77 protein-coding genes, 1 tRNA gene and 1 other RNA gene are annotated in these 98,470 nt (G+C 49.4%); 41 read left to right on the forward strand and 38 right to left on the reverse strand.

All coding sequences use genetic code 11. The annotated features are described in order from the left end of the window. The first annotated feature begins 147 nt into the window (after positions 1-147). Both ACN4EG_RS05220 and ACN4EG_RS05225 read left to right on the forward strand, forming a co-directional pair. Entirely contained in the window at positions 148-618 is a 471-nt protein-coding gene (locus tag ACN4EG_RS05220; RefSeq protein WP_431628169.1) for an IS1 family transposase, read from the forward strand. Then, the gene (locus ACN4EG_RS05225; RefSeq protein WP_431628170.1) at positions 618-842 is read left to right on the forward strand and encodes a hypothetical protein; all 225 of its coding nucleotides are present in this window, start codon (positions 618-620) and stop codon (positions 840-842) included. The genes ACN4EG_RS05220 and ACN4EG_RS05225 overlap by 1 nt, the downstream gene beginning before the upstream one ends. Here ACN4EG_RS05225 and ACN4EG_RS05230 read toward each other — a convergent pair. Further along, complete coding sequence (locus ACN4EG_RS05230; RefSeq protein ID WP_431628171.1) at positions 839-1,474, reverse strand: cyclase family protein; 636 nt, start codon at positions 1,472-1,474, stop codon at positions 839-841. The genes ACN4EG_RS05225 and ACN4EG_RS05230 overlap by 4 nt on opposite strands. A gap of 345 nt (positions 1,475-1,819) precedes the next feature. Between ACN4EG_RS05230 and ACN4EG_RS05235 the strand changes: the two genes are divergently transcribed. Both ACN4EG_RS05235 and ssrA read left to right on the forward strand, forming a co-directional pair. Further along, entirely contained in the window at positions 1,820-2,470 is a 651-nt protein-coding gene (locus ACN4EG_RS05235) for a hypothetical protein (RefSeq protein WP_431628172.1), read from the forward strand. A gap of 79 nt (positions 2,471-2,549) precedes the next feature. Next, positions 2,550-2,938, forward strand: a transfer-messenger RNA (tmRNA) gene (gene ssrA, locus ACN4EG_RS05240). 41 nt (positions 2,939-2,979) lie between these two features. On the opposite strand, the gene ACN4EG_RS05245 is transcribed toward ssrA, so the two are convergent. Together ACN4EG_RS05245 and ACN4EG_RS05250 are read right to left on the reverse strand one after the other, a co-directional pair. Next, positions 2,980-3,258: a hypothetical protein gene (locus ACN4EG_RS05245; RefSeq protein WP_431628173.1), complete on the reverse strand. Its 279-nt coding sequence runs from the start codon at positions 3,256-3,258 to the stop codon at positions 2,980-2,982. Positions 3,259-3,286: 28 nt separating this feature from the next. Further along, positions 3,287-3,901: a Uma2 family endonuclease gene (locus ACN4EG_RS05250; RefSeq protein ID WP_431628174.1), complete on the reverse strand. Its 615-nt coding sequence runs from the start codon at positions 3,899-3,901 to the stop codon at positions 3,287-3,289. A gap of 492 nt (positions 3,902-4,393) precedes the next feature. Between ACN4EG_RS05250 and ACN4EG_RS05255 the strand changes: the two genes are divergently transcribed. Continuing rightward, the gene (locus ACN4EG_RS05255) at positions 4,394-4,606 is read left to right on the forward strand and encodes a hypothetical protein (RefSeq protein ID WP_431628175.1); all 213 of its coding nucleotides are present in this window, start codon (positions 4,394-4,396) and stop codon (positions 4,604-4,606) included. A 241-nt stretch (positions 4,607-4,847) separates the two neighbouring features. Continuing rightward, entirely contained in the window at positions 4,848-5,390 is a 543-nt protein-coding gene (locus ACN4EG_RS05260) for a Uma2 family endonuclease (protein ID WP_431628176.1), read from the forward strand. A gap of 16 nt (positions 5,391-5,406) precedes the next feature. On the opposite strand, the gene mnmE is transcribed toward ACN4EG_RS05260, so the two are convergent. The 6 genes from mnmE to fabI form a co-directional block, all read right to left on the reverse strand. Next, positions 5,407-6,816 (reverse strand): tRNA uridine-5-carboxymethylaminomethyl(34) synthesis GTPase MnmE, encoded by a 1,410-nt coding sequence (mnmE, locus tag ACN4EG_RS05265; protein ID WP_431628177.1) that lies wholly within the window; start codon positions 6,814-6,816, stop codon positions 5,407-5,409. Between the two features lie 130 nt (positions 6,817-6,946). Continuing rightward, positions 6,947-7,420 carry a GNAT family N-acetyltransferase gene (locus ACN4EG_RS05270; RefSeq protein WP_431628178.1) on the reverse strand — a complete coding sequence of 158 codons (474 nt, stop codon included), beginning with the start codon at positions 7,418-7,420 and terminating at the stop codon, positions 6,947-6,949. A gap of 22 nt (positions 7,421-7,442) precedes the next feature. Beyond that, positions 7,443-8,009 carry a GNAT family N-acetyltransferase gene (locus tag ACN4EG_RS05275; protein WP_431628179.1) on the reverse strand — a complete coding sequence of 189 codons (567 nt, stop codon included), beginning with the start codon at positions 8,007-8,009 and terminating at the stop codon, positions 7,443-7,445. 95 nt (positions 8,010-8,104) lie between these two features. Next, positions 8,105-9,181, reverse strand: coding sequence for a Gfo/Idh/MocA family oxidoreductase (locus ACN4EG_RS05280; RefSeq protein ID WP_431628180.1), 1,077 nt, complete (start codon positions 9,179-9,181; stop codon positions 8,105-8,107). 267 nt (positions 9,182-9,448) lie between these two features. Continuing rightward, positions 9,449-10,081, reverse strand: a complete 633-nt coding sequence (hisB, locus tag ACN4EG_RS05285; protein WP_431628182.1) for an imidazoleglycerol-phosphate dehydratase HisB — start codon at positions 10,079-10,081, stop codon at positions 9,449-9,451. A gap of 234 nt (positions 10,082-10,315) precedes the next feature. Further along, entirely contained in the window at positions 10,316-11,113 is a 798-nt protein-coding gene (gene fabI / locus ACN4EG_RS05290) for an enoyl-ACP reductase FabI (RefSeq protein ID WP_431628183.1), read from the reverse strand. 680 nt (positions 11,114-11,793) lie between these two features. Between fabI and ntcA the strand changes: the two genes are divergently transcribed. From ntcA to ACN4EG_RS05305, 3 genes are all read left to right on the forward strand, one after another. Then, positions 11,794-12,432 carry a global nitrogen regulator NtcA gene (gene ntcA / locus ACN4EG_RS05295; protein ID WP_431628185.1) on the forward strand — a complete coding sequence of 213 codons (639 nt, stop codon included), beginning with the start codon at positions 11,794-11,796 and terminating at the stop codon, positions 12,430-12,432. A gap of 193 nt (positions 12,433-12,625) precedes the next feature. Beyond that, a complete protein-coding gene (locus ACN4EG_RS05300; RefSeq protein ID WP_431628186.1) occupies positions 12,626-14,023 on the forward strand; it encodes a DUF3084 domain-containing protein in 1,398 nt (465 codons plus the stop codon). A gap of 45 nt (positions 14,024-14,068) precedes the next feature. Beyond that, entirely contained in the window at positions 14,069-14,485 is a 417-nt protein-coding gene (locus ACN4EG_RS05305; RefSeq protein ID WP_431628187.1) for a pre-16S rRNA-processing nuclease YqgF, read from the forward strand. 26 nt (positions 14,486-14,511) lie between these two features. Here the strand turns inward: ACN4EG_RS05305 and ACN4EG_RS05310 are convergent, their stop codons facing one another. The 4 genes from ACN4EG_RS05310 to psbH all read right to left on the reverse strand — a co-directional run bounded on the left by ACN4EG_RS05310 (position 14,512) and on the right by psbH (position 16,306). Further along, entirely contained in the window at positions 14,512-14,775 is a 264-nt protein-coding gene (locus ACN4EG_RS05310) for a DUF3146 family protein (RefSeq protein WP_431628188.1), read from the reverse strand. 29 nt (positions 14,776-14,804) lie between these two features. After that, positions 14,805-15,425: an aminoacyl-tRNA hydrolase gene (gene pth / locus ACN4EG_RS05315; protein WP_431628189.1), complete on the reverse strand. Its 621-nt coding sequence runs from the start codon at positions 15,423-15,425 to the stop codon at positions 14,805-14,807. A gap of 139 nt (positions 15,426-15,564) precedes the next feature. After that, positions 15,565-15,891, reverse strand: coding sequence for a TatA/E family twin arginine-targeting protein translocase (locus ACN4EG_RS05320; protein ID WP_431628191.1), 327 nt, complete (start codon positions 15,889-15,891; stop codon positions 15,565-15,567). 211 nt (positions 15,892-16,102) lie between these two features. Next, positions 16,103-16,306 carry a photosystem II reaction center phosphoprotein PsbH gene (gene psbH, locus ACN4EG_RS05325; RefSeq protein WP_431628193.1) on the reverse strand — a complete coding sequence of 68 codons (204 nt, stop codon included), beginning with the start codon at positions 16,304-16,306 and terminating at the stop codon, positions 16,103-16,105. Positions 16,307-16,405: 99 nt separating this feature from the next. On the opposite strand from psbH, the gene psbN reads away from it, so the two are divergent. Continuing rightward, the gene (gene psbN / locus ACN4EG_RS05330; protein WP_431628195.1) at positions 16,406-16,537 is read left to right on the forward strand and encodes a photosystem II reaction center protein PsbN; all 132 of its coding nucleotides are present in this window, start codon (positions 16,406-16,408) and stop codon (positions 16,535-16,537) included. A 198-nt stretch (positions 16,538-16,735) separates the two neighbouring features. Here the strand turns inward: psbN and ACN4EG_RS05335 are convergent, their stop codons facing one another. Continuing rightward, a complete protein-coding gene (locus ACN4EG_RS05335; RefSeq protein WP_431628197.1) occupies positions 16,736-18,076 on the reverse strand; it encodes a sensor histidine kinase in 1,341 nt (446 codons plus the stop codon). Positions 18,077-18,124: 48 nt separating this feature from the next. After that, the gene (locus ACN4EG_RS05340; protein WP_431628198.1) at positions 18,125-19,258 is read right to left on the reverse strand and encodes an FIST signal transduction protein; all 1,134 of its coding nucleotides are present in this window, start codon (positions 19,256-19,258) and stop codon (positions 18,125-18,127) included. Positions 19,259-19,514: 256 nt separating this feature from the next. Between ACN4EG_RS05340 and ACN4EG_RS05345 the strand changes: the two genes are divergently transcribed. Both ACN4EG_RS05345 and ACN4EG_RS05350 read left to right on the forward strand, forming a co-directional pair. After that, a complete protein-coding gene (locus tag ACN4EG_RS05345; protein ID WP_431628200.1) occupies positions 19,515-20,858 on the forward strand; it encodes an ArsB/NhaD family transporter in 1,344 nt (447 codons plus the stop codon). Positions 20,859-22,215: 1,357 nt separating this feature from the next. Further along, entirely contained in the window at positions 22,216-25,518 is a 3,303-nt protein-coding gene (locus ACN4EG_RS05350; protein ID WP_431628201.1) for a Calx-beta domain-containing protein, read from the forward strand. 71 nt (positions 25,519-25,589) lie between these two features. Here ACN4EG_RS05350 and rsmG read toward each other — a convergent pair whose 3' ends face one another. Together rsmG and ACN4EG_RS05360 are read right to left on the reverse strand one after the other, a co-directional pair. Beyond that, positions 25,590-26,318, reverse strand: a complete 729-nt coding sequence (gene rsmG, locus ACN4EG_RS05355; protein ID WP_431628203.1) for a 16S rRNA (guanine(527)-N(7))-methyltransferase RsmG — start codon at positions 26,316-26,318, stop codon at positions 25,590-25,592. 128 nt (positions 26,319-26,446) lie between these two features. Beyond that, positions 26,447-27,142 carry an ABC transporter ATP-binding protein gene (locus tag ACN4EG_RS05360; protein WP_431628205.1) on the reverse strand — a complete coding sequence of 232 codons (696 nt, stop codon included), beginning with the start codon at positions 27,140-27,142 and terminating at the stop codon, positions 26,447-26,449. A 361-nt stretch (positions 27,143-27,503) separates the two neighbouring features. On the opposite strand from ACN4EG_RS05360, the gene ACN4EG_RS05365 reads away from it, so the two are divergent. Both ACN4EG_RS05365 and ACN4EG_RS05370 read left to right on the forward strand, forming a co-directional pair. Beyond that, positions 27,504-28,391 carry a Sll0314/Alr1548 family TPR repeat-containing protein gene (locus ACN4EG_RS05365; RefSeq protein ID WP_431628207.1) on the forward strand — a complete coding sequence of 296 codons (888 nt, stop codon included), beginning with the start codon at positions 27,504-27,506 and terminating at the stop codon, positions 28,389-28,391. Positions 28,392-28,673: 282 nt separating this feature from the next. After that, entirely contained in the window at positions 28,674-29,135 is a 462-nt protein-coding gene (locus ACN4EG_RS05370) for a DUF3531 family protein (protein WP_431628209.1), read from the forward strand. Positions 29,136-30,109: 974 nt separating this feature from the next. Here ACN4EG_RS05370 and ACN4EG_RS05375 read toward each other — a convergent pair. Continuing rightward, entirely contained in the window at positions 30,110-31,108 is a 999-nt protein-coding gene (locus ACN4EG_RS05375; protein ID WP_431628210.1) for a ribose-phosphate pyrophosphokinase, read from the reverse strand. Positions 31,109-31,654: 546 nt separating this feature from the next. Between ACN4EG_RS05375 and ACN4EG_RS05380 the strand changes: the two genes are divergently transcribed. The 4 genes from ACN4EG_RS05380 to ACN4EG_RS05395 all read left to right on the forward strand — a co-directional run bounded on the left by ACN4EG_RS05380 (position 31,655) and on the right by ACN4EG_RS05395 (position 36,343). Continuing rightward, positions 31,655-32,116: a GatB/YqeY domain-containing protein gene (locus ACN4EG_RS05380; protein ID WP_431628212.1), complete on the forward strand. Its 462-nt coding sequence runs from the start codon at positions 31,655-31,657 to the stop codon at positions 32,114-32,116. 329 nt (positions 32,117-32,445) lie between these two features. Next, positions 32,446-34,368: a protein kinase domain-containing protein gene (locus ACN4EG_RS05385; RefSeq protein ID WP_431628213.1), complete on the forward strand. Its 1,923-nt coding sequence runs from the start codon at positions 32,446-32,448 to the stop codon at positions 34,366-34,368. Between the two features lie 115 nt (positions 34,369-34,483). Further along, positions 34,484-35,227: a dethiobiotin synthase gene (bioD, locus tag ACN4EG_RS05390; protein ID WP_431628215.1), complete on the forward strand. Its 744-nt coding sequence runs from the start codon at positions 34,484-34,486 to the stop codon at positions 35,225-35,227. A gap of 492 nt (positions 35,228-35,719) precedes the next feature. Further along, entirely contained in the window at positions 35,720-36,343 is a 624-nt protein-coding gene (locus tag ACN4EG_RS05395) for an exopolysaccharide biosynthesis protein (protein ID WP_431628217.1), read from the forward strand. A gap of 54 nt (positions 36,344-36,397) precedes the next feature. On the opposite strand, the gene ACN4EG_RS05400 is transcribed toward ACN4EG_RS05395, so the two are convergent. After that, positions 36,398-37,081, reverse strand: coding sequence for a hypothetical protein (locus tag ACN4EG_RS05400; protein WP_431628219.1), 684 nt, complete (start codon positions 37,079-37,081; stop codon positions 36,398-36,400). A gap of 344 nt (positions 37,082-37,425) precedes the next feature. Between ACN4EG_RS05400 and ACN4EG_RS05405 the strand changes: the two genes are divergently transcribed. After that, positions 37,426-38,100, forward strand: coding sequence for a response regulator transcription factor (locus tag ACN4EG_RS05405; RefSeq protein ID WP_431628220.1), 675 nt, complete (start codon positions 37,426-37,428; stop codon positions 38,098-38,100). A gap of 79 nt (positions 38,101-38,179) precedes the next feature. Here ACN4EG_RS05405 and ACN4EG_RS05410 read toward each other — a convergent pair whose 3' ends face one another. Next, the gene (locus tag ACN4EG_RS05410) at positions 38,180-39,178 is read right to left on the reverse strand and encodes a vitamin K epoxide reductase family protein (protein ID WP_431628222.1); all 999 of its coding nucleotides are present in this window, start codon (positions 39,176-39,178) and stop codon (positions 38,180-38,182) included. A gap of 353 nt (positions 39,179-39,531) precedes the next feature. On the opposite strand from ACN4EG_RS05410, the gene ACN4EG_RS05415 reads away from it, so the two are divergent. Beyond that, a tRNA-Phe gene (locus ACN4EG_RS05415) sits at positions 39,532-39,604 on the forward strand. Positions 39,605-40,221: 617 nt separating this feature from the next. Then, complete coding sequence (locus ACN4EG_RS05420) at positions 40,222-40,380, forward strand: hypothetical protein (protein ID WP_431628224.1); 159 nt, start codon at positions 40,222-40,224, stop codon at positions 40,378-40,380. Positions 40,381-40,544: 164 nt separating this feature from the next. Here ACN4EG_RS05420 and ACN4EG_RS05425 read toward each other — a convergent pair whose 3' ends face one another. Further along, positions 40,545-41,507, reverse strand: coding sequence for a LysR family transcriptional regulator (locus tag ACN4EG_RS05425; RefSeq protein ID WP_431628226.1), 963 nt, complete (start codon positions 41,505-41,507; stop codon positions 40,545-40,547). A 574-nt stretch (positions 41,508-42,081) separates the two neighbouring features. On the opposite strand from ACN4EG_RS05425, the gene ACN4EG_RS05430 reads away from it, so the two are divergent. From ACN4EG_RS05430 to ACN4EG_RS05465, 8 genes are all read left to right on the forward strand, one after another. Then, complete coding sequence (locus ACN4EG_RS05430; RefSeq protein WP_431628228.1) at positions 42,082-43,041, forward strand: CobW family GTP-binding protein; 960 nt, start codon at positions 42,082-42,084, stop codon at positions 43,039-43,041. A 52-nt stretch (positions 43,042-43,093) separates the two neighbouring features. Further along, complete coding sequence (locus tag ACN4EG_RS05435) at positions 43,094-43,609, forward strand: DUF1097 domain-containing protein (RefSeq protein WP_431628230.1); 516 nt, start codon at positions 43,094-43,096, stop codon at positions 43,607-43,609. 50 nt (positions 43,610-43,659) lie between these two features. Beyond that, complete coding sequence (nthB, locus tag ACN4EG_RS05440; RefSeq protein ID WP_431628232.1) at positions 43,660-44,379, forward strand: nitrile hydratase subunit beta; 720 nt, start codon at positions 43,660-43,662, stop codon at positions 44,377-44,379. 41 nt (positions 44,380-44,420) lie between these two features. Continuing rightward, the gene (gene nthA, locus ACN4EG_RS05445; protein ID WP_431628234.1) at positions 44,421-45,029 is read left to right on the forward strand and encodes a nitrile hydratase subunit alpha; all 609 of its coding nucleotides are present in this window, start codon (positions 44,421-44,423) and stop codon (positions 45,027-45,029) included. A gap of 21 nt (positions 45,030-45,050) precedes the next feature. Further along, a complete protein-coding gene (locus ACN4EG_RS05450) occupies positions 45,051-45,416 on the forward strand; it encodes a nitrile hydratase accessory protein (protein ID WP_431628236.1) in 366 nt (121 codons plus the stop codon). Between the two features lie 31 nt (positions 45,417-45,447). Then, entirely contained in the window at positions 45,448-46,137 is a 690-nt protein-coding gene (locus ACN4EG_RS05455; RefSeq protein ID WP_431628238.1) for a HupE/UreJ family protein, read from the forward strand. A gap of 130 nt (positions 46,138-46,267) precedes the next feature. Continuing rightward, positions 46,268-47,203: a cysteine synthase A gene (cysK, locus tag ACN4EG_RS05460; RefSeq protein ID WP_431628240.1), complete on the forward strand. Its 936-nt coding sequence runs from the start codon at positions 46,268-46,270 to the stop codon at positions 47,201-47,203. A gap of 53 nt (positions 47,204-47,256) precedes the next feature. Next, on the forward strand, positions 47,257-48,294 hold the full coding sequence (locus ACN4EG_RS05465; RefSeq protein WP_431628242.1) for a fatty acid desaturase: 1,038 nt from the start codon (positions 47,257-47,259) through the stop codon (positions 48,292-48,294). Positions 48,295-48,869: 575 nt separating this feature from the next. Here ACN4EG_RS05465 and ACN4EG_RS05470 read toward each other — a convergent pair. From ACN4EG_RS05470 to cobN, 3 genes are all read right to left on the reverse strand, one after another. Further along, entirely contained in the window at positions 48,870-51,044 is a 2,175-nt protein-coding gene (locus ACN4EG_RS05470; protein WP_431628244.1) for a DUF3421 domain-containing protein, read from the reverse strand. A 157-nt stretch (positions 51,045-51,201) separates the two neighbouring features. Further along, positions 51,202-52,281, reverse strand: coding sequence for a diacylglycerol/lipid kinase family protein (locus tag ACN4EG_RS05475; RefSeq protein WP_431628246.1), 1,080 nt, complete (start codon positions 52,279-52,281; stop codon positions 51,202-51,204). After that, a complete protein-coding gene (gene cobN, locus ACN4EG_RS05480) occupies positions 52,202-56,089 on the reverse strand; it encodes a cobaltochelatase subunit CobN (RefSeq protein ID WP_431628248.1) in 3,888 nt (1,295 codons plus the stop codon). The genes ACN4EG_RS05475 and cobN overlap by 80 nt, the downstream gene beginning before the upstream one ends. A 791-nt stretch (positions 56,090-56,880) precedes the next feature. Between cobN and ACN4EG_RS05485 the strand changes: the two genes are divergently transcribed. The 3 genes from ACN4EG_RS05485 to ACN4EG_RS05495 all read left to right on the forward strand — a co-directional run bounded on the left by ACN4EG_RS05485 (position 56,881) and on the right by ACN4EG_RS05495 (position 60,047). Beyond that, positions 56,881-58,695, forward strand: a complete 1,815-nt coding sequence (locus ACN4EG_RS05485) for an ATP-binding protein (protein WP_431628250.1) — start codon at positions 56,881-56,883, stop codon at positions 58,693-58,695. A gap of 8 nt (positions 58,696-58,703) precedes the next feature. Further along, positions 58,704-59,474, forward strand: a complete 771-nt coding sequence (locus tag ACN4EG_RS05490; protein ID WP_431628252.1) for a hypothetical protein — start codon at positions 58,704-58,706, stop codon at positions 59,472-59,474. Between the two features lie 111 nt (positions 59,475-59,585). Next, the gene (locus tag ACN4EG_RS05495; RefSeq protein ID WP_431628253.1) at positions 59,586-60,047 is read left to right on the forward strand and encodes an acyl-CoA thioesterase; all 462 of its coding nucleotides are present in this window, start codon (positions 59,586-59,588) and stop codon (positions 60,045-60,047) included. A 13-nt stretch (positions 60,048-60,060) separates the two neighbouring features. Here the strand turns inward: ACN4EG_RS05495 and ACN4EG_RS05500 are convergent, their stop codons facing one another. The 14 genes from ACN4EG_RS05500 to ACN4EG_RS05565 all read right to left on the reverse strand — a co-directional run bounded on the left by ACN4EG_RS05500 (position 60,061) and on the right by ACN4EG_RS05565 (position 88,250). Beyond that, a complete protein-coding gene (locus ACN4EG_RS05500) occupies positions 60,061-62,952 on the reverse strand; it encodes a methyl-accepting chemotaxis protein (protein ID WP_431628255.1) in 2,892 nt (963 codons plus the stop codon). After that, complete coding sequence (locus ACN4EG_RS05505; protein WP_431628257.1) at positions 62,949-66,023, reverse strand: hybrid sensor histidine kinase/response regulator; 3,075 nt, start codon at positions 66,021-66,023, stop codon at positions 62,949-62,951. Before ACN4EG_RS05505 ends, ACN4EG_RS05500 begins: the two co-directional genes overlap by 4 nt. Before the next feature lie 236 nt (positions 66,024-66,259). Further along, entirely contained in the window at positions 66,260-69,091 is a 2,832-nt protein-coding gene (locus ACN4EG_RS05510; RefSeq protein ID WP_431628259.1) for a methyl-accepting chemotaxis protein, read from the reverse strand. A 221-nt stretch (positions 69,092-69,312) separates the two neighbouring features. After that, entirely contained in the window at positions 69,313-69,807 is a 495-nt protein-coding gene (locus tag ACN4EG_RS05515; protein WP_431628261.1) for a chemotaxis protein CheW, read from the reverse strand. 39 nt (positions 69,808-69,846) lie between these two features. After that, positions 69,847-70,236: a response regulator transcription factor gene (locus ACN4EG_RS05520; protein WP_431628263.1), complete on the reverse strand. Its 390-nt coding sequence runs from the start codon at positions 70,234-70,236 to the stop codon at positions 69,847-69,849. Between the two features lie 119 nt (positions 70,237-70,355). Next, entirely contained in the window at positions 70,356-71,393 is a 1,038-nt protein-coding gene (locus ACN4EG_RS05525) for a response regulator (protein ID WP_431628265.1), read from the reverse strand. Positions 71,394-73,131: 1,738 nt separating this feature from the next. Then, the gene (locus ACN4EG_RS05530) at positions 73,132-76,392 is read right to left on the reverse strand and encodes a hybrid sensor histidine kinase/response regulator (RefSeq protein WP_431628267.1); all 3,261 of its coding nucleotides are present in this window, start codon (positions 76,390-76,392) and stop codon (positions 73,132-73,134) included. 165 nt (positions 76,393-76,557) lie between these two features. Then, positions 76,558-79,194: a methyl-accepting chemotaxis protein gene (locus ACN4EG_RS05535; RefSeq protein WP_431628269.1), complete on the reverse strand. Its 2,637-nt coding sequence runs from the start codon at positions 79,192-79,194 to the stop codon at positions 76,558-76,560. 461 nt (positions 79,195-79,655) lie between these two features. Then, entirely contained in the window at positions 79,656-80,153 is a 498-nt protein-coding gene (locus ACN4EG_RS05540; RefSeq protein WP_431628271.1) for a chemotaxis protein CheW, read from the reverse strand. A 123-nt stretch (positions 80,154-80,276) separates the two neighbouring features. Next, complete coding sequence (locus ACN4EG_RS05545) at positions 80,277-80,639, reverse strand: response regulator (RefSeq protein ID WP_431628273.1); 363 nt, start codon at positions 80,637-80,639, stop codon at positions 80,277-80,279. Between the two features lie 311 nt (positions 80,640-80,950). Then, positions 80,951-81,985, reverse strand: a complete 1,035-nt coding sequence (locus tag ACN4EG_RS05550) for a response regulator (protein WP_431628274.1) — start codon at positions 81,983-81,985, stop codon at positions 80,951-80,953. 1,740 nt (positions 81,986-83,725) lie between these two features. Then, entirely contained in the window at positions 83,726-85,186 is a 1,461-nt protein-coding gene (locus tag ACN4EG_RS05555) for a phosphoglucomutase/phosphomannomutase family protein (protein WP_431628276.1), read from the reverse strand. A 119-nt stretch (positions 85,187-85,305) separates the two neighbouring features. Then, positions 85,306-87,078 carry a pyruvate kinase gene (pyk, locus tag ACN4EG_RS05560; RefSeq protein ID WP_431628278.1) on the reverse strand — a complete coding sequence of 591 codons (1,773 nt, stop codon included), beginning with the start codon at positions 87,076-87,078 and terminating at the stop codon, positions 85,306-85,308. 290 nt (positions 87,079-87,368) lie between these two features. Beyond that, entirely contained in the window at positions 87,369-88,250 is an 882-nt protein-coding gene (locus ACN4EG_RS05565) for a COP23 domain-containing protein (protein ID WP_431628279.1), read from the reverse strand. Between the two features lie 473 nt (positions 88,251-88,723). Here ACN4EG_RS05565 and ACN4EG_RS05570 point away from each other — a divergent pair, with 473 nt between their 5' ends. The 9 genes from ACN4EG_RS05570 (at position 88,724) to tgt (ending at position 98,255) form a co-directional block, all read left to right on the forward strand. Beyond that, the gene (locus ACN4EG_RS05570; RefSeq protein WP_431628280.1) at positions 88,724-89,752 is read left to right on the forward strand and encodes a fatty acid desaturase; all 1,029 of its coding nucleotides are present in this window, start codon (positions 88,724-88,726) and stop codon (positions 89,750-89,752) included. Positions 89,753-89,938: 186 nt separating this feature from the next. Continuing rightward, entirely contained in the window at positions 89,939-90,877 is a 939-nt protein-coding gene (locus ACN4EG_RS05575; protein WP_431628281.1) for a CoB--CoM heterodisulfide reductase iron-sulfur subunit B family protein, read from the forward strand. A 226-nt stretch (positions 90,878-91,103) separates the two neighbouring features. Next, on the forward strand, positions 91,104-91,349 hold the full coding sequence (gene psaC, locus ACN4EG_RS05580; RefSeq protein ID WP_009458117.1) for a photosystem I iron-sulfur center protein PsaC: 246 nt from the start codon (positions 91,104-91,106) through the stop codon (positions 91,347-91,349). Positions 91,350-92,227: 878 nt separating this feature from the next. Further along, positions 92,228-93,085, forward strand: coding sequence for a WecB/TagA/CpsF family glycosyltransferase (locus tag ACN4EG_RS05585; RefSeq protein ID WP_431628282.1), 858 nt, complete (start codon positions 92,228-92,230; stop codon positions 93,083-93,085). A 189-nt stretch (positions 93,086-93,274) separates the two neighbouring features. Next, complete coding sequence (locus ACN4EG_RS05590; RefSeq protein WP_431628283.1) at positions 93,275-94,453, forward strand: glycosyltransferase family 4 protein; 1,179 nt, start codon at positions 93,275-93,277, stop codon at positions 94,451-94,453. Positions 94,454-94,695: 242 nt separating this feature from the next. Then, complete coding sequence (locus ACN4EG_RS05595; protein ID WP_431628284.1) at positions 94,696-96,207, forward strand: UbiD family decarboxylase; 1,512 nt, start codon at positions 94,696-94,698, stop codon at positions 96,205-96,207. A 115-nt stretch (positions 96,208-96,322) separates the two neighbouring features. Continuing rightward, positions 96,323-96,607 (forward strand): type II toxin-antitoxin system RelE/ParE family toxin, encoded by a 285-nt coding sequence (locus ACN4EG_RS05600; protein WP_431628285.1) that lies wholly within the window; start codon positions 96,323-96,325, stop codon positions 96,605-96,607. Positions 96,608-96,678: 71 nt separating this feature from the next. Then, on the forward strand, positions 96,679-96,987 hold the full coding sequence (locus ACN4EG_RS05605) for a HigA family addiction module antitoxin (protein ID WP_431628286.1): 309 nt from the start codon (positions 96,679-96,681) through the stop codon (positions 96,985-96,987). Positions 96,988-97,115: 128 nt separating this feature from the next. Continuing rightward, a complete protein-coding gene (gene tgt / locus ACN4EG_RS05610; RefSeq protein ID WP_431628287.1) occupies positions 97,116-98,255 on the forward strand; it encodes a tRNA guanosine(34) transglycosylase Tgt in 1,140 nt (379 codons plus the stop codon). The last annotated feature ends 215 nt before the right edge of the window (positions 98,256-98,470 follow it).

The following is a 98,470-nucleotide window of genomic DNA, read 5'->3' on the forward strand; positions in this document are numbered from 1 at the left end:
CAGAACAGTATGAACTGATTGAGCGGATGCTACTCGAGCGCGTCTCCCTAGCGGGAATTGCCCGGATTCTGCAAATTTCTGAAGATACCGTGCAACGCTATGTCAACGCCAAAGCTGCTGTTGTGCCCCAACAACAAGGCTGCTGTTGTGCCCCAACAAGTGGAGGTGAGTGAGAAACCAAAAAAGCGCCTAAATGTCCAGATGGATGAGTTGTGGTCATTTGTCGATGAGAAAGGCAATGAGCAGTGGGTTTGGTTGGCGATCGCTGCTCAAACGCGAGAGATTGTCGGGGTTCAAGTGGGTGACCGGAGTGCGGCATCGGCTCAAGCGTTATGGGAGTCGATGCCCCCGGTGTATCGGCAATGTGCAGTGATTTACACGGATCATTGGAGTGCCTATGGAGTCGTGCTACCTAAGCAACGGCATTGTAGTGTCGATAAAGACAGTGGGCTGACCAGTTATATTGAACGATTCAACTGCACGCTCAGACAACGGGTATCCCGGCTAGTTAGAAAGAGCTTATCGTTCTCGAAGAAAATAGACAACCACATTGCAGCCATTTGGAATTTTGTGCATCACTACAATGCGATACGACGACGTAAGCTAGGTCTTGCTTGATGCACTATTTATTTCCCTGTCCTGCCCTTCAGGGCACTACCAGTTATCAGATCATTACTGATAAGCATGGAGGCCATCTGGAATGCCATTCTACGCCGGGGCAAGGAACTGAATTCGTCATCCAAATTCCGATTCACCAACGGGGCAAATCCGCTGAACAGTCTCCCCTGCCATGGGTGGGTTCAGCCTCGATCTCTGCTGAACTGCTTCAGGTCAGAGGTTAGGCGGATGGGGGTTGGCGGACAAGGACGCGGCAGGGTGCACCACTGGTTCCGACCAAAGCTAACGGCAGAGCAAAGATTTCACCATTAGGCTGGACTGCCTGGGTGGTAGCCCGATCGAGGTCTTCCACCCAGTATTTGCCTGCTTGGGCTAACTGTTGGTAGAAGGCGAATTCCGGGGCATCGGCGATCGTGAGATATCCATCTAAAACCCACAGACGGAGTGGCAGTTGCAATAGATAGGTCAAAGCATCGAGGGGCAAACAACTGTGGGTCTGTAAGGGGGTGCGAATGAATAAAATCCCTTCTTGGTCGATCGACTGACAGAGAGCCGTGACAGTTGCTAAATCGGCGTAGGCGGGCAAGTCTAGCAAAAAGTAGCGGCCTATCAGGTGGCTAGGGGACAGGGCTTCTAGGGTGGCCCCGTTAGCTGCAAAGTGAGCAGGTGCATCGATGTGGGTTCCGGTTTGAGTCCCTAGGCGTAGTTCCGAAACACGAAAACCTTGGTCATTGACGGAACACCACTCCCGACACTCAAAAGGGGGATCGCTGTACGTAGGCGTGGCATAAATTTCGATCGCTGCATCGATCGGTTTCGTCAGATCCAAGATTTGCAAGCAGGGTTGTTCTTCCAAACGAAAGCCTCAGGGGTCAGCTAGGGGTATTTGCTTTAGCTTATAATAACGGCCATCTTGGTATCCGTTGGAACACATTATGGGAAACGCCATTGGAAGAGATTAGAAATTCTTTGGGGATTGTCTTAGATTAAATACAACTAATTCTTCTGCATCACTTTCATCACAATCTTGCCGATCTCCAGGGAATTCGCGATCAATCCCCTACCCCTCGATTCCCCTTCCCCTCTACCCACTGACCCATCCCTGTGGAATTTTCTTTGTACGCTATTCTTTAGGGCTCTCAAGGAAGCCGTTAGAAGCAAAGTGGGCTATATTTGATCGTGTTTTGTTGGGAGGTCAATTATGGCTCGATCGCTCACTTCGGCCACCATTGCCTTAATGCTGAGTGGTTGTGCAACGGTTCCCTTGGGAAGTTACAGTGTGCCTTCTGCATCCCCCTCCGTCTCTCCCATGCGCCGTTCTGGTGAGGTGGGAGAAATTGTTGATCCGAATGAAGTCAAACGCAAAAAACTGTTTGAACTGGCGAAGCCGGGTGCCGCTAAGAATGCTGCAAAATCCCCCAAGGCGGGAGCGCTGTTGTCGGCGGAGGGGGTGAGGGCCCGCTTGCAAGATGCGCAGGATAAGGCGGCGAGTGCCGATAGTGTGGCGGTGGTGGCTCAGTCCCAGGATGATTGGAATTTAGTGTTTTTGCGCTGGGAACGGGCGATCGCGCTGCTGAAGTCAATTCCACCCAAAAGTCCTGGAGCGCAATCCGTTCCAACGTTGCTGGCAGAGTATCGGCAGAAGTTGGCCCAAGCAAAGGCCGAGGCAAAAGCTGCCCTGACGCCGAAAAAGAGTGGGCCGATCGTGATTCAACGGGATCCCAAAGCAGCGGGTCGAACAATCATTTTGGGTGGTGAGGGAGAAACCAAGTCGCCGAATCCTGGGGATAAGAATGCAAAACCCGCCAACTCGCAGCCTTCAGCGTCGCCGTCAGCCAGCCCTTCACCTTAATTTATAAATGTAGAATATTTGCTCGAAGTTTCCCTAGCTGCTGAGGATTTGCCGCGCTATAATTAAATCTAAAGACCACGGGGCTGTAACGGTTTCGACAGGTTGGCGAACGTTACGTCGTGATGCAGGTCGAGAGGGAGTCCACTCTCGTAAATCTAGGCTCAAACAAAATAGATGCAAACAACATCGTACCTTTTGCTCGTAAAGCAGCTCCTGTAGTTGCCTAATTAACCTCTAATCGGTTCGAGCGCCACCGACGTGACTCCGTTAAGCGTTGCTGGCAAACCCTCAACGGATGCTCTAGGGAACTTTTCTCCGGTTATACCCTAGCTAAGACTTAACCAGGGCATCCTACTCGTTGGGATAAGAACGAGTTCCCGTTCTGAGGACTAGAAGAACTAAACCTGTGAATGAGTGATGTATTAATACCCAATTTGGACACGGGTTCGACTCCCGTCAGCTCCATTAAGTAAGAGCCCGAACCTGCTCAAGATAGGCTCGGGTTTTAATTAACCTTCATCGAATATCAGGTAGAGAGAAATTCTATTAGCGCAAACTCCCTCCTTTGTTTGAAATTCCAGCTCAAAACACTCTTGCTCACGCCAAACACTTTTTACAATCCTGACATCAATTACATCAGGACTTCTTAAAAGTGTCTCAGCGCTTTCCAATAAACTTTCCAATGTTCCTCCACCTATAGTGCCTTTTGTTGGGAGAGGGCGAATAGCTCCATTTCTATCAGTTTGACAAAAAAGCCCCTTATCGCTGCGACAAGTGCATTTCAACATTTCTTCATTCCTGTAGTGTAGAAGCGACTTAATTTTTACTGATAAGACTCGATTGTATACCCCCACGCAAAATTTTCTCTGCGGTGAGGGAAAACTCTGGGAAAGTCGGAGAGACGATCGCCTCACTCCCCTTAAAGTCTTGAAACTGATACACGTCATCGGTCAGATTGCCCACTTTCACCACAGATTGATCGGGGTCAATAATCCACATTTCGGAAATACCTCGGGCTGCATATTCAACTGGCTTTTGGTGATAGTTGCGCTGGTAATTCTCGGTGGACTCGCTGCCAGGGGAAATAACTTCAATAACGATGAGTGGGTTCGGTTCATTTAGCTTCAGGCAGGCTTCCGATCGGCCCACAAGCTCAACAAAAGATGCTTCGGAATGAATGATCAAATCCGGTTCACGGGCACTGGCATAACCTCTTGCAACCTGAATCTTTTTCTTGATGCCAGTGCGATAGTAAGGGATTCCTAGCTGCCAAAAGCAATTGATCAGAAACATTGCTATCAACGTATTAATCGTACTTTCTGCACCCATTTCGGCTAGGATTCCATCAACCAATTCGTAACGGGTTTCTGTCCCATTGTCATAGGCCAGATACTCCTCAAGACACATTCTTTTTGGGGTGGCAATGGTCATGGGGTTAAGCTCCCTTGCTTCACCTCTGGATAGGCTCATTGTATCGATTTTGCCCCTTCACTGGGATGCTGGGGGTAGATTTTGAGGAAGTGGGGCAAGAATGTATAGAACAATTGCACGCTTAAAAATAAGCTTGACATTTGCCTAGGTTATCCGTAGGCTGGTTTGTCATAGCGATCGCCATGGACATCCTTCTTTCACGAGACAGGTTTGTACGAAGCATGGAGTCGCTGGGTTCCCGAAAATTTAGGCCACTACTCGGGATTGCAGCAACAACCCCAAGTAGCTATTCCCCCTCGCTGCGCGCACAGCAAGGCGGCTTGTTGAGAATTTTAACATTCGATCGAGCCACTCTTGTTTGTGATGTCAAACGGGGTGGCTCTAAATTTTTGGGCTTTCTTCCGCAGCCCTCATCCCCAGCCCTTTTCCCACAGGAGAAGGGTTCAAGTTTGCATTAGGGATGAGATTCACTACAACAAGGAGAAGCTCAAGATGTTTACAGGTTCTAGCGACGATCGAGATCGCTCGATCGAACAGTCTCGCCCATACTTTCGGCTGCAGCTTTTTGGCACAAAAAATACGGTAGAGTCAATTATTAATCGATTGCACGCCATGGGTTTTGTGGACAGGGTTTACTGGGGCAAACCCATGCCAGTACCGGGTGTGGATGATGAATGGGTGAGTGTGTTGCAGCGCCGTTGGTAACGATTTTTACTGGCAGCAACATTGTAGTTAGCTAAACTCGATCGTTGATCACTGGCTCTAGTTGGCTAGGGTTTTTCAGGGATGGACGACTGCTTGGAGAACGGGCGATCGTTCCATCCCACTTGGTTATTGACACTTTCCTCTATACCAAGTCTCCCATCAAGCCTACCCGTTACAATAAAAGCAGGATTTGTGGGTTTCTGGCTCAGACATTCGCGTTCAAGTTAGTAGGTTTCAGCCTATGCACACCCTCACTAAATGGTCGATCGATGACTATCACCGCATGATTGACGCAGGCATTCTTCACGATCGGCGCGTTGAATTGTTGGCTGGAGATATTGTTGAAATGACACCTGAAAAACCAATTCATTACAACACAGCCAATCTGAGCGCGGATTATCTGCGGGAACTATTGCGCGATCGTGCCTATGTGCGGTTCAATGGCCCAATTACCTTGGCGACCTCCGAACCTGAACCGGATATCGCGATCGTTCAACGGCCCGGTACGCAATACAACGATCGTCATCCCCATCCCGACGATATTTTCTGGTTGATTGAAGTCGCAAACAGCAGTCTACAAACTGATCTGACCTTGAAAGCAGCGCTCTACGCCCAAGCTGCCATTCCGGAATATTGGGTCATTGATTTGGCCGATCGCCAACTCCATCTGCTACGCCAACCCCAGGGCGATCGCTACCAACAGCAAACAATTCTGACGGCTGGAACTGTGATACCACTTGCATTTCCAGATATTACAGTTGAGGTCGATCGCTTGCTGAATTAGCTGAATTAATCGTCGGTTATTTTCCAATACAAAACCGACTGAAAATACGATCGAGCACCGATTCCGTCACATCCTCACCCAAAATTTCCCCCAACGCCGCGATCGCGCCACGCAAATCGATCGTCCAAAAATCCAACGGCAACTGTTGCGCGATCGTCGCCTGTACCTGTTCCAATGCCACCTTCGCACGGGTTAACGCCGCCGCCTGCCGCTGATTAATTGCCAAATCCAAATTTGCCGCTTGGGTTTCTCCCGCCTGCACCACCTGCAAAATTGCCTGTTCCAATGCCTCAATCCCTTGCTGACTCGCTGCTGCCGTAGAGACCATTCGCGACTCCGGTAGCATTAACTTTTCTCGAATGATCGCGATCGTCCCTCCTGGATCAGCCAGATCTACTTTGTTAATAATCACAATCAACGGTTTATCATTCACCTGTTGATAAATTTCCTGATCTCCCGTTGTCCAACCTTGATCCGCAGCGATCGTTAATAACACCAAATCAGCGGACTGAGCCGCTTTTCGCGATCGCTCTACACCGATGCTTTCAACCAAATCCTCCGTTTCCCGAATGCCCGCCGTATCCAACACCTGGATGGGAATGCCACCCACCACCAACTGCGACTCCACCACATCCCGCGTTGTCCCCGGCAGATCGGTAACAATCGCCCGATCGCTGCGACTCCAAGCATTGAGCAAACTGGATTTCCCCACATTGGGCCGCCCCACGATCGCCACCTTCAGGCCCGCTCGCAACAGTTCCCCCCGATCGGCGGTTGCTAAAATACGATTTACATCAGCAACTACTTGACTAACACTCTCGACAACACTGGCTTCATCCAAGGGCGGTAAATCATCCTCAAAATCGATTCTGGCTTCCACCTCCGCCAAAATATCCAAACAAGTGGTACGCAGCGATCGGATCGGTTGTGCTAGCTTCCCTTGAATCCCAGCCAAAGCCGTTGCCGCTGCCTGGGGCGATCGAGCACCTACTAAATCCGAAATGCTTTCCGCCTGCGTTAAATCAATGCGTCCATTCAAAAAGGCCCGCAGCGTAAACTCGCCCGGTTGGGCCAGTCGGGCACCCTGGGCCACACAAACCTGCAAGACCTGCTGCACGGCAATAATGCCCCCGTGGCAATGGAATTCGACCACATCTTCCTTGGTATACGATCGGGGTGACAGCATGACCAACAGCAATGCTTCATCGATGGTTTCCTGCGTTGCTGGATCTTTCACAAAGCCGTAGAGGATGCGGTGGCTTTCCCAAACTTGCTGACCGGGGGCGTGGAAGATTTGCCGCGCGATCGCCATCGCATCACTCCCCGACATGCGAATAATGCCAACGCTGCCCTGTTCTGGCACGATTGCCGTCGCGATGGCCACGATCGTGGGAGATGCGGTAATGGCAGAGGAAGAAGATAGCATAGGTTCGCTGATCGGTGGACAGGAAAACATTAAATCTCAGAATGCAGCAATGAATTCATTGATTGTTAAATGGACGGTTTAACAGCAATTAGTTTTTCAATAGCTTATAGGATGGCTTGTATCATCAAGACTAGATTCCATCGTTCAAAGCTTTTTCCATTTTATAGTTTACAAATATTTCACCTCGGAAACTCACTTGCTGTTGGCAAACGATGGAAAAACCCATTGCTTCAAAAAATAATTTTGCTGTAATACTTGATTCTACAAACAATCTAGGAAGTGATAATTCTAAAGCCTTACGTTCGATCGCTTGGTAAAGTCGTCTGCCCACGCCGCAGCGTTGATAATCTCGATGGCAGTAAAAGCAATCAATATGACCATTAGGTTCTAATTCCCCAAATCCTGCAATCACACCCTTGTCATCTGCCACATAGGTAAAACGGTTGGCACAAACCTCCGCCCAATTCCTGAACTGTAGATGATCCGGTGCCCATGCCTGCACCTGTTCCAGCGAGTAATCAGGGCAATTCACTGTGCGCACCGTGTCGTGAAAGAGTTGGGCAATTTGTTCCGCATCCTTTGGTGCAAATAATCGTATATCCACCCGATCGACCTTCCTGCGTTGTCTAGTTATCTTTCAGTTGCCAATGGGGATTGGTTAAACTCACCAAAATATGATCTTCCCAAACCCCGTTAATTAATAAGTAATTTTTAGCTTCACCTTCAATGACAAATCCCAACCGCTTTAATAAATTGCCACTGCGCTGATTGCGAGGCATGTAACTGGCCTGGATGCGATGGTAATTCATGGTGCAAAACACATGATCGATCGCGGCTCGTAACGCTTCCTGCATCAGCCCCTGCCCTTGCTTCTTCTCCGCCAACCCATAACCCAAATTACAGGCATAAAATGGATACCCCATAAACTGGGTGAAGTTGGCCATGCCAATCACAACTCCCGGTGACTGGCGATCGAACAGAAAAAGACGCAACGCCTGTCCCTGTTGATAATGCTTAAAATTGCGAGCCACTTGCCCCCGCCAAAAGTCCCGCGTCAACCAACCTTCTGGAGATAAAGGGGTAAAGGGCCGATGAAAGGCATCGTTATCCCGGAGATACTGGAGAATTTGCGGCACATCTTTCTGACAGGCTAGGCGAACAATTAAACGCGGAGTTTCTAGCGCAACGGGCATGTTTTTAATAGAAAAAAGGGCGAGCCAATGAATGACTCCCCCCTTAGCTTAGAGCAAGGATGCTCCAAGCCGTGCATTGATTCCATCTGTTGTCGTTAGATTGACATCACCGGCGTTTCGATAGTTCCCGCCAATTCTGAAGGTTGCCAAACTTGGCCGTCCATGGCCATTTGTTCAATCAAGCTGGCCAGACGCAAGGCTTTCAGGGCTTGTTCTCCGCCAACGGAGGGCGACAGGCCACCCCGCACACAGGCCGCAAAATGTTCTAGCTCGGCATACAACGGCTCCGTCCGCCCGATCGCCACTTGCTCCACAATGCCATCCTGACGGTAGAAAGACTTACCGAAGCTGGAAGAATTGTAGGCGTGGGCTTGGCGATGGATCTTAATTTCGTGATTCAGGAAGTCCGCTTCTGTCAGCGATCGCTGGCAGTGGGCGGAAATGCGCCGAATCTTGCGATGGGTGACTTTGCTGGCCGTCAAGGTTGCCACAATGCCATTGGCAAAGCCCAAGGTAGCAGTCACATAGTCGAGATACTTGGAATTTTGGCTGCCGCGACTGCCGCTAGCGGTCAGGCGCACTACGGGCGAGGCTGCTAGTTCTAGCATCAGGTCGATATCGTGGATCATCAAATCCAACACGACCGATACATCATTGGCGCGATCGCTGTAGGGACTCATGCGGTGGGCTTCCAACGCCAAGAGATTCTCCGTTTTCAGGACATTGCTCAACTCCTGAAACACAGGATTGAAGCGTTCGATGTGCCCGACTTGCAGAATGCATTCGTTTTCGGCAGCAGCGTTGACCAAGGATTCCGCTTCGGCGATCGTGGCCGCGATCGGCTTTTCGATCAGCACATGTACCCCAGCCTTCAGGGCCGCCATCCCAACGGCGTGGTGCAGACGGGTGGGGACTGCAATACAGACCGCATCCACATGTTCCAACAGGTTGCGATAGTCTTCAAAAAATCGAGTTTGATAGCGGCTAGCGGTTTCTAAGCCCAACTCGACATTCACATCGGAAACCCCAACGAGTTTCACATCCTTCAGTAGGCTCAAGACTCGAGTGTGATGCTGGCCCATATTGCCAATGCCAATCACACCAATGCGAATCGGTGTCGGTTGAATTCTCTGGAGCGAGAACCCCGAACAGTCTTCAGGTCGCTTTGTCACTCTCGTTACTCCTCTACCACCACATTCGTGACTGTCCAACTCCCTGACCACTGCCCTGGATGCAATCAAGACTGCGAGAGAAAGAGATTCAGACTGAGGGTAGATGACTTACTCAGTCCACCCTTCTCAGTCCTGAATACAGAATCCAATGTCAGCACCAACGGAATTGGCATCAGTCTCCATACAGGTCTCCTCAAACATCACAGATAGTAACACAGAGACTCTTTATCTGAAGATTTTCAACGATAGGACAAAGTTCCTGAAGTTTTATAGAACACCCTTTGAACTCGGAATTTCGTGGGCACGACGTGGATCGACCTCCGTGGCCATGCGCATAGCCCGTGCAAAGGCTTTAAAGGTGGCTTCAATGATGTGATGGGAGTTCAGGCCGTCCAGTTGACGAATGTGTAACGTCATCTGAGCATGGTTAACGATCGCGACAAAAAATTCCCGCACCAGTTGGGTGTCATAGGTGCCCACGCGCTGGGTGGGAATGTCGAGGCCATAGGCCAAGTGGGGCCGTCCCGAAAAGTCCAGGGCTACCTGCACCAGGGATTCATCCAAGGGGGCCAGAAAATGCCCAAAGCGCACGATGCCCTTGCGATCGCCCAAGGCTTTTGCCAAGGCCATGCCTAGGGTAATGCCCACATCTTCGTTGGTGTGGTGGTCGTCGATATGGAGGTCACCGGTGGCTTGAATGTCTAGGTCAAACAGGCCATGGGAGGAAATTTGGTGCAGCATGTGGTCTAAGAAAGGAATCCCAGTGTTGACGTTGCACTGTCCCGTCCCGTCCAAGCGAATCGTCACAGTGACATCCGTCTCCCCGGTTTTGCGGTGAACGGTTGCGGTGCGATCGCTGGGAAAAACAGCAGGAACAGTCGGACGATCGGTGGTCTGCATAGCCAAATTCCACTCAAAGATTGCAAATTAAGGGTGTGAGGGTTCCATTATCCCGTGAAATTTAGGGAGTTAGCTAAGTCAGGATTTATCGAGATCCTCAAGGAGAGGATTATCGGTCAATGACCACCCTCTCCCAAGGCCCCATTCGGCTTCTAGCTTTCCCCGATGTAGAACTGGCGATCGAGCCGTTCCTGATGGGGATTTAACCTGTATGAGAATTGAATCAGGGACGAGTTATGACTCGACACGGCTGTCGGTCATACCCATGATTTCGTACCCGGAATCCACATAGATCACCTGGCCCGTAATCCCGCTGGAAAGGTCACTGCTCAGGAACGCTGCCGTATTACCCACTTCCAACTGGGTGACGGTGCGCCGCAGGGGAGCCACTTCTTCCACATGCTTAATCATGTCGCGGATCCCACCCACCGCAGAGGAGGCTAGGGTACGGATGGGGCCAGCGGAAATAGCATTGACTCGAATTCCCTGGGAGCCGAGTTCATGGGCCAGATACCGCACGTTCATTTCCAAGGCGGCCTTGGCCGTTCCCATGACGTTGTAGTTAGGAATCACCTTCACGCCACCGTAGTAGGTCAGGGTGACAATACTACCGCCCTCGGTCATCAAGGGTTTGGCCGCCCCCGCCATCTGAATTAACGAGTAGGCACTAACATCCAGGGCCAGCTTGAAGCCTTCCCGACTGGTGGCACTAAAGTTGCCCTTCAATTCTTCCTTGTTGGCAAAGGCCAGACAGTGAATCAAAATATCTAGCCGTCCCCAAGCTTCCTTCACCGCATCAAAGGTGGCTTGAACTTGCTCATCGCTCTGGACGTTACAGGGCACAAACAGGCTAGGACTCAACGGTTCGGTCAGATCCCGCACCTTTTTCTCAAACTTGCCGCTATCATCCGGCAGATAGGTGACCCCAATGTTGGCTCCGGCCCTATGGAGTTGCTGGGCAATGCCCCAGGCGATCGACTTATCGTTAGCAATTCCTGTGACCAGGGCGTTTTTTCCACTCAGATTCAGCATAGCCATGTACGTTGAGAGCATTTATGAGAATACTCAAAGATGGGCAGCCATGGAATAGGCAACCCTGGGGAGATTTCCGGCCATTGTGGTAGTGCGAGGCGATCGTCGCTGTCTGGGTCGCTCAAAGCCCAGCCTTGAGTAGAGATTAGCTGGCTGGACAAAATTGTGCGGGGGCCAAAACTTGGGAGTAAGATATTGACAATCTCAGCGTGACAAGGGGAATTGTGACAAGAATGCCAAGTGTAAATCAGCACAAGTTTTCGCCATCGTTCGTCATCCTATGGACTTCACTCAGATAAACCTAGTCAGATTGAGCGTCATTCATCTAGATGCAGCTTCCTGATTCAACCCAGAGCGAACCTAGACCAATGCTAGTTCCCAAAAAGCTCCACGTTGAAGGCTCTGGCTCAGCTAAATTGCCCACAAGCTTATTAGAAAGCATGGCGGAGTGTATTTCTTGCTACAAAAACTCCTCGATCGGTAGGTTTTATTGTTCTCAAGTCAACAATTGCTCACAGAGTGAATCTTATAGAAATAATTCTCATCGGAATTAATCTCTGAGCAGATCTCTTGAACGTTGACCCCTTGATTGTATAGTTAGCTAACTCTACTGGCCTTTCCGTAGAACGGCGTTAGGAACGGGGAAGATGGTAATAAGCCCAGACAAGTCGCTCGCATCAATGTTCCGCCAAATGGGTGGAAATGCTTATCCGCCGATGGTGGAAACCTTCGAGCGGGGTAAGACAATCTTCTTTCCGGGTGATCCTGCTGAACGAGTTTATTTTCTCCAGAAAGGAGCCGTAAAGCTGTCTCGGGTCTATGAAGCGGGGGAAGAAATCACTGTCGCGCTGCTGCGGGAAAACAGTGTATTCGGGGTTTTGTCGCTAATTACTGGGCAAAAAGCCGATCGCTTCTATCACGCGGTGGCCTTTACCCCCGTGGAACTGCTGTCGGTGCCGATCGAACAGGTGGAAAAGGCGCTCAAAGAAAATCCTGACCTGTCGATGTGGATGTTGAAGGGTCTATCGTCCCGGATTTTGCAAACGGAGATGATGATCGAAACCTTGGCCCACCGCGATATGGGATCCCGACTCGTGAGTTTCCTGCTGATTCTCTGCCGAGACTTTGGGGTGCCGGGACAAAACGGGATCACGATCGATCTCAAGCTATCCCACCAGGCCATCGCGGAAGCGATCGGATCGACCCGTGTGACGGTAACTCGACTTTTGGGCGATTTGCGCCAGGATGAAATGATCTCCATTCACAAAAAGAAAATCACAGTTCATAATCCCGTCATGCTGAGTCAGCAGTTTACCTAAATCTTTCACCTAACATCCATCGTTTCGGTGCTCCGAGCCAACGGATTGCTCCCTGCGGAGAAGCTTGTTTTCCAAAGACTCCGTACAGAACAGTCCTGTTAGAACGTTCAATAGGCTTTAGACTGACTATAGTCTTTGGTAGAAGCCGTTTTGGAAACCTCTTTAGTCCAGCGGCAGGTGTGGTGGGGTTGTAATGTCTAGCGGGTATATCCTGATTTTGGCGGTGTTGATCTTAGGGGGTGTCATTGCCACTCTGGGCGATCGCATTGGAACCCGAGTGGGCAAAGCGCGTCTGAGTTTGTTTAATCTCCGTCCAAAGAAAACTGCCGTTGTTGTCACAATTTTGACTGGGATTCTCATCTCAGCTTCTACGTTGGGCATTTTGTTGCTGGCGAATCGACAATTTCGCGACATGATTCTCAACTTTGAGGTGATTCAGCGGCGACTCCGGCGCGCGAATACTGATTTAGATCAAGCGAAGGTAGAACTTGGTAAGACGGCGGAACAAAAGGAAAACGTTGAGGCGGAGTTAAATAAGTCCCAAGTGGAGCGGGGCAAGGTGCAGGCGCAGCTCGATCGCGTGAAAACCTCCCTTAAGGATGCCGCTGCCCTACAACGGGCCACTGAAGCGCGACGAGCCCAGGTGGAACAGCAGCGAAATGTGGTGCAGGCGCAATTACTCTCCGTTTCCCAGCAAGCTCTAGCGCTCAAGTCTGACATCTTGGAACTGGAAGCCGAACAAAAACAGTTAGTGGCCCAACGGGATGAAGTCAAAGCCCAGATTGCTGCACGGGATCAGGAAATTGATGAGCGCAGCAAAATCATTCAACAGCGCGATCGGGACATTGCTGCGCGGGATACTGTCATTACTCAACGGGAAGAACGGCTACGGGCCTTGGAAGATCAACAGGTCTTGTTAGCTCGGGAAGTGGAAAAACTAGAGCAGGAAGCCCAGCGTCTTCGTTTGGGCACGCCCGCGATTTTGCGGAACCAAGTGCTGGCTTCGGGGGTGGTGCGCATTACCAATCCTCAAGCTTCCAGCCAAGCGGTGGATGCCCTGTTGCGGGAAGCCAATCGCGTGGCGCAAAGAGCACTGCAACCGGGCGTGGATGGCAATGGCCAAATTTTGCGGATTACCCGATCGGAAGTGGATCAGTTAATTCGTCAGATCAGTGATGGGAAGGATTACTTTGTGCGAATTTTGTCGGCGGCCAATTACCTGCTAGGCGAAAAAACTGAGATTACGGTCTTTGCAGATGCAGTGCGCAACGAAGTGATTTATCAGCCGGGGGATGTCCTGGCTACGACTTCGCTCGATCCCTCCAAAATGGCGGTCACTGAGATCCAGGATCGGATTAATAAATTAGTCGCTGCTTCCATCTTTCGGGCGAAGCGAGCTGGATTGTTATCCGATAATGTCCAAGTCAGTCGAATCCAGGCACTGGTGAAATTTATTGATGAGCTGCGGCAGTATGATACCCCGATCGAAATTCGGGCGATCGCGGGGGATGTCACCTATACGGCCAGTCCCATGCGTCTAGAATTGATTGCTGTGCAAAATGGACAAACTGTCCTGCAAACCAGTCGCTAATGGGGAAATTGGCGAGAAAATCAGTTAAGAAATTAACGAGGAGATATGTACTACTTAGGGTTTGATCCTGGCCGTGATAAGTGTGGTGTCGCGATCGTGGATGATCAGGGCCACCATCACGTCCATGAGGTTGTAGCTGTGGATCAAGCCTTAAACGTCGTGGAAACGCTGTGCGAACATTACCCAGTCAAGATGATTATCTTAGGGGATCAGACGGGTTCTAAGGCTTGGCAGAAACAATTTAGAGCAACCTTGCCCGAAATTCCCGTTGAACGGGTGGATGAACGATACAGCAGCCTGGAAGCCCGCGATCGCTATTGGCAGCTTCACCCCCCTCAGGGTTTGCAAAAGTTGATTCCCCAGGGCATGCGTACTCCTCCGCGTCCAATCGATGATCTGGTGGCCATCATTCTGGTGGAGCGCTATTTGCAATCGTGCTCAGACCAAGCCCCTAACCGCTAGCGATCGCCTAAGCTGACGATTATTGTCTAGAGCTCTGCTCGAATCGTAAAGGAATAGTCCCCGCCCGGTTCGAGCTGATAATCTTTCGCTTCGAGGAATCGGCCCAACGGTTCCCGAATCAACGCTCGTCCCAGGGATGGCTCGATCGACAATTCTCCCTGACGAAAATTCCACGCAAAGGACCATTCGTACTGATTGGCCCGCACTTCACCTTCAATCTGGCCAGCTTGCCAAGATTGACGAACGATGCGGACATGGGCTGTGGTTTGGGGAAGACGCTTACGAGCCATGTAATTTTTGAACGACTTTACGCAAAACGTTACGCAACGCTGGCTTCTATGACTCGATTGTTATAGAGGTTCATAGCTTTTTCAACCCCTTCTCGCAGACTGACTTCGATCGCTGCGCTGGATAACCGCACCACTTCTTGCATGATGGCCTTTTCCCTAGGTGCAAAACTTCCGAGGACATGGGAGACAGCATCCTGGCTCTTGCTACCAATGCCCACCCGGAGGCGGGGAAATTTCTGCGTACCAAGATGGGCGATCGCCGATTTCATGCCATTTTGTCCCCCAGCAGAACCCGACAGTCGCAACCGCAACCGGCCCACGGGCAAATCCATATCATCGTAGACAACTAAGACGGCCTCTGGATTCAGCTTATACCAGTCCACCACAGCCCGAATCGCTTGTCCGGAATGATTCATATAGGTGGAGGGCTTGAGCAGCCGCACCTTGCGCCCCGCGATCGAACCTTCGCCAAACCAGCCTTGAAACTTTTTCTGTTCCGTTAGAGAAATCTGCCACGATCGGGCCAGTTCGTCTAGAACCGTGAACCCAATGTTATGGCGCGTGTTTTCATATTTGGCTCCTGGGTTGCCTAATCCAACAATAAGCTGTGGGATCACCGGAGCCTGAGGAGCTTTAGACGCATCGGACATGACAAGCGCCAAAAATTAGATAAAGGGACAATCCATTACTAATCGTAACGGAAAGTAACAAATCCTGAGACAGTCCCTCAACCGCCCCTTGGGAAAATAGGCCCGCTATGGGTTGGGGGACTCAATCGGGCAAAGGGGACTAAGCGGATTGATGGGATTCAGCAGTTTCTGAGGCTTCGGTTGAACTGTCCTGGGGTTCTACCAGCATCGCATCGGTCACTTCGCTGGCAGGAGAAAGACTAGGCTTATCCTCTAAAGTCGCCTTCATCGGCGCATTGACCGCCTGCTCCACCTGCTCCGAAGCTTTTTTGAACTCGTTCTCAAATTCCTTAGACGCATCCTGAAACCCCCGCAGGGTTTTGCCCAAGGTCTTGCCAATTTCCGGCAACTTTTTCGGGCCAAATACCAACAGTGCCAATATAAAAATCAGCACCATTTCCGGTAAGCCAATACCAAATACGTTCATGCAGTTCCCTCCGGCTTTGGTCAGGATTCAGGGTACATCCCATCCTATACCCTACGCAATCTGAAAAAACACAGCACGAAAAAACGGCTCTTGTTTCGGAGACGTTAAGCTCCTCAAAAACAAAGCCGCCAATGTAAATCCTGCTATCTATGACGATCGCGAACGGTTGCGTTCTGAATGACTCGCAAGGTTCGATCGCCATTTCGCGAAACTACTGACCCAAGCTTCTCCAATCGACAAAGACATCATTCAGCAGCAGAGAAGAGTTGTAAATTTGCAGAATGATAAGCAAAAAGACCAAGAACAGAGCCATAAAAACGGCCATAACTGGCGTGGTACCCCAACCGGGAACGACTTTACCGTATTCAGAGTTGAGGGGTCTAAGAATGTCTCCCAACCGAGTCCGCTGTGCCATAGCTTTCCTACTGTGCTTTTCTACTGAGATTGTCTCGACAGAACTTGTTAAGTCTGCGTTACATTATAAGGGAAAGACACTCATAATCTTAGGGTCACTATGGAACCTGCAATGGCTCTTAACATTTCGCTTTGTGCTGTCCTGATCGGTTTGACTGGATATGCTGTCTATACAGCCTTTGGCCCCCCTGCCAAGGAACTTAGTGATCCCTTTGAAGATCACGAAGACTAAGAAGATTCAATATTTTTCTACTTAAGCCCCTTATGTGGCGAGTTTGGTGTGGGGGAAGGTCTTGATACTTTTCCCATTTTTTCGTTTTTGATTGGGCTCAGATTGGATTGGGCCGTAGATGGCTTTAGCCCTTTTTGATGACAGGGGCTGTTACTTTTTTCACTAGTTCAGAGTTTCAGTAATTCAGGATCCTCTACCTTAAGCGTGATCTAAATTGGGTTCTAACGGTAAAGGTGAAATTTCTGTGTTCGACGATTGGGACGGTATCGGTTGTCGAGTTGGAATTTTAACCGTGAATAGTGTACCTTGCCCAGGAAGAGAATGGCAGCTAAGTTGACCACCATGGCGATCGGTGACGATTGAGTAACTAATAGAAAGTCCTAACCCGGTGCCTTTACCGATCGGTTTTGTTGTGAAAAAGGGATCAAATAAGTAATTTTTAACCCGCTCTGGAATGCCAGAAGCATTATCAATGATTTGAACCTGAAGCCAGTCTGGGTTCAGGAGTTCGCTGCGAATCCAAATACTAGGTCGCTGCTGCTCCTGTTGTAGCCACTGTTGCAGCCAAGCCAGGGTGGGATCAGACAGCACCGCAGTAGAAGGCAAGCTTAAACCATTGGCAGGGGATGCTGTACCCTGCTGGAAAGGAGCAGTGCCGGAAGATTCGGCGATCTCCGGTGCAGAGGGCTGCGATCGTTGAAATTTAGGACATTCCTCCAACGCATCGATCGCATTGACTAGCAGATTCATAAATACCTGATTTAGCTGCCCCGCATAGCAATGAATTTTGGGAAGCGATCGATGTTGTTGAATCACTGCGATGGATTGGCTGAGCTCCGACGTTTTCAAACGACTGCTCAGGATCATCAAAGTACTGTCTAATCCTTCCTGAAGGTAAACAGGTTTCATTTCGGCTTCATCTAACCGGGAAAAGTTGCGCAGGGATAGGACAATTTCTTGAATCCGCTCGGTGCCCACTCGCATGGATGCCAGAATTTTGCCCAAGTCGGTCATCAAAAAGTCTAAGTTGATCTCCCTGCACAGTTCATCAATCATTAAGTTTGACTGAGGATACTGCAACTGATAGACCTGAATCAGCCGCATGAAATCGTGGGCATATTGCTCAACGTAGGGCAAATTACTCGAAATAAAGTTGATGGGATTGTTAATTTCATGGGCGACTCCTGCAACGAGCTGTCCCAGGGAGGACATCTTTTCCTGTTGCAAGAGTTGAAGTTGGGTTTCCTTGAGTTCGCTGAGGGTGGCTTGCAAATCAGCATTGCTTTGGCTCAGCGCTTGCGTTCGATCGGCTACCTGTTGCTCGACATCCTGGAGCACTAGTTTGAGTTTGTTATTGGCGGTCAGCAATTCCTCTGAACTAATCGCCAATGTGCGTTCTAAGCGGGTTCGATCCTCTTCTGCCTGCCCATAGGCATCATTTACGGCCTCCACAAAGGCTTTGAGATTCTCTGGAAGACTCTCAAAATCCCCCAGATACTTTTTAAGTTGCCGTTTGAGTAAACGATGAATCTCCAACATTGAGGGATCGCGCGAAGGAAGGGATGGGGAACGGAGGCGATTGGTCGGCTAAATTTCAGCCAAGGTGGTGATCGTCATAGTTTGGTTATGTAAGTCAGCAGGTAATCCTGGGGTAAAGGGACAAATTTCACCATAGGAATAAAAGCCTGTTAAGACGGTATTTTCGCCTAGAACCTCTCGAACTTCTTCAACTTCTTCTTCAATCCGTTGTTTGAGAAGAAGTTTGCGACCGACGCAACTAATTAAAATTGCCAGTTCTGGTGGGGCTTCTCCTAAAGCTTGTTGAGCCACTTCTGCCGCTTGGACGGCTGCATGGGTCAGATTTGCAAAGCTTGCTTGCATCAACTGCACGGTGGCTCCCTTAGGCACAGCCCCGGCAAAGGTTAAGCTTTGCTCCGCTTCGTTGATTGCCAAGAGGGTGCGGACGACGGGATATTGATGCTCGGCAATTTGCAAACTTAAGGGAAAGAGCAGCCCACTGGCGGGGAGATGCTCTGCATGTTCTCCAAGATAGTGCCGATAGAGTTCCAACGCAGACTGATGATCGAGTTGGTACAGCACATTACCCTCGGATTGAGTAATAACCCGCTCGGGCCCAAAGGGGGTAAATCCTCCCCGTGAACCATAACCCACTTTAAGTCGATCGCCATAGAAACCGATCGCTGCGACCATCCCTTCCCGGACTTCATGGTTTAGCATTACCCAGGTTTGCCGGAAGTGAGGGCCATCCGCAGATAGTCCTCCAGTTAGGCTGACGCCCTCAGGCAAATGTTGAGCCAGTCCCTGTACCAAGTCGCTTCCATTCACCTGCAAGCCATCCGACAGGACGAAAAGGTGGACGAGTCCTGCGGTATCGAGTTGAGATCCCAAGCGATCGCCGGCTACGAAACTGTTTTCGCCCGCTTCTAAATGAATGTTCCAACTTTTGACTTGAGTGGATTCAAACGCGATCGCCGTCATAACAAGGGCATCATCGGTCACTTGGGTATCGTAGATTTCCCCAGCGGTTGAGCAGCCCAAACAATACGCATTAGGATAAAGCCCGCGCAAATCTTGAAGCATGCTGGGCTGGTTCAGCAAATTGCCAAAGAGGAAAAGCAGTTGGGCTTGGTCTGCTAGTTGTCCTGGTGCGTGAGGGTGCCATCCATTGTGTTCCGTCCACTGACATTGCTCAATTTTCATAGTTAGGCGTTATGGCAAGCTGCTTGTTAAGGGGATCTGGTTTATCTTTCATTTATTTTTCCCTGTCTGACTGGGAGACGATACTCGTAAATCTGCTGAATCGGTTGTCCGGTTTGGTCTCTCCCGTTAATCTGTCTTTGGCTTAGTAGCCTATTTAGCATTGTCTAGCTTTGACAATTACTATCAGAATTGCTATCGCTATCGAAAATAAGTTTCCCCTTAAAATACTGAGGATTATTACCTGAAGGGTGTGGACATGCAGTCTTTGTCAGCCGGTGTTGCAACTACCATCTTTCTGGGAGTCATTGTCCTTGTTATGACTGAGTGGACACACATGACGATCGCGGCGTTATGTGGTGCACTGCTGTTAATTTTAAGTAATGTAATGACTCTGCCGGAGGCGATCGACTACATTGGTCGAAGCCATGGCACTTTGGCCTTATTTTTTGGGGTGATGGTGCTGATTCGAGCCTTTGAGCCCACCGGAATTTTTGAATATCTTGGCAATCAAATTGTGCTCTTGGCTCGGGGAGAAGGTAAGCGGCTTTTGTTAGGGATTGCAGCCATTACAACACCCATTTGTGCTGTGTTACCCAATGCCACAACGGTGATGTTAATTGCTCCATTAATTCCCCCGATCGCTCAGGAAGTCGGGGTTGATTTTGTGCCGCTGCTGATTCTATTGGTGTTTGTTGCCAATAGTTCAGGCTTGCTAACCCTAGTGGGAGATCCGGCAACCTTTATTGTGGGAGATGCAATCAACCTCAGTTTTACGGACTATCTGTTCCGACTGAGTTTCGGAGGTTTGCTTGCGGTCGTGAGCGTTGTCATCACTTTACCAATCTTGTTTCGGCGGATTTGGCACAAAAAATTAGACACTTTAGAAGATCTGCCCCATCCTCGGATTAAACATCCCGGTGTGCTGGTGCTGGGGGCACTTATTGTAGCGTTTGTTCTCATTTTCTTTGTGATTGGGGAAACCTTACCCGTGCCGATTAGTCCGGCGACGGTGGCACTCCTAGGGGCTGCCCTAGCTATGCTATTAGCCCATCACAGTCGGCTCGATCGCCTGGAAAATATTCTGCGGGATATTGACTGGAGCACCCTGATCTTTTTCATGTGCACTTTTGTGCTAATTGGTGGCCTCGAAAAAACGGGGGTGATTCAAAGTTTGTCCGCACTGCTGGCGATCGTTCTCGGCAAAAACATCATTCTAGGTTGCATTTTGCTGACATTTACCGTTGGGATTATTTCCAGTGTGGTTCCCAATATTCCGCTGGTGGTTGCAATGGTTCCATTACTGAAGCAATATTTGGTCACGGTCGGTCTAATCGCTCCAGAAATGGCCATGAAAGACTATGGAGGACAGTTTCCGCCAGAGGTACTGCCCCTGTTTTACGCCATGATGTTTGGAGCGACCTTGGGTGGGAATGGCACCTTGGTGGGCGCGTCCTCCAATATTGTGGCCGCTGGCATTGCCCAGCAGCATGGCCGTTCCCTTTCATTTCGGACATTTTTGAAGTACGGTATCCCGATCGCCCTACTTCAGCTTGTGGTGTCTGTTGTATACGTAGTGGTTAAATTTTTAATTTTCAAATAAAAACCCCTAGTCAAACTAGGGGCGCTGTCAGAGTGCATCTTACATTGACGTACTTCCCTGCCTAGAAACCTGTTCCGGATAAAACTGCAAAACTGGTAGGAGGCGCTATGAAGCCCCCCTGGCCCTGATGTGGAATGCAGATCCGATCGAATTGTAGTTTTAAGGGAAGGCTCTGCCGATGGGGTGCTTCACTTGAGGGACGGATAGTGACGGGACGGATAGCGACGGGACGGATAGCGACGGGACAGTTACGGAGTTGTCCCTGTGGCCAGTAGACACCAAAGTAACTGGCACGTGAGTTGTTCAGTGTGTGATGACAGCGTAGTCTCCTCCAGCCCCCTCCCCCAAAATCTGCCCTCAAGTTGCTACTGAGATACTGAGTTACTGGCTTGATGCCCAAGTTAGCTGCACGACAAAATTAACTTTGTGCAGTGGACAGACAGAAAACTGGCAGTTTCTCCGTGAGTTCATCAGTTATGACCCTGTAGGCTGTCAAACAAGATAGGTCACAGGGAAAAGCACAGAACATCTACCCTATGAGGTCACCCATGCTTGTGTTGTAACTGAGATGATGATGTTGTAACTCAATGGGTGTCTAGCAAGTACGGGTTCTATTCATCATTAGGGGTCTACCCTGACTTAGGGTTCTACCGAAAGCACAGAAGTTTACCCTCATCATTAGGGTTCTACCAACACGTTCCATTCGTTCATTCAGTAGGGTGGGTTGTAATTTAGTTGCGGGAATCTTTATCTAGTGTAAATTCCAGCAGCATGCTGAAAAACTATCCCACCTTAATTTTTTCTGGAAGGTGACAGAATATGGTCAAGAATGTTGTAAATCCGCATTGCTCAGAGGCAGATTTAAACTTCTCACCCAGATAATGCAGCTCTAATTAATTCCAAATTCTAATTATGCAATAGCTAGCAAGATGATTGTGATCTATTCACGAATCAACTTGCCTAGATCATGATGCCAATAAATTTTCGAGAATTGTTCAACTTCTCCAGCTAATTGAAGTCGTCCAAATTGTTGAATAGCCAGGTTTTCGATCGTGGAAAGCCATTAGAAAAAATTAAACTAAGTTTAACTTCTCCAGCTAATTGAAGTTATCTAAATCGTTGACTGACCAGGTTTTCGATCGTAGAAAGCCTTCAGGAAAAAATCAAGCTAAGTTCAACCTAAATTATCTAATGATTATCTAATGAATGGATTGAAGCAGTCATACTACTTCATGATGTTTAGCATTGTCTAAACCGTGAGTGAGAGATCGCTTTGAGTAAATAACTTAATGTTTTATATCTGCCACGGTGCTATACCCGATCGAACAGTTAGCCCCATCTGTTTTGGAGGATTTTTATGATAGCCCATACGCAAATTTTGCAAACGCAGATGTTACAGATGCAAATTGCTCAAACCACAATGACAGAGACAACTCAAGCTTTGCCCCAGATCATCTCTCAACCAGCGAAATATACGATCGCGTTCATTGATCCGTCAGTTGAGGATTACCTTACCCTGCTGAATGGCCTGTTGCCTAATATTGCCGTTCAACTGCTCAATCCTTATAAAGATGGTTTTGCGCAAATCCTACAAACGTTAGTGAACCATCCAGAGTTGACGGAGATTCATATCTTTTCCCATGGTAGTCCGGGCCATTTGTACTTAGGCAATGAGATTTTGACGGAGGCCAGCCTCGATCACTATACGGAAGAAGCTTTAGCCATTGCCGCACGCCATCCAGAGTTGCCCATGAATTGGGTTTTGTATGGTTGCAATTTGGCGCAGGGGGAAATCGGACAAGCCTTTTTACACAAATTGCAACAGTTGACGGGTGCAAACATTGCTGCATCCGTGAGTCCGACGGGGCATGGCGATCGATCGGGGAATTGGCTGTTAGAAACTCGGTTGGGTGCGGTTGAGTTTGACTCCATCTTACATCCGGCAACTATGGCATCCTATGCGGGTGTGTTAGCTGTTGTCACCGTTACGAATACGAACAACAGTGGTGCAGGTTCGCTACGAGATGCGATCGCCAATGCCAGAACGGGGGATACGATCGCCTTTTCCTCCAGCTTGGCTAACCAAACCATTACCCTCAGCAGTCAACTCGACATTCCAGCGGGCAAAAATTTAATCATTGATGGTGCAGCAGCAGCGGGCTTGAAAATTAGTGGTAATAATGCCACACGAATTCTGCAACTGAATTCCAACGTTGATTTCCCCACCAGCCTCACGGTCAAAAATCTCGCGATGGTCAATGGGTCTACCCGCGATCGTGGTGGCGCAATTACTACGACCCACAAAGCCAATTTAACCGTTGAGAATGTCACCTTCAGCAACAACACCGCAGATAAGGGGGGCGGGGCTATTTACAGTGAGTATGAAGGTAGTTTAACGGTTACAGGTAGCAAATTTACGGGTAACAAAGCTACCGCAGGTAATGATGAACGGGGAGCTGGCGCGATCGGATTCTTTGGGCCGGGGGCGCTGAAGGTTACCAATAGCGAATTTACAGGTAACAAAGGGATTAACGGCGGTGCGATTAACAGTCTGAACGGTCAGCTCACGATCGAAAATTCCAAGTTCCTTAATAATGATGTCTCTGCAGCAACAGTGGATAATCGTGCAGGAGCACTTAACCCGACGCTGCGGGGCTATGGTGGCGCAATCTTCACCGATCGGGCCAACAACAATACAACGATCAAAAATAGCGTCTTTGATAACAACATCAGTCGATCGGCAGGAGGTGCCCTTTACCTGTTCAACGATCCGGAAGATGTGGTGACGATCGAAAATTCCAGCTTCAAAGGCAACCAGGCAACGGGATTACCGGGGGGTGAAATGGGGGCGGGAGGCGCGATCGACCACGTTCGCAACAGCAAAGGCAGTGGCAGCCTGACCCTGCGCAATACCGCTTTTGTGGACAACTATTCCGCTGGCTCTGGGGGTGGGGTTTGGATTAATCAAACAAACTCCACAATTACCAACACCACGTTTTCAGGCAATCGAACCGCTAAAGGGTTGACCGCCGATGACTATGTAAAAAATGGCGGTGCCCTTGCATTATTCAGCAATGCTTCGGCCAATCTTACCAACGTTACCTTTGCCCTGAACCATGCGGGTTGGGTTGGCGGGGCGATCGTGGCTGCCAGCGATGCTTCCGTTAGTCTCAAAAACACAATCTTCGATCGCAATACGGCGGATAACGGAACCAATACTTGGAATATCCAACAGCATGTGAACCGCACGTTTACCGATCAAGGCGGCAATATTCAATATCCCCCCAGTGATGTGAGTGTGGCCTCGGGGGCGCGATCGGTTGACCCGAAATTGGGCGCATTGCAACAGTCGGGGAATTTTTGGTTCCATCCGCTTTTATCCGGCAGTCCAGCCATTAACACTGGTGTATCGGGCGCACCCCTTACCGATTTACTCGGCTTTACCCGCGATAGTCAACCTGATGTGGGCGCGGTGGAATTTGGCAGTGGTAGCTCCACGTTGCCCAGTCTGCGGGTCAATGATGTGCAAGTGACCGAAGGCAATTCCGGCTCACAAAATGCAGTGTTTACGGTGACGCTGTCAGGAGCGAGTACCCAAACAGTTAAAGTCAACTATGCCACGGCCAATAATACCGCCACGGCGGGTTCCGACTATACCAGCAGCAGCGGCACTCTCACCTTCAATCCTGGCGACCTGACGAAAACGATCGCGATTCCGGTTTTGGGCGATACGGCAGTGGAAGCCAACGAGTCGTTTTTCCTCAACCTCAGCGGTGCCAGCAATGCCACGATCTCCGATAGTCAGGGCTTAGGCACGATCGTCAATAATGATACGGCAACGGCAAATCCCAGTTTGTCTATCAATAATGTCACTTTAACCGAGGGAAATCTCGGTACAAAGAATGCTGTGTTCACGGTAAAGCTGTCTGCTGCAAGTACTAAAGCAATTAGTGTTAACTATGCAACGGCTAATGGAACGGCCACCGCAGGAAGTGACTATACTACCAAAACAGGAAAATTAACTTTCAATGCAGGTGAGCTCAGTAAAACAATCAGTATCGCAATAACTGGAGATACCCAGGTAGAGGCGAACGAAACGTTTTCTGTTAACCTCAGCAGTCCGACTAATGCCACCCTAGGTACTAGTAAAGGAACGGCGACGCTGACCAATGATGATAGTACTTCTCCTAAACTCTCAATCAACAATGTGCGAATTACAGAGGGCAATGCAGGGACTAAGAATGCGGTCTTTACTGTCAGCTTAGCGGCTGCAACTAGCAAAACCGTCGCACTGAAGTATGCGACCGCCAATGGACAAGCGATCGCGGGGAGTGACTATAACGCCATTAGTGGCAATTTAAGTTTTAATCCCGGCGAAACCCGCAAGACCATTAGTGTTCCGATTCGCGGCGATGGGACTGTAGAAGGGGATGAATCCTTCTATGTCAATTTGACCAATCTGACCAATGCGACCTTTGCGGTTAGTCGGGGTACTGGAACGATTGTTAACGATGATACCGCTACGGCAAAGGTTGCTGGAGCCAGTGCCCTGCGATCGACCGCGCTTTCGGCCAACTCCCTAACCCAACCGTCTGCCTTACAACAAACGGATCTTTTAGTCGCGAGTAGTGGCTCCCTGCGATCGCCATTGCAGGTTTAACGCCTTATCCTGAACTCGATTGTGCTCCATCGCGATCGACGAAGCTCCATCGTAAATCAAGCAAATCTAGATTAGTTGAGTGGTTTTTGAGTGGGAATGCCGATCGCCCTAGGAAACTCTGGGGGGGTCGGTTTTATTTTGGCTAAATGGAGACAGGTGCGCTGGCCTTCACTCAGCGGTGTCACAAACGTTTCGACTTCCATTAAATCGCCCCCCAATTTTTCCACGGCCCGAATTAACTCAGCTTCTTCCTCCATCGTCCACTGGCCCCGGTAGAGAATCGCCTCACCCCCCACTTTGACGAGGGGGAGGGCATATTCTGCGCAAACGTTCGCCGCTGCCACCGCCCGCAATGTTGCTAAGTCATAGCGTTCGCGCTGCTGAGGATCCTGACCCACCTGCTCCACCCGATCGACCAGACAGTGGATATTGGTTAGGTTCAACTCTTGGGTCATTTGTTGCAGAAAGGTGATTTTTTTGCGGGTAGAGTCTAACAGGGTGATCTGCCAATGGGGACGGGCAATCGCGATCGGCACCCCCGGAAAGCCGCCGCCCGTGCCAATATCGATCATCTCAATCTCCGGCATTGGATCCTGAAGGTAGTCAATCACGCCTCCTAGGGAATCCCAGAGGTGCTTCTCCCAAAACTCTTCAGGTTCAGTAATGCGAGTCAGATTCAGCCGTTGGTTTCCGGCCAGCAGGGCTTCGTAGAGTCCCTGAAATTGCTCCTGTTGGCGATCGTTGGGCTGCCAATCCAGAGTGGCTTGCCAGAGATCAAGATTTTGCGGGAGGGCGGTCATTGGCGTGCTGAGGGTCGGAAAGAATGGGTTTCAGTCAAGTTGAACCAAAATAGCGTCGGTTCGCGCAACTTTCCATCATCTCACTTCTCCCTTCGTCCTGCTTGCCAATGTCCGGTAGGAGGCTGGACTCAGGAGGCGATCGGGGACAGCCCGGAACTCGCCTGAGTCTCGATGAACTGTTGTTGTAGATCCGTTGGCGTCACTTCCTTCAAGTTGCCATGGGAGATTTGCCAACAGCGATCGGCGATTTCCAGCAATTCCGAGGCATCGTGGGAGACGACTAGTAATGTCCAATGCTCCTTTAACTTTGCCAAGAGTTTAACCAGTTGCCGTCGCATTGACCAATCCAATCCGGCGGTGGGTTCATCCAGTAGCAGCACGTTCGGTTGGCGAATCAGTTGCACTGCCAGGGCTAAACGGCGTTGTTGGCCACCACTGAGGGCATGGGGAGAGGCTTGTAGCGAGAGGTGATCCAGTCCTACTTCAGCCAAGGCTTCTCGGATCCGATCGCTGCTAAGTTCTGGATGACCAAGGCGCAATTCTTCTAAAATCGTTCCGCCACAAAAATGTCGTTCGGGAAACTGAAACACTAAGCCGCAGAGTTGTTGCATGTGGAGAAAAGTGAGCTCCTGCTCCCGCCAAAACATGCTGCCGCTGGTGGGTTCTGCCAAGCCTGCCAAAATTTCCAACAGGGTACTCTTGCCTGATCCGCTCGGCCCAACAATCAGTCCTAATTGCTGGGTGGGCATGTCGAGGTTGATGGCATTGAGGATGGGTTGGGGGCAGGCAGTGGGATAGTAGGACAGATCTCGCAGGTATAACATTCCACTTGGCTCGGGTAGGTTATTTCAGGATTCCCTTAATCATGCTGATACCGCCATGCTGATATCGCCATGCTCATCTCTGAGTCATGCCCGTATCTAGGGTGAAGAAACCTGATTGATGCAAGTTTAGCGAATGATCCCCATAACCGCCGAATTCCATGGAACGAATTCTAGGAAAGCTTGAGTTGAATTCAAATTTAGCATTGAATCAAAATCTAGCTTGGAACTTCCCCTGGGATGCCAGCGTCATCAGTCGCTAGTAGAATGCAGACATCCTCGATCGGATACACCCATGGCAAATCGAATAATGGCTAGACAAACACATTCTTTTGGTGACATTTCTGGGGCTAGATCGTTTCCTATGACGCAACGCTTGGGCCTATTGGCTAGCAGTACAGCATTGCTATTGGGAGTTATCACGAATCCGGCTTTTGCAAAGGATCCATTTAGGACGAGTAATCCCAAGCCGATCGGGGATAGGACAGAAGCCGCGTTCAAAGCCATTTTTGAAAAAGGTGATTACAGCCCCAAAACCCTGGAACTTTTGGATCAGGCTGCTGCGAAGGAAGGTGGTGAGCCTCTAGTTTACGCCCTCAAAGCGACGTTGGCCTTTATGCAGCGGGATGGGGGCACCTTTACGACCAACGCCACCATGACCCGTGAAACGGCGGAAAAGTTGGCTACTTCCGATCCCCTGCGTGGCAATCTCTACATTGCGGTGGGTAATTTTCTAGAAGCGGCTTCTACCATTAACACCCAGGGGATGGTGCGGGGAATGCCCACGGCCCTCGGCAAAGTGCAGGATGCGTTTAAAAAATTAGACGAGGCCGAAAAAGTTTCCCCTAACGATCCAGAATTGAACTTGGTCAAGGGCGCGATGGATCTGATGCTGGCGGTGAATGTTAGCTTGCCGCTGTCCAACCCCGATCAAGCGATCGAACGGCTGGAACAAAAAGCAGGGCCAAGATACATTGCCGATCGCAGTTTGGCTTGGGGCTACCGAGATCTGAAGAAATTGGACAAGGCGGTGGCATCGGTCGATCGTGCCCTAGCGACTACGCCAGATAACCCTGAGGTGAAATATCTCAAAGGGCAAATTCTTTACAAACAAGGTAAGTTCCCAGAGAGTATTAAATTCTTTGAAGATGCACTGAAAAAGGAAGGTCAACTGCCTACGGGATTAGTGAACCAAATCAAGCGGGAACTACGGCTGGCAAATCAGCGAGCCCAAGCGGGCAAAACGCCCTAATGTGATTCTTGAATGGGGTTGCTTGGGCACAGAATCTTCAGGGTATAGAAATCTGGAGGAAAACCCAGGAGCGATCGGGAGTGTGAGAAAATTAAGAGCCGAGAGTTTGGTGGTATTAGGGATGGTGGCCAAACGGTAGAGGACGTATGGACAGCATGGGTTGGCAGCCAGCGTTAGCATGCTGGATTTAGGTCATCCCATCCCGGCGCAACTGAACTCGGAAGTTGGCTCTTAGTTTTCTGTTGTCTGATTGTTCGCCTGTTTACTTTCAATGTTGAGTCTATGCAAGTTGAGTTTCGTGAATTTGACCAGTTCAATCTTTGGATCTGGCTAAAGTTTCCCACGGTGCCTTCCGAGATGGAAAAACAGTATGTGGAAGAGATCTTCAGTTCTTGGTTTTACCTCGGAAAACTTGGGGGATTCAACGCTGAAAATTTGCAAGTGCAAGAAGTCGGGCTAGAAATTAGCTATCTGCCCTATGACAACGACCAAGCAGACAACTCCATGATGGCCCTCATGCATAACATGGGGGAATTTGAATACGAAGGCAGTTGGGGACGCTGTTGGTTTGATTTGGGGACTAGTGATGCGATCGCGATCGATGTTTTAATCAACGCCCTCAACCAACTGAGTCGAGATTTCGTAGGGATAGAACGCCTAGTGGTAGGTGGTGAAAACGAAGACTGGCAGATTCCTGGTGGTAGCCGACTGGAATTTATGGGTATGGATAACGATTGGAATTAACTGCACGATCTCGGCCTCGATCGATCGGATCAACGTCTTGAGCCGAACTTTCCTTAAAAAAATCTGGAAAATGATCTCCAGTCAATGAAGTTGACTTCAGCTATCAATTACCTCGCTAATCAATAGCTAAAGTGAGACATTCCTCGGTGGGCGATTTTCATCGCCCATTTTTATTGCAATAGTCCCGTTTCATAGTCAATGCGCCCAATGCGCCCAATGCGCTTAAGACAGTGATATCGAATTGATTCATTGATGCGACAGATGCGATCCCACCTAGCCCCCGCGCTACGCGCCGCTGACACTAGAAAAAAGGGGATATTCGGCCAAATTCTTTCAAAGTCGCCCTTTTTCTTGGCATAGCCTCTCCGCAGGAGATAGGGGGATTTAGGGGGATCGGAAGTCTGGCAAGCAACAATTATGATTGTCCTAACAATCATAGCTATAGCTATCACTGCCGCTCAGCCTGTTCTCAATCGTCAACCTATTCCCAATCATCAATCCATTCTTAATAGAAACGTGAGTTTGATAAATCCGGGAACGTCTCCCCTCAAGGCAGTTTGCTCTGATGTCATGCCTGAGCAACGACCTTGCCCCCTGTGCTTTCAGGGAACGCTACTCCTCCGTCATCCCAGTGAATTCTCCGTCCCAGGATAGGGGATTGGTGGGGGGCCATTGTGCTTGTCAAACTCACATTTATAAAAAAGGCGTACCCGCCATAGCCAGTACACCTCGCTGCTCAATTCAGAGTCTCTGAACCTCACAGCGTTTGATCAATTGTGATTTGAGGAGACTGAACAGTAGTTGGATGCAGAGATTTTCCTAGGGTGAGCGTGCTTACAAATAGGAGCAGCCTTAGCGATTGTGATTAACCTGGAAATATTCCAGGGATCGCTTCAACTAACTGCCTATCAACAAACCCCCTATCAAAACATTGCCCAACACTACCTAGCCCATGCCCATAGGACAAGTCAGTACTAACGAAACATACTACTCACTGAGCTATCTTCATGAATCCGAGAGATGGTTTCTCCCAAAACATTGGCTACCGACAGGATGGTCAACTGCGGGAAGCGTTGATCTTCGGTTAGAGGGATCGTATTGGTGACAATCACCTCTTCCAGGCATCCGCTCGACAGACGTTCGATCGCCGGTGGCGAGAATACCGCATGGGTTGCACAGGCGTAAACTTGCCTTGCTCCTTCCCGACGCAGTAACTTAGCGCCTTCGGTAATCGTACCAGCGGTATCAATCATGTCATCAACCAATACGGCGGTTTTCCCTCGCACATCACCCACCACGTTCATCACTTCAGCCACGTTATGGGCTTGACGACGTTTGTCAATGATGGCTAACGGTGCATCACCTAGGCGATTGGCAAAGGCACGGGCACGGGCAACCCCACCAACATCTGGAGAGACAATGACAAGGTCTTCCAACTTTTTGCTTTTCAGGTAATCCACGATCGTGGGGGCACCGTAGACATGATCCAAAGGAATATCGAAATAGCCTTGGATCTGAGCCGAGTGCAAGTCCATGGCTAACACCCGGTTGGCCCCCGATTTAGTTAGCAAGTTAGCGGCTAACTTTGCAGTAATGGACTCACGGCCTGCGGTTTTACGATCGGCCCGTGCATAGCCGTAGTAAGGTAAAACCGCCGTTACCTGCCGCGCCGAAGCCCGCTTGCAAGCATCAATCATGATCATGAGTTCCATCAAATGATCATTGACCGGACGACAAGTGGGTTGAATGATGTAAACATCACTTCCCCGAATTGATTCCAAAATCTGGACGTAGATTTCGCCATCCGCAAACCGCTTCCGAATCATTGGGCTAAGGTCTAGCCCTAAATAACGGGCCACCTCTTGTGCCAACACCGGATTCGCGGATCCCGTTAGTAAGCAGAGACGATTGTTATGAGTATCAACAATAGGAGCAGAAGCAATGGGGAGAGTCAGAGTCGCAGAACTGATCACGTCAAGCCCTCGAACGCATTCACGGCAATCTTATCACTGAGATCAGAGAACATCGTCCCAGATCTTGCTTAAAGACTATCTCACCAATTGCGGTACTTGTGCACAGTTGTGCCAGAAATCGGCAGTTGGGAGGTCGTTAAGGTAGAAATGGGAGACTTCAATATAACTTGCCAAGAAAGTTTGTTAATTTGCTAAGGGGCTTTGTCAAATCTTTGTCAAATAACGAAATCGTAAGTTAACCGATCGAAATAAAAATGGAAGATCGAAATTTGGCTACAGAAGACTGGTGTGCTGTCGCTCAGGAAATTTCGAAACCCAAACTACAATTGAAATGAGTTGGGTTACCTTAGTTCCTGGCACAGTTTTTTGACACAGTTCTCTGGGCCGCTCTCTGGCTAGCTCTTTGGCACAGTGAACAAAGTAATTACGGAGTAATTTTAAGTTCCAACTGTGCCAACTATTGTGCCAAATTTTTTGACCGTCTGCCAAGACCGTTAGACAAGAAAATATTGTTTTCGAAAGATTATTGACGAAAGGACAGGTGAAATGGCAAGCCTCATCGACCATATCAGCGAAGAGATCAAATCTGCTATGAAGGCTAGGGAGAAGGTTCGCTTGGAAACCCTCCGCAGCATCAAGAAAGTTCTTCTGGAAAAGGAAGTCAGCGTGCGACCATCTGGCCAACAAGTCTTGACAGAAGAGCAAGAAATGGAGGCATTGCTGCAACTGGCTAAGCAACGGCGGGATGCGATCGAGCAATATCAGTCCGTTGGGCGGCAGGATTTAGCGGATCAGGAGGCCCAAGAATTAGTCATCATTGAAGGCTTCCTTCCGCAACAACTGACGGACGATGAAGTGGCTCAAGCGATCGACGCGATCATTGCTCAAGTGGGGGCCACCAGCCCGAAGGACATGGGCAAAGTGATGGGGCCAGCTATGCAACAGCTTAAGGGCAAAACCGATGGCAAAAAAGTGCAAGCGATCGTCAAAGTTAAATTAGGGGGCTAAGCTGCTTCCTTAAGGCAACTAACCAGGCAACCATTCCTTCAGGACACGTTATTCGTTCACGTCAGGGAACAGCGTACAAAATAAAATCTTCAGTGAATGGGTTAAGTGAGTGGGTGAGTAGGTGGGTGGATGAATCGGGGCTGTTATTTCCTAGCAAATCCCTAATCTCCGATTGATTGATTCCCTACTCAAGCTTAGCTGGGTAATATGTTTTCAGTAGAGAAATCTAATCCGATTCTCTCGCGTCACATTTCGCTGGGTCGAGTAGACTTGATTAGTTTCAGAATTCATTTCAGAGTCAGTTTTACTGTTCAGTCATTTTCAGGACTATGCAACCACCGATTTCGATAGGGACTGTTCTTCAAAGCCGATATCGTTTACTGAGCATCTTGGGCCAGGGCGGTTTTGGGAGAACCTATCTGGCTGAAGATCAAGCTCGCTTTAATGAGTTGTGCGCTTTGAAGGAATTGGTGTTGCCCCAGACGGGAGAATATGCCCTGGAAAAATCGAAGGAATTATTCCAGCGAGAAGCCCAAACGCTGTATCAGATTCAGCATCCCCAAATTCCACAATTTCGCGCCATGTTTGAGGAAAATCAGCGATTTTTCCTGGTGCAAGACTATGTGGATGGTAAAACCTATCGCGCCTTGCTGGAAGAGCGTAAAGGTCAGGGTTATGTTTTCTCAGAACCGGAAATCATCCAGTTAATGCAGCAGGTTTTGCCCGTGCTGGCCTATCTCCATGGCAAGGGCATTATCCACCGCGACATTGCCCCAGATAATGTGATTCTGCGGGAGCGCGATCGCCTGCCTGTGCTGATTGACTTTGGTGTAGTGAAGGAACTGGCAACGCGGATTCAGGTGCCCGATACCCTCAAGCAATCCACTACCGTTGGTAAACTGGGCTATGCGCCGATCGAACAAATGCAAACGGGTCGAGCCTACCCCAACAGCGATCTCTACGCCTTGGCTGTAACGGTTGTTGTGCTGTTAACTGGCCGGGAACCCCAAGAATTACTGGACGACAGCACGATGACCTGGCATTGGCAGCGCTGGTGTCAAGTCAGTCCAGCCTTCGCGCAGATCGTCAATCGGATGTTGAGCTATACGCCCAGTCAGCGCTTCCAATCTGCCCTGGATATTCAACAGGCGCTGCAAAATATTGGGCAACCAGGCACCTATCAATCGGCCCCCAGCAATTCTTCCCCGACGGCTCCGGGTGGGCCTGTTACCCTGCCCGTGCAGCAGCCCCCAGCCCAACCCTCCCAGATGGCAACGGTGGCGGTGGGACGTCCTCCCGAAAGTACCGACTATGCGGGCTCCAGTCTGAGTTCTAATGCAGGGCTACGGCGATCGACGCCAACTAGTCCTCCCAATCGCAGTTCTCTTTTGGATGATCCCTGGGCAGTGGGGTTAATTGGTGTGGGGGTGCTATCCTTGGTCGGGATTGGTTCCTGGGTGATTGCGCGATCGCTCGGCTCTAGTTCCCAACCCCAGGCATCACCGACCCCCACCGTTACGATCAGCGCTAGTCCCAGTCCTAGTGCTAGTAAGACCCCGAAGCCCAGTCCCAGCCCCACCAATGTAGAAATTAGCCAACGGGTGGATCTGACCCCAGACAAGCCTGTGACTCGTACGGGGCCACTCCAAGCCAGTCAAACCCTGACCTTTAACTTCGCAGGGAAACAGGGGCAGACTCTGACAGCGGCGTTGGGTGGAGAAGGCGTTCTGATGACGATTCTGGGGCCAGATGACCAACCCCTCGATCGGGCGAGACGGGTTCCCTTCTGGGAAGGCGAACTTCCTTTTAATGGTAATTATGCGGTGCAGCTCAAAACAGTACAGGGGCTGTCTAAGTCCGACTTTAAACTGGAGTTGAAGTTGGCGAATCCGATCGTGCCGACGCCCTCTCCGTCGGTGACCTCCTCGCCGAGCATCGAGCCCACTCCGCCTACGGAGGCCGAAGTCAAAACGGAGCGAATTTCCTTCTCGCCGGGACAAAGTTCTACCCAAATCCAAGGCCGGACCGATAGCAAAGTGATTCGCCGCTATTTAATGAGTATCCAAGCAGGGCAAGCGCTCAGCATTAATCTTCAGGGAGGGGGGACTTTTATTGTGCGCCGTCCTGATGGGAGTCCTTTGGAAGGCGGTGGCAAGTCCTGGGAAAATCCTGTCCCGGATACAGGCGATTATCAAATTGATGTCAGTGCGAATGAACCCGTAGAATTTGCCCTAACCGTCAGTGTGAGGTAGTCAGTGTGGGATAGTGAGTGTTCCATGTGTCCGCCAGTCAATATTTATTCGTTGGAGTAAATATTGACTGGCGGAGAGGAATGTTGGCGCTATTGATTGGGCGCTATCTCGTACAATGACTCTGTGTAGTACAAAGGAGCGATCGCGGGTGAGTTCACTGTTAATTACGGGAACCGATACCGATGCAGGTAAAACGCTGCTAACGTCTGCGTTGGCTGCCTATTGGTGTCTGTACTGCCAGCCGCGATCGCTGGGAATTTTGAAGCCGATTCAAACCGGAGTGGGCGATCGGGAACATTACCAGCGTCTATTTGCAGCCAGTCCTACTCTCACCATAGCCAACCCGCTACATTTCGAGGCTCCCTTGGCTCCTCCCCTAGCGGCGGATCGAGAAGGTCGATCGATTCCCCTTGACCTAGTTTGGAATGCCTATACCCAGTTAAAACAAACCCATGACTTGGTTCTGGTAGAAGGATTAGGCGGGCTCGGTTCGCCCGTGACCCATGAAACCACAGTGGCTGACTTGGCTTGGGATTGGCGACTCTCGGCAGTCTTGGTGGTTCCGGTGAAGTTGGGGGCGATCGGTCAGACGGTGGCAAATGTGGCCCTGGCAGAGCGATCGCGGGTACATCTAAAAGGGATTGTGCTGAACTGTATTACTCCTGCTACGGCTGAGGAAGTGGATCAATGGGCGAATATTCCGCTGATTGAAACGCTGACCCATTTGCCAGTTTTAGGTGTTTTACCTCACGTAGCAGACCCTACTGATCTTCACCAACTTGCTCATATCGCCTCGAATTTAGCTATTGAGAAATTATTACCCTTATCGGCTAGTAATCTTCCGGCTCCTCTCAGTTGAGTGAATTTCCTGGGTTACATCAATTCCCTAGGTTAAGCAACTTACCTGTTAAGTAACCTACCTGTTAAGTAACCTACCTGTTAAGTAACCTACCTGTTAAGCAACTTACCTGTTGAGTCACCTGCTTCGTGGAAGAATCCACCTCCTTAACGAGGCAAAAACAACTTTTTCTGAAGACTATTAGGTAAGAAAAAATATTTTAGAGTGCAAGAAATACTGAACGAGGGAATGCTTAGGTGGAGGCATGTCTCGATCTAGAAACATTTACGGGTATTGTATTGAGCTACATTTGTTCTGAATTGAAGCTGAGACAATTTCGAGGAATCATCTAAGAACATCCATCACAACGATGATCTGAATGTGAAGAAAGATTTTCAATTGATCGAGTTTTTATACAATTTGTCAAGAATTCTCTTGCGGAATTGACCTTTGTTAGCGGGAATTCTATTAAATAAGGTTCTTTTGCTATCTCGCTCTTTCATCCTTGTTCCTATGAAGCTCTCTGTAACTATTCAAGGTTTGCTCGAAGAACATTTAGACACCCCTCTTTCGATCGCAACCTTGTTAGAGCGCACCGGCGAGCAGGGATTTGGGATTCTAAGTGGATTGCTAACTCTGCCGATGTTGATTCCAGTTCCGATTCCGTTGGCGGGGTTTTCCACCTTGATGGGGGCAGGAACGATCCTGATGGGGTTGCAGTTAGCATTGGGCGCTAAGCAACCTTGGCTACCCCATCGACTGGCTCAGTTAGAAATGTCGCCTAAGTTATCCCAAGGATTGCTCAAAAATATTGAACGGGTTCTCTATCCCGTTGAAAAGTTTTCTCAAACTCGGTTAGTTCGTGTGAGTCATAACCGAAATATTCGTCGCTTAATCGGCTTCTGTATGGCTTGGAATGCAGCTTTAATGGCGCTTCCCTTGCCAATTCCACTGACTAATTTATTGCCCGCTTACACGATCGAAGCGTTGGTGATTGGATTACTGGAAGATGATGGATTGTTAATGCTGATTGGTTTGGGGATGACTGCCCTGGCTACTGTTTTCTTTGCCAGTATTGCCAGCGCCATTTGGATTGTATTTTGCCAAGCGATCGTGCATTTTCAAGGGCTATTTTAGGGATTGCATCCGGGCACATCTGTGTGTCATCAACCAATTAATCTTGACCGATCACTAATTTCGACGCAGCACGATTCGATCTTGGTCAACTTCTATAGAATTAGCAGAAATTTCAGACAGGAATTGGGGCAGAGTCCTGTTAATTTGATTCTGAAGGTGCTCCGGCGGAACCCCTACTCGCTGGGCAATTTGATTGAGCGAAAAACTGAGCTTGCCTACTTTGACTTGGGTATTTGGATCAAGTTGAATTTGGCCATTGACCATGCGAGGTTGCCCTTCCAAGCCAAGATAAATTTGACGATCGTGAAATCCTGGAATCCGTTGGATCGCGTCCCGTAGTAGCGCTTTTTCTTGGTGAGAGAGTTGACTCTGCTGCAACTCTGCTAGATCGACCACAGCGCCTGCTTGGAGTTGATTGTTTTTAATTTCCGTATGGATACCCTTAATGGCAGTGGACGCTTTGACCTGTTGACTGACTTGAGCGATTGTAGATGTGACCAGAACCTTAACTTCCGCTGGGCTTAAACTAACAGACACATTTTCCTGGTTGAGCGATCGCAGTTTTTGCTCAACTTGTCGCGCTTCTGCTTGTAGCGTATCTGGTTCTAGGAGATAGGTTTGGGCTGCGTTTCGATAGCCGTCGGGCAAGCTGGTTGCTTGTTGATAGGCGATCGCAATGCCGACTCCCGCAGCCCCTAACACGCCTAACCCAATTAATGCGACTCGTTTCATCATCATGGGAATTTCTCAATCAACAGGGTTCCCGATGAATACAAGCTGTTCTCTACTGATTCCAGACAATGCCGCTCTTGAAATGAGCAGTTTGAAATGAAGCAGTATTGTTTGCCCGATTCATCCATTGCAGAGCCTTGAGAACAGGGGGTTGGGGCTATGGCATGCTCGATCGTCGTCCGTTAGCGCACCCCTGGTCTTGCTTAGAAAGTCCAGGGACTCAGAGGTCAGTATCACCAAGGCTGAATTTTCGATAATTTTCGATTCTAGTCAATGATTTGGGCATCCTAGCACTACAGAAACAGTGCAACCTTGTGATCCTAACCCTGTCCGATCGAGGACAATTCTGCATGAAAAAAATTCTTGTTGTTGATGATGACACCACCCTCCGTACAGCTCTCAGTCGCTATCTAAGTAAGCGAGGATATTGTGTTCAGGATGCCGCTTCTGGTCTAGATGCGCTAACGCTGTTTGAGCAGGATCCTCCAGATTTGATTGTTTCCGATGTGCTGATGCCGGAAATGGATGGCTATGAATTCTGCCGCCGGGTACGGGCAAGCCGTGTTGGGCAACTCCTGCCATTTATTTTCCTCTCCAGTCGCGCCGATGTTGAAGATCGCGTCCAGGGCCATTCTATGGGGGCAGATGATTATTTAATTAAACCCTTTGAACCCCGTGAACTTTTGGCCAAGATTGAAGCACAGTTGGAACGTTCCCGACGAACCCATGCTGAAATTATTCGCTTGCTTCAGCAAGTCAGTCACGCCCCGGAACCCCAAACCGCGCCCCACCCGCTACCGCTAACGCCTGCCGAAGAAAAAGTTTTTTGGCAAGTGATCCAGGGCTATACCAATAAGCAAATCGGTGAACATCTTTTTGTCAGTCCCCGCACTGTTCAAACCCACCTCAGTAATATTCTCAACAAGTTACAACTGGAAAATCGATCGCAACTGGTTCGTTATGCCTTTGAACATGGTTATAAGCCTCCCCTAGACCGAACGGTTGCAGAACCGATCGAGCCATAAAAAAGAGCAGAGAAAGGATTCCTCTGCTCCTACACGAATAGGGGGATTATTGATTCCGATCGATCAGGTTAACAACTTGTTAAGGTTGGCGACAGACGCGAAACTCATTCTTAAAGTTCTGTGGCCCGGTGTATCCCGAATTTTTTGCTAACTCCGCTAGAGTTTGCCGTCCAGCGTAGTATTTGCCCCCAACGAACCAAGTGGGAAAGCCGGGAGCTTGTCCTGTTTGTTGGGCGGCTGCATCTAAGGACGTTTTACAAGTATTAACTTGGGCGTCTTTTCCGCCTTCTGCACATTCCACGTAATCCATTTCCTTCATGGCTTCTTTGCCAAACAACTGCTTTTGTTCGCAGCAGTGGGGACACCAAAACGCACCGTACATTTTGGCTCCAGATGCCTTCAGGTGCTTGGCCAATTGGACTTCCGATTCACCGGATGTGGCATCTACTAAGAAATAGACATTTCCCTGGGCGTCGCCGATCGTACTGGCACTGGCGGTATCCTGTTGCGGGGCGTAGATGGCTAAGGTGCTTACCAATGTCACCATGCTGACAATGACACCCATGAAGGCCAGTTGCCCTCGATCGTCCCAATCTCGCCCCAATAAGCAGACCACAAACATAGCGGTTGCGCAGATGGCAGAGAACAAACAGAAGGGACAAAGCCCACCCCACCCTAGAGATCGGCCCCCAAAGACAAATTCCGAGAACATGACATACATCAAGTAGCCACTGAAAATCAGCATCGCTGTTGTGCCTAAAAACAGCAGTGGCCAAGTGATATCTTCCAGTTTTTTGCGGGTGGATAGGCTTTCTTCGCCCTTAAACAGCAACGGACTGAGGGCCAAGATGGCGATCGCAAAATAAGCGAGCAGACCGAACAGCGAAAGGGGTTGCCCAAAGATCGTGGCATAGCGGCTGCTTAGCACCGCACAGGTTTGGGTGGGGCAAGAGTCACCTACGGCAAAAAAGCGTAGATAGGTTAAGTAAGCCGTATTGATCACCCCTAAGGTTGCGATTCCCCCAATAATAGGGCGTGACCAGCGATGGATCCAAGGCGTAGAGCGTCGGCGAATCATAGACTTTTAGACTAGGAATGACCAATCCTAAATAAATGTGGCAAGGAATACCTATCACGTTAACCGTTTTCCGGTTCTGTCTCTACCAATATCCGGTTCCCAAGGACGACTCAAGGGAAGCAGGTTACTCCAATCAACCTTGTCCAGATTGGGCAGAATAGAAACGGAGAACAAAAACGTGGCAAGTTTTTGCAGAAGTTTGCCTCAAGCTTACTCCAAAACAGCCTGGAATGCCCTCCACAGCGTCTTACCTTTTTAGCAGTTCGGAAAAAGTTTCAGAAATTTTGCAAAAGGGGTTGCAAAACTTAGAAGGGTTTGTTAATTTAATTAAGCGCTCGCAAGAAAGCAAACAAGCCGGGATAGCTCAGTCGGTAGAGCAGAGGACTGAAAATCCTCGTGTCGGCGGTTCAAGTCCGCCTCCTGGCATTTAGACGAATCAAGCCAAAAACCCAAAGGAATTATCTTCCCGGCTTGGCCTCTGGCAATCCTGTCTGGTAGTTTAACTTTTCTACTGGGTGTTTTTAGGTAGGTTTAGCAATCTTAGCGGATATTCGATCTAAGAAAGTCAATCCTGAAGAACTAATCTTCAAAAGTCCGAGAGGCAAGGGAACAGCGCATAAATAAAATCCCAATTGGGTAGGGGTAGGAGAGTAAAATAGTAGGAGGGTAGGGGAATGAAGAGGGGATATTATTTCTTGGCAAATCCCCAAGTTATTCAACCAACACAATTTTGCTAATTGTGCTTGGAAGTCAATTATCGCGAAATGTCGTGTTGCTGACCGAAAGAGCTATCAGTGCAGACATACCTTAATTAATTTATGTGTTGAGGAGCATATCAATAGAACAGCGATCGGGCGATGGACAGGAACCAATGCAAAGATGATTGATCAGCACTATGGCGCAACGAATTTTACAAATTTTTGCTCCCCTGATCTCATGTAGGAATTGCCTTTGATATGGTTCTATCTTTGTTCGTAAATGCGATCTCATTCATTACGATCTCATTCATTAACAAAGTACAGTTTCAATTAGTTCTATCTTTTATGGGTATCACCGCAGGACTGGTTCTGTGTGTGGAAATGTTGCAACTGTCTCAAATGTATCACCTTCTGAGCGAAAGCTGTTCTCTCACTAAGCACTCCATAGCCGGCGTGATTCGGCTACTCAATGATAAGCAGGTGTTGGAAACGACTGGGCTGTAAAAAACATAGCAAATTCTTGCCCAACTGATTTAGGTTACTTCCAAGAAGGATGACTGCAACGCTAGGGAAGTTCAGAAATTCTAGATGAGCAAACTAATTGTCTCTATCTATATTCAACGCTCTAAAATTGCTTATGCACGGCTACCTATATGACCGAAAAATAATCAGCCTGAAAGTGTCACAGAATCAACTGGTGAAACACCAAAATTTCTTAGAGAAGATTGATTGCGGAGACATTCAGAAGTCTTCAAAAATTCCATGAATGCAAATACATGAGGAGAATGAGAACGTTTAGCGACGATAGCCATGCGAATTGTTCTAAAAAAAGGAGTAGGTAAGCTACGGATATAAACGTTGGGGGGAACTGGCTCAGCCGCTAAACGCGGCAGAATAGCAACTCCTAGTCCCTGCGCAACCATGTTGACGATCGTTGAGTCAGATTTAGCATGATAGGCAGGCTGCAATGCTTTGCAGAATCTAGCACAGTGTTCATAGGCATACTTGTCAGAGCTAAATCCATTGGTAGCGACAATCAGTGGATAAGCTTTAAGCTGCTCCCAACTCAATTTAAACTGCGCTTCCGTGTAGGAGAGTGGCAACAACACGACAAACTCATCTTGTAAGAATTCCCAAGTTTCAAACTCAGAGTTCATTAGGTCATCTGTAAAGCCAATATCAGCCCGTCCCTTACACAAATCATCCTCAACACTCTGTTCATCAAATTGCTCGATTACGCTCACAGTGACTCCTGGAAACTGTTGCTGAAACTGAGCAATGATTGTTGGCAAGAGGTGAGTCGCAACACTCCGAATTGAGGTTAGACGAACCTTGCCTTGCTGAAGGCTACTTATCAAATTCGCCTCTTTCAGAATTTGTTCTTGGAGATGAATAATTTGTTGAGCGTGGGTAAGGATCTTCTCACCAGCGGGAGTTAGATCCGCACCATGACGGCCACGGGAAAATAAAGGAATCCCTAAATCCGATTCCAACGCCGCGATCGCGTTACTAACTGCTGATTGTGCCATCTCTAGCTCAAGAGCCGCATCACTAAAGCTACTGTGCTCCGCGACTGCAATGAAGGCATGAAGTTGTGCCAGCTTTATCTTGCTTTGACGCTTTCGTTCCATAGACCTAAGGAGAGTCGTTATGGTATGTTAAACAAGATTTTTTCAGAGAATGGGCGATAAGAAGGTATCCTATCTATCTGTTTTTGTGATAGATGAGATACAGAAAACGCTTTGACTTTTATTTGTCACCTCATTTAATCTGTCAGCTATTCCGAAGAAACTGCTTGCTACTGATGGAACGCTTTGTAAAAGAAAGTTCTCAATTTGTTACTGGTTGTAAATGGTTGATTTTATCTTCCGATACTTCTTATCAAACTATATCTTTGATAAGGAGATTTGAAGTGACTGATCTTTTTTAGGTTGGCTCAGGAGATACATCACCAATAGGAAGTTCGGTATTAAGTCTAGAGGCAAAAAACTCAATTCTTCACTGCAAGAAAGTGTGAATCTTCTTCTGCTTCGGAATAGAAATTCAACCTTCTGTCCCTTTTGTCTCAAGCACTACTTTTTTCAAGAGTCATTGATGAGATTAATAGGCACAAGAAGATAAAGCAAAGTGAGAAACGCAGTTATCTGTTCCTTCAACGTAATTGGATCCCCAGTAGTTAAATCATAGGAATCTGCACTAATGGTTATGCTGAGTAGTCCTATTCCCGTTACGGTTATTACAGGTTATCTTGGCTCAGGCAAAACGACGCTGCTGAATCAAATTCTTCACTATCAACATGGCAAGAAGATTGCTGTGATTGTGAATGAGTTTGGAGATGTGGGAATTGATAGCCAACTTGTTGTGAATGCTGATGAAGAAATCTTAGAAATGAACAACGGTTGTATCTGCTGCACAGTTCGAGGTGACCTAATTCGCATTGTTGGAAACTTGTTAGAAAAACGTGAAAAGTTTGATTGTTTGGTCATTGAAACGACTGGTTTAGCCGATCCAGCACCTGTTATCCAGTCGTTTTTTGTAGACGAAACAATGCGGTCTAAAACTCAGTTAGATGCAGTTGTTACCGTTGTAGATGCAAAACACATTTGGGAACATTGGGACAGCAGCGAGGCGCAAGAACAAGTTGCATTTGCGGATGTTATTCTTCTCAACAAGATTGATCTCGTTCCACGCCAGCAGATTGAGCAGTTGGAGAATCAAATTCGAGCCATCAATGCTTGTGCCAAAATTTATCGAACTCAGAACTGCAATTTGTCGCTTGATTCAATCTTGGGAGTCAAAGCATTTGATCTCAAGAATGCTTTATCCATTGATCCAGCATTTCTAGATGAATCAGCGCATGAGCATGATGAAACCGTTTTCTCTATCTCGATCGTCGAATCGGGTGTTGTAAATGGTGACAAACTTACTACTTGGTTAAACCAACTTGTTCAGATTCAAGGGCAAAACATTTTTCGGATGAAAGGTATTTTGAATGTCGATGATGAGGATCGGAGGTTTGTGCTTCAAGGTGTGCATATGTTGCTTGAGGGTAGACCTGGCAGACCTTGGAGATCAGACGAACCGCGTCGGAATGAAATGGTATTTATCGGACGATCGCTACCGGAAGCAGACCTAAAAGGCGGGTTTCAGTCATGTTTAATCTAAATTTTGCTTGAGCAAAGTACTCTCACAACGATTTGCAATCAGGACTAATTGTATGAAAAAGCTAGATGCATACAGTGTCAGCATTGGTGTTTTAGGAGCCGTTGATACCTATCTCACAGCAACGCTCATTCTTGTACCTGTGTGGGTTACATTTATTGCTTGGGCCTCCTTCTTTATCTTAGGCGGCAAGTCCTCTGGTTTGAAACAGAGCATTGCGTCTAACCTAACCGGAATTGCAATCGCTTCTCTGACACTACTATCGATCTCAGCACTAGGGAGCAATCCTGTGATGGGTGCCATCTGTGTTGGAATTGGTAGTGCAGCGATGGTTCAAGCTTCTAAGGTTCCTCTACTCAGGGCGATTCCTGCAATTGTTTGGGGCTTTGCCTCTACGGTCGGAACTACGATTGCAACAGGTAAAGCAATTACTACTCCAGGACTAGAAAACCCAGCATTAGTTGCAGCAGCAGCAATGATATTAGGCGGCATCTTTGGCTATCTCTCTGAAATGTGGGGAGATGCGATGACAAGGGAAGGTGTGCCTGCTAGAGAGCAAACCCGCGTTTAGACAAGGTGAAAACAGTTCTATTACTAGTTCTCAAACAGGAGAGAAAAGATATGAAGCTACAGCACTACATTGGTGGAATAGAAGGACTAGAACCCTCTAGTTTTGAGAAACGAGTGTTTGTTCAGCCCTGGGAAGAACGCATTTTTGGCATTCACGTGGCAATGATGGCGTTAAGTAACCATCTGAAATCAGTCAAAACAGTGCCAACTCGGTTCAAGAGTTTCTGGACTTGGGGACATCTTCGTAAAGGTGCAGAGGGGATGAATCCCTTCGATTACTTCAAGTACCGTTACTACGAAAAGTGGCTGGGTGGAATCTCTGGCTTCTTTGTTGAATCAGGCTATGTTACCAAAGAAGAACTTGATTCAAAAACAGCTGCCTATCTGGAAAAGCCAGATGCGCCGTTACCTCAAGGGGGAGAACCTGCGATCGACGGTCAAGTAATGGAGTATTTGCGGGTTGGAGATTCACCCAGATGTGACGTTGAGATTCAGCCGAAGTTCAAGGTTGGTGATGTGGTTACGGTCAGAAATCCGCCTCCAACCGACCACTGCAAGCTCCCAGGCTATCTGCGAACGAAGCAGGGAGTGGTTGATGTCGTCTATGAAGGAGCCTACAATTATTACTTCCCAACGGGAGATGGTGTGGGCGACCCGATGCCTATCTATAACGTCAAGTTTGATTCTCATGAGATTTGGGGCAATTTGACCGAGCCGAAAACGTGGATTTATGTGCAAATCTTTGAAGCTTATCTAGAAGATCCGGCTTAATTTTGGGTGAGATTGATTTCGTTCGATTGAGGATATGAGTCATGACTGACAGCATTAATCGGGAAACCTACAGCGCTGCTCGTGTAAGAGCATTAGAGTCACTACTAATTGAGAAAGGCATCATTACAGGTGCAACCGTTGATAAAGTGATTGAATTCTTTGAGAAAGACATGGGACCGTTTAATGGTGCCCAAATTGTAGCAAAAGCTTGGGTTGATCCGGAGTTTAAGCAAAACTTGCTCGAAGATACACCGTCTGCGATCGCATCAATGAACTTTCCACAAGGAATGGCAGGTGCTGAGGGTGAACATATGAAGGCAGTTGAAAATACGCCTGACGTCCACAATCTCATTGTTTGTACCATGTGTTCCTGTTATCCGTGGCCCGTTTTGGGGTTGCCGCCCTACTGGTTTAAAGATCCAACTTTTCGAGCCAGAGCCATTCGGGAACCGCGTAAAGTATTACAGGAGTTTGGGCTAGATATTCCCGAATCCACTGAAATTCGAGTCTGGGATACGAGTGCCCAAATTCGGTGGTTTGTTGTCCCAGAGCGTCCGCATGGAACAGAGAATTGGACAGAAGAGCAACTAGCTGCGATCGTTACTCCTGAATCCATGCAAGGTGCAGCAAAGGTTTTTGTTTCTGCTTAGGACACAGTAGGAGAGTGTGAAATGCAGGTCAAATTTGAGCAGTTTGCTGCCGCTAGTATGTTAGTTGATCCAAATGCACCTCCCCGCAGTAATGGGGAACTCTTGTTTGCAAGACCTTGGGAAGGACGGGCGTTTGGCATGGCGATCGCGCTGTCGAAAAAAGGACACTACGAGTGGGAGGATTTCCGCCAGGGTTTAATTGCTTCGATTGCGGAGTGGGAAGCCACGCACTGCAAGGATGACCCGGACTGGGACTATTATCAACGCTGGCTGTTGGCTTTAGAGCGATTAACTTTGGACTCTCATCTGATTTCACCGGAGGAACTAGAGCAGCGGACGGCTGAACTAATTGCTCAGGAGAATGTACCTTCTACCGCTTTAACCTAGTAACACCACAAGTACGATACATGAGGTCGGAATGATACATCAACGCAGTGCTTCTAGATTAGCTCTCTTTGGCAAGCGCCTCAGCACAAAGTTGCTAATGCTCTTAACCGTCGCGGGTTTCTTGCTGATTGCATCTCCCGCAATGGCTCACCACGCGATGGAAGGAAAAACGCCGAGTAACTTTCTTGAAGGATTCCTGTCAGGATTAGCACATCCACTAATTGGGATCGATCACTTTGCCTTTGTCGTGGCGATCGGACTACTTGCCGCCGTGAAACGACAAGGAATCGCGATTCCGATTGCTTTTACCCTATCTGCGATGGTAGGTGCAGCACTTCACCTAACCGGACTCAATTTACCAGGAATTGAACTACTGATTGCCGGATCAATTCTCCTCTTTGGTATCCTGCTAACTCGGAAAGACGACCTTAAAACAGCAACAGTCATTGGACTCAGCACGATCGCAGGGGTCTGTCATGGCTATGCTTACGGCGAGACGATTTTTGGGGCACAGATGACTCCCGTACTAGCCTATTTGCTAGGTTTTACTTGCATTCAGTTAGGTGTCGCAACGCTCATCTTCAAGCTCGGTAAACGATTGCTAGAACGGTCACAGTTTGCTGCTGGTTTACGATCAACTGGATTTGTAATTTGCGGTATTGGCATGACTTTTCTGTTCTCCCAGATGATCAATGCCCTTGTCCCATTGCCAAAAGGTTAAATCAACGCAACTATTGTGCAGTGACCTTCACAGTCAAAGACACGACATCTCCACTCAATACCATTATTGGGTGGAATGTTGATGTTTAATGATTCGTCACAATTCTTGTTTAAGTTGCGGAGATGAAACCATGCGGATTGCCTATGATGTGACTAAGTTAATTGGTTGCACTCCCCTAGTACAACTCAATCGAATTCCTAGAACAGAAGGCTGTATGGCACGCATTGTGGTCAAGTTAGAGGGGATGAACCCAGCGGCTTCTGTCAAGGATCGTATTGGGATCAGCATGGTTGAAGCTGCAGAAGCCGCTGGTCTGATTGAACCGGGTAAAACCGTGTTAGTAGAGCCAACGACAGGAAACACCGGAATTGCTCTAGCGATGGTCGCTGCTGCAAAAGGATATCGACTGATTGTCGCTATGCCAGAAACGATGAGTTTAGAACGGCGGGCAATGTTAAAGGCCTACGGAGCAGAGTTAGAATTGACACCAGGACATCTATTTAGCCAAGGAGCGATCGATCGTGCAATGGAATTGGTTGCAACGATTCCCAATGCATTTATGTTGAACCAATTTAGGAATCCTGCTAATCCTAAAATTCATCGGGAAACAACCGCCGAGGAAATATGGGCAGACACCGATGGACAGATTGATATGGTTGTAGCAGGGGTAGGAACAGGCGGCACAATTACGGGATTAGCTGAAGCACTCAAACAAAGAAAGCCAGAGATTCAAGCGATCGCAGTCGAACCCAAAAACAGTCCGGTGCTATCCGGTGGGCAAGCAGGGATGCATAAAATCCAGGGAATTGGCGCAGGATTTGTGCCTGAGGTGATGCGCTTAGAGTTGATCGATGAAGTAATTCAGGTCAAGGACGAGGATGCAATTTACTATAGCCGCAGATTGGCTCGTGAAGAAGGCTTACTATCAGGCATTTCTGCTGGGGCAAACTTAAGTGCAGCAATTCAGTTGGCAAAACGTCCGGAGAATGCAGGAAAGTTGATCGTCTTTATACAGCCAAGCTTTGGGGAGCGGTACCTGAGTACAGTGCTATTTCAGGAATCCTAGCCCACTTAAATTTTGCTTCTACTTTAGATGATAGAAAGGGATTTAGTTCACATATGGTGTCCAGAAGAACTCGCTTTCAACGGGATTTAGCTTCTAAAAAACTATTGTGGAACGGACTCGCTATTCTTTACACCTTAAGTAGCTATAGTTTAGGAATTGGACTCACTTTATTACCTACCGGACTCTTGAACGTTGTGGGAGTGCTGCTGCTAACCCACAGTTTGACCTTAGCGACTTATCTTGCTCACGAGTTTATGCACGCCAACATTTTTTCGCATCTAAGATGGAATGCAATTGGAGGCAACGTAATGCTGTGGCTAAATGGTAGTTGCTATGTTCAGTTTTCTGAGTTGGTGCGAATGCACATTGCACATCATACAAATCGTATTGATTATTGCCGATTTAACATCGTTGTATTTCTTGATTCGCTTCCATTACCACTCAGATTTACCTTCTTAGCGTTAGAGTGGCTATATATCCCCTCGCTAGCATTCTTCTTGCGAATTCGACTGATGCTTGCTCCTTTCAGACAGATTGAGCGTAGGCACGATCGTACCCGTGTTATGGCAATTTTGTTAGTTCGCGGCTACTTGTTGACTATGCTGGGAGCAATCTCCATAAAAGCTCTATTACTATACTTTGTAGCTTATGTTAGTTGGATTCACATTTTAAGGTTTATGGATGCGTTTCAACATACTTATGAATCGCTTCCTGTTGGAGTTTCCCTACCTAAAGAGTTTCAAGACGTTCCTCTAGAAGAAGCTTCAGCTTATGAGCAAGCGAATACTTTTTCAAATGTCATTTCTCAGCGCTATCCCTGGCTCAATCTAATACTGCTTAATTTTGGTTATCACAATGCTCATCACGCTGACATGAGGTGTCCTTGGTATTCCCTACCACAACTCGATCAACAACTCTACCCAAAGTGTCAGATCCACTACATAACCTTGCCATCGCTAATAGCTAACTATCATCGCTTTCGAGTGTCTCGGATTTTCTCCGGACAAGGAGAGGTGATTACTCACAACGGTAATCACCATTTAGACAAATTTTATGGGGCAACAGAAGTGTCTTTTTTAGTTGTTCCATGAATCTTCCCTAGAGCAGAAAATCGCTCGGCTTGTCGCCGTCCTGGAAACCTTCGTCATGGTGCAACTCAATCAAAAACAACAGCCTAGCCATCCCAAATTTCCTACTTCACCTAAAGTAGATCGCATGGCTTCAGAAGTTTTCCCAACAATTGTCAAGAATCCCTGATAATACCCAAAAAAGTAAGGATTGGGGGAAAATTGGGGGAAAGGTCAAAACTAAGGGCTGAAATCCTTACAGGGTGAGTATCGAATCGAGGATTTTCAATTCTCGTGTCGGCGGTTTCAGTTCGCCTCCTGGCATATCTTTCAGAGATTTGATTATTCACAAAAGTGATCTACTAAAAAGCAGATCACTTTTGTGTTGAAGCTCCAGTAATGTCTTCATTAGGAGGCAAAGGCTTAGGGTTTACAAAGAATTGTTAGTCGAAAAACTGTTGCTCTTCGACTAACAAACTCATGGTAAAAAAGTAGAGGCTAAAGTGTAGGGGCTAAAGTTGCCCATGGACTGGCCTCTCATTTGAAGCCTGCTGCGGTTTCAACACTATTGCTTTTTCAGGCATCAGAAAAAACAAGTTTTACGGAGCAGTTAATACCTCATAACTGCGGATTTCGATTTCCTTGCCGCCATAGCCGATGTTGCAATTACTCGCCACCACTTTGCCGGGATGAACCCCGTTTTGATATCCTGCGCGGCAGATGTATAAACTCCGCCCTGGCTCCTGGCCACCTAGCACTGCACCGCCTGGAACCTGTCCGCCGGATGCTGTGACCCACCGCAGCGATCGTTGTCCGGGATTCGTCAGCACTTCGTAATTGCGGATTTCAATTTCCCGTCCGCCGTAGCTGATGTTGCAATTGCTAGCTACCACCTTACCGGGATGGACACCATTTTGATACCCCGCACGGCAGATGTATAAACTCCGCCCCGGTTCCTGGCCACCTAGCACTGCACCGCCCGGAACCTGACCACCGGATGCTGCGACCCATTGCAACGCAGCCGGTTGGGGTGTTGGGGTGGGATTATTCGCCACTGTGCAACCCGTTTCACCTGGTTGTTTCATAAACACTTGGCGATAGGCATTACAATCCCGTGCCAGCACCATGCCATTGGGCCATTGGTTGTCCCCATCCAACGTGCGAATAAAGCCCAGCATGACATTGGCGGTCTGTAACCGGGCAGGGCTACCCAGATCACTCATCAAGCGGTTAATTTCGCCTTGCCCCAGCATGATTAACTTACTCATCGTCATGGTGTTGTAAGCGGCGGCCATGACTTGGGGATTAAAGGATTCGCTGGGATTGCTATAACCCGGATCGCTAATTTTTAGGTACTTGGAGTTAAACGCTTTCAGGTTTGTGTTTTCCCCGGCACCACTGCCCAGCACTTGGTCAAAGTATTTGTCCGGACTGGTGAGGTATTGCTTGAGTTCCTGTTTCGTCATGCCGATCGCCGCTTTCAGCATGGTGTTCAGCAAATCTTCCTTGAGTTGCCGAATCGGTTGTAATAGGAAGTCCGGTGTGATTGCAGCCACGATGTCACTAATGGCTCCCGCAGTCAGTCCGACAAAATCCGGGGCACCGGACATGGACAGCAAATGATCCGTCACGTACCGTTGCAAGACATCCTCTGCCCGTTGGGTATCCGCCGATCGGGCTGGATTAAAAAATAACGCTTTGGCTACTTCATGACTCACTCCTGGCCAAGCCCGCAGCCCGCTGTCAATGTCATCCCGCCAAGCTTCTTTATACGTCGTCGGAATCGCATTCGCGGTCATGTAAGCCGCTTTCTGCGCTAGAAGAATCGTCTTGGAACAGGTGAAGTCTGTCAATCTGCAATTGTCAATCCGGCGATCGTAGTCGGCCTTGGTGGCGTAGTAACCATCGATTTCCCGTTGCAATTTAGCCCGCATTGTGGAATAAATGCGAGGCACTGAAAATTCCGTGCCACCACCACCATTGCGTAACAGTTGACCATCAAGCGCCGTCCCCGGACGGGCATCGATCATATTGCTGTAAATAAAATCGGAAACGCCATCGATACTGGCATTAAAGAAATTAGCATCCAGTGCTCTAGAATCCAGGCGTTTATCGGTATACCCTTCTACAACAATGTGTTTAATGGCGTTGGCTGGGCCTTTAGGCGGCGTGATAGCAAAGGAACCGCCGGAAAAGTTATTGACAAAGGTGTGGCCGTACATGTCCCCCGCCGCATGGGTGAGGTAGCCCACGGTAAAGGCACGAATGGCCGGAGTATTGGCCGTATTAGCGCGATCCCAGAGGTACTGGAGCCAAGTATTCGAGCCGCCGGAAATCCCTGTTTCTTGATCTGAGGGGTGAATCACCTGCTGCCCGGTCAGGATATCGGGGTAGGCGTCGGGGCCAAGGATGCCTGCGCGGTATTGGGCAGCATTGCTACGCAGGGCGGCGAGGATGGTCGGATCTACGGCATAGGTACCGATCGTGCCTGTAATTTCGCCCTTTTCGTAGTCCACGCGGGGAATTGTGACCTTGCCATCATCGAGGGCATCGTTGAGAGCTTGTTGGCCGAGATAGACGTGGGTAGTAGGTTTCCAAGCCAGCGCTTGGGAGGGCTGCCAAAACAGCGCCAACCCGATCGCCACTAGGCTAGCCACCCAAAGTTGGAACGGTAATTGGAATGCAGATTGCAGAATGTTGCGAATTTTCCGCAGAAGTTGATTCCAGAATGTATAGAGCGATCGCACCATGATTAATCCTTGATTGATCGTCAAAGTTTGCCTAACGGTAACGCAGCGATCGGAGGCTCTCAAGGGATGTCATATAAATTTAATTTCTGGGCGATCTTCATTCGTAGTTATGTTAAGAGAATTGTTATCATTATCGTTTTAGCTGGAATTCGTTTTGTATCAACTTCGTCTCAACTTCGTATCAACTGAACCGTTGGATCGGACTGCCTAAGGAATTGGAGAGAAAAAGGCTGCGATCGGCCTTCTCAGGTACCAACACCTGCAATGCGCCTGGAACAACCTCAAAGCGTAACGGCGTACGTCCGATAAAATCACCATCGACTTGAACGGGTAAATGCTTTTTGCCCTGAATTTCAATGCGAGTGGCGTGATAATATTCCACCTTGGGATCCCGATTATAGTTACGGGTAAAGATGGAAAATAGCCGCAGGGGTGCAACCATCATGCTGCGACCTTTGATGACACACACGTCTAGCAATCCATCATCCACAACCGCATGGGCTGTCATTTTGACCACACCCCCGTATAACTGACTGTTGCCGATCACAATCATCAAAATACGTCCGCGAATCCGCCTGCCATCGATTCTTAATAACGTCCGTACCCCTCGGAATTGGAACCCTGTATGCAGTGCCTGCTTGATATAGGCGATCGCGCCCAAGCGTTTTTTCTCGTGGGGTTTAATCGTTTCCGTCACCGCCGCATCAAAGCCCACCCCCGCCATCAGCAGGAAGTAGCGATCGCCCGCCCGCCCCACATCGATCGTCCGCACTCTTGCCGTGGCTAGTCCCTGGGCTGCCCCCAGGACATCCATGGGCAAACCCATTTCCCTCGCCCAGATATTCACCGTTCCGATCGGTAAGACTCCCAGCGCAGTCTGTGTATTCACTAGTCCATTCATCACTTCATTCACCGTACCATCGCCCCCCGCTGCGATCGCGATGTTGTAGCCCTTTTCAGCGGCTTGCTGGGCGATTTGGGTGGCGTGTCCGGCAAATTGCGTCGGTGCTAAATTCACCTGCCAACCGGAGCGGTTCCATCGATCGATCGCCGCTGGCAGATGCTTTTGCAGAAATTGGGCTTGGCCCGCGTGGGGATTGAAAATGCAAAGCACCTTTGGGTTTGTGATGGAATTTGCACAGTAATTGGAGGATGTCATGGTTCGGAGTGATTTGTAAGTTCTAGGACTGGCGCTCTTCGATCGTACCTTCTGCGTCCAGAACGATCGACTGTAATTGCGCGATCGTGGTTGGGTTAGCATTCTCCCACAGTCCCCGCTGGTGGGCTTCTAACAAGCGTTCTGACATGTCTCGCAAAGCCCAGGGGTTGTGTTGCTGCACAAAAGTTTGCACTGTGGGATCGAGAACGTAGGCTTGGGCAACGCCTTGATACATGTGGTCTTCCACACAGTGGGCCGTGGCATCGTAGGCGAATAAGTAATCTACCGTCGCCGCCATTTCAAAGGCACCCTTATAGCCGTGGCGCATTGCTCCAGCAATCCATTTGGGATTCACGACCCGCGATCGGTAGACCTTGGCAATTTCCTCCTGGAGGGTGCGAATGCGCGGTCGCTCCGGCAGGGTATGATCCCCGAAATAGGTTTGGGGTTGGCGACCTTGGACGGTGCGCACAGCAGCGGTGAGTCCGCCTTGGAATTGGTAGTAATCATCGGAATCCAGCAAATCATGCTCGCGATTATCTTGGTTGTGCAGAACAATTTCTAATTGTTGTAAGCGTTGCGCGAAGGCTTCCGGCGCAGAATGCCCGATCGCGGCTCCGGTATAGGCGTAGCTGCTCCAGTTGATATAGGCTTGGGCCAGATCGGCATCGGTCGTCCAGTTCTGCGCTTCGATCAATCCCTGTAAACCCGCACCGTAGGCCCCCGGTTTTGAGCCAAAAATGCGATACCGCGATCGCTCGATTGCTTGGTCTTCCGTTAAGCCCTGGGCTTGCCACGCGATCGACTCCTGCCGACAGCGAGCCGCCAGGGGGTTATCCTCTTCCGGTTCATCCAATGCAGCAACTTTGGCCACCGCTTGGTCAAATAAATCGATTAGGTTAGGAAATGCATCCCGGAAGAATCCAGAAATTCTCAAGGTCACATCGACGCGAGGTCGATCGAGAATGCTGAGGGGAATGATTTCAAAATCAACCACGCGACGCGAAGAGCCATCCCAAATCGGCTGTACCCCCAGCAACGCCAACGCCTCCGCCAAGTCATCTCCCCCCGTGCGCATGGTGGACGTGCCCCAAATCGACAATCCCAGGGTTTTCGGATAATCCCCATGTTCCTGGGTATAGCGTTCGACCAGCGCTTCCGCTGCACGACGACCCACATCCCAGGCACTTTCCGTAGGAATGGCGCGGATATCCACCGAATAGAAATTACGCCCCGTCGGCAGCACCTCTGGGCGGCCTCGGGTGGGTGCGCCGGAGGGAGCCGCTGGAACGTACCCACCGGATAACCCATGGAGTAACTGCGTTAGTTCCTGAGACGTTGCCTGCAAGTTAGGCAATAACGTATTGGCAATCCAGTACAGTTCCTGCTGAAGGGGGGAAATTATGGACTCTGAAAGTCCCCCTTTTATTGGCGTGGCCTCTCCGTAGGCGTTAGGGGGATTTAGGGGGATCAACCCCTCCACGATCGCCGCTATCGATTCAGAGAATGATCTGTCTAACAATCGATCGATCAATCGGATTGCTTCCGCCTCGATCGCTGCAATCCCATCCCCAACTGTACGCCAGGAAACTTTCCCTTCCCGATTGTCTGCAAATTGATTCGGTAAATTCTGAACACAGGGTTCCGCCGGATCTGCCGTCAAGGGATCGAACTCCAAGTTCCAGGCTTCGGCGATCGCGCGGGTCAATCCCAGGCGACCCGGTTGGGGATGGCGGGCGATCGCGATGATCAGATCCCGCAGTTGTGTTCCCTGGGGACATTGCCCAAAGATGTGTAAACCGTCTCGAATTTGTGCTTCCTTCAATTCACACAGATTACGATCGAGGTGGTTTAAAATTCCATCTTCAAAGTTATTCTCAGCAGTGTTGAAATTTGCTTGTAATTGCCAATCCCGATCGAGATGTTCTTGGGCAATCAATTCGGTGATTTTTTCACGAATTAACCCCATCCGGCTAGGGTTGAGATTCATTGCTTCATAGTATTCATCCACCAAATTTTCTAACTGTTGTAGATTGCCGTACAGTTCCGCGCGGGTCATTGGGGGGGTGAGGTGATCAATAATCACCGCCTGGGCACGGCGCTTGGCTTGGGATCCTTCACCGGGATCATTAACGATAAAGGGATAGAAATGGGGCATGGTTCCCAAAGCAACTTCGGGATAACAGACCTCCGAGAGGGCCACACTTTTACCCGGCAACCATTCCAAATTGCCATGCTTACCCACATGCACGATCGCGTGACTACCAAACTGAGATCGCAGCCAACTGTAAAATGCTAAATAGTCCAGCGTGGGTTCCAAATCGGGAGCATGGTAGTTCAATGCAGGATCGCGATCGTAGCCCCGAGAGGGTTGAATTCCTACGAAGACGTTACCGAGGTCAATACCCGCGATCGGAAAAGCCTGTGATCGTTCATGGTTTTCCCCGGATTCATAGCGATTCCAGCGTTGTTGAATTTGTTGCTGAATAACTTGCGGAAGGACTGAAAATTCCCGATCGAAGTGATCTCGATCTAAAAATAAAGTATGGGACGTGTTCGTTTGGCTTTCTGGATCGTTCGTAATACCTTGGGTTAATCGCTGAATTAATTCGTCACTGGTTTGTGGTGCATTCTCGATCGTATATCCTGCTTGTTTCAAGACCTTCAAAATTTCCACACAACTGGCAGGCGTATCTAAGCCGACGCCATTGGCTAACCGACCATTGCGGGTGGGATAGTTGGCAAGCACCAAGGCAATTTTACGATCGGCGATCGGCGTTTGCCGGAGTCGCACCCAATTCGCGGCCAAATCCGCCACAAACTTTACCCGATCGGCAATCGGCTCATAGCCCACCACTTCTGTTTGTAACTGCGGGTGTTGGGTTTGCACAGACTTAAAGGAAATGGCCCGAGTGATAATCCGTCCGTCCACCTCCGGCAGCGCCACATTCATCGCCACATCCCGAGGCGACAATCCCCGTACCTGCGATCGCCATTGTTCCGCCGTTCCGCCACTGAAAATGACCTGGAAAATTGGGACATCCAATTGTTGCCAAACGGTATCAAGTAGATCGGGATCGGTGTCCCGCTGCGCTTGCCCAAGGCCGAGGGGAGAAATGAGGGAAAAACTGGTGGTGTTGAGCAAAACCTGAATCGCGGGGCCGTCCTTGGGCTGGAATTCCGTCAGTACATCGTCGATGACCTCTGGATCACGCAACGACGACACAAACAGCGGCACAGGCGTTAACTGCCGATCGCGCAGTGCTTCACACAAAGCCGCGATCGGAGCCGTATTCCCCGTAAGGTAATGGGCACGGTAGAACAAAATGCCGACCTTGGGCCAGGAGAGCGGTGTTGATTCCGTGGGATAGCAACCCACCTTGGGAACGGGCTGGGGCGGCTGCACAGAGTAGCGGTGACCCAGACAATGGTTCGCTAGATCCAACAGTGCATTCTGGACATTCTCCAGTCCCCCTTCCGTCCAATAGCGCCAACAGCGATTCACCACTTGCAACGGCAGCGTCGATCGGCTCATGAGGGCGGGATCGGGCTTATCATCTCCGGGTAATACAATTAAACTGGCTCCCGTGCGCTGGCTCAGTTCCTGTACAACTTCTAGGCCATAGCCCCAGTAGGCCATCCCCCCCAGCAACCGGATCACAATGATTTGCGCCTGTTCCAACACTGTTTCGGCGTAGTGGTCGATCGTGAAGGGTTGCTGGAGATGGAGTAAATTTACTGTTCGGATGGCTGGGAAATCGCAGGGCAACTGTGGGCAAACCTGAGCTAGGGCCTGGATCTCCGTATCCGCCGCTGTCAGGAAGACGATCGGAGCCGGTTGCTGCTCAATCACAATCACGCCTTCCTGCTCCGGATTCCAGCCCCCTGGAGTCGTTGCAATACGATGCATAACCTTCGCCTCACCCAACGAGAAACCTGTTCTACCCTAGCGTGGGAGTTGCCCCGATCGACGAGGCTGGCCCCCCAGGTTTAAGTCTGTTTCGAGATCAACGAGATCCATTTCTAGATTCAATCTCATCCAGACTCCCAGGTTTAGCGTGAATGTCTTCCTTGTCTGGATCTTCTTTTCCTAAGTCTTTTTGCCTAGAGTGCATCCCCACCCAGGTTGACAAATTTGCCCTCAGCTCCAACCCAAACTAGGAGAAGGGGAGTCAGATTCAAAGTCCCTCTTCCACGCTGGGAGAGGGATTTAGGGTAAGGGTTGCAAAAGTGGGATGCGCCCTTTTGCCTGGATCTTCTTTGCCTAGCGTTGACTGCAGGTTTGAGCAAAAAGATTGGTATTTTGCTTTACAATATGTGACGATTAAGAAGCGAACATTTCTTTCTGCAATCTATTAAAAGATTCTAGGGGAGCCATCATTTTGCTGCGATTCTGGTTAGGCTAGTAATCAGAAAACTGCTAATACAAAGAAGCAAAACCTGCGTATAGAGCAGGTTTATTACTTCTGACCCACTCTATCCCCCCAATGGGTGTTTATGCTCTCTATTCAAAATTCTATGAATTTACGTTTGGTTCGTTGCTTGTTAGGCTCCTAATCGGTAGATAAATTCTTTCTATTTAGGATGGTTCCTAGGAGATTTCTAGGATTTGGCAGATAGCCCATTCTTCGATCGTGAGTCGTTTGATCCATGGTGGGTGGATGCCCTGCGCTCCCTCTCCTTTCGTTGTTACAGGCGCGTATGTCATCGAATTCCTTCGAGGAAGAATTACGACAACAGATTGAGCAGGAGCGGCTGATCAATCACGTCATCACGCTAATTCAGCAGAGCTTAGAACTCCCGGTGATCCTAGAAACCGCCGTACAGGAAGTGCGAAAACTCCTGAATGCCGATCGGTTAATTCTTTACCAGTTCAATATTTCAGCGCCTGCCTGCCCGGTGAATTTCGATCAACTCATCACGGCAGTGCCAATCACGGTGCCCCAGTTAGACGGCATTACCTATGAATCCCGTGCCCACGATCGCATTGCTTCGGTTTTGCATCGTATTGAAGACGGGTGGCAATTACCTGCGACAGAACTCCGTCACCAGTTTCAGGCGGGCCAGTCCTTCAGTATTACCGACACCTCCAATTCAGACCACAATTCGGTTTATTTTTTACCTTCGGATAGCGATTGTATACGAGCAGAACTCGTGACGCCGATTTTGGTGCAAGGGAATCTGTGGGGATTGTTGATTGCCCATCAGTGTGAGGAGCCTCGGCAATGGCGAGAGCAGGACTGTACCTGTTTGGAACGGTTGGCGGATAACTTGGCGATCGCCATTCACCAAGCTAATCTCTACGCCGAATTGCAACGACAGAAAAACACCCTAGAGCAACAGGTCATTGAACGGACGCAAAATCTACGGGATGCCCTGTACGCTGCCCAAGCCGCTGACCAGGCAAAAAGTGAATTTTTGGCGACAATGAGCCACGAGTTGCGGACGCCACTCACCTGTGTGATTGGTATGGCGGCGACGCTGTTGCGACAAACGCCGGAAAACCCCTTGCCCTCTGATAAGCAGCAAGCTTACTTACAAATTATTCGCGATCGAGGGGAGCACCTGCTGTCGTTGATCAATGACATGCTGGAGCTGTCCCGGTTAGAAACGGGTAGAACCATTTTGGATGTCCGGGAATTTTCCCTGATTGATCTAGCCAGCCAAACCCTCCACCAACTTCAAGACCAAGCTCAGAAAAAACAAATCACGTTGTTCTTGAAATGTGCAAATGGGGCCAATGGCGATAAGATGCCGCGATTTTTGGCCGATCCTCGACGGGTTCAGCAAATTTTGCTCAATCTCCTCAGCAATGCAATCAAATTTACACCCGTTGGCGGAACGGTGACATTGCGGGTATGGCAAGTTGCGGATGCAGCAACCCTTCAAGTCGAAGATACGGGCATCGGTATCCCAGAAAACCAGCGATCGCTCCTGTTCCAAAAGTTCCAACAACTGGATCCCTCCCATCGTCGTAATTATGAAGGCACGGGCCTAGGGTTGGCATTGACAAAGCGGCTTGTAGAATTACACAACGGGAGCATTTCCGTGACTTCCAAGGTGGGTGAAGGTTCCATCTTTACCGTCCAACTGCCTAGCCAAGTTCGATCGGCCCTAGACCCTGTCCGATCGCAGGACCAACCGTTGCCCCTCCTCCATCAGCGCATCTTACTGATTGAATCCGATGAGGAAATGGCCCATGGAGTGTGCGATCTGTTAAATCCGGCGGAATATCAAGTGGTATGGATGACTGAAACGGATCTGGCGATGCAAAATTTCCAGATTCTGCAACCCCATGGTGTAATTGTTTCTGGATCCATGTTGGTGGAATTTGGGACTTGGTTAGCTCAGCAGGCTGCGCCGATACCACCTTTGTTGGTCATCTTGTCGGGGGATGGCGATCGTCAGAGGGCTGATTTATCCTTGATGGGACTCTCTCCAGAGGTGCTAGTGCAGCCGCTTTCCCAGCCAGATGCTTTTATCGATCGAGTCGCTTCCCTGATTGCTAGGGAATAATATGGGGTATGAGACAATCTTTTCAAATTCAACTGCCATCCCAAAAATCGACACCTCACAGTTTGGCACAGGTTGCTGTTCTGGGCGAGATGGCGCAGTTGCGGGATGCCTTGCAAACGGTGGGTCTCAGCCTAGTGCCCCACCCGGTGTTAGTGGTGATTGGCGGAGCATCCTATTTTGAACCGGAGCAAAATTGCCAAATTCAACAACTGTTCACAGAGGCGATCGCACCGATCGCAGAACGGTATCAGACCTGTGTGGTGGATGGTGGGACGGATTCTGGGGTGATGCGGTTGATGGGCAATGCCCGATCGCACATCCAGGCAACGTTTCCCCTGATTGGCGTAGCACCCCTATCGTTGGTGGAATTCCCAGACACGCCCAATGAGCATCCAGAATCTTCGCCGTTGGAACCGAATCATACCCATTTTTTACTGACGCCGGGAGATTCCTGGGGTGATGAGTCCCATTGGTTAGCTAAAGTCGCCAGCGAATTATCAGGCACCACACCTTCGGTGGCCATTTTGCTGAACGGTGGAAATGTGACTTGGCAGGATGCCCTGGAAAATCTGCGGGCGGGGCAAACGGTAATTGTCATTGATGGCACGGGGCGGGCAGCAGATGAAATTGCGGCGGGTCTGCGGGGAGAAGTCACTAACAGCCGGGTAGCTGATTTAATTGCAACGGGACGCATTGAAGCTATTCCGTTACAGGATGCAGTGCAACAATTAACGACTCGGTTAGACAATGCCTTTCGCTCTCTGTCGCATTCTAATTGAAATGGGAGATCCCTGATGGTGTGCTGAAATCTGGCCAGCCCTTTGACCCAGCAATGTCCATGCCAACTCCTTGACAACTCAACACAGTATCTGAGAAAGAGCCGTTGACTGATGCCGTTTATCTACGATCGTACGATTCACTTTAAAGATACTGATGCGGCTGGAGTTGTCTACTTTGCCAATGGCCTCAACCTTTGTCACGAAGCCTACGAAGCCTCTCTCCAAGCCAGTGGCTTTGATCTGCGTTCCTTTTTTTCGGGGGGACAACCTGTCGCATTTCCGATCGTGCACGCCAGCATTGATTTCCGTCGTCCCATGTACTGTGGCGATCGCATTCAAGTTCATCTTCAACCCCGATCAACCCGCGAAAGTGAATACGAAATCCAGTACCAGATTTTCATTGGTGAAGAGGTCGAAGATAGTGCTCCGATGACTTCACAAATGCTCTCTTCCCCGTCTGCCAAGCTTGCCGCGATCGCCGTTACTCGCCATGTTTGCATTGATACCCTACAACGGCAACGGCAACCCTATCCACCGGACATAGCCATTTGGTTAGAATCCTGGAGTCAATAATCCCTGCCGGGTACTATTCCACCTTAAACATTTCCACAGAGTCCTTCAAATCCTGGGCCACTGTTACCGTTTTTTGTAAGGCCACGGCAACCTGTTCCGAGGAGGCCGCCGTCGTTTCTGTTAATTTAGCAGTGGTTTGCATTAACGCTTCGACCGATCGAGAGGTTTCCACCTGCGACACAGTTGTTTGGGAGATTGACTCTACCCATTGGCTAATTTGTTGAGACACTTGCACTAGACTAGCCATCCCTTGCTTAGCGTTGCGCACACTATGGCTTCCTGCCGCAACCTGTTGACTGCCTTGGTTCATCGCCTCAACCACTGCTTTAGTTTCCAAGCGAATGGTTTCCGTAATTTGTTCAATTTCCCTGGTTGCCTCCGCTGATCGAGCGGCCAATCCTGCCACTTCCGAGGCAATAATGGCAAAACCGCGTCCCTGGACTCCGGCGCGGCTGGCTTCCAAGCCCGCATTGACAGCCAATAAATCTGTTTGCACTGCAAATTCCTTAATCAGGGCAACAATGCGGGAAATTTGTTGGGAGGAAATGCCAAGCTGTTGTACCTTTTGGGCGGTATCTTCGATCGTGTTACGTAATTGCTCAATTTTTTCTACGGTTACTGCCATGGATTGCTCGTGGGTCATAGCCGTTTGCGCAGCATTCTGGGCCACGATCGTAGACTGGTTGGCATTTTCTGCAATCATTTCGATCGTTGTCGTCATGTATTGAATTAAGCCCAACAGATGTTGAATGTCTGCAACTTGTTGTCGAGATTCCAGGGCGAGGTGCTTCATAGCTGATTCGTTATCGCTCAGCAAATCGTTCACTGTCAAGGTAGATGTTTTGACCTTCACCACAAGATCCCGCAGACTTTCTACGATGACGTTGAAGAAATCGCCGATCGTACCTAAGTCTCCCGCCATCACCTCTGCCCGTACCGTTAAGTCTCCCTGAGCGACTCCTTCTACATCGCTTAATAAATGAACAATTTGCTGTTGAAGTTGATCTTTTAGCGTTTCTGCAGACAATCGGGATTGTTGTTGATTTTGCAATAATTGAGCTTGATCTAATGCATAGCCAATCTGATTCGCAAATTGTACAAACGTATTGATTTCGGAATTTTGCCAATAGCGAGGCCGTTGGCATTGGTGAGCACATAGTAAGCCAATTAGCTGATCGTTGTGGCGAATGGGTGCAACTAAATTAGCTTTTACTTGTAAACGATCTAAATAGGTGCGGTGGCGATCGGTCAGATCTGCTTGATTCAGATCGTTCATAAACCAGAACGATCGAACCTCCGGCTCTTCTGTCTTGCTCAGTCCCAACAGGTCATCGATTTCTAATCCTAACCCCTGGGGCACGCCTGATACCACGGATTCTGCAATGGCTTTACCGCGAAATCCAGCAGCGGTGAAACTATAAATCAGTACCCGATCGACTTTCAGCAGTTGGCGAATTTCTTCGACTGCGGTTTGGGTGATGTTTTCAAAGCTTAAGGAACTGCGCATCTTGGCGATCGCGTCATTTAAGGCCGTCGCCTCACGGGCTTGCTGCTCTTGGCGGCTGGCCTCCTCCGATAGCGCCATTTCCGAAGCCGCAATTTTGTCGGCCATGCGGTTAAATTGTACAGTTAGTTGGCCAATTTCATCGCTGGATAGCACCTCAGCCCGTACCGTGCGATCGCCCTGGGCAAAGGATTGGGCCGTCTGTTCTAACTGCCGAATGGCCTTCACCACCGTGCGCCGAAACAACAGCGAAAATCCCAAAATGAACAGGAAAGACAAGCCAAGAACTGCCCCTTCCTGGAGTAAACTTCGTTGCAATAGTTGGTTGATACTATCTTCGGGAGTGCCCCGCACAATCAGGGCTGGGGCGTCTGGGGTATAACTCGGTTCGCTGCCGTTGGGCGTTTCCACGATTCGCGTGGGTAGGGCTTTAGCAGCGACGGTATAGATTTTACCATTAATTTCCATTCGGCCAGTGACAGCTTTGCCCTTATGCTGTACCGCTTGGGTGAGCAAATCAAAGCCTGCGGAGGGAATGCTGGGATTGCGTTGGAGGCCATCAAAGGTGGTCCCAATGCGAAACTGCTGGGGGGCCACTTGGGCGTAAACGCCACTATAACCCCCACCAAAGGCGTTAACGGTTGCGTCTACGATCGCGGATTTTTGGTTAACGATATCTCCGAATACCAATGCTCCGATCGGGGTATTGGTTGCCGGATCTCTAACGGGTGTTACCACGTAGCGAATTAATGCTTGGGGCAGTTCCCGATCGTACCCTTCCGGCATTGGGGGCGATTCGCGGTTAATTTCCTGCTGGGTGACGATCGCACTGGCTTTAATCTGCTGATTGATTTTGAGTGCTTCGCTGACTAACTGGTTTGGGTCAAAGGTATCACCCGTCCGATTGCTATTAGCGTTGGTAATGATTTTTAAATCCTTACCGACTAACGTTGCGTATTCAATTTTGCGAGCACGCACTTCGTTTTGTAGGACGGTTTTGATATAGCTTTGTACCCCTGCACCGATAGAGGCTCCCTGAGCTTGCGTTTTCGCTGCATTAATCAGCGAGACGTTATCCGCTTGACCTCGCGACCCGAAGCCCATCTGGTTAATCTTGATGTTGTAGTTAGTCTCCGTCACCGCCAGTTCTGAGGTGGCTTGGGACAGTAACTGGGTGCGCAAACTATTGGTTAGCACGATCGTCGAGCCAATGCCTAACCCCACAATGGGAATAAGCTCACAGGTGATAATAGCGAGGATTTGCTTTTGGCTAATGGGGCGATCGCTAAACCATTGAAACAGTCTTTCCCAGAGGGACGGACTCGGTTCGCGCGGTGGCAATGGCAAATCAGACGGCGAGGCAATCGTAGACTTGGGAGGAGGGGGAAGAGTGTTGGTCATACAGCAGCAGCTTCGGCAGATGTCTGAACGAGAATTTTCAGGGTTTTTAAGAGATCTTGTTCGTTATAGGGTTTCGTAAAATAGGCAGCAGCGCCCAAACCTGTTGCCATCCGTCGGTGTTTATCCCCACTGCGGGAGGTCAGCATGGCCACCGGCAGCGATCGGAGGGTATCATCGGCTTTCAACCGGGTCAGCAGCCCAAAACCATCGAGGCGTGGCATTTCCACGTCACAGACCACCGCCGATACCGTCAGTCCTGCTCGCAGTTTATCCCAGGCGTCCTGACCATCCTTGGCCTGTTCGACCCGGTAGCCCGCCCGTTCTAGGGTCAGTGCCAGGAATCGCCGTACGTTAATCGAGTCATCCACCACCAGCAGGGTAGGACGTTGGTTGGGGGTCGGTGTCAGGCCAATCTTGCTGATGGACAGAATCGGGAAGTTGGGCACCCGTTCATAGGTCGCAATCCATTGCAGTAATTCATTCATGTTGACCATGGGGACAATGCGGCCATCCCCTAAAATGGTGCAGTTGCTAAAGCCTGCGGGTAACTTGAGGGGGCCTTCAATGCGCCGACTGGCGACTTCCTGTTCTCCCCAACAGCGTTGAATATAAATTCCCACCCGTTCCGACCCCCGCCGGGTGATGAGGATCGCATCAGCATTGATGGTGGGGGCGGCCTCCAGGGTTTGGGGCTGGCGAGCACAGTTGAAGGGGAGCCATTGTCCCAGGCGAATCACCGGGATCGGGTCGCCATGGTGCAGCAGGAGTTCTCGGCCTCCCCCGGTTTGCAGTTGGTCGGGTTGCAATAGGCAAATCTCTTCCACTGCATCGTTGGGAACGGCGAGTAACATTCCCTGGGTTTCGATTAATAAAATTCGCGCGATCGACAATGTGTGGGGAACGGACAGGATAAAAGTCGTGCCTTCTCCGGCTTGGGTATTGACGGTGATTTCGCCGCGAATTTGCTTGAGGTGTTCCCGCACGACATCCATGCCAACGCCGCGTCCGGAAATGGCTGTTACAGAGTCACTGGTGCTGAAACCGGGTTCAAAAATCAGAGAGAGCAAATCCTCTTCGCTGGCTGTGGCTAACAAGCTGGCATCGAGGCCCATGGCTTCCGCCCGTCGGCGAATTTTGTGCAGGGGAATGCCGCCGCCATCGTCCCGGATGGTGAGTAGGGTGCGGTTGCCTCGGGTGCTGGCGGTAATTTCAATTAAGCCTTCTTCGGTTTTGCCTTGGTTAACCCGCACATTGGGATCTTCAATGCCGTGGTCAAAGGCATTGCGCAGAAGATGCATTAATGGATCTTGCAACGCTTCTAAAATGTTGCGATCGATCAATAAATTGGCACCAATCACATTGAACCGGACTTTCTTCTTGTACTGAAGGGCCAATTCCCGCAGGGCGCGAGGGAAGCGATCGGTGACATCAGACAAAGGCCGCATCCGTAGTTGGGAGAGGCGGCCTTGTAGATTTTTGGCGGTTTTGTTGAGATCGCGGGTGGTTTGTTCCGCGTCATCCAAGCCCAAATCAAGGTCAGTGGCCACTTCCTGCAATTGGACGATCGTCTCCATCAATTGTTGAGACAGGGAATGCAGATCGCCATAGCGATCCATTTCCAAGGAATCAAAGGCAGCGGGAGCTGGATTCGATTCCTGGGCTGGGGAGGCGTCGTCTGGGGACGGACCTTCCAAGCTAGGGGCATTCGCTGGGAAATTCGCTGGAATAAAACTGCCCAGTCGAGGATAGGTAGCACCTTGCGCAGGGGACTGCCGCGCCACTGAGTTACGATCGTAGAGCGATCGCACATCGCTATTGGCCTGATCCAATTGTTTAATCCGATCCCGTAGTAACTTACTGAGACTGCGGAGGCGTTTTAAATACAGTTCTAGCCCATTGCGTTCGATCGCCAATTCCCCAAACAAATCATTGAGCTGGTTGAGTTGGCGCACGGGTACCCGCACCGTAGCATCTTCGTCAATGGCGTCTGCTTTGGCAGCCACCTTTGTATCTGGCTGGACGGGGCGATCGGGTTGGACTGACCAAGTGGTGGGGGTAAGGGTGCGGTTTGCCTCCGCAGGTGGGTAAGGGGTGTCGGACTGGGAGCCATTGCGATGCATCTCGTGGGAGGTTGCGATCGAGTCCTGGATGTAGAGATCCTGGGGTAATAGTTCGGTTTGAGCAGCGGCGATCGCAGCATCCCAAGTCGAGGAAAAATCCCCTTCGGCCTCATCAGCGGCAAAGACCTCTGCCCAGGATTCTGAAGCTGGGGCGATCGGGATCTCTGGTAACCCCTCAACGGTCAAGGTGGTAGGAAGATGGGTTCGTTGGCCGCTTAACACGAGGGTCTGGCTGTGCCGCCAAGCGTCTAAGGCCGTTTGGGCAACTAAGGGTACTTGTTCGGCATTGGCAAGGCTGGCTAGTTGACCGACATGGGTACAGAGTTGCGTGAACTCAGAGAGCTGCAACATCTCGCTCAGGCCACCTAGCTCCTGGGCGAGGATGTTGACTTCTTCCCGGAGGCAGGGCTGTTCGGGATCGGAGAGCACCGCTTCTAGCCGTTGCAGACACCCTTCGACTTCGGTTTCAAACAGCAGCGTGATGATTTCCTGGCCCTCCTCTGGATTGAGGACGGATTCTGCGTCTTCACTTTCGGGATCGCCTAGACGATCGTGGAGAGCATCAAACTCAGGAATCACCTGGGTTTGCATCCAATGGAGATCCATATCCGGTGCATGGGGCATTTGCGATCGACTGCGTTCAATGACTTGACGCAGGTAATCGATCGCGTGTAGAAATTGATTTTCTAAACTGCCATCAATGTCTAGGGTTGCCCGTTGAATTTTGAGAACCTTAAAGCCATCTTCCAAACGATGGGCCAACTGACTCAAAACTTCAAAGCCCATCATCCCGGCCCCCCCTTTGATGGAGTGGGCGGCTCGGAGCGCTGCATTCAATTTGGCTTGGTCAACTTGGCCATCCGCAATCCCGAGAATCGCAGCATCTAGCGCATCCAGATAGGCTTGGGCTTCGTCGAGAAACTGTCGCTTAATTTCGAGTTCCTTATCCATGGGAGGCTCTGCGATCACTAGAGAAAAGAGGGTATCGATTCAAGGACTAATAGAAATTAATCCGTTAAATGAATTTTTTCAACAATGTTTACGATGATTGTCAGTGAACAAAATGTTAAACGCAAGCTATTAACGCTAATCTTAGTCAATCATCATCAATCCATCATGAAAGATTCATTGTCGAGAACAAACTGTTAATGCTCCTTAAAACACTCATTCAGACTCATTCATGCCCATTAATCCACCACGAACGTCCCCACAGATGCCTGGAGTTCTTGGGCAATATTTAAGGTTTGTCGCAAAGTTGCCGAAACGTCTCGGGATGAATCGGAGGTGCGGCTCGAGAATTGGGCAATTTCCCGCATGCGATCGGAAATCGCGTTAGAGGTTGCCACCTGGGACACCGTAGCTTCGGAAATGGCTTGTACCAGTTCGTCTACCTGCCGTGCCACTTCTACCACCTGCCCTAGGGTATCCTTGGCATCATTGACCAAACGGGTACTCTTCACCACTTGGCTGGTGCCCTGTTCCATCGCGTTCACCACCTCCGCCGTTTCCTGCTGAATGGTTAAGACGATCGTTTCAATTTCGCGGGTGGCGGCGGCGGCTCGGGTCGCCAGTTCAGCCACTTCTTCGGCCACCACCGCAAAGCCTTGGCCATCTTCTCCTGCACGGGCGGCTTCGATCCCCGCGTTAATGGCCAGTAAGTTGGTTTGCATGGCAATTTGGTTAATTAACGAAATCACCTTGGAAATTTCCTGGGAAGATTCGCCTAACCGTTTGACCTTTTTCGCCGTATCGCCGATCGTAGTGCGTAGGGTCAGAATGTTATTCACCGTCGATTCCATGGCGGCCCCGCCCGTTTGGGCATTTTCTGCCGCTGACCGGGTGATGGCTGCTGCTTGCTGGGCGTTGTCGGCCACTGCACGGATGGACTGGGCCATGGTCGCTAGGGATCCCAGGGTGCGATCGGTTTCTTCGGCCTGCCGTCCAGATTCTTCCGCCAGTTGGACAATCGCCATTTCGTTGGCCGCAAGGGATTGGTTCACCTGGGTGGCGGAATCCTTGACCTGCAAGACGATCGTTCTCAAACTTTCAATAATCGAGTTAAAGAAGTCAGCGACCGTTCCAATATCGCCTGCATTCACGTCGGCCCGCACCGTCAGATTCCCCATGGCGGCCCCTTCCACGTTCGATAGCAGTTCCAATAACTGCATCTGGAGATTGTCCTTCTGTTGGCGTCGTTCTTCGGAGAGGGTTTCCGCTGTTTGTCGGGCCTGCTCGGTTTGTTCTAGCAAGAGGGCTTGGTCGAGGGCAAAGCCGATTTGGGTAGAGAGTTGCTTAAAGAAGTCAATTTCTTCCGTCTCCCAGTGACGGGGAGCTTCGCATTGGTGGGCACAGAGCAAGCCAATCAGTTCTCCTGCCCGCATAATCGGAGCTACCATGTTGGCTTTCACGGCTAGCTTTTCCAATATTTTGCAGTGACAATCGGTTAAGGTTTGCTGGTTCCAATCGTCAATCGTCCAGACCCGTCCACTGCGGTAGCGATCGAGGGTGCCGGGGGTGAGGGGATCTTCAATGGTTTGCCCCAGGGCGATCGGCCAACCGGAGGAAACTGATTCAGCGGTAATCACTCCACTGATCCAATCGGAGTTAAAGCGATAGATCACCACCCGATCGCATTTGAGAAATTCTCGAATTTCTTCGACCCCTGTTTTCAAAATATCGTCGAATTGCAGGGATCGACGAATATTGACCACCACTTTACTGAGCAGATTAGACTGTTCGGCACTGCGAGTTTGCTGGATAATCAGTTGCTCTAACTGGGCGGCCATCTGGTTAATGTTGTCCCCAAGAATGGCCAATTCATCTTGCCCTTTGACTTGTAGACGGGTATCGAGTTTACCGTCTCCCAAAGCTTGTACGGCTTGGCTCGCTTCTAGCAAAGGCTGCGTCCCCCGACGGGCTAACCAAGCGGCTAATAAGCCAACTCCTAGGGCAGTCAGGGCGGTGCCTAGCGCAATGGTGGTGAGCAGCGATCGCTGGGGCGCAAAGGCGATATTGCTCGATAAGTTAATAATTGCCCCCCACCGCAAATCTAGCCCCTCTAAGCGCTGCACTGGGGCGTACCCAATGAACTGCTCCTCATCGTCATGTTTTCCAACGGCAGCCCCTTCGCGGCGTTGGTTGAGGAACTGCGCGATCGCCGGAAATTCCTGGAGCGCGGATTGCCCAAAGTTCTGTTCCCGCTGAGCATCCGACGCCAGAAAAATGTTGCCCGATCCGTCAATCACGTGATAGTGGGCACCATTTACTGCAAAGGGGCGAGCGATATCATCCAGTTTTTCGATCGGAATGCGCGTCCGCACGACCCCGATTAATTTTCGGCTATTGTCATCAATCAGCGGTGCGGCAATGTGAATGACCCATCGTCCTGTGGTAATTGATTTCTCAGGGGACGTAATAATGGGTGTGCGGGTGGCAATTGCCTGCTGGAAGTAGGTACGATCGCGGTGATTGGCTAATTTATCTCCAGCGGATTGGGCAACCACATCCCCGTTAAGGTCAAATACCGCAACACTTTCATAGACCCCGTAGGCTTCGACGAAACGACTCAAGAGGTCGTCCTTATCTTGTCGATCGAGGGTTTTCCGAATCCGCTCATTCACCAAAGCGGGTTGGCGCGACAACACCAGAATATCGCCTAACCGTTCGTTCATGAAGCGATTGAGCTTATCTGCTAGCCCCTTGGACTGGGCAATGCCCGCTTGGGTAATTTGCTGGGAAAGGGTTCGGTCGGCCACGCTGTAGGCCAATCCCCCGATCCCGACAATCGGTAAGGTACCAACGACGATCGCCAAAGCAGTGGCTTTGGTGCGGAGACTCATTTGCTGAGTTCGCTGGATGAGTTCATCCCAGTGGCGTTTGGGCGATCGGGTTTGGAGTTTTGGTAAAGAGGCTGGAGGTGAGGGGGGAATCACTGATGAACTGAGGGTAGTATCAGCAATCTCAGCCCGAGAGGTAGGGCTCATGCGACTAGTGGTTGTTGTGTTGAGTTGGTCAACCATAAGAATTCAGCGAAGTATCCGGACAGAATAATTACGTCAGTAGATGTGTTGATGATTACGTCAATAACCACGTTAATGATGACGTCAACGCGCTTGAGCACCCGCTAAAGGTTGGTAGAGATTGCCTATGAGCGGTAGACTGCTGCGCTAAGTCGTTACAACTATGACCGTACAGTCAACGCTGGAGATCATTCTTCAGCAATGGTCTAAGACCCACTAGGCTAAATTTGCAGGACAGGGGCTTGCAAAATCGCTTCGGGATTAAGCACAAGTACAATGTCGGTATTCTGCACTGTACAGCCCTGAAGATAGGGCAGCAGGCTAGGGGGTGTGTGGGTCGGTACGTGAAAGGTCTCAGGATTGAGGGCAATCATGCCTTCGACTTCAGTGACGGCAAAGCCTACCAGGGTATTTCCCTGCTTGAGAACTACGATCGGTTGGGTTTGGCGATTCAGTTCTAAGCTCCCCACGCCTAACAAATTTGCCAAATCCACAAGCCAGAGAATTTGACTGCGTCGATTCATCAAACCCAGTACTGGAACGGGCATATTGGGGATCGCCGTAATGCGGTGAATCGGTAATGCCAGAACTTCCTGTACTGCACTCATGGGGACAACCGCTTGGATTTGATTGGGCAGCGTCACTCGCAGATAACCCGTCTCAAGGGTGGTCAGCGCCCCCCGAGGGGCTGGCGCAGCTAATGTCGATCGATTCATGGGAATTCACGCCTGAAAGGGAGGATTGCAGGAACAAAATTAGAGTTTGACCGTTTGAATCGCTTGAACTAATGCTTCACGGGTGAAAGGTTTGGTGATGTAGGCATTGGCTCCCTGTTTCATACCCCACAGGCGATCGATGTCTTGGTTTTTGGAGGTGCAGAAAATCACTGGGATCTTTGCTGTTTCAGGCTGTTTACGCAGGCTGCGGCAGAGTTCAAACCCACTCATTCCGGGCATGACCACATCGCTAACAATCACATCCGGTTTTTGTTCTAGGGCTAGCTGTAGCGCGTCTTTCGCATTTGCCGTGCCAATGACGGTATACCCACTCTCCCGCAGATAATGACTCAGTAGTTCCATTTCTGAGGGAGTATCTTCCACAACCAAAATCGTTGCCATTTTTGTTCCGATAAATGATGAAACCATGTAAACCTCACGTTTTTGCATCGTCTCACTGCACCCTGCGATGGCAGGCTCTTCTAGTGATGCATGCCTAGTGATTGCATGCCGACTTACGATCGCATCCCGACTCGTGATCGCCTGCTCTAGGTCAAATGCTTGAAGACTGTTTTCAACAGATCCGCTTGGTTGAAGGGCTTGGTTAGGTAACCCGATGCGCCAACTAATTTTGCCTTGGCTCGATCGATGAAGCCAGTATGCCCAGTCACCATAATGATAGGAATGTTTTTGCTACTGGGATGTCGCCGCAGTAACGAACACAATTCATAGCCGTCGAGGTTGGGCATTCCAACGTCTAGCAGAATTAAATCGGGTTTGCTGCGCACCACTTGCATGAGTGCTTTCACCGGATCATTAATCATAATGACCGAAAAGTTTTGATCATCTAGAAAACAGTTAATGGCTTGGAGTACTGTGGGGCTATCGTCAATACACACGATCGTGTAGTGGTCTTTAGTACGGCTCGGTTCCAGCGGTTTTGGAGGCTGGGCTGGGGCGGAAGTTGCACTGGGAGCCACAGTGGGATCAGGACTGAGTTGAGTAAGACGTAGGGCCGATGGAGTGGTTCGGGCAACTGCTGACGCAGGGTTCTGGCGCTGGCGAATCTGAGTTTGGCAATGTTCTACTAGGGGTCGGAGTTCCAATCGTCCAAAAACAGGCGCTTGGCTGAGCACAGCATGGTCTATCGGTGCAAAGTGACCCGTTTTAATTTCGAGGAAGCCTTCTAAAACTTCCTTGGCTAATGCCTCGATCAGTTCGATCCCATCAGTATTTGTGAGATAGCCCTGATCGACTAACCAACAGATGGCTCGATAGTCTGGCTCAATGGTAGATTGGGTTCGAATGGCATGTTCAAACCGCGATCGCAGTTCCTGTCGAACCTCAGCGGTTAAACTCGGTGTTTGTGCCGCTAATTGTTCGAGATGGCGCTCCAACCGACCAAAGGGATCAACCAAATTCGTGGCATAGGTCAGTTGCCCATGATCAAGATAGATTGACCAAACAGTTGCCTCACTCGTGACTTGTAGCCGCCCCGTGGTTTGACGACTACTGAGTTGGGCCAATAGATTTAAGGGATGTAACCGTTCAAACGAGCGATAGCTGACGGAAGGTAGCGTATTCATGCCGCGTTCTCTCATTCCTCATAATTTGGTCAACAAAAATCACTGAATAGCAGTGATATAGATGCCAAAAACTCACCAGATAAATTACTAGAGCGAGTGCTCAGGAATCATAAAAAATGCACGCTAAGCATTGTCCTCATCTCAGCAAAAACTACAATAATACTTGGCTTATCGATCGAATAAAGTTGATATTCGAAAGAAACATGTAGGATTGCTAGAAATAATTGACAACGTTAAAGATTGGTCACTTTTAAGATTAGCCAATGCCAATGATCAACCGCTGTTCATGAATAATCACTTGAGGACGATTTTAGGAACATTTGACTAATTCATAGGCTGTACGATCGACGAATTTATACTAGAGCTGAATTTCCATGCTCTTGAATTGAGCAACCTGATCAGAGTTACTATTTAGACTGATCAACTGTTGTGCAAATCTTGTGGAGTTTTCAACCGTTAGGCTTGAAAACCACATTCACAGCCCATGAAAAAACATATTCTCTAGAGTTCGCCATCGCTCTAACTGAATCAGAGCAATGCCTGCAACAGTAAGGGCACAGAATCAGATAAAGCATATGAAGTTTTTTTCAAACAACATAAGAAATCTGTCCTCACCGTGAGCAGTATATTTTGACACCAAAATTGTTGTCGATGGGTTCTCCAATTCAACCGAACTCAAAGTATCTAATTCAGTGCGCGGGATATCTTCTATATCCCTGTTCAAAAGGATAGGCAGTTTAACTAAATTGAAAGGAATCACACCATTTTGTATCCTAGAAGACAACAAGATTTATAATGATGAAAATGACACGAGCCCTAAAAGTAATCATCGGGATACTTGCTCTTTGAAAGTTGAAAGGTGAAACCTTCAAACTGATCGACAATTCAAATTAAACTGATTGCCATCATTGAAATGGCTAAGCATTGAATGGTCAAAATTGAACGATCAAAGTAGGCATTCCCAACTCATCCATCTATGAACGCGCTGAATCAACATCACACCCTTCACTGGTATTCAGTAGAGTTCCTGTTGTCACTGCTAGCTTAATAGTTTATGTGGGAAAAAAGCAAGATCTCACTTTGGGAAGATGATTCACAGAAAAAATACAACTCTGTTTAGAACTTCAGACAAATAATTGGCCAACCGATCGGGATCGACTCTTTCTAAAAGCCTATATACCTTGACAGATCTACCTAAACTTACAAATTCCAGGGAAGCGACAAAAAATTATTCCTTCGTAATTTATTCGCTTGAACTTCAAGCTTCAGGGAAGTTGAAATCAAAAAAACGACAAAAATTAACTTTACTTAATATTTTTTAAATACTGTGGTTTGTTTGAAATTCAAACTTTGATGGCCCAAACACTTTGGATATACACCTTCAGAGCAATCAAACCCTGCCTGGAGAATATTGCACATTGTTGCAGTAGGTGATTGCTAATTCTCGGGAAATATGTGTAGTAGCTGGAGTTAGGCTCCAGTTCAGGGATGGATCGGATGAAAATTAGCCATCTCTAGGCTGCGAGCAAACCATTGAGGGTAAATTCGCGGGAGGTGGATGAATTCGAGGAGATGCTCCCCTCAAAGCAGTTTGCTCTGGCATGGCGTCAGAGAAACAAGCTTGCTCACTGCCTAGGGGACTCTACTCCTCCGACACCCTAGCAAATTCTCTGAAGGCAGGGAATTTGCTAGGGACAATTTTGTGGTTGAACTCACGTTCAATTCCGTGCAGGCTGGGTTAAACAGCAATCTGCACCATTGTTTGCAAAGTTTTTAGTAATTCTTGTTCGTTGTAGGGTTTGGTGAAGTAGGCGTTTGCGCCCAGTCCGGTTGCAATGCGTCGATGTTTCTCACCACTTCGAGAGGTCAACATCGCGATCGGTAAGGCTTTGAAATTGTGGTCTGACTTTAACTGACTCAACAGGCCAAACCCATCCAAGCGTGGCATTTCCACATCACAAATCACCGCTGCTACCTGTAAGCCACCTTTCAATTTGTCCAAGGCATCTTGGCCATCTTTCGCCTGTTCCACCCGGTAGCCCGCCCGTTCTAAAGTCAAGGCCAGAAAACGACGGACATTAATGGAATCATCCACCACCAACAGAGCAGGACGTTTGGGACTGGTCGGAGGTTGTGCGATCGTACCCATTGTCCAAATGACCGGGTGCGGCATCCGTTCATGGACACTAATCCATTGCAACAGTTCACCCATGTTGACAAGGGGCACCACCCGTCCATCCCCTAAAATGGTGCAGTTGCTGAAGCCAGTGGGCAGTTTGAGGGGCCCTGTTACTCCCCGACTGGCTACTTCCTGTTCTCCCCAACAGCGGCTAATTTGGATACCCACTTTTTCCGTGCCCCGGCGGGTGATTAGCATGGCGTCGGCATTGATGGTTGGGGGAGCCTCTAAGGTTTGGGGCTGACGATTGCAGTTGAAGTGTAACCATTCGCTTAACTGGATCGCTGGAATCCACTCCCCTTGATGCCACAACAGCCTGCGCCCCTCCCGTGTTTCGATGGAGTCTGGTTGGAGGAGAATAATTTCTTCCACCGCATCGTTGGGCAGTGCCAGCAGCATGTCGGCGCTCTCGACCAGCAGAATGCGGGTGATTGACAGGGTATAGGGAATGGACAAGACAAATGTTGTGCCTTCTCCCGCTTGGGTTTGTACCGAGATTTCCCCCCGAATTTGCTTGAGGTTCTCTCGCACCACATCCATGCCGATCCCCCGTCCGGAGATCTGGGTTACGGTATCGCTGGTGCTAAAACCGGGCTCAAAAATGAGGGAAAGCAAATCCGCTTCGCTGGCCGTCGCCAGCAAGGTACGATCGAGCCCCATGTCTACTGCCCGTTGCCGAATTTTGTGGAGGGAGATCCCCCCGCCATCATCCCGCAGGGTAATCAGGGTGCGGTTGCCTCGGTGGGTCGCACTGATCTCAATGCAGCCCTCTTCGGGTTTGCCCTGATTGAGCCGAAGCTGGGGAGATTCAATCCCATGGTCAAAGGCGTTGCGTAGGAGATGCATCAGGGGATCTTGCAGGGCTTCTAAAATGTTGCGATCGATGAGGAGATTGCTGCCTTGAACTTGCAGGCGAACTGTTTTGTTGTGCTGCAAGGATAATTCTCGGAGAGCTCGGGGAAAGCGATCGGTAATATCCGAGAGAGGACGCATGCGCAATTGGCTGAGGCGACTCTGTAACTGTTTTGTGGTTTTGTTGAGATCACGGGTCGTTTGTTCCGCATCATCCAAGCCCAAATCGAGGTCAGTGGCCACTTCCTGAAGTTGGACGATCGTTTCTATTAATTCCTGAGACAGCCCATGGAGGTCGCCATAGCGATCGAGTTCCAGAACATCGAAGGTGTCTCGATTGATTGTTTCTTCGACGATGGACGCATCTTCCCGTCGCCCCGATTGGGCTTTAAATAATCGTTGGCCTGCTGGACTCGAGGGCATGAACGAGATCGCCCGAGACGCCACGGGATGGTTGATTCCACTCCGAGGATCCTGAAGTTGTCCCAGGGATCCCCGATCGTACATGGCTCGAACATCATTGTTGGCTTGATTGAGTTGTTTGATGCGATCGCGGAGTAACTTGCTCAAGCTACGGAGCCGTTTGAGATAGAGATCCAGCCCATTGCGCTCGATCGCCAATTCCCCAAAGAGATCATTGAGTTGATTGAGATATCGCACTGAAACCCTAACGGTTGCATCTTCATCCACGGGCTCGATCGTGGTGATGGTATCCGGTTTCACTTCCCATGGCTGTAGTGAAGCGGCATTAAGTGAAGCGGCATTGAGTGAAGCGGTATTGAGTGACGGTGCGTTCCGCGAAGACGGATCAACACTTGCAGGGCTCCATAACTCATCCTCGCTGTTTCCATGGAGCGCAGTTGTGGAAGATTCAGCCCTGGCAGCAGCATCCGTTGAGTCAATGATCCAGGATTCCGCCTGAGCCGCCGCGATCGCCTCATCCCAGGACAGGGAATTCACCTCGGGGGAATTTGCGGTTAATGCATCGAGACCGGCTGAATCCAAAGTCCCTGAATCGGGATGTAGCGCTGGGCGGCTCGCTAAAGACGAGTCGATCGCCTCGGATTGACGGAGGTCTAGAATCTGCGCTGCATCCCAAGCGGTTCCATGGTTTGATGGACTTGCCCAGTCTGAGGCTATTTCAGGCGCGATCGTGGGTAATCCCTCGCCGGTTAACTGGGTCGGTAAGGTCGATCGCTGGCCACTGAGAACCAAGCTCTGACTGCTGCGCCAATGGGCTAACGCAACTCGGGCCACCCGGTCTACCTGCTCCGGAACTGCCGCTAGGATCATCCGTCCTACACAATGGCACAGGGCTGTAAAGGCTGATAATTGCAGCATTTCCCCAAGCCCGCCCAGTTCTTGGGCCAAAATGTTGACTTCTTCCCGCAGACAGGGTTGGTTAGCATCCGCTAGCACGGCTTCCAACCGTTGTAGGCAACCCTCCACTTCTGTTTCAAAGAGCAGAGCCGCAATATCTTGTCCGTCTTCTGGGCCCAGGATCGAAGCAGCGTCCTCCTCCCCAGGGTGGCCCACGCGATCGCGCAGGGCTGCAAAGCTCGGTAACACTTCTCGATCGAGCCATTCACGATCGATCTCCGCATCCATCTCCCCAAGGTTGGGGTGTTGCGGGTCGGGCGGATGCGATCGATGCTGTTCAATGACTTGGCGCAGATAGTCGATCGCTTGAAAAAATTGATTTTCCAGGCTTGCATCGATCACGAGTTCAGAGCGTTGCAGCTTCAGCGCCTTGAGACCATCCTCTAATTGGTGAGCCAGATCACTTAAATGGCCAAACCCCATCATGCCAGCCCCCCCCTTGATGGAGTGGGCAGCGCGCAACGCAGCATTAATCTTAGCCAGATCGACTCGCTGATCCGCAATCCCAAAAATTGCAGTATCTAACGTATCGAGATAGGCTTGGGCTTCATCCAGAAACTGGCGCTTGATTTCAAGTTCCTTATCCATAGTAGGGAGGCTATACCGTAGGGAGGCTATACGATCGCTAGGGGCTAGAGGAGGGTTGAGTCAGTCCACTTAGGGATGACAAGGTGGGCATCCACAGGGCATCCAAGGCGCGATTTGAGCGATGGCCAGGAATGCCGTTAACGGGTAGATGCAATCCGCTAGAGACTAATCCACGATGAAAGTCCCCACTGAAGATTTGAGATCTTGGGCAATGTCCAACGTTTGTCGGAGGGTGGCCGATACCTGCTTAGAGGAATCAGAAGTGCGGCTAGAGAACTGAGCCATCTGCCGCATCAGGTCAGAAACGGTTGTGGCGGTTTGGACTTGGGAAATGGTTGCTTCCGAAATTTTCTGCACCAGTTCGTCCACTTGGTGGGCAACTTCCACCACTTGCCCCAGGTTCTCCTTGGCTTCATTCACTAATGTCGTACTCTGCACCACTTGGCTCGTGCCTTGTTCCATGGCATCTACGACCTCGGCAGTTTCCCGCTGAATGGTGGACACAATGCTTTCAATTTCTCGAGTGGCAGCGGTCGCTCGATTGGCAAGTTCGGCGACTTCCTCCGCAACCACCGCAAAACCCTGACCGTCTTCACCCGCCCGAGCGGCTTCGATCCCCGCATTAATCGCTAGCAAGTTAGTTTGCATCGCAATTTGGTTAATCATCGAGATCACCTTGGAGATTTCCTGGGAGGATTCGCCTAACCGTTTCACTTTTTTCGCGGTTTCCCCGATCGTCCAGCGCAAGACCGCAATATTGCTTACCGTAGATTCCATGGCAGCGCCGCCTGCTTGGGCATTGTCCGCAGCGACTCGGGTAATGGCGGCGGCCTGCTGGGCATTATTGGCGACGTCGTAGATGGATTGGGTCATTGTGCTGAGGGAATCCAAAGTACGAGCGGTTTCTTTGGCCTGTCGGTTGGATTCGTCGGCGAGGTGGGTAATGGCGGCTTCGTTGGCCGTCAAGGCTTCGTTGACTTGAGTCGCAGATTGTTTCACCTGCAAAACGATCGATCTCAAGCTTTCAATAATGGAGTTAAAGAAGTCTGCGACGGTACCAATGTCCCCAGCGCTCACATCCGCCCGCACTGTGAGGTTCCCCATGGCTGCGCCTTCAATATTGGACAACAGTTCTAGCAGTTGCCTTTGCAAACTTTCCCGTTGGCGACGCCGTTCTTCGGAGAGCACTTCGGCCTTTTGCCGATCCTGTTCAGTGTGGGCTTGGTCGAGGGCAAAGCCAATTTGCACGGCCAATTGCTTGAAGAGATCAATTTCTTCCGCATTCCAGACGCGAGGCCCGTCACACTGGTGGGCACAGATTAAGGCAATCAGCTCTTGGTTGTGCATTACAGGAGCCACCAAATTGCCCCGGACGGAGAGCGCCTCTAGGATTTCACAGTGACAAGTGGTCAATGTTTGCGTTTGCCGATCGTCGATTGACCAAACGCGACCATTGCGATAGCGATCTAGCAGATCGGGGGTGAGGGGATCTGCAATCATTTGCCCTAAGGCGATCGGCCACCCTGGCAGGACAGATTCCGCAATCACGGTTCCCTTGGAAAAATCCGGTGCGAAGGAATAAATCACCACGCGATCGCACTGAAGGAAGTTGCGAACCTCTTCAACGCTAGTTTGAAAAATATCTTCAAAGCGCAGCGATCGACGAATATTCAGCGTTGTTTGGCTCAAAAAGCTGGCTTGTTGAGCACTACGCACCTGTTGTGAGATCAATTGACTTAATTGATCTGCCATGTCGTTAATGCTGTTGCCTAACTGAGCTAATTCATCCTGTCCTTGTAGGTGAATCCTTGTGTCTAGCTTGCCAGCCCCCAAAGCTTGCACCGCTTGATTGGCTTCTAACAGGGGCTTTGTTAACCGTTGCGCCAGCCAAGCCGCCAATAATCCCATGGCTAAGGCGGTCAATCCTGTACCGATCAAGATGGTGGTCAGTAGCCCTTTTTGGGCCGCAAAGGCTACATCTCCATCCAAACTAAGCACCGTATTCCAGCGCAAATCCAATCCTGCCAAGCGTTCCACAGGGGCATAGCTGAATAATGCTGGCTTGCCATCGTAGAGGTCTGTCCAACTGTAAGGTTCGCCTTTTTCAAGAAAAGGGGCGATCGGAGGTAATTCTTCGGTGATATTTTTGCCAATATCGTCAGCATGGTGGGCATCGGAGGCCACAAAAATATTACCTTTTGCATCGGTGATGTGGTAATGCTGACCATTTCCTAGAAACTGGGTAATTTCCCTCAATTTTTCGATCGGGATACGAGTCCGGATGACTCCGAGGAGATTACGGTTACTATCATCTAGCAACGGGGCAGCAATGTGAATCACCCATTTTCCGGTGGAGATTGATTTTTCCGGTGGCGTAATTACAGTTGTGCGGGTTGCCAAAACCTGTTGGAAATAGGCTCGGCTGCGATGATTATCTAGCTTGTCTCCCGCAGATTGAGCAATGACATCTCCATTCATGTCAAAGGCTGCCACGCTGTCGTAAACACCATAGGCTTTGACAAAGCGGTTAAAGATTTCCTCTAAATCCCGCAGTTCAACGGTTTTCCGAATCCGCTCATTCACCAAAGCAGGATGGCCCGACAACACGATGATGGCCCCAAGGCGCTCATTCATAAAGCGATTAATTTTATCGGAGAGAGACTGAGCTTGCAGTATCCCCGCTTGGGAAATTTGCTCCGAAATGGTACGTTCCGCCATCCAGTAGGCTACACCCCCAATGGCAAAGACTGGCAAGGTTCCGATCGTGATTGCTAGAATCGTAGCCTTTGTCTTCAAACTCATTCTGTGCCATGGTTTGACGAGCCGTTGCCAATGACGTTTCGAAGATCTTGTTTGGAGCTTAGGCAAAAGGGTAACGGGTACTGTATCAGAAGGGTTCGCTGGGAACGTAGAGATGTTTGTCGATCGTGGTGCGGACTTCGACTCTACGGATTTCGTGATATCAATTTGATCAACCATGACTTTTGAGGATCCTGAATTGTTTCGAAAATGTTTCGGTAATGCTTCGGTGAGTTTTAGTGCAACTCGATCAACAGATCGACCAACGTTTTAGCAATTACTAAAGCAATTACTAAAATGGAACGAGGGAGATATCTGAAAAGAATTGGAAGCCTATTTAGAAGCTAGTTTGGAAGCTGATTGGATTGACAGCCTATTTAGTTGGAAGCTAGTTCGGGAGCCTATATCAATTGGAAGCTTGGGCTATCCTGAGGTCTTATTCTTGCACAAGATGAAATGACAATCTAAAGCTGAAGTACCGGTGATTGAAAGATTGCATTCGGGCTCAAAATTAAAAGGAGATTGGCATCCCGCACAATGCAGCCTCGTAAATAAGGTAAGAGGCTGGAGGGGGTGTGATTGGGAACTGATTGAAACTCATCCGGTGTCAATTGCACCATCCCTTCAACAGCAGTGACTGCACATCCAATCAAAATGGAATCCTGCTTGAGAATCACAATAGCTTGAGTTTGGCTATTGAGCTCTAGACTCCCAATTCCGAGTAAATTAGCCAAATCCACTAACCAAAGCAGTTGGCTACGCCGATTCATTAATCCTAAAACTGAGATAGGCATGTTCGGAATAGCTGTGATGTGATGAATTGGATGAGAAATGACTTCCTGCACCGAATTCATTGGTAAAACGACCTGCATTTGATTAGGCAGAGTCACTCGCAAATATCCCACATCTAAAGTAATGGGAGTACGAGCAATAGAAGCAGTCAACAAAGAAGAACGATTCATAAAACTAGCGCTCAGTGAAATATGGGGGCAATCTCCCAAATCAACGCATTGGGAGCCGTGATGAGAGCTAATTGAGAAAAACTAATTGAGAAAAACACGTCTCAGTCATGAGTGCTAATTGAGCTAGAGCTTAACGGTCTGAATGGTTTGAAGAAGAACTTCACGGGTAAAGGGCTTAGTAATATAAGCATTGGCACCCTGTTTCATCCCCCACAATCGATCGATATCTTGGCTTTTTGAAGTGCAGAGAATGACTGGAACCGTAGAAGTCTCGGGATTTTTGCGTAAACTGCGGCAGAATTCAAACCCACTCATTCCTGGCATGACGACATCACTGACAATGACATCCGGCTTGTGGTCAAGAGCCATTTGAAGCGCTTCCTTTGCATTGGCTGTGCCAATTACTGCATACCCTTCTTCGCGAAGGTAATGGCTCAGCAACTCCATTTCTGAAAGTGTATCTTCAACAATTAGAACTTTATCCATTTTTGTCTCTAGGGCCATTCTAGGGAAGTTGAATCTGATGTGAATTAATCTTTAACTGAGTGTAATTGTAAAGTTTCCGATGCCGTAGTTCTCTATGAATACTAGTGCATCAATAAATACAACATGCCAATGTAGTTTGAAATAGTAAAAATTTCAATCAATTGACTGATGAAATCCAGGCTTTGAAGATCATTGATGGTCTGATCGTGTAATTCCACCATCGAGAACAACCGTGAGGACCTTGGTAAGTTCTAGGGGACGGATATGCCTGTATGGGTATTACTGCACGGGGGGTACTGCACAGTCTTGCCTCAAGCCTGTGTTAAGTGTTTAAAGACAATTTTCAAGAGATCGGACTGATTAAAGGGTTTCGTCAGATAGCCAGAGGCACCGACTAATTTCGCCTTGGCCCGATCGATGAAGCCAGTATGCCCAGTCACCATAATGATCGGGGTGGCTTTCACGGCAGGATGGCGGCGCAGCAGCGAGCACAACTCATAACCATCTAAATTGGGCATGCCCACATCTAATAAAATCAAATCGGGTTTGCTGCGTACCACCTGCATCAAAGCTTTAACCGGATCGTTAATCATGAGGACTGCAAAGCTTTGATCGTCTAGGAAACAACTGATCGCTTGCAAAACAGTAGGACTATCATCAATACAGACGATCGTATAGTTCTCTTTGGCGGGAGATACGCCTAAAGAGGTTGGCGTTGCAGCAGGGGCTAGACCTTGGGATTCCGCCTCAGGACTGACCTGAGGAAGCCGAAGGGATGAAGAGGTTGGAGAAGCTGATTGAGCAGAGGAATTGGGGAGCGGCGACATTTTGGCCTGACAGGCTTCCACCAAAGCACGCAACTCTAAATTCCCAAAAGTAGGGTGGCCTGTGAGAATTGTACTATCCACAGGACTACAGTAACCCGCCTTGATTTCTAGAAAGCCTTCTAGCACTTCCTTTGCTAGGTTTTCAATCAGTACTAGAGCCTCGGCAGCGGACATATGCTGCTGCTCCACCAGCCAACAGATGGCCCGATAGTCTGGGTCTACCACTGCTTGCGTTCGGACAGTGTGCTCAAACAGGGTACGAGCTTGTTGACGAACCAGTGTGGTCACGCTCGAGATCTGGCTTTCAAGTTGTTCTAAATGCCGCATTAATCGACCAAAGGGATCAACTAAATTTGTGGCGTAGAGCAACTGACCTCGATCGAAATAAATTGACCAAACGGTTGCTTCACTTGTGACTTGTAGCCGTCCACTCACTTGGCGACTACTTATTTGGGCTAATAAACTAAGGGGATGCAACCGCTCAAACGAGCGGTAATTGACAGAAGACAATGTATTCATTTGCAAATCCTATTTATGGGGGCTAAAATAGAATGCTCAACCTATCGATCGATCAAACTTTCACGCATCCACTTGTAAACAATACAAGAACTTGGCAAGTCAGAACTTGTAAATCTTGCAAGAAGTCAACAATGCAAAAAATCAATGCAAAAAATAGTTTGAACAATTGCAGCAGAATCAGTCTTGAAGCTTTATTCAACCGATTAGATCTCTTGTGTTATTCAACCACGCTTCGATCGGCTTAATAACGCATCAACAGTTGCTGATTTCCAAAAACAATTGAAAAACTGAATTTTTACAACGCAAGTGGGAATGAGTGAAAGCGACCCTATCAATGTCGAGGACTGATTAACCACGGCATAGGATATTGCTTCACAGGATGATCAGTTTGGGGGCAATTTTTTAGGAACATGATACAAAAGGACAAAACAGTGCTCGGCAGTAGATCAACCACCCCGAAGCGAATCAAGTTATTCGAACCAAATGAGACTAACAAATACTATGAAGCTGGCAGTTAAAACCGTACTCACATCAAACCCTGATTACATCAAGCAATGGTGCAGAGAGATCAGTTGGAAAACAAAGGTTTCAACAGTCGTTTTTTGAAGTTTTGTCAGTCAAGCCGATTAACGACCTTCAATGCACCAAAGGAGACTCATTAAGAAACGAATTACAATGCACCCAAAAGACTAAAAATACTGTGGAAATCAAAGTTAAAAATTCTGTCTAATTTTCTCAAGGAATCGAGTAGAGCTGTCCTAAGACAAATGCTCTTTAAACATTAGACTACAATAGAAATTTTCGTTGATTTCCGCTTAATTTCCGTAGTTGCCCTAGCATAATAGTTTATTGGGATAAAAAGGAAGATCTATCTGTGGATAGATAATACCTAGAAGCTTTATTTTTTGAGTCAAGAATTAAATAACGGTTTCCAGTAATTGATTTTTTGTCAACTTGATAGATACGCTTGCATTCAATAGCGTTAATTGCACAAAGATAACTTCCTTTGCTTGACCGATCGATAAGCAGCCAACGGCACCGCAGGCTTCAGGCGCTGTATCTGTTCCTTGTCGTTATGCAATCCGCTGTATTGAGTCGTCATTAAAAATAGAAAATCTTTGCTAGTAAAGGCTTACAGATTGTTGATTCAATCTACATTAACAACTTAAGAAGCTGAAGAATGAACATTCACTGTTTTAAGTCCTGGGAGCTTGTCCCTGGCTACAGTTATTGGGGATTTGCCAAGAAATAATATCCCCTCTTCATCCCCCCACCCTCCTACCCTTTTACGCTCCTACCCCCTACCCAATTGGGATTTTATTTATACACTGTTCCCTTGGGTTGGCCAGCCCAGAAGGATCAGACCTCGACTTAATTGCAGGGAAAACTATAGAGAAAAGTGCTAGGGAAAAAGCGCGAAGAAATTGAAACTCCCTTTTCCCGATCGCGTTAATATTTCAACCAACTAAACTTTGGTAAATTGTGACTGGTTGCAAAGATGAAATTTTATTCAAGAAAAATATCCGTAAAATAAGCGCTGCTAAGTTTAAAGATGATTTCCCAAACTTAGCAGCGCCCTTAAATGTATTTAACTTCTTTGATTGATGGCAATATCAGTTCTAATTTGCAGTGCTCAATCGGCTTAATCATTAGTAACTGTTTTCCCAATTCGTAGATTGAAGCACATTAGATTGAAGCACATTAGATGGATGCACATTAGAAGATACACCTCAATTGTCCCTAGGCTGCGCTGGCCCAATCCTTAGCCCAGTTGAGTGTCTTGTGCACTTCGTCCAATGTAGCCGCTTCGCAGTATAACCGTAGCACTGGCTCAGTTCCACTAAATCGAATTAATAGCCAACTGTGATCCGCTAAGCGAAATTTGTAGCCATCGTCGGTCTGGCAATTGGCGATGGTTTTGCCAGCAATGGTTTGTAAGGGTGAATTTTTTAACTGGGCCAGTAAGCGATCGCGCACATCCAAGCTTGCTAAGGGTAAGTCAATGCGATCGTAGGCCGCATCAAATCCTGTTTTCTCCTGTAACTGACGGTACAGGTCACTCAAGTCACACCCCGTTTGCACCACCGTTTCCAGAACGTAGAGGGCTGAGAGTAACGCATCCCGTTCAGGAATGTGGTGTCCGTAGCCAATGCCACCGGATTCTTCGCCACCTAGTAAGGCATGGGCTTCTAACATGCGATCGGCGATGTATTTGTACCCGATCGGAGTTTCAAACACAGATAAGTTCAATAAGGCTGCCACCTTGGGAATCAAGTCAGACCCACTCACGGTTTTAACCACTTCCCCCGTTTTGCCCTTGCGGGTAGCCATGTGTTCAATCAGGATGGGAATCAGCACCTGGGAACTGAGAAACTGTCCCGCGCCATCCACCGCCGCAATGCGATCGCAGTCGCCATCAAAGACCAAACCCACTTTGACGCCATCGGGCACAACATCGTCTTTTAACCGCCGCATCAAGGTGGTCAAATATTTAGGTAACGGTTCCGGTGCGCCTCCTTCAAAGAGCGGATCGCGATCGGGATTGAGTTCCTCTACGTCAATTCCTAAAATTTGACTGAGCCCGGTGGAAGAAGCTCCATGCATCGCGTCTACTAAAACCTTCAATTTGCCCTGCTGAATCGCCGATCGAATGGCTGCAACATCGACTAATTGCCGGAGCCCTTCACAGTAACCTGTCCAAGGATTGAAGGGTTTGAGGGTACCCGGTGTGCTGGCAGTAGCTGGGTGGGAGCCCGCATCCAAAAGGACTTCAATTTTCTGCGTAACTTCCGGTGGCACCGACCCACCAAAGGCGCTTTTCACCTTGAGGCCAGAATAGCTACCGGGGTTATGGCTCGCGGTAATGACGATCGCCCCCAGGGCATTCATCTGCTTAGCCGCCCAGCTAAAAGCCGGGGTGGGTGCATAGCATTCAGATAGTAAGACATCAAAGCCAATGGCCTGAACCGTTTTCGCAACCGTTTCCGCAAACTGTTCCGACAGGAAGCGCCGATCGTAGCCAACGACGATCGTATTGCTGCCTGTGGTGGGGCCATAGACTTCTTTCAGAATTTGCGCTGCGAGAGGAGCCACCCGCGCCACCCGCTCAAACGTAAAGTCGGCGGCAATGACTCCGCGCCAACCGTCAGTTCCAAACTTAATAGGGTGGATCGTTGGAACACTTAAGCCAGTTTGAGCCATAGGTCAGGAACCTCACAAATATACTTTTTTCAGATAATTCGAGCACCTGAACTAGTGTATCCGTGAGGTCTTGGCTTCGGCTAGGGCTTGATAAACTCTTGACGGAGATTCCCCTAGCTTTATTCTTCACCGCCCTTGGCTGTGTGGCCAAGGCCAGAATAAACCAAGCCCTGCTGCATATCGAGGGTGACAATTTCCCCATCCCGAATGACGGAAGTGGCATCTTTGACCCCTACAATCACCGGAACGCCTAGCCGCAGACCGATCGTCGCCGCATGACCCGTCACGTTGCTGTCTTCAATGACAACCCCGCCCGCCCGCCGAATGGCATCCACGTAATTGGCGGATGTACTGGGGGCAACTAGGATATCTCCGGCTTCAAACTGGGTCAGGGTTTTCTCGTTATGCATGACGCGGGCGCGTCCACTCACGGACTTTTCTCCGATCGCGATCCCCTTGCCCCGCACTGCGGTGACCACTTCCACTTTGATTAAATCAGTGGATCCAGCAACTCCCTTCAAGGTTCCCGCTGTAAGAACGACGAGATCGCCAGCCTCTAACATGCTGCGCTCTTGGGCCAAGTTAATGGCGGCTTCAAAGGTTTCAGACGTGGTATCCAGTTCCAGCATCAGCAAGGGTTTCACGCCCCAGACGAGTTGCAACTGCCGTGCCACATCCATGTGGGGGGTAATCGCCAGAATGGGGGTTCTAGGCCGGAATTTAGACACATTGCGCGCCGTGGCTCCCGTTTTGGTCAAGGTCATAATGGCGGCGGCGTTGAGTTGTTCCGCAATCCGTCCCACGGCCTTACTGATGGCATTGGTAATGGATTTACCCGCATCTTCCTTGATCCGGTTGGCCTTTTCCCGCTCTGTGCGCAGGGCAATTTGCGCCATGGTGGCCACGGCTTCTACGGGATACTTACCCACGGCGGTTTCGTTGGACAGCATCACAGCATCGGTGCCATCCAAAATTGCATTAGCAATATCTGAAACTTCTGCACGGGTGGGGCGGGGATTGTTCACCATGCTATCCAGCATTTGGGTCGCGGTGATGATGGGAATTCCCAAGCGGTTAGCGGTGGCAATCAGGCGTTTTTGCAGGATCGGCACATCTTCAGCCGGAAGTTCCACCCCGAGGTCTCCCCGCGCCACCATGACGCCATCGGAGAGGGAGAGGACTTCTTCCATCTGCTCGATCGCCTCGTGCTTCTCAATCTTGACCACCACAGGCGTGCTTTTCCCCGCGTGGGAGATAATTTCCTTGATCTCCTTGACATCCTCCGGATTGCGGACAAAGCTGAGGGCGACCCAGTCTACCCCATTGTCTAATCCGAACATCAAATCTTTGCGATCTTTATCCGTCAGTGCCTTGATGGACAGATAGACACCGGGAAAGTTCACCCCTTTACTATTGGACAGGACGCCTCCGACGACGACCCGACAGTGCAATTCCCCTGCGGCTTTATCAATTTTTTCCACCTTCATTTCGACTTTGCCGTCGTCCAGCAGAATGGTCGCTCCTTCCGGAACTTCTTCCGCCAATGGTTCGTAGGTGATGGAACTAATTTCCTCTGTACCGGAAATTTGCTTGCTGGTTAGGGTAAACGGATCGCCTTTTTTTAAGGTGATGGATCCATTTTCAAACTTGCCTAAACGAATTTTGGGGCCCTGTAAATCCTGCAAAATCCCCACGGGGTAGTTCAGCTCATTCGAGACTTGACGAATCAAGCGAATGCTACGCAGATGATCCTCATGGGTACCGTGGGAGAAGTTCAGCCGAAAGGTGGTCGCTCCGGCTTTAATCAACTCCCGTAGAACCTCCGGGCTGCTGGTAGCGGGGCCGATCGTCGCGACAATTTTGGTTCTACGGCGAGAAGGTTGGAACGTCATGAACAAATACTCAACGACTGAACAGCTTCGATCGAATTTAGTGAAAGCATATGGGATAGTACCACGGAAGGGGAAACCAAAGAAAAACCCTACCCCATATTGGGATAGGGAACTGGCTAATCTTGCGATAGAGGCAGCAAGGGCAGCCGTAGAACTCGCAGGAGAGGCTCAAAGCGTTCGGCTATCAAAAAACTGAGCACGAGCGAGTATTCCTGAGAATGGCTGAGTATTACCAAGCATGACAGGCTCCTGTTTAAGGTACCTGTAGGCATTGGGAATCGGGGGCAACCTTAACGGAAAATTTTAGGATTCAGTTTTAAGCCCGAGCTATTAGATTTCTTGGTGGTGGTGGCAGGCTTGGCCGCTGGCTTGGGCAGATTTACACCATTGCTGAGTTTGGAGCCGGTGCCCCCATCAGCTTTGTCCAGGAAAGGCCGCAGGTTAATCCCCGATGAACTCTTGGTTGAATCCGTCGTGGAGCTAGGGGTACTGCTAGAGGTTTTACCGACACCGGGCACACCCAACAAGTCACCCAGTTGATTCAAAATATCGCTGCCGTTTTTCTTGGATCCGTAGGTCAATACCCCTTGGGTCATTTCCCCACTATCGGCGATCGCCAGATTTTGGAAGACGCGATCGCGGGTAGCGATGGGATCTTGGCCGTTCGGCACCGTGAGGACAATCCGGCAAGCGGGCACTTTTTCGGTGGTTACGCAAATCGTGTTGTAGCCGTTTTCCACTGCGGTCATCATTTCCGTCAGTCCATCGGGACGATAGGACTCCAAACGTCGGGCAATCTCAGCACAGCGGCGATCGGTACTCCAGCCGCCGCCCATCTGGCTGGGGACTGCCCAGGGAAACATTTTACTGGGCTGGCTTTCGGGCATGTAGACCACAGTTTGTTGGCCATTGAGGGTCTGACAAGCAAACCGGACACCCGTGAGGGGGATGGTCGTGCTGGGGGTCGTGCTGGGGGTTGTAGACGGTGTAGTGCTGCCGGAAGGGGTAGAAACGGTTTCCGTGGGCACGGTTACATCGCCCGTAGAGCGTAGGTTAGAGGAGGAAGTTTGTGCCTGGGCTATCCCACTGGTCAACAGGAGTGTAGCGATCGCTGCACTACCCCCGCGTAGAGCAAGCTGACGGAACCGAAAACCAGAAAGATGTCGTGCCATGGGAGTTAATCCTTGATCCAGAAAGGTGTGAGTTGCAAAGACAGTTAGAAGAGACAATTGAAATTGGGGGAGGTAATTGAAATAAAGTAGATGATTGATTGAGCCCATTGACGAGAGTTGGAGAGTGGTTTGACCCCTTCAACTTGATTAATCCGTACTAATCCGTTTAACTCTCTAGCTCGTCTAGTTCTCTAACTAGTTCTCTAATTTGTCTAACTATTCGTTTAACTAGAGGTATCAGACCCTTCCCCCAATCCTAAAGTTCCCATTGTTTTTTCTAGGACTCCCTAGTGGTCTTCCCTTTTCTGCGATCGCTGTTGTCTCTGGGGAAGGTCTTTGAGCAGGATTTTGATAATGACAAACCTGGTAAATGCGCAGCATTTGATGAGAAAAACTTACCAGGCTTTACTTAACTTCATGACATTCCGTATCGTGTATACTACCCGAGGGTGTGAGAAAGGAGAGAAAGCCTGATGGCGGCGGCAAAGCAGCCCCTAGCAGTTCCCCGCGAGCTAGTTGGTGCTCCCGGGCCGGGACAGTTCAATCCCAACCTATCTATGTTTATCGCTGCGGTGGTCATCGCCGCATTTTCGTCATGGGGCTATTTTGAACTCCATTGGGCTGGCTGGATAACGTTTTGCCTCAACTTCTTAGCGTTGCATTTGGTGGGAACGGTTATTCATGATGCTTGCCATGGGGTGGCCCATCGGAGCAAGGTCGTCAATGCGATCCTGGGCCATGGCAGTGCGTTTCTGTTATGGTTTTCGTTTCCCGTGTTTACGCGGGTGCACATGCAGCACCACGCCAATGTCAACGACCCTGAAAATGACCCCGATCACATTGTTTCTACCATGGGGCCCCTATGGTTGATTAATGCGCGGTTTATGTACCACGAGGTCTACTTCTTTCAACGGAAACTCTGGAAAAAGTTTGAACTCTATGAGTGGATCCTGGCTCGATCGAGCGCGGTTCTCCTCCTCTGGCTGGCCTACCATTTCGGGGTTATCCACTACATTTTTAATTTCTGGTTCACGCCCTTAGCTTTAGTAGGGTTGGAACTCGGCTTGTTCTTTGATTACCTTCCCCACCGTCCGTTTAAAGAGCGCGATCGCTGGCTGAATGCACGGGTGTATCCTGGTCGGATCCTCAACTATCTAATTGGCGGACAAAACTATCACCTTGTGCACCACCTCTGGCCCGCTGTGCCTTGGTATAACTACGAGAAAGTCTACTTTGCCATGAAGCCTTTATTGGATGAAAAAGGCTGTCACCAAACTCTCGGTGTCTTTACAGAGGATCCACTGCATTTTATCTATGATGTGTTCATTGGGATTCGTCGCCGCCACCGCACGGCTGAGGCTGCTACCCCATCCGTCGGGGAGCCAATGTTAAACGTAATCACCGACTCCGTGGAACCTGCGGCCCTAGAGTCTCAATCCCTAGAGTCTCAGTCCCTAGAGTCTCAATCCCTGGTGCCCTCCGAGCCAGCTCAACCTGTTTGAGAGCAACAAAGGGGCATGATTCAAGGGAGCATGGTTCAAGTAAGTGATTGATTAATAACTGCAACATCTTTCGAAGGCTTCTCCCAGAGAGAAGCCTTTTTTGATTTGGAACTTTTGGGGAGAGAGGGCAATTTCTAGGCAGACTGGAAAAGATAGTTTAGTGCGTTCTTCTTACCTTGGCTTGTTATGGCTGTTGTTACCTCCTCTAATTTGGCTCCCTCCACTTCGACTCCCTTGAAATATGCCTATTTCCCAGGTTGTGTGGCCCAGGGTGCCTGTCGGGAACTCTATCAGTCCACGGCGTTGTTGACCCAGGCGCTGGGCATTGAGTTACTGGAACTTAAAAAAGCATCCTGCTGTGGCTCGGGAACCTTCAAAGAAGATTCACCGCTGCTTGAGGATACGGTCAATGCCCGCAATATCGCCCTTGCGGAGGAACTTGGGTTGCCCTTGCTGACCCATTGCAGTACCTGCCAAGGTGTGATTGGACATGTGGACGATCGCCTTAAGCAAGCCCAGCAGAATGACCCAGCTTATTTCGATCGAGTCAATGGATTTCTTAAAAAAGAAGGCTGCTCTCCCTACCAGGGCACAACTGCGGTGCGCCATTTGCTCTGGGTCATGGTGGCGGACTATGGTGTTGAAGCCATTAAAAAACGGGTGACTCGCCAACTATCAGGCTTGAAATGTGCTGCATTTTATGGCTGCTATCTGCTGCGAGGGCAGGACAATCCCTACGATGATCCGGTTAACCCAAAATCCATGGAAATGCTATTTGAAGCTGTTGGTGCGGATCCGGTTTACTATCCAGGCCGAACTCAGTGCTGCGGCTGGCCCCTTTCTAGCTATGCCACAGAACAATCGTTTCACATGGCAGGAGGACATTTACAGGCCGCGATCGCCGCTGGAGCCGATTGCATTGTTACCCCCTGTCCGCTGTGCCATATGCAGCTTGATTCCCGTCAGCCGGAAATCGCCAAAGTGACGGGGCAGTCTCTCCAACTCCCAATTTTGCATCTGCCCCAATTGATTGCCTTAGCCTTGGGCATTGCTCCGAAGGATCTGGGCCTCGATCGGCATGTCGTTTCAACGCAACCCGTCCTCGATCAACTGCTGCGGCCTTAATGACCCGGAGAGTTGGGAGTGCTCCTCTCTAGCGCAATCTCTAAGGAATCGCTCAAGAGGAGCGTCAGGTCTAGTTATTACGTTCTGCAAAGTTTTGCAACCACTTCGCAGGCACAGGAAACCCCCTGGAGTACACTAGGCAATGATTCTGAGGTTTGGTAGATTTTTCTACGAAATCGACGGACTGCAGATATTGCAAACGCACTAATCTGGAGCCTTTCATAACATGTCTCATACAGTCAAAATCTACGATACCTGCATCGGATGCACCCAGTGCGTTCGGGCATGCCCTACCGACGTTCTAGAGATGGTTCCCTGGGATGGTTGTCGGGCAGGCCAAATTGCCTCGTCTCCTCGGACGGAAGATTGTGTCGGCTGCAAACGTTGCGAAACGGCTTGCCCTACCGACTTCCTCAGCATTCGAGTTTACCTCGGTGCGGAGACGACTCGCAGCATGGGTCTAGCGTACTAAGAACGTCTTATACGCAATTACTTTTCATTCATGTGGGTTCAACAGGGGGGCAAGCTTTTGCCCCTTTTTTATGAGCATTTTGATAATTAATTGCGATCGACAGATTGAGCTGCACACAGATTGACCTCACCTTAGGGACTTGCTAAGAAATAACCTCCCTAATTCAGTGGGCCACTACGGAAATCTAGAGCCGCTACGGAACTTTATGAATTCAAGATTACTGATGCCGTAGATAAGTAATTCTGTAGATGGGGGGCGATGATGTAATTAAGCACCCTTTGATTCTGGGAGAAGCGATCGATTCAAGAGGCGATGGGAATATCGTGAGGGGATGGCGTGCGATCGCAGTCAGGAAGCTCACCCTCCGTAGATTTACGGGATTTGGGAACAGGAGTTTTTGGGTGAGCTATAGCTTTATCGTGAGTTTATATTCCTAGAAGCCTGATCGGGAAATACTTGTGCTTAAAATGACAACCCTCTAGTGAATGTAAATTAGGGGTTCGATCGGGGTTATGTCCCTAGAGAGTTTATTCAAGCTTTACAGACGACTCAGTGGGAGTACGCTACGATAACCACTATCAGGTGCTTCTGACATTGAAGATTTTAAAGTTGCTTCGTTGACTTTAATGAGTTGCATATTTTCCTAGATCTAAGAGCTAAGGGTTATTACGGGCTGCAACTGTAGATTTTCAGATTTTATTTTTATCTTGAAATCATTATCTAAAGTTTTTCGGGATAGGACACTGAAATGCTGAAGTTGCCAGTCTCCGTTGTAAGTAACGACGAAGTCTCCCTGCCTGAAGAAGTGATCTCGAATCAGAAGATTCACGGATAGGGTGAAAAACGGGGTTAGGGCTGTGAAGGATGGGGTTCTATAAATGCTAGATAATTCGATCGAAACTCAAAATGTAATTGGCGTACCGGTTACGGCCCTGCCGTTTGAAGCCCAAATCAACTGGATTCTGAAATGGGGCCGCGCCCATTTGAGCAAAGTTGTGTGTGTTGCAAATGTACATATGCTGACTGAAGCGTCGTGGGATTCCCGGTTAGCCTCAGTTTTAGAAACCGCTGATTTGGTGACCCCCGATGGTATGCCCTTAGTGTGGATGTTACGCCTCCTCACAGGAGCCGCGCAGGATCGAGTTGCAGGGTTAGACATTATGCTAGCCGTTTGTCAGCAAGCTGAACGGGAAGGGTTACCTGTTTTTTTTGCGGGCTCCGATCAACTGACGTTGGCAAAAATGCGTCGTCATCTCAAGCGTGATTTTCCCAATCTCATAGTTGCGGGCATGGAGCCTCTGCCCTTTGGTTCGATTCCGCTACCCCCGGAACAAGAAGCCCCGGTTCTGAAAAAGATTCAAGATAGCCGTGCGGGTATTGTCTTCGTTTCTTTGGGCTGTCCCAAGCAGGAACTTTGGATGGCTCAGCATCGTGAGGACATTCAAGCTGTCATGGTTGGTATTGGCGGTGTTTTTCCTGTTTATGCAGGCTTGCACAAACGGGCTCCTAGGGTTATTCGGGAAATCGGTTTAGAGTGGCTCTATCGGCTTGTGCAGGAACCTCGCCGTCTTTGGAAGCGTTACTACCGTACGATTCCACCCTTTCTCTGGATGGCTGCGAAGCAACTTTGGCAGACGGCTCGTCATCCCGGCCATTCTGTAGAACTTGTTGAAGGTTCGGCCTTTGTGGAATCTCAATCGCCCTTAGAGCAACTGACCTCGGGGAATCGTAAATAGTCACGAGGTTACGATTACGTGACCCAATACGATTACGTGACCCAATACGATCGCGCAATTAACTAAATCGATAGATGTGGGCTGCGAGACTACTCGAATTCTCCAGCCTCGTAATTGTGATTCATAATTCTATGTAGGAACGCTTAGTTGGTTTGCTACGGTATAGGAACGCTTTAACGAGATTCATTTATGCGAATTCTCAGCATTCATAGTCGCTATCAGATTCGTGGCGGAGAGGACGAAGTTTGTGATGCTGAGAAACAATTGTTAGAGCAACAAGGGCACACCGTCGAACTCTATGAAGATTTCAACCAGCGAGTTGCGGAACTGGGAACCGTTAAGAGTGCGATTAAGACCCTCTGGTCACAGGAAGCCTATCAGCAGTTGAGAAACCAGTTAAATCAGGGGCAGTTTGACCTGATTCATGTCCACAATTTTTTTCCGCTGATTTCCCCCTCGGTTTATTATGCAGCCCGATCGCTGGGAATTCCGGTGGTGCAAACCTTGCATAATTACCGATTGCTCTGCCCCAGTGCTTTGATGTTTCGCAATCAGACGGTCTGTGAAGATTGTTTGGGAAAAGCTGTGCCTTGGCCAGGGGTGAAATATGGGTGCTATCGCGATAGTCGCACGGCTAGTGCAGCAGTGACCGCGATGTTGACCTTGCATAATCAACTCAAAACTTGGACGCAGTTAGTCGATCGCTACATTGCCCTGACTGAATTTGCTCGCCAAAAGTTTATTGAGGGTGGGTTACCGGCGGATAAGATTTCGGTGAAACCCAATTTTGTTGATTTTGATCCGGGTGTGGGTAGTGGAACGGGCGGCTACGGTCTGTTCGTGGGCCGACTATCTCCAGAAAAAGGCTTAGAAACCCTCTTAGAAGCTTGGGAGAAGTTACAAATCCCTTGCCCACTGAAGATTGTTGGAGATGGGCCATTGCTTCCCTTGGTTCAACAAGCCGCGCAACGATCGCCCAAGATTGAATATTTAGGTCGTAAACCTTTACCTGAAGTTTATGACTTGCTGGGTGAGGCGATATTTTTAGTCGTGCCTTCCCTCTGGTATGAAACCTTTGGTCGAGTTGTGGTCGAAGCCTATGCTAAAGGCACGCCGGTGCTAGTGTCCAATTTAGGGGCGATCGCAGAATTAGTTATCCCTGAACAAACAGGATTCCATTTTCAAGCGGGGGATAGTTCAAGTTTGGCTGCAACCGTCGATCGATTATTATCCCAACCGCAGCAATTGCAACACATGCGCCAACAGGCACGCCAACAGTTTGAACAGAACTATACAGCAGAAAAGAATTATCAACAGCTAATGGAAATCTATCAATCTGTTTGCGCTAGGGGAACAGTGTACAAATAAAATTCCCAGGGGATGGGTGAGTGGGGCGGTGGATAGAGTGCAGACCTAGCATGATATCCCCAAGCCGCAGACGCGATCGCCAGTGCAACGTCTCAGCGCTCCTGCTGGCTATCTTCAACAGATGGTCGAAATCGCTCCTGCGGGGGGGACTGGTGCCAACAATCCTGCTCTCACCCTACAAATCCCGCCCCACTGAAGCATTCCCAGTGTAGGATCAAAAAGGTCTTTTACAAAGCTTAACCATGCCACGGGACTTGCGGGGATTTATCAAACAATTGGAGGATCGCGGTCAACTACGGCGCATCACGGCCCCCGTTGATCCAGACTTGGAAATTGCCGAAATTGCCCAACGGATGCTCCAGTGTGGTGGGCCTGCGCTCTTGTTTGAAAACGTCAAAGGGGCCGATCATCCTGTTGCGGTTAACCTCATGGGGACGGTGGAACGCATCGTCTGGGCGATGAACATGGAATCCGTCAGCGAGCTGGAAGACCTGGGTAAAAAACTAGCGATTCTTTACCAGCCCCGCCCCCCTAAAAAAATTAAGCAGGCGATCGATCTGGGTAAGGTTCTGTTTGATGTTCTCAAGGCCAAACCCGATCGGGATCTCTTCCCTGCCTGCCAACAGGTGGTGTTGAAAGATGAGGAAGTGGACCTCACGAAATTACCCCTGCTTAAGGTCTATCCCGGTGATGCGGGTAAAGTCGTCACCCTGGGCTTGATGATCACCAAAGACCCAGAAACCAAAATTCCCAACGTGGGTGTCTATCGCCTGCAATTGCAATCTAAAAACACCATGACCGTGCAATGGCTATCCGTGCGCGGTGCCACCCGCCACCTCCGCAAGGCCGCAGAACGGGGCGAAAAATTAGAAGTCGCGATCGCCATCGGGGTTGATCCGATCGTGATTATGGCGGCGGCTACGCCCTTGCCGATCGATCTGTCGGAATGGCTCTTTGCGGGACTGTATGGCGGTTCTGGGATTCACTTGGCCAAGTGTAAAACGGTAGATTTGGAAGTGCCTGCGGATTCGGAATTTGTTCTGGAAGGCACGATCACCCCTGGAGAAGTGGCGATCGATGGCCCAGCGGGGGATCACATGGGTTACTACGGCCCCGTCAAGGAAGATGCGCCGTTATTGCATTTCCACTGCATGACCCACCGCAAAAATCCCATTTATCTCACCACCTTCAGCGGTCGGCCTCCCAAGGAAGATGCCATGATGGCGATCGCTCTGAATCGCATCTACACGCCCATCCTGCGGCAACAGGTTCCGGAAATTGTTGATTTCTTCCTCCCCATGGAAGCGTTGTCCTATAAGGCTGCGGTGATTGCGATCGACAAAGCCTATCCCGGTCAAGCACGGCGGGCAGCTTTGGCCTTTTGGAGCGCTCTACCGCAATTCAGCTATACCAAATTTGTGATTGTGGTGGATAAAGATATTAACATTCGGGATCCCCGTGCTGTGGTCTGGGCGGTGACTTCCAAGGTGGATGCGGCGCGGGATGTGTTTATTCTGCCGGATAATCCCTTTGACTCGTTGGACTTCGCCACGGAGCGCAGTGGCCTCGGCAGCAAAATGGGCATCGACGCCACCACGAAGATTTACCCGGAAACAGATCGGCCTTGGGGCGAGGCGTTGCAACCCGATCCAGCTACAGCGGAGTTAGTCACCCAACGCTGGGCAGAATACGGTTTAGCCGACATCAAGCTAACGGAAGCAAACCCCAACCTCTTTGGCTACGATGTCCGTTAATCACTTCCGGAACCCAGCGAGCGAGATGATGAAGGGCTGGCTCATCTCAGATTGTCAAGCTTCGCTTAGGATATTACTGTTTGACGATAGTAACGTTGCGCGATACCATTAAGTTGTGATCATCAATTTCAAATCTAAAGAGACAAAACGGATCTTTGACGGTTTTGTCTCTAGCTATTACCCACCCAATATTCAACGGCTTGCTTTACGGAAACTCTTATTGTTAGATGCTGCAACTTCGATCAATGACTTACGAATTCCTCCTGGAAATCATTTAGAAAAACTTGTGGGAGATCGCAAGGGACAATACAGTATCCGCATAAACGATCAGTGGCGAATATGCTTTACTTGGACGAACGAGAATAATGCCGATCAAGTTGAGATTGTTGATTACCACTGAAAAGAGAGGTTTTAGAAAGATTAGATTCTAATGGTTTAGATCTTAATAAAGTGAGTGTAAACAGCCAGATTATGAATCATGATCGCCTTCCCAACATTCATCCCGGTGAAATTTTGAAATCGGAATTTCTAGAACCCCTAGAGATTACGCCCTATCGTCTCAGCAAAGACATTGGAGTTGCTCAAACCCGTATTAGCGAAATTTTGGCTGAGAAACGTAGCATTACCGCAGATACAGCTTGGCGGCTATCTCGCTATTTTGGGAATAGTCCTCAGTTCTGGTTAAACTTGCAAGCACAGTATGACCTGCGTCAAGCTCAAGAAGAAAATCAAGAAATCTATGATCAAATTCCTTTGGTGCAGTGCCTTCCTGTTACCTAGTGTTCATGCTACCTAACAAAACCCGACTACGGGATTGCCATTCCCCTTACTGAATCTGGGATCAATCGAGATGGCGATCGGTAGCAAATTCTCCCATCCCTTTCATTCCTTTCTGACTGCCTAACCCTATGTCTTTTACCTTTGAAGTCCAAGCCACTTGCTCCCAAACCAACGCCCGTGCAGGGGTTTTCCAAACACCCCATGGGGTTGTGGAAACGCCTCGGTTTATGCCCGTGGGAACATTGGCCAACGTGAAAACCGTCACACCTGCACAGCTTCAAGACACAGGTGCACAAATGGTTTTATCGAACACTTACCATTTGCATCTACAACCCGGTGAAGACATTGTGCAAATGGCAGGAGGATTGCATAAGTTTATGGGTTGGTCTGGCCCGATGCTGACGGACTCTGGGGGTTTCCAGGTGTTTAGCCTCAGCGAAATTAATCAGATTAACGATGACGGTGTAACGTTCCGATCGCCCCGTGATGGTTCCTTAATTCACTTGACGCCTGAGAAATCGATCGCCATTCAAAATACCCTTGGCGCAGATGTGATTATGGCCTTTGATGAATGTGCGCCTCCCGGAGTCGGACGGGACACGGTGGAAAAAGCCATGGAACGCACCTATGAATGGCTCAAACGTTGTGTTGCAGCCCATAGCCGTAAGGAAGATCAGGCGTTGTTTGGCATTGTGCAGGGCGGTGAATTTCTGGATCTGCGGGCAGAGGCTGCGCGGCAATTGGTGGACTTAAATTTGCCGGGATACGCGATCGGTGGGGTCAGCGTGGGAGAAGCCCCGGACGTAATCGATCAAGTGGTACAACATACGGCTCCCCTGCTGCCGCAGAATAAATTGCGCTATCTCATGGGCGTCGGCAGTTATCGCGAAATGGCACGGGCGATCGCGGCGGGGGTGGATGTGTTTGACTGTGTGATTCCCACCCGGCTAGCGCGCCATGGTTGTGCTTTGGTGGGCGGCGAGCGCTGGAATTTGAAAAATGCGAAATTCCGGAAAGACTTCCGTCCGTTGGATGAGACCTGCTCCTGCTATGCTTGCCAAAACTTTAGTCGAGCCTACATCAGTCACCTGTTACGATCACAGGAACTCCTAGCCTACACCTTACTTTCGATTCATAACATTACGGAGCTCGTGCGCTTTACCCAACGGATTCGGCAATCGATCCTAGCCGGAACCTTCACAACAGAATTTGCTCAATGGATCGCACCCGTAGAAGGACGACTCAGTTCGATCGAACCATTGACCTAACTCCCCTGGGGTGGGTGAGTTGATTGAGATTAATTGTTGAAAGCAGGCTGCATGCATCAATCTGAATCAATCGTAGGGACAACTGCTCCCTCGCCCTAGTGGACTGTCAGTTTTCAATTTGTGGATAGAGGCGCTTCAGTCGAATCCGAGCATCGGCAGTAGTAAACTGCCAATCTACTGCCTTTTGCAATTGATTACGTTCAGTGTACCAAGCC

This window comes from Alkalinema pantanalense CENA528, from assembly GCF_050753345.1.
Classification (GTDB): Bacteria; Cyanobacteriota; Cyanobacteriia; order Leptolyngbyales; family Leptolyngbyaceae; genus Alkalinema; species Alkalinema pantanalense.

What these genes read in the sequence shown, in the direction of transcription:
- ACN4EG_RS05255 (WP_431628175.1), top strand. Translation starts at nt 4,394, where the DNA reads ATGTTTACAGGTTCTAGCGACGATCGAGATCGCTCGATCGAACAGTCT.
- ACN4EG_RS05410 (WP_431628222.1), bottom strand. Translation starts at nt 39,178, where the DNA reads ATGATTCGCCGACGCTCTACGCCTTGGATCCATCGCTGGTCACGCCCT.
- ACN4EG_RS05250 (WP_431628174.1), bottom strand. Translation starts at nt 3,901, where the DNA reads ATGACCATTGCCACCCCAAAAAGAATGTGTCTTGAGGAGTATCTGGCC.
- ACN4EG_RS05465 (WP_431628242.1), top strand. Translation starts at nt 47,257, where the DNA reads ATGGTGTCCAGAAGAACTCGCTTTCAACGGGATTTAGCTTCTAAAAAA.
- ACN4EG_RS05500 (WP_431628255.1), bottom strand. Translation starts at nt 62,952, where the DNA reads ATGACCAACACTCTTCCCCCTCCTCCCAAGTCTACGATTGCCTCGCCG.
- ACN4EG_RS05225 (WP_431628170.1), top strand. Translation starts at nt 618, where the DNA reads ATGCACTATTTATTTCCCTGTCCTGCCCTTCAGGGCACTACCAGTTAT.
- ACN4EG_RS05430 (WP_431628228.1), top strand. Translation starts at nt 42,082, where the DNA reads ATGCTGAGTAGTCCTATTCCCGTTACGGTTATTACAGGTTATCTTGGC.
- ACN4EG_RS05305 (WP_431628187.1), top strand. Translation starts at nt 14,069, where the DNA reads ATGTACTACTTAGGGTTTGATCCTGGCCGTGATAAGTGTGGTGTCGCG.
- ACN4EG_RS05475 (WP_431628246.1), bottom strand. Translation starts at nt 52,281, where the DNA reads ATGCTAACCCAACCACGATCGCGCAATTACAGTCGATCGTTCTGGACG.
- ACN4EG_RS05235 (WP_431628172.1), top strand. Translation starts at nt 1,820, where the DNA reads ATGGCTCGATCGCTCACTTCGGCCACCATTGCCTTAATGCTGAGTGGT.
- ACN4EG_RS05425 (WP_431628226.1), bottom strand. Translation starts at nt 41,507, where the DNA reads ATGGAACGAAAGCGTCAAAGCAAGATAAAGCTGGCACAACTTCATGCC.
- ACN4EG_RS05495 (WP_431628253.1), top strand. Translation starts at nt 59,586, where the DNA reads ATGCCGTTTATCTACGATCGTACGATTCACTTTAAAGATACTGATGCG.
- ACN4EG_RS05540 (WP_431628271.1), bottom strand. Translation starts at nt 80,153, where the DNA reads ATGAATCGTTCTTCTTTGTTGACTGCTTCTATTGCTCGTACTCCCATT.
- tgt (WP_431628287.1), top strand. Translation starts at nt 97,116, where the DNA reads ATGTCTTTTACCTTTGAAGTCCAAGCCACTTGCTCCCAAACCAACGCC.
- ACN4EG_RS05605 (WP_431628286.1), top strand. Translation starts at nt 96,679, where the DNA reads ATGAATCATGATCGCCTTCCCAACATTCATCCCGGTGAAATTTTGAAA.
- ACN4EG_RS05245 (WP_431628173.1), bottom strand. Translation starts at nt 3,258, where the DNA reads ATGTTGAAATGCACTTGTCGCAGCGATAAGGGGCTTTTTTGTCAAACT.
- fabI (WP_431628183.1), bottom strand. Translation starts at nt 11,113, where the DNA reads ATGCTGAATCTGAGTGGAAAAAACGCCCTGGTCACAGGAATTGCTAAC.
- ACN4EG_RS05435 (WP_431628230.1), top strand. Translation starts at nt 43,094, where the DNA reads ATGAAAAAGCTAGATGCATACAGTGTCAGCATTGGTGTTTTAGGAGCC.
- ACN4EG_RS05585 (WP_431628282.1), top strand. Translation starts at nt 92,228, where the DNA reads ATGCTAGATAATTCGATCGAAACTCAAAATGTAATTGGCGTACCGGTT.
- rsmG (WP_431628203.1), bottom strand. Translation starts at nt 26,318, where the DNA reads ATGACCGCCCTCCCGCAAAATCTTGATCTCTGGCAAGCCACTCTGGAT.
- nthA (WP_431628234.1), top strand. Translation starts at nt 44,421, where the DNA reads ATGACTGACAGCATTAATCGGGAAACCTACAGCGCTGCTCGTGTAAGA.
- ACN4EG_RS05345 (WP_431628200.1), top strand. Translation starts at nt 19,515, where the DNA reads ATGCAGTCTTTGTCAGCCGGTGTTGCAACTACCATCTTTCTGGGAGTC.
- ACN4EG_RS05525 (WP_431628265.1), bottom strand. Translation starts at nt 71,393, where the DNA reads ATGAATACGCTACCTTCCGTCAGCTATCGCTCGTTTGAACGGTTACAT.
- ACN4EG_RS05335 (WP_431628197.1), bottom strand. Translation starts at nt 18,076, where the DNA reads ATGTTGGAGATTCATCGTTTACTCAAACGGCAACTTAAAAAGTATCTG.
- psaC (WP_009458117.1), top strand. Translation starts at nt 91,104, where the DNA reads ATGTCTCATACAGTCAAAATCTACGATACCTGCATCGGATGCACCCAG.
- ACN4EG_RS05360 (WP_431628205.1), bottom strand. Translation starts at nt 27,142, where the DNA reads ATGTTATACCTGCGAGATCTGTCCTACTATCCCACTGCCTGCCCCCAA.
- ACN4EG_RS05260 (WP_431628176.1), top strand. Translation starts at nt 4,848, where the DNA reads ATGCACACCCTCACTAAATGGTCGATCGATGACTATCACCGCATGATT.
- ACN4EG_RS05490 (WP_431628252.1), top strand. Translation starts at nt 58,704, where the DNA reads ATGAGACAATCTTTTCAAATTCAACTGCCATCCCAAAAATCGACACCT.
- ACN4EG_RS05575 (WP_431628281.1), top strand. Translation starts at nt 89,939, where the DNA reads ATGGCTGTTGTTACCTCCTCTAATTTGGCTCCCTCCACTTCGACTCCC.
- ACN4EG_RS05520 (WP_431628263.1), bottom strand. Translation starts at nt 70,236, where the DNA reads ATGGTTTCATCATTTATCGGAACAAAAATGGCAACGATTTTGGTTGTG.
- ACN4EG_RS05380 (WP_431628212.1), top strand. Translation starts at nt 31,655, where the DNA reads ATGGCAAGCCTCATCGACCATATCAGCGAAGAGATCAAATCTGCTATG.
- pth (WP_431628189.1), bottom strand. Translation starts at nt 15,425, where the DNA reads ATGTCCGATGCGTCTAAAGCTCCTCAGGCTCCGGTGATCCCACAGCTT.
- ACN4EG_RS05570 (WP_431628280.1), top strand. Translation starts at nt 88,724, where the DNA reads ATGGCGGCGGCAAAGCAGCCCCTAGCAGTTCCCCGCGAGCTAGTTGGT.
- ntcA (WP_431628185.1), top strand. Translation starts at nt 11,794, where the DNA reads ATGTTCCGCCAAATGGGTGGAAATGCTTATCCGCCGATGGTGGAAACC.
- ACN4EG_RS05555 (WP_431628276.1), bottom strand. Translation starts at nt 85,186, where the DNA reads ATGGCTCAAACTGGCTTAAGTGTTCCAACGATCCACCCTATTAAGTTT.
- mnmE (WP_431628177.1), bottom strand. Translation starts at nt 6,816, where the DNA reads ATGCTATCTTCTTCCTCTGCCATTACCGCATCTCCCACGATCGTGGCC.
- cysK (WP_431628240.1), top strand. Translation starts at nt 46,268, where the DNA reads ATGCGGATTGCCTATGATGTGACTAAGTTAATTGGTTGCACTCCCCTA.
- bioD (WP_431628215.1), top strand. Translation starts at nt 34,484, where the DNA reads ATGACTCTGTGTAGTACAAAGGAGCGATCGCGGGTGAGTTCACTGTTA.
- nthB (WP_431628232.1), top strand. Translation starts at nt 43,660, where the DNA reads ATGAAGCTACAGCACTACATTGGTGGAATAGAAGGACTAGAACCCTCT.
- ACN4EG_RS05420 (WP_431628224.1), top strand. Translation starts at nt 40,222, where the DNA reads ATGGGTATCACCGCAGGACTGGTTCTGTGTGTGGAAATGTTGCAACTG.
- ACN4EG_RS05545 (WP_431628273.1), bottom strand. Translation starts at nt 80,639, where the DNA reads ATGGATAAAGTTCTAATTGTTGAAGATACACTTTCAGAAATGGAGTTG.
- cobN (WP_431628248.1), bottom strand. Translation starts at nt 56,089, where the DNA reads ATGCATCGTATTGCAACGACTCCAGGGGGCTGGAATCCGGAGCAGGAA.
- ACN4EG_RS05370 (WP_431628209.1), top strand. Translation starts at nt 28,674, where the DNA reads ATGCAAGTTGAGTTTCGTGAATTTGACCAGTTCAATCTTTGGATCTGG.
- ACN4EG_RS05595 (WP_431628284.1), top strand. Translation starts at nt 94,696, where the DNA reads ATGCCACGGGACTTGCGGGGATTTATCAAACAATTGGAGGATCGCGGT.
- ACN4EG_RS05510 (WP_431628259.1), bottom strand. Translation starts at nt 69,091, where the DNA reads ATGGTTGACCAACTCAACACAACAACCACTAGTCGCATGAGCCCTACC.
- ACN4EG_RS05275 (WP_431628179.1), bottom strand. Translation starts at nt 8,009, where the DNA reads ATGCCCGTTGCGCTAGAAACTCCGCGTTTAATTGTTCGCCTAGCCTGT.
- ACN4EG_RS05340 (WP_431628198.1), bottom strand. Translation starts at nt 19,258, where the DNA reads ATGAAAATTGAGCAATGTCAGTGGACGGAACACAATGGATGGCACCCT.
- ACN4EG_RS05485 (WP_431628250.1), top strand. Translation starts at nt 56,881, where the DNA reads ATGTCATCGAATTCCTTCGAGGAAGAATTACGACAACAGATTGAGCAG.
- hisB (WP_431628182.1), bottom strand. Translation starts at nt 10,081, where the DNA reads ATGCAGACCACCGATCGTCCGACTGTTCCTGCTGTTTTTCCCAGCGAT.
- ACN4EG_RS05455 (WP_431628238.1), top strand. Translation starts at nt 45,448, where the DNA reads ATGATACATCAACGCAGTGCTTCTAGATTAGCTCTCTTTGGCAAGCGC.
- ACN4EG_RS05550 (WP_431628274.1), bottom strand. Translation starts at nt 81,985, where the DNA reads ATGAATACATTGTCTTCTGTCAATTACCGCTCGTTTGAGCGGTTGCAT.
- ACN4EG_RS05450 (WP_431628236.1), top strand. Translation starts at nt 45,051, where the DNA reads ATGCAGGTCAAATTTGAGCAGTTTGCTGCCGCTAGTATGTTAGTTGAT.
- ACN4EG_RS05400 (WP_431628219.1), bottom strand. Translation starts at nt 37,081, where the DNA reads ATGATGATGAAACGAGTCGCATTAATTGGGTTAGGCGTGTTAGGGGCT.
- psbH (WP_431628193.1), bottom strand. Translation starts at nt 16,306, where the DNA reads ATGGCACAGCGGACTCGGTTGGGAGACATTCTTAGACCCCTCAACTCT.
- ACN4EG_RS05505 (WP_431628257.1), bottom strand. Translation starts at nt 66,023, where the DNA reads ATGGATAAGGAACTCGAAATTAAGCGACAGTTTCTCGACGAAGCCCAA.
- ACN4EG_RS05300 (WP_431628186.1), top strand. Translation starts at nt 12,626, where the DNA reads ATGTCTAGCGGGTATATCCTGATTTTGGCGGTGTTGATCTTAGGGGGT.
- ACN4EG_RS05535 (WP_431628269.1), bottom strand. Translation starts at nt 79,194, where the DNA reads ATGAGTTTGAAGACAAAGGCTACGATTCTAGCAATCACGATCGGAACC.
- ACN4EG_RS05395 (WP_431628217.1), top strand. Translation starts at nt 35,720, where the DNA reads ATGAAGCTCTCTGTAACTATTCAAGGTTTGCTCGAAGAACATTTAGAC.
- psbN (WP_431628195.1), top strand. Translation starts at nt 16,406, where the DNA reads ATGGAACCTGCAATGGCTCTTAACATTTCGCTTTGTGCTGTCCTGATC.
- ACN4EG_RS05405 (WP_431628220.1), top strand. Translation starts at nt 37,426, where the DNA reads ATGAAAAAAATTCTTGTTGTTGATGATGACACCACCCTCCGTACAGCT.
- ACN4EG_RS05590 (WP_431628283.1), top strand. Translation starts at nt 93,275, where the DNA reads ATGCGAATTCTCAGCATTCATAGTCGCTATCAGATTCGTGGCGGAGAG.
- ACN4EG_RS05320 (WP_431628191.1), bottom strand. Translation starts at nt 15,891, where the DNA reads ATGAACGTATTTGGTATTGGCTTACCGGAAATGGTGCTGATTTTTATA.
- pyk (WP_431628278.1), bottom strand. Translation starts at nt 87,078, where the DNA reads ATGACGTTCCAACCTTCTCGCCGTAGAACCAAAATTGTCGCGACGATC.
- ACN4EG_RS05310 (WP_431628188.1), bottom strand. Translation starts at nt 14,775, where the DNA reads ATGGCTCGTAAGCGTCTTCCCCAAACCACAGCCCATGTCCGCATCGTT.
- ACN4EG_RS05350 (WP_431628201.1), top strand. Translation starts at nt 22,216, where the DNA reads ATGATAGCCCATACGCAAATTTTGCAAACGCAGATGTTACAGATGCAA.
- ACN4EG_RS05365 (WP_431628207.1), top strand. Translation starts at nt 27,504, where the DNA reads ATGACGCAACGCTTGGGCCTATTGGCTAGCAGTACAGCATTGCTATTG.
- ACN4EG_RS05515 (WP_431628261.1), bottom strand. Translation starts at nt 69,807, where the DNA reads ATGAATCGATCGACATTAGCTGCGCCAGCCCCTCGGGGGGCGCTGACC.
- ACN4EG_RS05385 (WP_431628213.1), top strand. Translation starts at nt 32,446, where the DNA reads ATGCAACCACCGATTTCGATAGGGACTGTTCTTCAAAGCCGATATCGT.
- ACN4EG_RS05530 (WP_431628267.1), bottom strand. Translation starts at nt 76,392, where the DNA reads ATGGATAAGGAACTTGAAATCAAGCGCCAGTTTCTGGATGAAGCCCAA.
- ACN4EG_RS05565 (WP_431628279.1), bottom strand. Translation starts at nt 88,250, where the DNA reads ATGGCACGACATCTTTCTGGTTTTCGGTTCCGTCAGCTTGCTCTACGC.